This is a genomic window from Chryseobacterium sp. StRB126, assembly GCF_000829375.1.
Classification (GTDB): domain Bacteria; phylum Bacteroidota; class Bacteroidia; order Flavobacteriales; family Weeksellaceae; genus Chryseobacterium.
The window spans coordinates 4609979-4725321 of record NZ_AP014624.1 but is presented as its reverse complement, the minus strand read 5'-3'; the positions used below and the strand labels follow the sequence as shown (position 1 = coordinate 4725321).

The following is a 115343-nucleotide window of genomic DNA, read 5'->3' as shown; positions in this document are numbered from 1 at the left end:
AACATTCAGCAATGCTTTTGATTTTAAAGCTTCAATATACCCTAAAGTAGCGTCAGCAAGAAGGTTTCGTAGATAATCCTGTAGTTGTAGTTTAGAATATTCGGCTTCATTTTTTGCGGTTTCTATTCTTGCTTTTCTTTTGCCACCCAATTCAAGCGTCCAGCTAACGGCTCCTTCAACTGTGTACCCCATATCTTTGGAAACCCCGTTGTTAGAAGTTTCCATTTCAATTTGAGGATCCGGAAATATTCCTGCGGTGAGGATAGAGGCTTCAGCCATGCTGACGTTGTACTTCTGTGCAGCAAGACCTAGATTTTTATCCTTCACATAATTCAGGTATTCATTGAAGTAAATAGGCCCCTGTTCTGTCTGGCCTTTAATGAATATACCGGTAACGGTACATAATACTATGATTAAAAAATTAGATTTCATGAGAGGTTGCATTTTGTTTATCGAAACGGTATTCAGCTAAATAATAAATGGCAGGAAGTACAAACAGGGTAAGGAATGTAGAGAACATCAATCCATACACAATGACGGTAGCCAAAGGTCTCTGTACATCAGAACCGATTCCTGTTGCCAGAGAAGCAGGTAATAATCCGATGATCGCTACGGAAGCTGTCATTAATACTGGTCTGAAACGATCCTTTGCTCCCTGAATGACTGATGCTTTAAGCGGAATTCCATTTTTTCTGAGGGTATTGATATGAGAAACCATAATTACTCCATTCTGAATAGCCACTCCAAATAGAGCAATAAAGCCTACTGCAGAAGATACATTAAGTGACATTCCTCTGATATTCAAAGCTAACATTCCTCCAAATAAGGCCAACGGAATGATACTCATTAAGACCAATGCCTGTCTGAAGGTTCCAAACGCTCCATATAGCAGCAGGAACATAACCGCTAGTGCCAACGGTACAATAACTGCTAACCTTGAATAAGCTCTGTTTTTATTTTCAAATTGTCCGCCCCATTTGATCTGAAATTTTTCATGATCATAACGAATATTTTTTTCAATACTTTTCTGTGCTTCGTTGATGAATGAAGTAAGATCACGCCCTCTAAGGTTTAGTTTCACGGTAAGGTGTCTCTTATTCATTTCTCTTGTGATGGTACTTTCTCCGGTACTCAATTTTACCGTGGCAATTTGCGAAAGGGGAATTTTTGCTCCCGAAGAAGAGGCCAGCATCAGGTTTCCTATTTTTTCGGGAGTATTGCGGCTGTTTTCAACATAGCGGCAGGAAATATCATATACTTTGTTGCCAATGAAGATTTGGGAGACGGCTTTCCCTCCGAGAGCCGTTTCAATAAGATCAGTAACATCAGAAACATTCAATCCGTACTGGGCAATTTTATTTCGGTCAGCAACAATCTGCAACTGAGGAAGCGGTGGCTCCTGATCAATGGCGAGATCCGCAGAACCGGGAACGGTTTTTAAAAGGGAAAGAACATTGTCTGCAACCTGTCTTGTTCCGGCGAAGTCATCCCCGTAAATTTTCACCACCAACTCACTGTGAGCTCCTGATATTTTATCCATTACTCCATCAATCATAGGTTGAGAGAAACCTACGGTAAAGCCGGGCATTTCCTTATAATCTTCTGCTAATTCTTTGATGAGGTCTGCTTTTGTCTTTCCTGATGCCCATTCTTTGTAAGGTTTGATACCTACAGATACTTCAAAGTGAGAGGCTGTCCATGGATCGGTGCCGTCATCATTACGCCCTGCCTGTACCATAATATAAGTAACTTCGGAATGCTTCATCGTTCTGAGACGAAGAGAATCACTCATTTCCTGAGCCTTTTTCAAAGAAATTCCCGGTGGAAGCTGTACCTGCAGCCAGATAGAACCTTCATCAAGTTCAGGTAAGAAGTCTTTGCCCACGCTATAAGAAAGAATTCCGGCTCCAAGTAAAACGATTCCTGCAGGGATGAAGATTTTTTTTGGAGCATCCATGATTTTATCAATTCCTTTGCCATAAGCGTTACTTACTTTTTCAAGCCATCGGTTGTGATACAATTTTCTTGGCTTTCTATAAATCATATAAGCCAGCCCGGGGATCAGTAATAAAGCGACAGCCAGAGCTCCTAATAATGCGTATCCTACAGTAAATGCCATGGGAGTAAATAGTTTTTTTTCCACTCTTTCAAATGCGAACAAAGGCAGGTAAGCCGTAATGATGATAATTCCTGAAAAGAATATCGGTTTCGCAATTTCAGTGGCTTTTTGAATGATTGTTTTCTCTTCTAGTTCCTTGTCGGGATGTTCTTCTCTCTGCCTCAATATAGCTTCCAGCATTACGATGGAACCATCTACAATAATTCCGAAATCTATGGCTCCCAGTGAAAGAAGGTTGGCCGGAATATTGGTGAAATGCATTAAAATAAAAGCAATAAGAAGTGAAAAAGGAATGGTAATGGCTGTAAGGAGAGCTCCCCGCCAGCTTCCAAGGAATACAATCAGTATAATGATTACTAAAACAATTCCTTCTGTTAAGGTATGAGAAACGGTGTTAAGAGTGGTTTTTACCAGATCAGTTCTGTCCAGATAGGTGTGGATTTTTACCCCAGCCGGAAGAATATTTTTGTTGAGTTCATCTACTGCTTCGTGAACCCCAATTAATACCTGCGATGGATTTTGACCTTTTAATAGCAAGACAATTCCGCCTACACTTTCATTATAGTTTCTATTTCTGTCAGTAAAACCAAGGATTCCTTTGCGTTCAAGATTTCCATATTTTAAAGTTCCGATATCATTTAAAAAAACAGGAACTCCTTTTTCAGTTTTCACAACGGTTTTTCCAAGATCGTCAAGATTTTTAATCAATCCGATTCCACGAACTACATAGGCGAGATCACCACGGGGAAGCATACTTCCACCTGCGCTGGCATTGTTTTTACTGATGGTTTCAATGATTTCTGCAAGGGAAAGACCATATTGTTCCAGCTTGTTGGGATCAAGCTCTATCTGAAACTGAGTTGTAATTCCTCCAAAATTAGTTACATCTGCAATGCCTGAAACCTGTTTTATTCTGGGGATGATCACGAAATTCTGAAGATCAGTAAGTTCCCTTAAACTGTGATTGTCACTTTCAATAACATAACGGTAGATTTCTCCTACGGGCGAGGTTAGTGGATCTAGTCCCGGCTGGGCACCATAAGGCAGGGAAACTTCAGCCAGTCTTTCCTGAATACGCTGTCTAGCCCAATAATCATCAATGCCATCATCAAATACAATGGTAATCATAGAAAGTCCGAATGTACTTTTGCTTCGCATCACATGCATTCCCGGAATTCCGTTAAGAGCTCTTTCCAGTGGAATCGTGATTTGTTGTTCTACTTCTTCGGCAGCGAGTCCTTGTACCTGAGTTACTACCTGTGAAGTGGTGTCTGCAATATCCGGATAAGCTTCAACGGAAAGTTTAGTCCAGGAATAGTATCCAAAAAAACCTAATAATATAAAGAGGGCCAGTATAAGCCATTTTTTCTGTATGGAAACTGTTAATAACTTTTTCATAATCTAACTTTAATGGGAAACTTCAGTTTCCGCATTCAACATTTATTTTACATCCAGCAGATAAATTCCTCCTGTTGTCATGATTTCATCTCCCGGTTTAAGGCCTGATGTGATCTTCACCGTTTTTTCAGAAGCTTCAGTAGTGGTCACATTACGCTTCATGAATTGATTTTTTCCGGTTTTGATCCAGACGTATTGATTGTCGTCTTTTTGCATCAGGGCAGAATTGGGGATAATAATTGTGTTTTCAGAATCGGTGGAGTAGGTGATGGTGGCAAACATGCCGGGTTTTAAGGTTCTGTCGGGATTCTCACATTGTATTAGAACCTTGATGCTTCGCGTTGCTTCATCTACCCAATCATTAATATGGTATACTTTGCCGGTAATGGCTCTGTCCGGATAAGTATTGACTTTTACAGATACCTGATCCCCGTTTTTAATGAACCGGAGATCCTTTTCTTTAACTTCTCCGGAGATCCATACCTTAGAAAGTTCAGCAACAATCATCACAGGTTCTGCATCTTCACGAAGATACTGTCCGGTAACTATTTTGTTGGAAATTACTTCGCCGGCAATGGGTGCTCGTACGATCAAACCTCCGGAACCTTTTCCTTGGCTTTTGTAAATTTTCAATGCTGTGGATGCATTGGATAAGGAAATCTTTTTATTTTTGAATTCGGTTTCAGATTCTTCCAGTTCCTTTTGTATTCCTACCCCGTGTTTTACAAGATCTTGCTGGCGTTTGTATTTCTTTTCTGCCAAGCCAGCTTCGTTCAATGCATCAGAATATTCTTTCTGTACATCCAGATAGCCTGAGGACAGCACTTCAAAAAGTGGGCTTCCGGCACTTACTTTCTGCCCGATATTCACAAAAGCTTTTGTAATTCTTCCTGAAAACGGGCTGGCTATTTCTGCATAATTATTGGGTATGGCTTCTATGGTTCCTACAGAAGTAATATCATGATTGTATTCCTGATTGCTAACCGTTATGGTTTTAATTTTCTTTAAAACAGGGCTGTTTTCAGAAATGATGACCTGATTGTCTTTCATAGTAATTTCCTGTTCCGGGATTTGTTGTGGGACATTGTCTTTGCAGGAAACTGCAAAGACAATGATAATGCTTAAGATGATTCTTTTCATGACCTTAATAAAATTGGGTACTGTTGCTGATTTTGGGTTTTGTGTTGTTCTTTTTCTTAATGACCAGTTTCTTACTCCGGGCTTCCTTTTGGGTAGACAAAGTAGGGCGTAGAAATATATTGGTGGAAACAATGAAAAAGACGGTAATGAGTGCTTCTTTGGGATAACCTAGAGCACATAATGCTCCTATTGCTGCGGAACACCATAAGGTAGCGGCTGTATTTAATCCTCGAACGGTAAGGCCGTCTTTCATGATAACACCACCACCAAGGAATCCAATGCCACTAACGATATAAGAGGTGATTCTTCCGGCTGCATCACCACCAATTCTGATGGCAATGAGGACGAATGCTGCGGAACCTATGCAAACTAAGGTATTGGTGCGAAGACCTGCATTTTTTTTACGCCACTGTCTTTCGAAACCTATGCCGGCTCCTAAACAGAATGCAGTTAATAAACGAAGTGTAAATTCAAATGTATTCATAACTTTTCCTTTTTTTATAAAGCTGGTAAGCTGTACGGGAAAAGTGAGTACAACTGAAGCTTTTAAGATTGATAAGTACTGTAGGGATCTGCGTCCATGTGCTTTATTTTTTACAGTGCAAAAGTAGGAATAGTGGCTTTTTTCAGCCGTTAGAAAAGCTTTAGAATGCTATTAGAATTTCATTAGAGAAAATAGGATGGGTTATTTTTTAATAAAAAATTATATCTTTGATAGTATCATTTGATACTATCAAAGATGAAACCTCCTTATCAGATTACGAATGAAATATTATTATTGATTGCCTCTATTTCAGAAAAAATAGGAGAAATTAATGCTGCTCTTTTATATAAACCTACTACAGAATTAAGAAAAAAAATCGGATTAAAACGATCCAATCTTCATTGGAAATTGAAGGAAATACCCTTACAGAAGAACAAATTACAGCCTTATTAGAGAATAAAAGAGTTGTAGCTCCTCAAAAAGATATCCTTGAAGTCCAAAATGCTGTTAAAGCTTATGATCAGCTTCATCAGTTTAACTCATATCAAATAAAAGATTTGGAAAAGGCTCATTCTATTTTAATGAATGGTTTAATTGAGAGCGCGGGTAGATTGAGAACTACTAATGTGGGAATTGTGAAAGGGTCTAAAGTTGAACATATAGCACCGGGAGGAGTAATGGTTAAAGGTTTAATGAAAAATCTTTTTGGCGTATCTGAAAAATGATAAAGATTTATTACTCATTAAAAGTTGTGTTTTTCATTATGAATTTGAGTTTATTCATCCGTTCATTGAGGGAAATGGAAGAATGGGCAGATTGTGGCAAACATTAATTCTTATACAACAATATCCGGTTTTTGAGTTTTTACCAGTTGAAAGCTTAATAAAACAACAACAAAGTACATACTATAGTAAACTGTCTGAATCGGATAAGAAAGGAAATTCTGCACCTTTTATAGAATTTATGCTTGGAATTATTCAGAATGCTTTAGAAGAAGTTTTACAATTGCAAAATAAAACCCTTTATACTGAAGATAGGATCTTAATTATTTAAAGATAAAGCAGGTAAAAACAAATTTAGTAGAAAAGATTACTTGAAGCATTTCAAAAGCATTTCAGCTCCAACAGCAAGCCGTGATTTGAAATGGGGAGTGGAACACGGAATTTTAATCAAATTTGGAGAAAAGAGATTGACAGAATATCAATTTTCTGCCTCCCCATTGAAATAATTTTTTTGTTGATATAAACTTATTAATGGTTACAGATTTAGAATTAAAACGCTGATCTGTAACCATTTTTTAAGATAAAATTTCAATACATTTGGCAAAAGTCCAGGTTTGTGCTATACTATTATTAATTTTGTAGAATAAAGCTTGATGTATCTCCCGGTTTCATACCAAAAGTTGTCTTTATAAATTATATATTTTAGAAATGAAAAATTCAAACTTAGCGATTCCTGCTACACTTTTAGCCATCATCTGTGTACAGGGGGGAGCATCTATTGCCAAGCAGCTTTTTCCGGCAATTGGAGCCATTGGAACCGTTACTTTGAGGATTGTACTTTCTGCCATTCTGCTTACTATCATCAATCGTCCAAAATTTTCGGAGTTCACTCCACAAAAATGGAAGTATTGCGCCATGTACGGGACAGGACTGGCGGCCATGAACCTTATTTTTTATATGGCAATTCAAAGAATTCCGTTAGGATTGGCGGTAACCGTAGAATTTGCGGGACCTTTATTTCTTGCATTGGCATTGTCTCGTAAGCTGCTTGATGTAGTTTGGGCGTTATTGGCTTGTGCAGGAATATTACTTATTGTTCCCTGGAAGAGTGACCATGTAGATTTGCTTGGCCTTGGATTAGCTTTCCTGGCGGGAATATTCTGGGCCCTTTATATTGTTATGGGCGGAAAAGTGTCTAAAATAATGGATGGAAGAGACGCTGTAACCACAGGAATGTTATTTGCCAGTCTGGTGATTCTTCCCTTTACAATATGGGATGGTGCGGTTTTTAATATGACCCCGACTATTTTTGTAAAAGGTTTGGGAGTAGCCATTTTATCCAGTGCTTTACCATTTTCATTGGAAATGATGGCTCTGAAAAAGCTTCCTGCCAAGACTTTCAGTATTCTGATGAGTCTGGAACCCGCATTTGCAGCATTTTCGGGATTAGTATTCCTTGCTGAAGAACTGTCTTTTTTACAGTGGATTTCCATTAGTTGCGTCATTGCTGCAAGTATAGGAACTACCATTTTCAATAAAGCAGCTGCTTCCCATAATTAAAGAATTTATCATTTTATTTTCCCACAGATTACACAGATTAATACGGATGTTTATGGATATGAAAATCAAAGATTTTCAAAAACTTTAGTGTGCTTTTATGTATGAAGTTTGTCACTTGAAAATAACTTAAGTGTTTAAAAACTGTTGTAGTTTAAAAATAAGTAACACTAAGTAGTTTCAGTTTCAAATATTACAGTAAAAACAGTCTCATTATTTTCAGAGGCCACTTTTATAGCTGCATGATGAAGATGAATAATTTTCTCCGTTAAGAACAGTCCTATTCCATAGCCTTTTTCCTGTTTAGATACTTCACTTCTGTAAAAGGGTTCAAAAATATGGAGTAAATCTTCCTGCGAAATGGTAATTCCTGTATTGATGAAACTGATGTCAAGCTTTTCGTTGTTTGTTTTAACATCAATCAGGCAGGTTTGAGCCGGAGAATATTTACAGGCATTATCGATGAGGTTATTAAAAGCAACCTGTAATAGATATTCATTTCCCTGTACAACGAGCTGATGCTCTTCTATTGAACGATCTATATTCAATGAAACTTTATATTCCTGATTTTCCTTGATTATTTTTGAATAAGATTCCAGAAGGATTTCATCCAGCCGTATTTCTGAAAAACTGATTTCATTAGGATCATAGCTCGCTTTGGCGAGATCCATTAGGCTATTGGATAATTTCACCATATTTCGGGCATCATCCAGTGCGTATTGAATGGTCTGCTGATATTCTTCTTTGGTCTGTTCCTTTTCAGTAGAGAATTCCAGTTCCGTGATAATAGCCGATAAAGGAGTTCGCAGTTCATGGGAGATATTGGATACAAAATGTTTTTGAGCATCAAACGAATTTTCCAGGCGTTCAAGCATTCCGTTGAAGTTTTGGGCCAATTCATTCAGTTCATCTTTCTCACCAGTAGTTTTTAAACGCAACTGTAATTTTCCGGCAGTAATATTTTTAATCTGATGAACCATTCCACTTAGCGGATTCAATGCTTTCTTTGAAAGGAATATTCCGGCCAAATAAATAAGGATTAAAATACTAATAAAAGCAATAATACTGATGGTAAGAAGATGGTTGATTGATTTGTAACCATATTGATCATATCCGGCAGCGGTTACCAAATATTTTTTTCCATTATGAATGTAGACCATTCCTATAGCTTGCAGATCATTAATAAAAAAACTGATCTCTTTCTTCTTTAAAATATTGGAAAGCATTTTAGGATCTTCCTTAACAAAATCTACTTTTGAATCATCATGATAGATGAGATTGAATTCCGGATTATAAATGGCAACCTGAACCTCGTTAATCGTTTTTGTGTTGTTTTTGTAGACACGGTGCATTTCCTTTTCGCTCAGGGTACTCTGAAAAAAAAGATTGGCTTTGGCTACGGCTTCGTTTCTGAGTTGGGCGTAAAATGAAATTTCCCTGGCCTCACTTGAAGAATAATATACCGCAATACCATAAAATATCATCAGCATAGCCGTGACAATGGTAAAGAGTAAGGTAAGCCGGGTTCTTATTTTCATACCTTATAGGTTATTGCTGATGTTCTTCGTATCCTTTTTTTAAAATAAAGCCCATTCCGGCTTTGGTGTGGATCAGTTTGGTTTCAAAATCCCTGTCGATTTTTTTACGGATGTAGTTGATATACACATCAATAAAATTAGTTCCGGTATCAAAGTGCGTTTCCCATACATTTTCTGCAATTTCTGAACGTGACAGTACCCTTTCAGGATTTTCCAGCATATATTTCATCAGATTGAATTCCTTTGGGGTAAGTTTAATGGGGATTCCGTTTCTGCTTACCGATTTAAGTTTCAGATCCATTTCGATATTTTCATATCTTATTATTTGTTCTGTAGGAGAGTGGAGAGAAGATCTTTTCATTAAAACTTTCACTCTTGCAATCAGCTCACGCATTTCAAACGGTTTGGTCAGATAATCATCTGCCCCGGAATCAAAACCTTCCAATTTATCATCAGTAGTTCCCAATGCTGTTAGCATAATAACGGGTGTATGGGGTTTGGAATTTTTTATTTCTCTGCAAAAATCGAGACCGTTTTTCAACGGAACAATAATATCTGTGATAATGAGATCGAAATCCTGAGTTGTGGCCAGTTCTGTAGCTTTTTCGCCATCATAGGCAAAACTTACGTCCATATCCTGTTCCAGAAGACCTCTGCCAATAAGCCGTGAAAGTCTTTTATCATCTTCAACAAGTAAAATATGAGGCATAAGAATAGATAAAGTGTTTGGGTTACTGTGAAAGTTACTCGATATTCTTCGCAAATGTAATGATTTCTATTTTGTAATTTTGGATCGAAATAACAATCAGAATACCGGAAATTAAAATGATTTTCAAAAATAAACTTAAAAAAGGAATGGTTGACGGAATGCGGATATTGATACTGTTGATAATGGTACAATGCAATTCCTACCGGAGTTCCGTAGCACTTCAAAACGGAGATTTACTTTTTGTAACGGCAAAGGAAACAGGATTGTCCGGAGCGATTAATAATGTAACTCAAAAGCAGGAGACTGCTACTTTTGACCATATTGGGATTCTGGAAAAAGAAGGTCATAAAATGTTTGTTCTGCATGCAGCTCCAAAAGGGGGTTCACAAAAACAGAGCTTGAAGGATTTTATTAAAGATCAGAAAAAAGACCAGCAAAATGTTGTGGTTTATCGTTTGAAACCTGAATACCAGAAATCAATTCCTGAAGCCATTGAAAAAGCAAATTCCATGTTGGGCAAACCATACAATTTCAATTATATTTTGGAGGAAGGTTCTTATTATTGTTCAGATTTTGTAGAAAGAGCTTTCCGGGATGATCATATTTTTACATTAGAACCTATGACTTTCGTTGATCCCAAAACAGGAAAAGTAAATACCTTTTGGGAAGATTTTTATGGAAAGAAAAATCTGAAAGTACCAGAAGGAGAGCCTGGTTGTAATCCCAATGGATTGGCTGGTTCCGAAAAATTAGAAGCGATAGGAGAACTTTAGAATAATTGGAAAGGAAGCTGGAAGAAGGAGGTTGGAAGTTACTATTAGACCTATAACTTGTGAAGTTTGGACTTAAAATAGTAGAGTATCATGATTGATAAAAAACATTTTTTTTGATTTTTATAACTTGATAACTTCCAATCTCCAGCTTCCGGCTTCCCGCCCATATACCTTTCCCGAATTTGAATTAAAATAAATAGTGAAGCTGTAGTGGCTTCTTTTTTTATGTTAAATTTTAAAAAATATTAGTCCACTAATTTGGTAGACTAATATTTTTTTATATTTTTGTGACAGATTTAAATGCAGAGCGCAATATGATCTGAGTATTAACCAAAAATGTTTAGCGATGATTACACCTAACCCAAGCCTGCAGGTTTTTCAAAATACACTGAACCTGTCTAAAAAAGAATTATTATTGGAAATAGAGTTGAATGGCAAAATGAAATTTGAGCATTTAATGCATACCATCCATAATCAATTGGGTATTTGTCACAGAGTGTTATCTGCAAACGTTGAATATGTAAACGGAAACAGTTTTGGTTCGGTACAATTATATATTAATGCCAATTCAGATGACTATCATCAGCTTGAGGTTTATCTGAATAAAAATAAACTTTTGAATACAACGGTGGAGTATTTCTGCCGAAAGTATTCTTAGGGGAGATTCATATAGTTTTAATTACTCAAAGTGTCCGGTTCTTTTACTGGGCACTTTTTTATTTTAAAAAGATGTTTTTTCTCTTGCAAATCTCACAGATTCCGCAGATTTTTAAAATATAGAGTAAATATTGACCCCAATCCTGAAAACTTTCTCAATTGGAGGAATGAGGATTCCCCTCCACTGGAAGGGTGGTAAAAATTCTCTGAATTTTTGATGGGGTGGTCATAAAAAGAACCTTTATTATTTTTGTAAACGCAAAGTTTTATGGGCAAGATTTTATATGGTAAGGATGTAAAGAGAGAATCATTTAAAATTGATTTGATGAAGCTTATGTAAAAATGATGGACAATAAAAAAGCGCTCAGATCTCTCTGAACGCTCTATGGTAATAAAAATAAGTTTAGATTCTTTCGATGTCAGCACCAATGGCTTTCAGTCTTCCATCAATATTTTCGTATCCTCTGTCGATTTGTTCGATGTTGTGGATAATCGATTTCCCTTCAGCAGAAAGAGCTGCAATAAGAAGGGCATTTCCGGCTCTGATATCCGGGGAAACCATTGTAGTTCCTCTTAACGGAGATTCCTGATTTAATCCGATTACTGTTGCTCTGTGTGGGTCACATAAAATAATCTGAGCTCCCATATCAATTAATTTATCTACGAAGAATAATCTGGATTCAAACATTTTTTGGTGAACCAGGATACTTCCTTTAGCCTGAGTAGCCACTACTAAGATAATAGATAATAAATCCGGAGTAAATCCAGGCCATGGAGCATCAGAAATGGTAAGGATAGACCCGTCAATAAATTTTTGAATTTTATAATGTTCCTGAGCAGGGATGTAAATATCATCACCACTTTGCTCAAGCTGAATTCCCAGTTTTCTGAAGGTATTAGGAATCACTCCCAATTGGTTCCAGTTTACATTTTTGATGGTAATTTCAGATTTTGTCATGGCAGCAAGCCCAATCCATGATCCGATTTCTACCATATCGGGAAGCATTGTATGTTCCGTACCGTTCAGATGTTCTACCCCTTCAATCGTAAGAAGGTTAGATCCGATACCAGAAATATTAGCTCCCATTCTGTTCAGCATTTTACATAGTTGCTGAAGGTAAGGTTCACAAGCAGCGTTGTAAATTCTGGTTTTCCCTTTTGCAAGAGCTGCAGCCATCACGATATTAGCTGTTCCGGTTACAGAAGCTTCTTCCAATAGAATGAATTTTCCTCTAAGCTCTTTCGCTTTTAAAGAATAGAAGTATTCCTCCTCGTCATAGTGGAATTCAGCACCAAGTTCCACCAATCCCTGGAAGTGGGTGTCCAATCTTCTTCTTCCGATCTTGTCACCACCCGGAGTGGGCATATAAGCTTCACCATAACGAGCCAGCATAGGTCCCATCAACATAATTGATCCACGAAGTTTGGCACCATCCTTTTTAAATTCATTGGATTTTACATAATCGAAGTTTACTTTGTCTGCCTTGAAAGTGTAGTCTCCATGGCCATTCTTAGTAACATTCACTCCGAAATCCCCAAGAATTTCAATCAGCCTGTTTACGTCATGAATGTCCGGGATATTTTTAATTCTTACTTCCTCGTCCGTTAAAAGAACCGCACACAAAATTTGTAGAGCTTCATTTTTGGCTCCTTGTGGAGTTATTTCCCCCTGCAGTCTTTTTCCTCCTCTTATTTGAAATGTTCCACTCATTATTTTCTGTTTTTATGATTGTTGTTATGCCTTCTTTTGTTGGGTTGGTTCTTATTATTATTGTTGTTGTTATTACCGCTATTCCGGTTGTTATTATTATTGTTGTTATTTCGGCTGTTATTACTTGTATAATAAATCTTACTCTTTTCAAGAGATTCAATTCCTGTAAGATCCAACCTGTTTTCAGACAATTCTTTCAAATGTCTGAAAATAACATCATCCGTCACGTGTTCTTTATTGTAAACATTATAGGACTTCTTCATATTGTTGGCAATAACTTCGATAAGGGCTTCTTTTTCGTCACCTGCTTCCAGTTCAATTGCTTTCTCTATTAATTGAAGAATACTTTTTCCGTAAAATTTAAAGTCTCCTTGAAGTTTTGGATATTCCATTCTTTTAGGTTTTTCTGCCAATTGTTCCATGGTTGGAAACGGATAAGGAGAGTCTACATCCAAATCATAGTTTGCCAGAATAAAAAGATGATCCCAAAGTTTATGTTTATAATTTTCTTCGTCGCGAAGTTGTGGGTTTCTCTGACCCATAAAATCGATGATTGCCATAGCCATTTCATTCCTTTCCTCTTTGATAGGAAGTTCTTTGCAGCGCTCAACCAACTGTTGTATAATTCTGCCGTATTCGGGCATATGAAGCTGAGTTTTTTGGGTATTGTATTCCATAGTATGCAAATATATGGATTAAAAGAAAAATTGTTTCGAGAAACTTTAAAATTTATGATTTTTTAATGAAAATTTCTGATGTGATTCTGATATAAATATTATTTATATTCAAAATATTTCTCCTTATTTTGAATTTGTTTTTAATAAAAATGTAAATTAGTTGGTAGTTTAATAATTAGTTATTCCAATGAAAAAAACACATTTTATTCTTTCCCTACTGGCTTTAGCACTTGTTAGCTCATGCCAAAATCATGATGAATTGAGTACGGAATCTGTGAAGAAGGAAGAAGTACACGATAAAATAGTAAATGTAACCCAACATGACGGAAGACCTTTCAGTACAGGAAGTGAATCCGGATCCGTGAAAGGGAAATTTGTTGCAGGCCCAGGTGGTAGTGTTTTGATGCAGGGGTTTTACTGGGATGTTCCTGATGGGGGCAACTGGTGGAATACTGTTAAAGATAAATTAACAGCGTGGTCCAATGCAGGGATTGGTGCTGTATGGCTCCCACCGGCTTCAAAAGCTCAAAATGGAGCATATTCCATGGGATATGACCCTACTGATTATTACGATTTTGGAAATTTTAATCAGAATGGAAGTACAGAAACCAGATTTGGATCAAGAGCAGAGCTGGAAGCATTGATTACAAAAGCCCATGCAGAAAATATGCAGGTCTATGCTGATATTGTTATCAACCATAATAGTGGTGGCCAATCTGAAGCGAATCCATTTACCGGAACAAACACCTGGACCAATTTTTCAGGGGTCGCTTCCGGAAAATTTCAAAGAAACTACAATGACTTTTATAAAAATGCCTACGGAAACAATGATGAGGGTGCCTTTGGTGGATTCCCGGATCTATGTCATGCTAACCCTCATGTACAGGACTGGTTGTGGGAAAGAGACGATTCAGTGGCGAAATATTATAAAAATGTAATGAAATTTGATGGCTGGAGATTCGATTATGTAAAAGGATTTGGACCTTGGGTCGTGAATACCTGGAATTCTAAGGTAGGAGGCTTTTCTGTAGGTGAATTATGGGATTCGAATGTCAATACGCTGGAATGGTGGGCTAATAATGCCAACAGTTCCGTATTTGATTTTGCCGCATATTATAAAATGGATGAAGCTTTTGACAACGGAAACCTGAATGTGTTGAATGATGATATGATGTGGAAAAGAAATCCATACAAAGCAGTCACCTTCGTTGCCAATCATGATACGGATGTTATCTACAACAAAATGCCTGCCTATGCTTATATTTTAACACATGAAGGTTATCCCACTATTTTTTACAGAGACTATGAAGAATGGTTAAACAAAGAAAGGCTCAACAATCTGATCTGGATTCACAATAATAAAGCTACAGGAACCACTTCCATTTTATATACGGATAATGATGAATACATTGCAAGGCGTAACGGGTACAACGGAAATCCGGGGCTGGTAGTGTATATCAATACCTCCTCAAACTGGCAGGAAAGATGGATTGATACCAATTGGACGAGTCAGCAGATCAAAGATTTTACAGGACATTCGAGCTGGTATCCGACGACACAGGGGGATAAGCGGGTGAAAATTCAGTGTCCACCGAATAGTTATTCTGTGTGGTCGCTTAACTTATGAGTAATGTGACAGTTTTGAGCTCCAAAAAATAATGAATAATATAATTTCTCGCAGATTTTGCTGATAGCGCAGATTTTTTATCTATAAGCATAAACATCTGTGCAGATCTGTGAGATCTGTGGGAATTTAAATTACACCTGAATAAACTTTTTTTTCTGATGCTGATCCGGAAGAAAACATTTTTGGTTGGCCAGTTTCATTCTGTTTCTTGAAATAAGATCATAAGCTTTATCACTCAGAAAAGCAGGCATAATTTTACCAATAGCAGAAAGTTTATAAATTCCGCCCAAGATATTGGCAATTTGCAATACTGCTCTTGATTTTATGAAATAATACTGTTTCGGTTTCCAAAGGTATAAAGTATTGAAAACTTTGGTTTCTAAACCTCTTTCCGATAAAAACTGCTGTCCGAATTCAGATTGTAATGAAGCAAACATGAATTGATCTTTTGTATCTCTTTCCAGGATCCATTGAACCCAGAAATTGCAGACCCCACAATCTCCGTCAAAAAATACGATATGTTTGTTTTCCCAGTTTTCCACGTTTTCTATTTATTAAACATGATCCTTCTTTCTGTATCTTCTTTGGCTTGCTTGAAATATTGAACAAGATCTGCACGCTGCTCATCAGTCAGTTTTGCATTCTGATGTCCTACATAATATGATTCAAGCGGCATTTCTTTTTTCTCTATCATCTCCATACATTCTTCCAGTTTACGAAGTTGTCTTTGAGGCTCATATACTGCAAAGGTAGAAAAATTAAGATGCTTTCTGCCTTCATTAATATGATTTTTCACATACCACGAAACGGGTGAAATATTGGTATACCATGGATATTTAGTTTCATTGGAATGACAATCATAGCAAGATGTTCTGATGATCTTTGTTACTTTTTCAGGGGTATTTTTTATTTTCAAAAAATCCATGCCGGGCGTAGGGCGCGGGTTGGTTTTATCAATAGGAAAAAATTGAATGATAATAAAGGCTACAAGGATAATAACTATTACTTTTTTCATATCGAATTCATGTTTGTGAATGATAAAGATAGTTAATTTTTATGATGTGGCTGGAAGCTGGGAGAGGGAAGACGGAGGTGCTTGAAGTTGGAGTAAGAATATTCTTTTTTATAGTGTATAAAAGGCCTTCTATGAACTGATATAGACTTGAAGATGAAGTGGAAATTTCTTTTTTTTATTCATTAAAATAATTGTCCTAGAGGTATTTCTCGTCTATCATAACTTCCAGTCTCCCTCTACCTTCCCTTGAGTTATTCTAAATAGAGTGGAGGGTGCCAAATGGATTTAAAAAATGACTAACTTAATACCACAATAGTGTCTTGAGTTTTGATGCTGTCGGAAATGTTTTGTTATAGTTTTTAACTATCATTGAAATAATTATTAATAGATTGTATTTATTAAATGAACGTTGTAAGTTTGTCATGTTCTTACCACATAGGAATTTCTTAAACTGTAGTAATCAATATAAAAAATAAATAAACGACAATGGAAAAAGATTTGAATGACATCAGTAAATGCCCTTTTCACAACGGAACAATGAACAAGAGCGTAGCAGGTGAAGGTACTCAAAACAAAGATTGGTGGCCGGATCAGTTAAGAGTAGATCTTCTGCGCCAGCATTCATCACTGTCTGACCCAATGGATAAAGACTTCGACTACGCAGAAGCATTTAAAAGCCTTGATCTTGAGGCGGTAAAAAAAGACCTTCATGCTTTAATGACAGATTCACAGGACTGGTGGCCGGCAGATTTTGGTCATTATGGTCCTTTATTCATCCGTATGGCTTGGCACAGTGCCGGAACCTATCGTGTAGGCGATGGTAGAGGTGGAGCAGGAGCAGGACAGCAACGTTTTGCACCCCTGAACAGCTGGCCGGATAATGTAAGCCTTGATAAGGCTAGAAGATTGCTATGGCCTATCAAACAGAAATATGGTAGAAATATATCATGGGCAGACCTTTTAGTCCTTACAGGAAATATAGCCCTTGAATCTATGGGATTCAAAACTTTTGGGTTTGCAGGAGGGCGTGCAGATGTATGGGAACCGGATGCAGATGTATACTGGGGATCAGAAAAAACATGGTTAGGTGGCGATCTGCGTTATGCTCATGGTTCTGAAGGAGTAGTAGAAGGTCATTCTGCAGTTCTTCCTACCGATGAAAAAGCAGATGGAGATATCCACTCAAGAAACCTTGAAAACCCATTGGCTGCGGTACAGATGGGATTAATCTATGTAAACCCTGAAGGACCGGACGGAAATCCAGACCCGATTGCAGCTGCTAAAGATATCAGAGATACTTTCGGACGTATGGCGATGAATGATGAGGAAACGGTTGCTTTGATTGCCGGTGGACATACTTTTGGAAAAACCCATGGTGCAGGACCTGCAGATCATGTGGGTAAAGAACCGGAAGCAGCAGGAATTGAATTACAAGGTTTAGGATGGGCAAGCAGCTATAAATCAGGAAGCGGAAGAGATGCCATTTCCAGCGGACTGGAAGTAACCTGGACAGAAACGCCAACACAATGGAGTAATTATTTCTTTAAAAACCTATTTGAAAATGAATGGGAACTTACAAAAAGCCCTGCCGGAGCTCACCAATGGGTAGCGAAGGATGGAGCGGAGATCATTCCTGATGCATTTGATGCCAATAAAAAGCACAGACCTACTATGTTGACAACGGACCTTTCTTTAAGGCTGGATCCTGTTTACGAAAAAATTTCAAGACACTTCTATGAAAATCCTGATGCGTTTGCAGATGCATTTGCAAACGCATGGTTTAAACTAACCCACAGAGATATGGGACCTCGTGCCCGTTATCTGGGACCGGATGTACCACAGGAAGAATTAATCTGGCAGGATCCTATTCCGGAAGTAAACCACGAATTGGTTAATGATTCTGATGTTGATGCTCTTAAAGCTAAAGTTTTGAACTCGGGATTGAGTATTTCTGAACTGGCTTCCACGGCGTGGGCTTCTGCTTCTACTTTCAGAGGAAGTGATAAGAGAGGAGGAGCGAATGGGGCAAGAATAAGACTAGAGCCTCAAAGAAACTGGGCAGTCAATAATCCGGCTCAATTACAAAAAGTGCTGGGAGTATTGGAAGGCATTCAAAATGAATTCAATGCTCAAAATGGAGGTAAGAAAATATCTTTAGCAGATTTAATTGTTTTAGCAGGAAGTGTAGCTGTAGAAGCTGCCGCGAAAAATGCAGGGCACGATGTGAAAGTTCCTTTTGCACCGGGAAGAATGGATGCTTCTCAAGCGCAAACGGATATAGAATCTATGGGATACCTGGAACCTGCTGCTGATGGATTCCGTAATTACCTGAAAACGAAATTCACAGTTTCTACAGAATCATTATTAATTGATAAAGCGCAATTACTAACACTTACTGCTCCGGAATTAACGGTGTTGGTAGGAGGAATGCGGGCTTTGGATACAAACTTTGATGGTTCTAAACATGGTGTATTTACCAACCGTCCTGGAGTTCTTACCAATGATATCTTTGTCAATCTTCTAGATATGGGAACCCAATGGAAAGCAATGTCAGACGATAAAGAAACGTACATGGGAACAGACCGTAAAACTGGTCAGCCAAAATGGACAGCTACCCGTGCTGATCTTGTCTTCGGATCAAACTCTGAGCTGAGAGCGATTGCTGAAGTTTATGGAAGTGCTGACGCACAGGGTAAATTTATCAATGATTTTGTTAAGGCTTGGACGAAGGTGATGAATCTGGATAGATTTGACTTGGTTTAATCTTTTTTAATTATATAATAAACCGGTTGTCTTGGAAAAGGCCGCCGGTTTTTTGTTTTTAAATAAATTCAAAAATAAAAATAAATACTCGTATTATAGGTTATAGCGAGCTCAAACATTTTAATGATATCTTCTATGTCATCAGGAATTTTCTTTAATTCAATGAAAGAATTAGAAATATAATTTAAATCAGTAATATGTTCGTCTTCGAATTGATCTATATTACTATTGGATATTTTATTGATTAAAGCAAAAACTCCTTCATTTCATAATTTTTCAAATGCTTCATTGGTTAAATTGAGTTCTATAACTTGTTCCGGAGTTGCCAAATCATAATCTAATGCAGTTTCGGCTTCTTTGTCTTTGGGGACAATTATTAATTTTGGCATGTTCAATCTGTAATATAAAATGATTTTGAAATGTTAATATAGGCTTTATTTTATTGAGCTCCTTTTAATTTAATAGTTTCATCTACTAATAGTGGGACTACACTTATTTCTAGAATTATATCTAATATATTCAATTTTATAATAGTTTGTAAATAAACTACATGTTTAGATAAAATCTGGATAGAAGGAATAAATATAGAAAGAGGCTGTCTCAAAAGTGAGGCAGTCTTTTTTTGCAAGCATAAAAAAAGGAAAGCTTTTGCTTTCCTAATATTTGCAAATTGATTAATTTGCTGTGTGTTAAGTAATTCAAAGGTAGTCTTTAAAGATTACAATCCCAAGCAAAATTTTCTATTTCCTCCGAATTTATCGGAGTTAATAGAAGCTAATCATCCTGTACGAATTGTTTCAGAAGTTATAGACGGTCTGGATATCAGTAATTTAATCCGTAATTATAAACCAGGGGGCACATCGGTGTATCACCCGAAAATGCTTTTGAAAGTATTGGTGTATGGCTATTTGTGTAATATTTATTCTAGCAGAAAGCTGGAACAGGCTCTCAAAGAAAATGTTCATTTTATGTGGCTCAGTGCCATGAATCGTCCTGATCATAATACTTTGAACCGTTTTAGAAGTGAAAGATTAAAAGGAGAACTCAAAGAGATCTTCGCACAAATTGTAGTGTATTTAGAGAAAGAAGGGCTGGTAAGCCTTCAGACTATTTTTACCGATGGTACCAAAATAGAAGCCAATGCCAATCGTTATACATTTGTATGGGGAAAGGCGATCAAAAAGAATAAAGAACGTATAGAGTCCCAGCTTGAAGATTTGTGGAATTACACTCAGGAAATAGCTGGGGAAGAAATGAAAGATACTTCTGAGGTAACCTTTAAGTCTATGGATAAAGAAAAAATAAAATCTGCTATAGAAACGATAGACTCTACTTTGAGAAAGAAGAAAATCTGTCCTAAAGTCCGTCAGAAGATTAATTATGCAAAAAAAAACTGGCCGGATAACCTTGAAAAATATGAGAAACAGCAGGAAATTCTCCGGGGCAGGAACAGCTATTCAAAAACAGATTCTGATGCTTCTTTCATGCGTATGAAAGAGGATCATATGGGTAACGGACAGCTTAAAGCCGCTTACAATCTTCAGCTCAGTACCGAGAATCAGTTTATCCTTAACTATACGCTGCATCCTAATCCTGGGGACACTAAAACACTGCTCCCTCATATTGATAATTTTGAACATCTTTATCGTAAAACTCCCAAGGAGATAGTGACTGATGCAGGATATGGATCAGAAGAGAATTATATTTTTCTTCAAAAGAGAAAAGTCAAAGCCTATATCAAGTATAATTACTTTGATAAAGACCAGAAAACTAAAACCATAACTTCTTCACCTTCTAATCCAAAACTTTCAAAGCTCCGGCATAAGGCTCATAAGCTTCTTAATACCAAACGTGGAGTAAAGCTTAGAAAACAAAGATGCCACGATGTAGAACCTGTTTTTGCTCAGATCAAACATAACAAAGGATTTAAAAGATTTATGCTTAGAGGACAAAATAAAGTCGAAATAGAAATCGGCCTGGTTGCTATTGCTCACAATCTAAGAAAATTAGCGCTTGCAGGGTAAAATCTGCTCTTTTTTAAAAAAAATACATCCACAACTCATCAAAAAACTAAATCCTAAATAATTAAAATACAAAACTAAGTCCCTCACAAAAAATTGCAATAAAAAAGAGACTGTCTTTTGAGACAGCCTCTTTTGTTTTATCTAATACAAGCGAAAGGGCTTGAATCAGCATTTTTTGTTAGCGCAAAGGCGGGAGACTTTGCGCAGCTGGGATTTTAAATTTCAATACTTTTACTTGCTTTTTATCATATAATGCACACCAGAACTTATTCTAGTCTCCTAATTCTTATAATAAATTTAATCACGTCATTCTAATTTAACTTTTTTAAATTTTGAAAGAAACAAATTATCATTAGGAAAATAACCAATAATATTGGTTATTAACCATTCATTATTTTCTTTTGTAACTATAAATTCACCCACTATGCCGTACTTATAATTTGCAATATAAACTTTTGTTAAGTTTAATGTGTAATAATTTTCCACGTTGTCAATTTTAAACAGTCGAAATTTATTTTGATCTGAAATTATATCGTTAAAAAATGAAACTTTTAAATGTAATGAATCATTTATAATAAAGGAACCTGGTTCTTTTTTAGAACTAAAATCAAATAAGATATTATTTTTATCATAATAATAAATACTATCCTTAATGTAAATTGGATTTTTAATAGAATAATTATTGGAAAAATATTTGAACTTTCCCGTAATAAAGGTCTGGTTTTCCTCATTATTGGAATTAATTACGAGACTTGTTTTGTCAACGTTAAATTTTTTAGAAAAAGAATTATCTATTATATCGTGTTTTCCTTTACAATTTAAGAAAAATAACCAAAAATTACATAAAATTATTATTTTCACTTTCATAGTTTTTATTTTTTAGGTTTCTCAAGAATCTGTTCCAATTCTTTTAGATTAGTATTTGCTTTTGTTCCCTCATATTTTTTATCTGTTAAAACCTCTTTGTCCTCTGGAGATGCTTCTCTGTTTTCACCATAATAACTTTTATGTCCTGAAGCATTAGACTGTTCTTCATTCTTTTTAATTGCTTCTGTACCATGTGCTACTTCTTCATGATTTATAGTTGCTGCAACATCGAAAGCAGGTGTACTTTTATCTCCATAACTAATGCCTATAAGCTGTATTTTTTTTGTTCCATTTTCTGAAATTTTATCATATTCTTTTGCGCTTACCCCAATCTTATAAGTTTTAGAAATTTCAGAGAAATTTTTCTTACTATCTATTAATGGAGCAATACCTGTGGCATATTTAGTAGAAAAATTAGTATAGAGAACGTTGATTTTATTTTGTGAACTTAATGCCTTTGAAAATTCTTTTCCGCCAGAAGTCTGTCTTTCTGCCTGATAAGCTTTTTGAAATCTTTCATCTTTAAATAAAACATTTTGGAAAAATACTTTTTCAAGACCTTCTAATTCTCTATGTGCAACTACGGCATTTTCCGAGAAATTGTAATGTGATTGATAAGAATATTTTTCAGAAAGAGGATCTATATTAAAGAACCTTCCTACATCAGGCATGTAATTCCGCCACTTAAATGAGTAAAAACCTGTCTCTTGTAATTCTTGTCCTTGGTACTTATACTGATAGGTAGAATTCCCCAATAAAGTATTATACCCCTCATGCTTTAATCCAAATGGATAATAATTATTTTCCTCAATAATTTCTGCTCCTAATCCATTTTTAGAATAGCTCAATCGGGTATTTCCAAGGTGATCTGTATAATTGTAAACATATTTTCCGGTTTCAACATTAAAATAACCTTCTGCTGTTGGGAAGAATTTTAATATTGAATTGGTATACTGAAAGCCATCCAGATAATCGGTTGTTTCTGTTCCGAAAACCTTTCTTACCTTCACTCCATCTGCTCTGTAAAGATAATCGGTTACTTTGGAGTTTTGGGTAATCTTTCCAGGTAAATTTAGATAATTATACTGAATGGAGGAAATTCCTTTATCCAACTGGGTGGTCATATTTCCATTTGCATCGTAGGTAATAGTACTTCCGGTACTTCCTGACGCTAATGGATAGCCACTTAGGGCATTTCCTGTTCCGATTTCTTTAAGATAAGACAACTTATTGCTTTGTTCTCCATTCTCATAATGGTATTCCAAATGATCCATTACTTCTGGTGCTGTATATCCTGGAAGCTGCTTTCCTCTTCTTAAAAGCGTTTTAATATTTCCGTTAAAATCATAGGTAAGCTGTTCATGGTATTCTCCTCTATCCAGATTCATGGCATCCCAGAAGCGACCTTCTTTAAGTCGGTTAAGAGCATCGTATTCATAAGAATAATTTCTCAGTACGGCATCGTTTTGAGTAATCCATGACATCTGGGAAATGTTTCCATTATACCTTGCAGAACCTGAATACTGATTGTTGGGGTTACTATAACGCAGCTCAAAGGCAAACAGTTTATTCTGCAAATTTGAAGGATCATTAAGTTTAGTCATCCAACCTCTTATATTGTAAGCATATTTGACACGCTGCAATGGGCTGCCTGTAGTATTTCCTACGTTTTTAGTCTGCAATTGCCCCAGATCATTATAAAGGTTTTCAGCAAGAAGTTCCTGAGCTCCACCATTTACCTGATTCCAATGTCTTACCAATCTTTCCTGATGATCGTATTCAAAGGTTTCTTTAATGTTGATCTTCGGGTCATTGGCTGTTCTTTTATGCTCAATAAGGGTGTATTCCGGTACTCCTGAAAATTTCAGAGAACTTTCAGTCTTGGTATATCCGCCCAAATGATTTAAAGAATGGATAGCGATTGCTCGCCCTCTCTTATCATAATAAGTGTATACTTTTGTCCAGCTATCATTTTCGATATTTTTAGTATAGCTGGCCGTAGGAAGGCTTTTAGTACTTACATCCGAATTCTGCGCCTGTGGTAATACGTCCTGATTTAAAACCGTAGTCACTGAGGGTGCTTCCTGAGGATAAGTATCATAATAATTAACATTCAGAATGGTTGGTATTTCTCCAATAAAGTAATTATCTGTATAGTATGCAGTGATACCATTTCGGGTAAATCCTGTTGTATTTCTATCTTCAGTAATTACCAGATCCTTGATTTCATTCTGACGACCTGCTCTTTCACCGCCTGTTAAAAATCCTGTATAGGCCACTCTTCCCAACTTATCATACTTGGTAATGATCCATTTATTGGCAGACTTCAGATTCGCATCCTGAGTGAGAATCAGTCTGTCTGATTTATCATATACCATCTTTTCCCAACCTTTACCAGGAAGTTTCTTTTCTACAAGCCTGCTTTTACTATCATATCTGTATTGATAACAAAGATCTTCTTTCATTGTAGCAGAAACGACTGACGCAGTAGAAGCTAAAGGTGGAATAACAAATGCCAATTGATCGTATTCATTATAGACGTAATAAGTATCTGCATTTTCTGAGGAACTGATGACTTTTCTTACCAACAGAGTCTGCCCTTTACCATTTTTAAATTCTATGGTTTTATTATTGTCTTCATCTGTTATCGTGTTTTTATACAACTGTGCTTCTCCATAGGTACCAGATATGCTTAGTTCAGAGGAAGTTGCTCCGTCTGCCCATGTAGTGACAGTAGTATATTTTTTTACTTCACCTTGTACATTGGTTTCATACCCAAAAATAACAGGTTTGTTCTGCCAGTCACTACCAGGATTTTTCTGACTTAAAACTCTATCAAGCGGAGAGTTTTCCAGGGTTTTATGAGTAAAGGGATAGGAATCATTAATGCCATTAGCCTGATAATAGCTATTAGCACTGATTTCTACTCCGGTTTGGATATTGCCGTTCAATGAGGCCATAGGAACCGGGAGCCAGCTATCAACCTGTCTTCCAAATCCGTCATAAGGAATATGGGTTACCAGATCTTTTCCTGTAGAGGTAGATTTTATACTGATTGCCTGTTTAGGCCTTCCCAATCCATCAAAAAACTGAACATTTTGTATTTGTTGAAGAGATCCGTCTGAAACTGCAGTGGGTACTAAATACTGTCTGGTATAAATATAATTTTCGGTACCAGGAATATTATTGGATGAATAATCTACTATGATAGGAGTGTAGGTATCACCATTACCAGAGGTTCCTCCGCCGATGTACGCACGAAAAGTTCCATTAGCAGAATTGAAGTTGAATCCCGGAAGCATGCGTATACTCACGGGATCTGCCACTTCAGTATTAGGAGCGGGAGGAGCAGTTAAGACTATTTGCCCAAAATGATGAAGGCTCCATAACAGTCCAATGCTTATATATGTTTTTTTATACATTATTTTATGTTGGTAGATTAGTTTTGTGAATAGAAATGAGCTGATGCAGATGTTGGACTGACAACATCTGTGGATATATATAATTGAACTGCTAACATTTCTGTAGTTAATATTACTTTTTCCATAATTTGAGTGATCATTGTTTATAGTTATATTTCATTTCCTTCAACACCTTACCGTTAGCATCGACTACTTTTTCTAGTCTATTAGCTGAATCGTAGAGATAGCTTTCTCTGATTCCGGATGGTGGTGTGATACTTCTTACTCCAATTAAAGGATCGTAGGTATAAGTAGAGACCTGATATGCAGCTAAATTATTTCTGAATGCATTCAAAGCAGATAATAATATGGTTTCATCAGCATTAGGAGTCGATAAAGCATCAGCATTGGAAGCATTGACAATCGAATCTATCAACGACTGCTGAATATCTGTTAATTTCGCGCCTTCTATTTTGGCAATAGGCTGGGTTTGGTTATAACCCCAGATGATTACTGTTGAAAGGCCATCTTTGGTAGTGTACTGCTGAAGATTTCCTTTGTCATCATATTGGTTATATGATATTTCTAATGTTGCAAAGTTTACATCAGGAACATTTGGAGTAGAGGGAATTGTCTTATCTTCTGAATAAGATAACCTATCACTTGGTGATATAGCTGAATTATAGCGAATGAGTTCCCTCTTTTTTAGAACTCCATTTTTATAAGCTGTTGTGACTACAGGAATTCCAGTTGCATTTTTAGACAACATATTATATATAAAAGCAAACCCGGGATATTGAGCATAAGGAAAGTATCCAAGTCTTACATCTGTTGCATATTGATAGTCGTTTTCAATATTTTCGTTTGTAGGATAGCTTGTCTTTGTTTTGGTTAAATTTAAATGCTCTTTACCTTCATAAAAATAATCCGTTTTTATAGATATTATATTTCCATTAAGATAGTCACGTGTTGTGGCTGAGTTTAATAAATATGGATATAGATATTCTTTTTGATAATGTACCCAAGGTAATAATTGTTGAACTCTACTAAAAAAACTGTTTTTTAATAATGGATGAGCTTCTAATGTTGTATAGGTATTTTCTTCTTCCTGTATTACATTTCCGTCTTTGAAGATTTGTGTCTTCAATAATTTTCCACGTTGATTATCATTGGAATTGTGTCTAATAAAAAAGTTTTTTGTCAATTTATATGGTTTAACATCATCTAATCCAGATACATTACTATATTCCACCAGTGCATCCGGATTCGTTGAATAATCACTAAAATAATATTTTTTCTGAAATACATTATTTGCTAATTCAGCAACTTCACTATAATTTATTGGTGATGAACTTAGGGAGTTCTCTGAGATATTCTGTGCTGTTTCAGTTAAAACCTGGGTTCTTCCAGCCCCCGCATTCTTATAATCAATATAATCCATATATCTCAGGATTTGAGTCGCAACACCACTTGATTCGGTTGATCCAGAGCCATAATTTCGAATATATTTAAAATCTCTTGCAACCGTATTTACACCATCAAAGTTTATAATTTTACTAATTCTAGCTCCTCCAACTGCTCCAGATTCGCTTTTTATGTATGGTAAAAAGTCTGAAGAAAAATCTCTTTCAAGTTTTTTTGAATAAGTATGAGGTTCATAGATAAAAGTTGAATTTCCTCCAGTTGGATAATTAACAATCTTTAACAAGCCGGTATTTACCAAACTTGAATTAGAATTTCGTGATGTACCTGTTACTTGATAATCCCCTGTATCTGCATTAAATGAATATTTTGGAATCAAATAATTACTATTTTCATCTTGTCCATTCCAGAATCCCCAAAAATCAATTCCTAACGTCGTTGATTTAGGTAAGCTTTCTTTGTTGTAATAATCAAATGTATATTTTGTATTATTGGGAAAGGTAATGGCGGTAAGAAAAAAAGTATCTTTATTTCTGTAATAAGAAAAATCTATTTTTTTGATAAGAACATCCTGATTCTTAATTTCTACACTATTTAATTTAAGAGACTGATAATTATTATCATTCGATGGAAAACGTGTATAATTAAAACCCACAAGTTGCTTTCCATCTAATATTATTTTTGATGGAAATGCCTTCTTGGTAAGTGTATATTGAAAGTATGGAGCCTGATAAGAGAAGCCACTTCCATCACCCCAAACATGATACCCTCCCATACTGGTATCATAATTATAGCTAAAACGTTGATTTCGCTGATTGACATATTTATTAAAGTCAAAGAATTCTTCTACAAAATCAAATGATGACTGTTGAGGAGGTTGGGTTATAGTACAAAAGTTTCCCAGGCCAGGCATTTCCCAATCAGAATCAAATTTCTTATATTTCAGATATTCTATTTCCAATAGATGGTTATTGGGATATTCAACCTTCCTCAAATACCAGCTAGTAATTGAAAATATTCCTTGGCCATTTGGAAGAAATTGTGCTGGATCCTTAGAGTTTCCCATTTGATAGGAGACCTCTAGGTTGTTATGATTACCTCCAAAATAATATTTGATACCTTTTCCATCAGTTATGACGATTTCAGAATCTTGCGGAGCGCACTCATAGTTTTGTTGATTGGCTAAATTAGAAACATCTATCTTTAAATTCATATCTTCTGAAACAGCAATTGGAATTCCATCATTTCCAATATAGAAATATCCTGAAATTCCCATGAAGTTGAAGCTGAACTTATCTGGTCTAAGCTCATATTGGTACCCATTTATTGACACATGATCTTTCCAATAAGAAGTGCTATAAGCACCATTATAGACGTCCAAATTTGATTTAGGACCTAATCGGGTTCCTACAAGAAATCCTTTTGAAGAAAATGTATTTTCTGAGACATCTGAGTCATCAGCAATTCCATTGATGGTTCTCGAAATAACTCCGCCAAAATTTAAAAACCAGTCCTGTCCAACATAATTTGATTTCTTGTTGGGTATGAATCCAGCAGAATTATAATTTAATGACAGTTTAAAATCTCCGATGGAGTTAAATTTTTGCTCAAATAATGGAATACTTAAATCAATTCCTCCAACATTTAAATTAACAGGAACATTCCCATATCTTTCCATTTCATAACTCTGTGGGGACTTAATGTTTAAGCTTTGAGCATTATATAAAGAGAAAAGTAATATAGTGACTGATATTATATTTTTTTTCATTGTACTTATTTTTTAATCAGTTTGGCATTCGCCGTCTTGTTATTATCAGTTTTTATGGTCATTAAATAAGCTCCCTGAATTAAATTCTGGGTATTCATCTTAGTCACCTTGTTTTTCGTTTTAAGGTTCTGAAGCTGCCTTCCGCTCATATCATACAGTATAATATCAGCCTCTTTGAAATCAAAACCAATTTCTACATAAGCATAATCTGATACCGGATTCGGATAGATTTTAATATCATATTTTTCAATCAAATCATTCACCTGTTTGTCACCCAGCTTGACAATCTTCCAGTTCTCTTTTCCTAATTCTTTGGCACTGGTTCCAGCAAGGATAATTGAGCCATCCCTGTTTAGCTTTAGGTCTGAAAGTCTTTCTTCTTTTTGCCTGGATTCTCCTGTTATATGTTTTCTCCATTGCTCATTTCCATTGCCATCCAGATACAACATCCAGAAGGTCTCATCGTCTTTTTCTATTCTTCCTTCGGCCTGAGTGTAACCACCTAATAGAATTCCTTTTGAGGATTTGTCATCTGCGGAATGAATAACGCTCATTCCCATCAGAATATCACGGTTTTTGAAATTGTAGGACTTCTGCCACCGTTCATCGCCTCTTTCGTTAAGAGCAATAATCCAAAGGTCTGTTCCTTCTTCAATACCAACCGTTTTGTTTCCGGATCTCTCGGATCTGGATTCTCCACCAATGATATAGCCATTTGAGGTTAATGCCAGCGTTCTGATATGATCGTCTCCTTTACCTCCAAAGTTCTTTTCCCATTCTACTTTTCCTGTTTTGTCTAATTTGATTATCCAATAGTCGCCTTCACCGAAATTGCTGCTGGCTTTTGGCATTTGGCTAATGGCTGTTGAACTAACAGATCTTTCACTAGAAGACTTCTCTTCTCGGGTTCTAACCTCGGAGCTCCTTGAATAAACTCCCAATAAGGCTCCACCATCTTTTGTTGGAATCATTTTCTCCACTTCATCTAAGCCCTTTCCTCCTAATATCAGTTGAGAGAGTTCCTTTCCGTCTTTATCCAGTCTGGTGATCCAAACATCTTTGGATCCATAACCATTGGAAGAATTTTGTACATTTCCGGCAACAAAAAAGCCCAAGTCTGTACTTTGAATCACTGCTCTGGCTTCCTCATCGGAGGAAGTTCCCAGCGTTTTTTGCCATAATTCATCTCCGAATTCGTTGATTCTGATCAGCCAGATATCAGATCCACCTTTAGAGTCATCTTTTTTATCCAATCCCTTTCCTGAATAAGATGTTCCGGCTACAAGAAAACCTCCGTCCTGGGTGGTTATTGTTGCAGATAAATAATCGTGATTGTTTCCCGAAAAATATTTTTCCCAGGCTTCATTTCCTTGCTGATTGAGTTTTATCAGATGAAAATCGTAGCCATTGTTTTGTTTTTGGCTGTTAGAGGTCTGTGATTGATTGTTAATTTGAATTGAGCTTCCTGTAATAAGATATTGCTGATCGATGGTCGTGGTAATTTGACTTAAAAAATCCTGAGTAGAGGATTTGATGTTTTTTTGCCAAACAACTTCCTGTGCAGATACCCCTAAAACGGTGCAGAAAGCCCATGCACTGAGATAAAGTTTTTTCATTCCCTTTTGTTGATTAATAGTTATTTTAGAATCACGCGAAAATAGGGCTTTTTAACATTTATTAACGCTCATCTTAAGGTGAATTAATATGAGTTTTATCACAATTAAGGAGAATTAAAATTCAATTATTGTAATACAAAAAAGATGACGAATATCAAATTATATTGTGTTAAAATTTTCCAGTTAGTCAGTAAGAGTAGTGGAAGAATTGTAGATTTATATAGAAGATTTATTAATGATCTTGTTGTAGTCTGTACGAAGATGATCTATATATTATAATGATGACTATAATATTACTTTGCTTTTAGTTTCAGCAAGAAGTTAATACAAGTAAAAAAAATTGAGTCATGCATGTTGGCAATTTTATGTAATTTTGCACGTATTATAAACAATAACAAACTAATAACTTTGGAAACATCAGAAATCAAAAAGGATTACTCCTGTAAATCCTTGTATGCTATTATTGCACTTCTGTTTTGCAGTGCAAATAGTTCCGCTCAATTAACGATTCCATCAGGAAATACTTTTACAACAACTGAAAACAGACCTTTGAGTGCAATGTATGGGCATGACCGTGTACTTTCTGTTTATCAAAAAAATGAAATGAACATCCCTACAGGCTCAAAAATAACAGGGCTGCGGTATTTTGTTCAGACTGCATATACACCCGTAAATGTTCCTGTATTTATCGGGATAAAAAATAGTGGTAGTTCAACTTTAACTGCAGAAATTTATAATCCATTACCATTAAGTTTAACCTTTGTCTATAACGGAACTATTGTTGGTACCAGTGTAGCAGCAGGTAAATGGATTACACTGCCTTTTTCTGCTCCTTTTACATATACTGGAGATCATTTACATGTATTGGTTGGAACCAGTTTAGGTGATGCCCCTGGCAAAGGTACTACAGACAAAATTCTTAGATGGCATAATGCTACAGCTCAAACACAGGTTTGGAAGAGTAATACTGACCCTATTTTTAATGGTAACGGAATCATTATGAATACAAAACCTAATATTCAGATTTTATATGATACACCGGGAGCTACAGGGACCTTATCATTAGATTATTCTGCTACTACTATGCTGGAAAACAGAAACCAGGTAATTACTGTAAATCGTAATGGCGGATCTACAGGGGCTGTTTCTGTAGACTATGCAACCAGTGACGGGACTGCAATTGCCGGCACTGATTACAATGCCGCATCCGGGACTTTGTCTTGGGCAGATGGTGATATGCAGCCTAAATCTTTTACAGTAACTACTTTACCGGATCTCGCAGCAGATGATAATGAAACATTTTCTATCACACTATCGAATCCTACAGGTACAACTATTAATGGTAACAGTACAAGTACAGTAACGATAAAAAATGTTTTGCCACCTATGGCAGGAACTTACACTGTTGGGGCAGGGGGGAATTATCCTTCATTAACAAATGACGGTGGAATTTTTCAAGCACTTAACCAGAGCGTTGACGGGGTATCAGGACCTGTCACCATTAATATTATATCCGATTTAACTGGGGAGACAGGTAAAAATGGCTTAAACGAAATTATTGGTGATCATGCTGTATTGATTCAGCCATTTGGAGGAGCAAGATCAATCACAGGAAATAGTTCTGGTTATGGTTCTTTACTTAAATTCCTAGGGACTGATAATATTACTATTAACGGTTCAGCAACAGGTGCTACAGTAGGCGGTAAGCTGATTGGTGGTGATTCATCCCTGCGTGAGCTATCAATTTTAGGAAATACTAGTGATAATGAGGCAGTGATTGGATTTTTATCAGGTACTAACGGTGCTAAAAATAATACTGTAAAAAATGTAAATATTACTGGCGGTATCAGTAATACAGGAATTGGTTTTAATGGAAAAGATAATGATGGAAACAAAGTTGAAAACTGTTCTGTTAAAAAAGTTAGTACCGGCATCATTTCAAGAGGTGAAAACGTGGATAATCAAAATATTGGAACGACTATAAAGCAGAACGATTTATCTGCAACAGGAACTGATAAGATATTACGGGCTGGAATAGTTTTATATAATGACATGAACCCTATTGTAAGTTATAATAAAGTATATGTTGAAAGTCCTCTTTCTACAGATGTAGCAGGATTAGGAATTGGTCGGGCAAGTGCAGAATTTGATGCCATAGGTAGTGGTGGAATTAGTGGGGCCATGGTTAATAATAATATTATAGACGGGGTTGTCAGTACAAATACTGATGGGTATTCCGCAGTAGGAATTGCTATTTCAGGAACTTATACAGGTCTTCCCAATACCCTGCAGAATAATATGATCAACAATGTTAGGGGGCAGGCAAAAAATCCTTCTATAGTTGCAGGTATATTTGTTGTGGGTGCTGTAGCTTCCGTGACAAAATTATATAACAATACTATTTCCCTATCAGGTAACAGAGGATCACAGTCGTTGCAGTATCCCAGTTACTGTATAGCACTATCTGGCCTTGACCCTTCATTAGAAATGAAAAATAATATTATGTCTACAACCCAGATTGCTACAGGTGGAGGGTTAGTTAAAACTTATGCTTTTGGAACGGCAAGTACAACTTTTGATAATTTGATTTCAGATTATAATGCTTTTTACAGTGGAGGTGTTCAATCTGGCGGTTTTAGAACAGGAAGTCTTAAATTAAATGCAGGAACAGATCATGCAACATTAGCAGCATGGCGAACTCTTACAACCAAAGATGCAAATTCTGTGGGAGTAGCACCTGTATTTGTATCTGCTACAGATTTACATTTAGATATCAATAATAATCCATTAATAGCGGCTGCCGGAACTCCAATTCCTACAGTAACAACAGATATTGATGGTGAGATAAGGAAAACTGTAAATCCAACTATTGGTGCTGATGAAATTATTGTAGACAATTTAGGAACGGACGATGTTAGAGCATCTGCAAAACTCCGTATTTATCCTAATCCGGTAAAATCAATATTAAATATAGAAAATGATGCTCCAATAGGTAAAGTAGAAGTATTTAATCTGGTAGGGCAGAAAGTTTTAAATCAGACAGTCAATACAAATTCAGCTCAAATTGATTTAGTGAATTTAGTTCCTGGAAATTATTTGGTAAGAGTTTCAAACAGAGATACGGTAAAAACATTTAAGATCATTAAAAAGTAATTTTAATTTTAGATAAAGAAAAACCCCTGGAATATCATATTTCAGGGGTTTTTTGTTAATGACTTTAAAAGTTAGTGGAAGATATTTTGTTATTTATTTAAATGTAACCGCTTTATAACAAAAAACGCTAACCCACAAAAGTTAGCGTTTTGTTTTATTTACCAGCACGAGCGTGGGCTTTTATTTTACCTTTTTATAACAATTCTCCCCATCATGGTAGCCAAAGCAAAGTACAATATTCTTATCTTTTTTCTCAAAAAAAGTAGTATAGGTCATATCAGTATCATTCACATCTTCTGGAAAGGCAATTAAATCTTTATCAAAATTTAAATAAAAATCATTAAACTCTATTGTGTTACCTTCTAATTTGTATTTCGAATTGTAATTCAACAATTTCTTCCCTTTTATATTGTAAATTACTCTGTTATAAACCCCATCCTTGTTAATCGTTAAAGTGTCGTATGTATTCTTGTATGATATGGGTGAATATTTTCCATATATATCTTCATTACTAATATTTTGGCACGAAAATAAAAAAGGTAATAAAATTAAACTTATACTTTTTTTCATATTTATTAAATTTAAGTTGTTCGATTTAAAATCTAGGTCTTGTTAGTATAGATGGTGGTGTTATAGCTTGTTTAAAAACGTTCTTTAAGGTTGGGTTAATTACTTTTTGTTGAACTTCGGAATTGTTTTCAGTCCATATATAAGTATGATATGTATTTCCAAAGCTATTTACCTTTCCATCGGTTCTTTCAAAATTATTTACTGGTAATCTATAAAACAATGACTCTTGTGACTTAGAATCAGTCATTAAAAAAAAATGTTTCATCTCCTAATTTAAACCAAGACACATTTGATCTTCCCCACATTTGCTCATAAAAATCAAAATTTGCTGTGATGGGGTTAGCTTGAAGATAATCCATTTTGACAACTCCTTTTGAATTTTTTGAATTTAGTGCTTTCTGTCTTGCTAAAGAAGAATATGGAGACGATGGCTTATCTAGAGGAGCAAAAGGTCCATCATTAGAATCATTAAATAGACTCACTTCCTCCAAAATATTCAGTTGTTATAGTTCCCCATCCTACATCTTTTCCTCTATGAGTATAACCTCTAATAATAGATTCTCCGTCTTTAATAATATTTGAAGCTCCAGTTTGTCAACTAACTACTTTAGTATCTCCATGGGAGTATTTTTATAAAATTAAGAATATACTCTGTTTCTGTTAATCATATAAAAAACAAAAAACCATCCTTAAAAAAGGATGGTTTGTAGACCCACAGGGATTCGAACCCCGACTGACGGTACCAAAAACCGGAGTGCTACCGTTACACTATAGGTCTGTTTTGATGTTGCAAAATTAGAAAAATTATTTGAACTACAAAAACGAAAATTAAAAAATTATTAACATAAATGCGTGTTAATGGGCTTATCTGTTGATATCCAAAGAATTATTTTTCATAAAAAAAATCAAAATAAAGACGTTTTTTAATACTAAATAATAAAATCTTATCTTTGCAAAAAATTGGGCTCCAAAAGTTGGAGTAACCCATTAATAACTTATCCTTAGCGCAGCAAAAAGGATTATTAAACATTTTTTATGTCAAATATTGTCGCAATCGTTGGGCGTCCCAACGTAGGAAAATCCACGCTTTTTAACCGTTTATTAGAGAGAAGAGAAGCTATTGTAGATTCTACAGCCGGTGTTACCAGAGACCGTCATTACGGAAAATCTGACTGGAATGGTGTAGACTTTACCGTAATTGATACCGGAGGATATGATGTAGGTACAGATGATATCTTTGAAGAAGAAATCCGTAAGCAGGTACAATTAGCCGTAGATGAAGCTACTTCCATTATCTTTATGATGAACGTAGAAGAAGGTCTTACAGATACCGATTACGAAATTTACAGACTTCTTAGAAGATCCAACAAGCCCATCTATATTGTCATTAATAAAGTAGATTCATCCAAAGAAGAACTTCCTGCAACAGAATTCTACCAGTTAGGAATCGATAAATATTACACACTTTCTTCCGCTACAGGTTCTGGAACCGGAGATTTATTGGATGATATTGTTAAAGATTTCCCAACTACAGAATACAAAGATCCTTTCGAAGGATTACCTAAGATCACTATCGCAGGTCGTCCGAATGTAGGAAAATCTACAATGACCAATGCTTTATTAGATGTTGAAAGAAATATTGTAACAGATATAGCGGGAACTACAAGAGACAGTATCCAAACTTTATACAATAAATTCGGACACGAGTTTGTATTGGTAGATACAGCTGGAATGAGAAGAAAGTCTAAAGTAAATGAAGACTTAGAATTTTATTCTGTAATGAGATCTATCCGTTCTATCGAATATTCTGATGTTGTCATCATCATGGTAGATGCTACTCAGGGATGGGAATCTCAGGATATGAACATTTTCGGATTAGCACAGAAAAACAGAAAAGGAATTGTAATCCTTGTGAATAAATGGGATTTGGTTGAAGACAAGCAAACCAATACAATGCGTGATTTCGAGAAAGCAATCAAGGATAAAATTGGTCAGTTCCAGGATATTCCGATTCTGTTTGTATCAGCTTTAACGAAACAAAGAATCCTGAAGGCTGTAGAAGTAGCGATGGAGGTATATGAAGACCGTAAAAAGAAGATCAAAACTTCAAAACTGAATGAAGTAATGCTTCCTATTTTCGAAAATACACCACCACCGGCGTTGAAAGGAAAATATATTAAAATTAAATATTGCGTTCAGCTTCCTACACCATCTCCGCAGTTTGTATTCTTCTGTAACCTGCCACAGTATGTGAAAGAACCATATAAGAGATTTACTGAAAACCAGTTGAGAAAAGAATTCGGGTTTACCGGAGTTCCGATTGAAGTGTATTTCAGACAAAAATAAAATGACTTTTTAATAAAAATCTGGTGAGGGCAACTTTACCAGATTTTTTATAGATATACTTATTCTATTCGCTGCCAAACTTCAATTTCGTTTTTTAGTTGTAATTTTGCAGTAATTAATGTTTACTAACTGTAATTAAAACCTAAAATCTTCATGCTTACTATTTTATCGCAAAACTTTTCCCTTGTTAATGAATGGATTAATGAACTTCGAAACGTTCAGGTTCAGCATGACCGAATGAGATTCCGAAGAAATATGGAAAGAATCGGAGAAATTGCGGCCTTTGAAATCAGTAAAGGACTGGAAGTAAGAGATGTTGAAATTCAAACTCCTTTAGATACCATTAAAAGCAGGGAAATTGCAGTACAGCCGGTAATTACAACCATTTTAAGAGCAGGAGTTCCTTTATTTGAAGGAATTCTTAATTATCTAGACAGAGCAGATTGTGGTTTCGTAGCAGCGTACAGAAAACACGACGCCAACGACTATTTCTCAATCAAGCAAGATTATCTTACCTGTCCAAGCATTGAAGGAAGACCTCTTATTGTAGCAGATCCCATGTTGGCAACCGGAGCTTCCCTGATTGAAGCCATTAAAGATTTATTGACTAACGGAAACCCAACCCAACTTCACATTGTAGCAGCCATTGCTTCAAGACAAGGGGTTGAAACTGTTCAGAATGCATATCCTGATGCTCATATCTGGGTAGGAGCCATTGATGAAGACCTAACATCAAAAGGATATATCACACCGGGATTAGGTGACGCCGGAGATTTAAGCTACGGAGAAAAACTTCAAAGATAATTTAAGAAAGATTCCAGAAATCTTTTATTAAACTCAACAATAAATTGGGCCGTACTTTATCCATGGGATGCTTTGTCTCAGGAAGTACGGCCAATTTTGCATTAGGCAGGCTTCTGTAAACATGAGCACTCTCCTCAAGTGTTACCATATTATCCTTATCACCCACCATAATCTGAACAGGAGTATGTATAGAAGCAAGACGATCTTTCAGTGGTGGATTTTTACCCAAATCAATCATTAAATCAGCTATTGCAGGCAGTAATTGCTTCCATTTTGAACCATGTTGCCTCTCTAAAAGTTGAGCATATTTTGGGATTTTTTCAAGAATAATATCCGGATTAAGCATTTTACTTTCTTTTAAAGCCTGCTCCTCAGTCCAGTCGAATTTTGTTCCCAGAGTCATAATAGAATTGACATTTTCTGGATGTTTCATAGCATAACAAAGGGCAACATACCCACCCATGCTGTGTCCTAGAATATATACATCTGTTAAATTATTCTCTGTGCAATATTTAGTTAATTCCTGAGTGTATTTTTCTATACTGATTCCATCTGTAGGAAGTTCATTACTTCCATGTCCTGAAAATAAAGGAGTATGAATGGTAAAGTAGGTGGAAAGGCCATCAAGGTAAGTGTTAAATATTTCAGAGTGACCTAAAGCTCCGTGTAATAAGACCAAATTCGGCATGATTATTTGTTTTTCGGAAAATTAAGCAAAAGAATTGGAACATAAAAACGAAGAATTATGCTGAAACTTTTGAGCTGAAGGAATGATTTGTAAATAAACTTCGAGTCCTAACTTTGGAAGGAAAGAGTAAGTTTTGTTTTGCAAGTGAATAGTGAATGAGTGTATTTTGATAACCTAAACCTTGAACCTTTTTATACATCCATTGCCATCACCAGTACACTCACCTTGTTATCTCCGGCATTTAAAATCTCCCAGGCAATAGAAGAAACGGTAGTTCCTGTTGTAAAAACATCATCAATCAGCAGAATATGTTTTTCTGTAATAGGTTTTGTAACCGAAAATGTATTAACAGTTTCCTGTCTGTGTTTTTTGTCCTTCAGCGCTTGGGCTTTAGAATAATAATTTCTCTTGATTAATTGATGGTCGAACGGAATTTTATAGTATTTTGAAAGAGCTTCCGTATATAAATGAAGTTGATTATAACCTCTTTCTCTCTGTTTTTTGGGATGAAGAGGCACGCTTACCAGAAGCTCAGGTTTCTGATCTCTGAAATCCAATCTTTCGATAGTCCATTCTGCTAGAATTTTTCCTATGATTTCTCTGCTTTTATATTTAAGTTCATGAATGATTTTCCTGCTTAAACTATCTTTTTCAAACTGAATAAGAGCATAGGCATTCTCAACAGGAAACGAAAGTTTGCATTGCTCTTTAACCGGATTATTTTTGGAATAATCATAATGGGTAAAATGGATCTGTCCGAAGCATAGACCGCAAACCAGAAGATCAGCCTCAATAATTCTATTACAGTGAAGACATCGGTTGGGAAAGAGTAAGTCTAATATCATAAGTGTGTTTTTACTAAGATATAAAATAGTTCTTTAATCTTTACTCTCAATCCTTCAAACTCAAAAATCTTTTTTTATCTTCTCAATGGCGTTTTTCATGCTAAGATTAAAATGCTCTTTTTCCAAGCGCACGGGCGGAGCCTGTCTTACCTCACAATCCGGGATGCTGCAGGATTCGCATGTTACTCCTACATTGATAGTTTCTAATGATGGAGACTTTATAAAACTGATTTTTTTAATTGTTTGCGAGTTCAGTAAAATTCCCAGACAATAACTTCTGTTGCTGCCATCGGAAAAAGGATTTTTCTGAGAAGTGGAAATAACCAGATAGCTTATTCCCTGGTCTTTATAATGTGAAATTTGAGCATCAGTCAGCGTTTCGTTTTCCTTTAAATGATGAAGGTTTTTCACTGCAATCCATCTTCTGCAGTAATGTTCATTCATAGCATTGGCATGAGGAGCCTGCTGATGATTAAGATGCAGTTCTTTTAAAATTTGAATTTTTTCTGATCCTTTCTTTTTAACCAAACATAGGTAGAATAAATCCTTAATTCCCATTTCTGCAGAAAGGATATTGGTCAGGCGATAATAGAACGTTTCCGGCGAATCAGTGAAACTATTGATAAGACTGGCGAAATTCTCAGGCTTCCATGTATTTTGCTGGAAAAATTCTGATGTTTTTTCAATGGAAGGTTCCTTTGAGATTAATAAAGCTCCCGCAAAATAAGATGCATAAAAATTATTCAGGATTTCTTCAAAACTTCCGAAGTCAAGCCAGGAGTATGTGGTAGGCCGAACTTTCAAATCCAGAACGTTGAAGCCTATTTCTTTAGCGAGAATAAATGTTTTCTGATCCTTTTCAAGCTTTTTATTCAGAAGCAATAATTTTTTTTCCGGAATAAACAGAGACCGTAGGTTGTTTAGTGTTCCGTAGATTTCAAAATCTTCAGATTGAATTGTATAATTGAAGTTTTCTGTAAGAATACGCTCAAGAATATCAGACTTTAAATTTTTATCAATTTGAAGGTGATTTTCTTCGGTAAACTGGCTTACCTTATCTTCAATTTCCGGGAAATAATTGTCGTATAACTCCTGGAATGATCTCAAAACCGCAAAGTAGAACCTTTCCTTTCCAAGATTATAGTTCTGAGAAATTTCTATCAGTGCATTGATGAAAGCTGTTACCTTTTTAGGCGCATCGCTTATAATACTGATAAGGTTATTTTTGTTGATTCCGAATAATTCCAATGGAACTTCTTTGAAGAAATCGGATTGTAGAATTTCATTAAAAGGAGCAAGGCTTTTGTCCAGTTTTGTAGAAACCAGGTCATCAAAAGTGCAGTTCAGAGCTTCAGAAAGCTGAATGATTTTATCATGTTTCGGGTATTTCTTTCCATTTTCAATCTCATTAAGGTAAGATTTTGATAATCCGGTTTTTACAGCAAGATCCTGTAGAGACCAATTTTTCTTTTGTCTCTGCTGTTTCAGTTTTAGCCCGAAAACTGTTTTGATATAGTCGCTTTCTGAATTCATTACTCAAATATAAATAATTAGATGCGATTATTCGCATAATAATTTTTTGAAAAAATTAGCGAACGTTCGCTGTTTGTGAAAATTTTTGTTTATGTTTGTAACATCAAGTCACAAAATCAATATGTTATGGAAACCAAGACTCAATTAAAAATTACGGCCAAGAAGCAGTTTGAAGAAATTTTCACTCCCGATTTGATAGATTTTTTAATAGCGCTTCATCAGAATTTCAATCATAAAAGGGTAAAACTTTTAGAAGAACGAAAAAAAACTCAGAAAGAATTCGATCAGGGTAATCTTCCAAAATTTCTGAAGGAGACAGTGGAGATCAGGAATGGGAATTGGGTATGTGCACCATTACCGCAAGATTTATTAGATAGGAGAGTAGAGATTACAGGTCCGGTTGACCGTAAAATGATTATCAATGCTCTGAATTCCGGAGCTTTTACCTTCATGGCGGATTTTGAAGACAGCAGTTCGCCCACATGGGAAAATGGGATGGAAGGACAAATTAATCTTTCCGATGCAATTAACAGAACCATAGATTTCGTCAACGAAGCAGGAAAGGCTTATAAACTTAATCAAAAGACCGCAGTTTTATTGGTAAGGCCAAGAGGATTACATCTTCCTGAAAAGCATATTAAGATTAATAATGAAGAAGCATCAGGCTCATTGATTGATTTTGGAATTTACTTCTTCAGAAATGTGAAAAAGCTGTTGGAAAAGGGAAGTGGCCCATACTTTTATCTTCCAAAATTAGAACATTATAAAGAAGCAGGATGGTGGAATGAAGTATTTGTTTTTGCTCAGGAATATCTGGGAATTCCACAGGGAACAATTAAAGCAACTGTTTTAATAGAAACCATTACAGCCTCATTTCAGATTGATGAAATTTTATATGAATTAAAAGAACACAGCTCAGGACTGAATTGCGGAAGATGGGATTATATCTTCTCATACATCAAAAAATTCAGAAACCTTCCGGAATTTATTGTTCCGGACAGAGATCAGGTAACCATGACTTCACCTTTTATGAGTGCCTATTCAAAAAGAGTGATTGAAGTCTGTCATAAGAGAAACGTTCATGCTATGGGCGGGATGGCAGCACAGATTCCTGTAAAAAATGACGACGAAGCTAATAATATTGCTTTTGAAAAAGTAAGAAGCGATAAAGAAAGAGAAGTGAAAAACGGTCATGACGGAACATGGGTGGCGCACCCCGCGTTAGTTTCAGTGGCTAAGGATATTTTTGATGAGCATATGCCTTCCAAAAACCAGATCGATAAAAAATTTGAATACAACATACAGGAAAGTAATCTGCTGGAAATCCCGAAAGGAGAAATTACAGAGAAAGGAGTAAGAAAAAATATTAATGTAGGAATTCTTTATCTCGAAAGCTGGCTGATGGGAATTGGAGCTGCTGCTATTTACAATCTGATGGAAGACGCTGCCACTGCTGAAATTTCAAGAACGCAGATCTGGCAATGGCTTAAAAATGAAGCGGTATTAAGTGATGACAGAACATTAACCCGCAATATGGTTCTTCAATGGGAATCCGAAGAAATGGACAATATTGAAAAATATGTTGGAGAATCCCGTTTTAAAAACGGAAAGTTCAACCTTGCCAAAGAGCTTTTCAATGAATTGATATTCTCAGAAAACTTTGAAGAATTTCTAACCCTTAAAGCATATCCTTTCATATAGTTCGACAACGAGAGAATAGAAATAACTGAATATTCACAAAATCCGCATCTCGAACCCAATAATTCAACAAACAAAATCCAAATATTATGAAAACAAGACAAGAACAAATCCAGGCTCTAGAGCAAGATTGGCTGACAAATCCACGCTGGAATGGCGTAAAAAGACCTTATACGGCAGAAGAAGTATTAAAACTTCGTGGCTCTTACAAAATAGATTATACCATTGCGACAGAAATGTCTAAGAAATTCTGGGAAAAATTAAATACCCAAGATTTTGTGGCAGGGCTTGGAGCTCTAACAGGTAATCAGGCTGTGCAGGAAGTTGATGCCGGCTTAGAGGCGATCTATCTTTCAGGATGGCAGGTAGCTGCAGATGCTAATTTATCTGGAGAAATGTATCCGGATCAGTCTTTGTATCCGGCGAATTCAGTGCCTTCTGTAGTAAAGAAAATTAACAATGCTTTATTAAGAGCAGATCAGGTTCAGTCGGTAAGCGGAGCTGGAGATAAAGAATATCTTGTTCCGATTATTGCTGATGCTGAAGCAGGTTTTGGAGGAAATCTGAATGCATTTGAACTCATGAAACAAATGATTGAGGCAGGTGCTGCTGGCGTACACTTTGAAGATCAGCTTTCTTCTGCAAAGAAATGTGGACATTTAGGAGGGAAAGTATTGGTTCCTACTCAGGAAGCCATTAATAAGTTAGTTGCGGCACGTTTGGCAGCAGATGTATTGGGTGTTCCAAGTCTTATCATCGCCAGAACAGACGCTGATGCAGCAGACTTGCTGACTTCAGATATTGATGACAGAGACAAAAAATTTGTAACAGGAGAAAGAACTTCTGAAGGATTTTATGTAGTAAAAAATGGAGTAGAACAGGGAATAGACCGAGGATTATCTTATGCACCTTATGCAGACCTGATCTGGATGGAAACTTCCAACCCGGATTTGGAACAGGCGAAAAGGTTTGCAGACGGAATTCATGCACAGTTTCCAGGAAAAATGCTTGCTTATAACTGCTCCCCTTCATTCAACTGGGCGGCTAAACTGAGCGTAGAGGAAATGTCTACCTTCCGCGAAGAGTTAGCGAAAATGGGCTATAAATTCCAGTTTATTACCTTGGCAGGATTCCATGCTTTGAATACGGCAATGTTTGAATTGGCTTTAGCGTATAAAGAAAGAGGGATGGCCGGATATTCAGAACTTCAGGAGCGTGAATTTGCTTTACAATCAAAAGGATTCAGAGCGGTAAAACATCAGTCTTTTGTAGGGACAGGATATTTTGATGAGGTTCAGAATGTTGTTACCAACGGATCTTCTGCTACCGTAGCGATGAAGGATTCTACAGAAACAGCACAGTTCCATTAAAATTCAGTTTTTTGCATTATACATATTTTCGAAGCTCTCCTCAGTTTTTGGGGAGGGCTTTATGTTGAAAGGGCTTTTTTATAATGAATATTTTATATGGTTTCAAGATGTTTTTGATAGGTTATGTATTTTAAGGAAGTCTAAAAAATCAGAATGATCTTAAATGAAAAATTATATTATATTTGGACACTGAAAAAAAGTAAATTTTTCAAAAAAAGTATATATTATAATGAAACTAATTAAATTATTTTTTATTGCAGCAGGATTAACTTTAACTGCAAATACTGTAAATGCTCAACAAAAGATTGGGAATATAAATACTGATGACATTTTTAGTAGTTTATCTGAGGTGAAAACAGCTGGGGAAGCTATTGATAATCTAACTAAAGCTAAACAGACTGAAATTGATAAAATTATCAGTGAGTATCAAACTAAGTTGAAAACAGCGCAGGAAAAAGAGAAGACATTAACGAATGCTAATAAAGATACTGTAACTAAAGAACTAGTTGTTGCGCAAACAGAATTAGATAGTCTGGCTAAGAAAATAGAGGAGGGAAGAGCACAGGCAGCTAAGGAAATCTCTGCTAAACAAAATGATTTGTTTGCTCCGATACAACAAAAGGTAAAAGATGCTATTTCTATAGTTTCTAAAGAAAAAGGTCTGAACTATGTATTTGATATTGCAGCACGTGGGTCCAATCTTATCTATACCGATGGAGGGGAAGATATTACTGCACAGGTAAAAGCAAAATTAGGAGCTTCAGCAACCGCTTCTAAACCAGCAGCAGTAAAAGCTAAGAAATAATTTCAATCTATTGAAAATTGCAAAACGGAATCAGATTAGTCTGGTTCCGTTTTTTTATACAATAAATATCAGTTTTTGTATGAAGATTCATGAGAAATCTTTTATTTTAAATCTTAAATTTGAGTAAATATTTCAAGGAGATGAGTTTGGTATATGAAAAACAGATTAAAGTAACGGAAGAACATATCGATCAGAATAATCACGTTAATAATGTTCAGTATGTACATTGGGTGGAAGAAATAGCAGCAGAACATTGGGATCTCTTAAAACATAAAACAGAATATGAAAATGATGCCTGGATGCTTCTGGATCATCATATTCGCTACAAAAAGCAGGTGTATCTGGATGATGTAATCACCGTGAAAACTTATCCGCAAGCTCCGGAAGGAGCTAAGCAGCCGAGAAAAGTAGAGTTCTATTGTCATGATGAACTGGTTGTGGATTCAAGCACCCTTTGGATTCTGTTTGATACGGAAACGAAGAAAATAAAAAGGCTGGAGGGCAATTGGCTGGAGGGATTAGCCGGGGAAATTGATGAGAACTATATTTGAAAATCATTGTAATAGAGACCGTCTTTTCTTTGTTAAGCGGTTTTGTCATATCTTTGCAGTATGATACGTATTACAAAAATTTTTACATTCGAAACAGCCCACGTACTGTACAACTACGATGGGAAATGTAAAAATATGCATGGACATTCCTATAAACTGTTTGTAACAGTGAAAGGAAAACCGATTAATGATATTGATAACCCTAAAAATGGGATGGTAGTTGATTTCGGAGATATCAAAAGTATCGTAAAATCTGAGATCGTAGATGTTTGGGATCATGCAGTGCTTTTAAATGCACTTACTCCTCATAAAGAGTTGGGTGATGATCTTGAACAGAAAGGGCATAAGGTAATCTACTGCAGCTTCCAGCCAACCTGTGAAAATATGCTGTATGCCATTGCTGCCAAAATAAAATCAAGACTTCCGGAAGGAATTTCTCTGGCTTATCTTAAACTTCATGAGACTGAAAACTCTTATGGAGAATGGTTTGCAGAAGACAATCAATAATTATTATCCCATAAAGCTCACAAGGTGTTAAAAACAACAATTAATTTAGAACCTGGAAAAAAAGTATACTTTGCTTCAGATCAGCATTTCGGTGCACCTACTCCTAAAGAAAGTAAGGTACGTGAAGAAAGATTTATACGATGGATGGATCAGATTAAAGAAGATGCACAGGTTTTATTTTTAATGGGTGACCTTTTTGACTTCTGGCATGAATGGAAACATGTAGTGCCCAAAGGATATGTCCGTGTTTTAGGGAAAATTGCAGAACTCAAAGATCGAGGAATCCATATTTATTTTTTTGTGGGAAACCATGACCTTTGGATGAAAGATTATCTTGAAGAAGAAATTGGTTGTACCGTTTTTTACCAGAAACAGTATTTTGAAATGGGCGGAAAACAGTTCTTGTTGGCCCATGGAGATGGTTTGGGACCTGGTGATAAAGGATACAAAAGAATGAAAAAAGTCTTTACCAATCCGATAGCACAATGGTTTTTCAAGTGGCTTCACCCTGATATAGCGATGAAAGTTGCTTTGTATCTTTCCCAGAAGAATAAAATGATCTCAGGAGAAGAAGACAAAGCATTCTTAGGAGAAGATAAAGAGTTTCTCATTATTTATTCCAAAGAAAAGCTGAAGACGGAGAAAATTGATTATTTCGTATACGGGCACCGTCATCTTCCTATGGTATTGGATTTAGAACGAAATTCAAAATACATCAATCTTGGAGACTGGATTTCCTATTTTACCTATGGCGTTTTTGAAAAAGACTTTGAACTGAAGGCTTTCGAGTAATAAAAACAAAAAAATTACCCCTAAAAAGAGGTAATTTGAGAATGAGTGGGGGACTCATTCTGTTTTTAATCCATATTCCGATTAAGTAATTGCAAGAAGTTTACCAAAGTCAAATTTTGATATTAAAAAAACATTAAATAAAAATATTTTGTCCAAATAATTGCTTTAAGCAGAAGTAATAAGACGATTGAAAAAATTATGGAACCGAAAAATATATTCAACATACAAACCGAACAGGATTTCCTGGATGTATCATTGAAAACATTTCGTTATCAGTATGAAAATGTTGAGATATATAGAAAATTTGTAGATTATCTGAACATCAATCCGGATGAGGTTAACAATTTATCGGAAATTCCTTTTCTTCCGATTGAAATGTTTAAAAACCATCAGATTCTGGATAAAAATGTGACTACGGACCTCTTTTTTCAAAGTTCCGGAACCACACAGATGAATCTTTCAAAGCACTTCATTGCCAATACAGATTTATATGAAGAAAGTATTTATAAAAGTTTTGAACAATTCATCGGAAAGCCTGAAGATTTTATTTTCCTTGGGTTATTACCAAGTTATCTGGAAAAACAGAATTCATCATTGATCTACATGGTAGATTATCTGATGAAAAAATCAGCAAAACCTGAAAACGGGTATTTCCTTTATAATCATTCTGATCTTTTCAATCTTTTGAACCGGCTACAGGATAAAAAAGTAATTCTTTTCGGAGTTTCCTTTGCTTTATTAGACTTCTTAGATTATTGTCATTCTGAACATAGCAAAGAATCTCTAAGTATTCTTGAAAACCTAATCGTCATTGAAACCGGTGGAATGAAAGGCCGAAAAGAAGAAATGACAAAAGACGAACTGTTGAAAATTTTGCAGGAAGGCTTCAAAACAGATAAGATTTACTCAGAATATTCAATGACAGAGTTGTTATCTCAAGCTTATTCCCTTGGAAACAATGAATATCAGTGTCCTAATTGGATGAGAATTAAGATCAGAAATGCTGAAGATCCTTTCTCTTATGAAAAAGAAGGCAGAACAGGAGCTATTAATATCATCGATTTAGCCAATACTCATTCTTGCTCTTTCATTGCAACTCAGGATTTGGGAAAAATAATAGGCGATAAATTTCAGGTGTTGGGAAGAATAGACCACTCTGATATCAGAGGCTGCAGTTTGTTAGTGAGCTAACCAAAGATAGTTTCGGGATTCATAATATTGAATTTTGTTTGTTGAAAAGTGTCTCATATCTCATGTCTGAATGGCTTCAATCTAAACTAAGATTATGCTTAAAATAGAAGAACTTGTTCACGCATACATTCATACCCATTGCGATTTTGAAAAAGAACTCGTACTGACTAACTATTTTCAGGCTGATTGGGAAGCGGATATGCTTATTATTGATGCGGAAGGAATGAGCCATGAAATTGAGATCAAGCTTTCAAAAAGTGACTTTAAAAACGACTTCAAAAAATCATATTTTAATAAAGATACAGGAGAAAAATTTCTGAAACATGATAAAATTTCCTGTGGAGACTATGTATGTAATGCTTTCAGTTTTCTATTGCCAATGGGAATGGTAGATTCTAATCTCATTCCGGAGCATTGCGGAATCATTGAGTTTTATCATAATGCAGATACCTGGGACACAGAATTCTATCTTATCCGTTCCCCAAAAAGGCTTCACGAAGATTCTTATTGGAAACTGAATGATAAAGATCTTTTCATCAGAAAAATGGCTTTAAATCTGCTTCAACGTAAAATGGAAATCAAAGGAAAGCATGAAGAGCTTATTTTCAAAAATCCTTTTGATCTTAAAAATAAAAAGTAAAAGTATCATGTCTTCTTTTAGCACATAGCTAAATCACTTACTTCATCAGCGACAAAGGCGCACTTCTTTGCCTCCTAAAAATAATACTCCCTCATCATAAAACTTTGCGTTTAAAAAACTACCTTATAAAACAAAAAATCCTGTCATCAGACAGGATTTTATAGTTATATGTAATTCTAAAATTAATTAGTCAGCTACTTCTGCAGTATCTCTCTGAAGTAAGAATTTGTAGATTAATCCACCTACAATTCCTCCAAGAATTGGAGCTACCCAGAACAGCCAAAGCTGTGACATAGCCAATCCGCCTGTGAAAACGGCCTGCGAAAGGGATCTTGCAGGGTTTACAGAGGTATTTGTAATTGGGATTGAGATCAGGTGAATCAAAGTAAGGGCAAGACCAATAGCGATCCCTGCAAACTTACCATTAGTCCATTTATCCGTAGCGCCCATAATAACGATAAGGAAGAAAGCTGTTAATAAAAACTCTGCAAGGAATGCTGCTCCCATACTGAAGGCTTTTCCGTTGTACACTGCTTCTCCATAGAAATTGGTAGCAAATGCTCCCGGTGCTGAGAAATCTACAGCTCCGGCTCCGTTAAGGATTGTGTATAGACATCCTGCAGCAACAATTGCTCCAAGACACTGTGCCACAATGTAAGGGATAAGGTCTTTTGCAGAAAATCTTCCCCCTGCTAAAAGCCCGAAAGAAACTGCAGGGTTGAAGTGACCACCGGAAATATGTCCCACGGCATAAGCCATCGTAAGAACAGTAAGACCGAAAGCTAGAGCAACCCCTAAAAGTCCGATGCCGATATCAGGAACACCCGCTGCAAAAACAGCGCTCCCGCAACCCCCGAAAACAAGCCAAAATGTGCCGAAAAATTCAGCAAAAAGTTTTTTTATCATATTGTTTATTTTTAAAATGTAACTCAAATGTAGAATTTATATCTTAAAGTAAAAAGTTAAAACTGAAAAAAAACAACAAAATTAGAGGAACAAAAATTGTAAATTAAACAAATTGGTTTGATGTTTGTTTGGGATTTGTTGGGATACTATGATGGTTATTGTTGAATGAGCTAACATAATTGTTTTATCCTTCCGTAGTAATTTAAAGTGGTGGTTAATGAGAAAGTTTCTTTGTGTGGTCTTTGTACCTTTTATGTATAGTTTACATTATTCGCAGGCGGCAAAAAAAAACCTTCCCTGCTATGATCTTACAACTGTTTTAAAGGTTGAGGCTACTCCGCTTTACAAACCCCATCTGGATGCTTCTAAAAGTTTTGGAGTACACTTACTGAAGGATTTTAAAATGGTACAAAAGTATATTGATAAAGGAAAGTTTCATAAAATTAAGAAATCCGGAAAAGGATATCAGATTCAGAAACTTGATTACAGCAAAGCCTATATGGTCTCTAAAGCGAAAACCACATTGGAAAATATCGGCTCCAAATTCAGTAAGGCAACAAAAGGAGCTACATTTACTGTTTCATCCATAACCCGAACACTGGAAGATCAATGCAGGTTAAGAAGAGTGAATTCTAATGCAGCTTTGGGAATAAGCTCTCACAACTACGGAAATTCCTTCGATATTTCTTACGTACGATTCAATAATGTTCTTAAAAATAATCCGAAAATGGAAGCGGCTTTGGAGAAGGTTTTAAAGCGTTATGTAGATGCTGGTAGAATTTATTACATAAAAGAAAGACAACAGAGCTGTTATCATATTACAGTGCGGAATTATTAATTAAATTCCTACTTGCACAGCATGTTTAGTTTATATAATTTTATACAACTAAAAACCATGCTTATGACAACGTTAAACATCGTAGACTATTTACTTCCTGTAGAAGAATGCAGAATTGCTGCAGACGAATGGAGCCTTTGTCGTTCTAATTATTCAAGAATCAAAGAATTAATTCCTACTACGTATGTCTTTACTGTTTCTGATGGCCCGCTTGAATGGATGAAAAGCTATAAGGAATATCCTGAATTCTGTGCTACAATGGGAATATGGAAAAATCAACTGATCCTTATTTTTTATCCTATGAATGAAAAGGGAGACCGAATAGATCAAAGAGAATATCCTTATTGCTTTCTTTCCGAATTGGCAAGTGACGTAAAACTTCAGGAGGTACAAGAATATACTATTGTTAAAAATACCATTCTTTCCAAAGGACTTGAAAAAATAGAGAAAAATACAGATATGGCTTTTCCTATATCCAATAAGCCCATTCTTGAGCAGGATAAAGCGATAGAAGCTATTGAAAGCTGGAGAGAATCAGGGATGGATTGGTTTTACAAAGAATGTAATGAATCCAAAGGGATAGGAATTTTTAAAAGATTCTATGTTCCTACGGCAGATTTATGCCTTTTAGATGAAGGTTTGAAGGAAATTAAATGTTCTTTCGGACTTAAATATAACGATGTGTACGGAAAAATGTTGGTAACCCTTATTTTTATCTCCTTCCGTGAAAATCTTCAGAATGCAGAACGTGCTCAGATGATGTCCAATACCTATGACTGGGCAAAACCATGTCCACCTATCTGCCGCATACCAGGGATGGATGGTGAATTTTAAAATAATAAATAAAAGGAATGGCAGATCTTTATAAGACGATTTTATTCCTAAACTACGGGTTGCTTCTTACCGTTATAGTGTTAGGAGCTGTTAAATACCGCATATTAAATCCTAAAGAAAAGCCGTATTTTTATTGTATTGCTTTTCTGTTTTTTATTGAACTGCTGAATCTGGCTTTGCCTTATATTTTCAAACTTGATGATACTTCATTTATTTATCCGTTCTATATTGCCGGAGAGTTTTTTTTACTGACAGGTCTGTTCATCAGAAAATTGGATTGGCCTAAGTATCTTTTAGGGTTAGGAGCTTCAATTGCAGTGGGTTTTATGATCTCAAAATACGGTTTTAATGAGCCTGCTAATGCTGATATAGCAAAAGTTATTTCCAATATCATCATCATTTGTTTATCCGGAGTAACGCTGATTGATGAAATCAAAAAAACATCTGCTCAGAACCGTTTTCTTTGGGTAGATGCCAGTATTTTTTTCTATTATTCTGTTTCAGTATTCATTTTCATTATTCAGCATCAGATTGTTAACCTTTCAGAAAACAATTATTATATTCTTTTCACAGCCAATAATATTTTTTCCAGTATTCTGTACTGTTCACTTTTATATACCTTCATCCGATTAAAGAAGTAACCTTAAATATCAACCTTTTGATTCTTATAATTGTTACAATAGCAATTATAGTTTCTTTTATAATACTCGCTTACAGAGCTTTTATAAGCAGGATTATAAAGGAAAAAAATAGGCAGCATGAAGCAGAAGTTCTTCATCAGAAAAAGCTGGCATTGGAAAACATCAAAGCTCAGGAAGAAGAACGGAGAAGAATTGCTGTGATGATTCATGATGATATAGGAAACAGACTTAATATTCTTTCCTTGTGGCTCAATAACCTGGATACAAAAGGTGATGAGCTGATTAAAAAAAATATCCACAGCCAGATGTCTTCACTTGTTGATGCTGCCAGAAGTATTTCTCATTCATTATATCCTGTGAATTTAGAATCGGTGGGACTGGTTTTGTATGCTGAGGAACTTATTGCTAACCTTTCCCATAAGATTAATATTTCCCTGCAGGTGATGTCCGGATATGAAAAGAAAGATATCTTCGTGGAAGTACAGCTGTATCGTATAATTCAGGAATTTACTACCAACGTAATCAAGCATTCTAATGCCACAGATTTGTGGATTTATATAAAAGATTATCAGAAAAATATGGCAGTTGTTATTTCAGATAACGGTCAGGGATTTGAGTATGAAGAAGTAGCAAAAGGTATGGGAATCAAAAACATTGAATCCAGGATCAAATCGATGAATGCTGTTCATAAATGGAAAAAATCTTTTTTAAATAAAGGAAGTCGTTTAATCATTAAAATTCCGAAACATCATGAGTTCCCAAATCAAAATAGCACTAATTGATGATGAACAGCTGATCCTTGAAGGGGTAAAAATGCTGCTGTCCAATGAAAAAAATATATCCGTATGCGTTACTGCAGATAACGGACCCGATTTTATAGAGTATCTTGGAAAACTTTCAGAACAAGAATTTCCTGATATAGCACTGGTAGACGTTCAGATGAAGCCAATGAATGGTTTTGAACTGGTAGAAATTCTCAAAGAAAAATATCCCGATCTTAAGATCATTATTTTGTCTTCCCATTATAAAACATCCATTTTAGGATATATGGTCAAGTTGGGTGTTTCAGCTTTCCTTCCTAAAAATTCAGACAGGAAAACATTTATTGATGCCATTACAATGGTTGATAAAAATGGAGTTTTCTTTACAGCAGAAGACCACCAAATGCTGTTTACTTATATGAACAGTTCTGCCAAGAAAAACTCGCTCTTTGAAACTGAAGATGAATTATCTGAAAGAGAAAAAGATGTGGTTAAACTAATCTGTCAGGAGTTTACCAACAATGAAATAGGAGAAAAACTATTCATTAGTCCCAGAACCGTTGAAAGCCACAGACAGCGTATTCTTGAAAAGATAGGCGCTAAAAACACAGTGGGAATAGTCATCTATGCCATTGTAAACAATATTTATTCTCTTGATAAAATATAGTGTGATTCCGTAGAAATACGGAATTTTTTATTTGGTACTTTTCACTCTAGCCAGGCTGCATATTCTTCCGTTATTTTGAAATGTCTCTTTTAGGGATTTTAATAAAAACATAAATGCACAGAGAATATCTGTAATAAAAAATTAGCAAAAGAATGAATGTTAGTAGAGTGATTTCCGTCGGGATTTTCTTTGACGGTACGGGAAACAATGGAGTAAATGCACTTTCATCAGATAAGCCACTGAATAATAATGAAAGCTATCACGGTGCATTCACCAATATCTATAAATTGTACAAATCATTTATCGGGAATGAAAAAATATATATTGAAGGAATAGGAACCGTCTCAGGTGAGGAAGATAGTAATTTTGCCATGACAACATGTGCGAATCCGCCTTATGGAAAAGGATATTCCTCAGATGATAAGCTTCAGAAAGCAGAAGATTTTGTACAGAAGATTGTTCATGATGAAGATGCTGAATATCATTTTTATTTATATGGTTTCGGAAGAGGAGGAATGCTGGCGAGGACCTTTAGTCACTGGCTTTACTCAAACTATTCCTTTGTTAAGATTCAGGTGAAATTTTTAGGTGCTTTTGATACTGTAGAATCAAAACCATTTAATACCTATGATCTGAGTGTGCCTTATCAGGTGGAAAATGTCCTTCATCTCTGTGCGTTTAACGAATGCCGATTCTTTTTTCCATTAACTGGTTTTTTTGAGCATTCAAAAATGATGCAGGATTACGGGTTCCGAAATAATACTTCCGTTTGGAAAGAAATTTTTGTTCCCGGAGCTCATGCGGATATCGGTGGCGGCTATCTGGAAGGGCCGCAGTCCGTCTATATTTCTACAGATTTTGCCAATACGGATGGTCTTATCAATTATATTCAAAATATAAGAAACAGAGCAACAGATGCTGAAGGAAATAAAGGATGGGATGCCTTACTCTCGGAATTTGGAGTGGAAAGAAAAGATGCTTTTTCTAAAGCCTATGTCTGCAGAGATAAAGTATATAACGAACTATCAAAACTATATGGGAAACTAATGCTGCAGGAAACCAATGCAATCTCAACGGTTTTTATATCGGGAAAAGATTTTGAAACAGATTATAGCAGACACCCTTTATTAGAAGGTTTATATGAAGAAATACAGGTCTATATAAAAGATCTTTCCATAGATCAAAAGCCAATATACAATTACAGTAAGCTTGCAGATTATATCCACATTTCAGCAAATTTCGGACTTTATCATGAGGGTTTGTCGAAACGATCCGAGTATGAAATGAATGTTGAACTTCTCAACAACGGATTAAACGTTTCAAGCAGCACCATTGTAGATCAGAAAAGCCATGCAAGGCTTTCTGCTGAGCTTCACCTTCCTGATGATAGTTTTGTAGCTGAAATTCTATACGGAACAAGCGTTCCCAATAATGATATCTGGACTCGTTCAATTATCAAAACTCCGGCAATAAGACTGGATGAAATCAATAATTAATGCTAGTCCTTATTTAGTTTTAAATTTTAGGTTAGGGAACATTAATTCAAATGTTCCCTTTTATTCGGAATGTATTTTAGACCAATAATTATACTTATTGAATCTGATATGGTATACCGTAGTCTTTAGATTCAGATTCCCGTACTTTGATATTCCTAATAGATATTGTACCTTCAGAATCATTATTGGTATGGCTTCTTAACGTTTTTAAATGAATTTTGCTAGAAAATCAGTCTATAAACAGCTTCCTGTTTTGGGACGTTTTTTTTATTTCTGGGCTATTCATTTCTTTTTCCGTATTTTTGCACCCGAAAATTCATTATTCATTACTAATTATTAATTACAATGCTTTCGGTTCAAAGTTTAGGATTACATCATTCAGGAAATTATTTATTTCAAAACGTAAATTTCACCATTAAAAAGGATGATAAAGTAGGGCTCGTAGGAAAAAATGGAGCAGGAAAATCTACTTTATTGAAAATGCTGTCCAAAGAAATTAATTTCTACGAAGGAGAGGTCGTAACAGAAGGAAGCATTACCATTGGTTTCCTGAAGCAGGATCTTGATTTCGTAAAGGGAAGAACCGTTTGGGCTGAAACCATGCAGGCTTTTGAGCAAATTAATGCATGGAAGAATGAGCTTGAAGAGGTTAATCACCAAATGACTGTAAGAACCGATTACGAGAGTGATTCATACACGGATTTGATTAATAAAATGACCGAACTGAATGACCTTTTAATGAACCATGATGCCTACAATTTGGAAGGCGATATGGAAAAAGTGTTGTTTGGTTTAGGATTTAAAGCCGATGACTTTCAAAAAATCACTGATGAATTTTCAGGAGGATGGAGAATGAGAATCGAATTGGCAAAACTTCTTCTTCAAAAGAATGATATCATGCTTCTCGATGAGCCAACCAACCACCTGGATATGGAATCCATCATCTGGCTTGAAAATTTCTTAAAAGATTATCCGGGAGCAATTGTTCTGGTAAGTCACGATAAGCAGTTCATGACCGCGGTTTGTAACCGTACTTTTGATATCAATAATAAGAAAGTTGACGATTATAAAGCCAATTATACCAAATATCTTGTAATGCGTGAAGACCGCCGTGAAAAACTGATTCAGGCTAAAAAGAATCAGGATGCGGAGATCAAGCAGATGGAAGATAACATTAATAAGTTCCGTGCAAGCGCTACAAAAGCATCTTTCGCCCAGTCACTTATTAAGAAATTAGACAAAATCGAGCGTATTGAAGTAGATAACGAAGACGTTTCAAAATTCAATATCCGTTTCGTACAGTCTATGGTTCCTGGAAAAGTGATTTTCGAAGCAGCCAAACTTGGAAAAGCTTACGGCCAGAAACAAATTTTTGATGATGTAGATTTTATTGTTCAAAGAGGAGACAGAATTGCACTTTTAGGGCAAAACGGACAAGGAAAAACAACACTAGCTAAAATTCTAGCAGGAGATATTAAAGATTATTCAGGAGCCTGGAATCTTGGCCACAATGTAAACATCGGATATTTTGCACAGAATCAGGAAGAGGTTTTAACACCGAATAAAACAGTTCTTGAAGAAGCAGAAGATGCTGCTACAGAAGAAACCAGACCTAGAGTAAGAGACTTATTAGGATCTTTCCTGTTCCAGGGAGATGCTGTTTCTAAGAAGACAAAAGTACTTTCCGGAGGGGAAAGAAACCGTTTAGCACTTTGTAAACTGTTGCTTCGTCCTTTCAACACGTTGATTATGGATGAACCTACCAACCACTTGGATATTCAGTCTAAGGAGATTATTAAGTTGGCATTACAGAACTTTGAAGGTACATTGATCGTGATTTCTCACGACAGGGAGTTCCTTCAGGGACTTTGTGATAAAATCTATGAGTTCCGTGATGGGAAAATGAAAGAATTCCTGGGAGATATCAACGAATATCTTGAATACAGACAAAAGGAAAGCATCAGAGAGATTTCTGCAGAAAAGGCGAAGCTTCATAGTGATGTGAAGGAAGAACCTAAAAAGGTAGAAGAAAAACCTGTTGTTAGTACCAGTCAGGTATCGAATGTTATCACTAAAGAACAGAAAAATATTCAGAATAAAATCAAGAAGGTAGAAGAAAAAATTTCTGAGCTTGAAACTAAAGTAGAAGAAATGGAAGCTTCTTTCGCTAAAGAGAATCCTTCCGATGAAACTTTGGAAAAATATAATAAAACTAAAGAAGAGCTGGAGAACGCTCTGCAGGAATGGGAATACTTAGGAACCCAGCTTGATTAATATAAAATACTAAAATTTGGGACTCGGGATACGGGTCCCAATTTTTTATCTAAGGTTTGGATGGGTTTAAGATTAGTACTGTAATCAATAATTTCCCATTTATATCTTGACGCAGAGACCGCAAAGACATTTTCAAATGTGAAATTTTTCGTTCGCAGAGGCGTTAACACTCAGCAAACGTTCTTAACTTGAATTTTAATTAAATAATATTAACACACTAATCAAAATTAACACGAAGTATTAAATTATTTTCATAATTTTGAACTATGATTAAAGAAAGCAGAAACTTAAAAGTATTTATATCCAGGCTATTGTTTGGGATATACTTCATCGCGCTGCTTTCTCAGAGTTTTCACCATCATGATTCAGTAGACTATTTTAAGGCATTTAACCTTAAGAAAGTTGAAAACTCAATGACGAAAGCTACACCTAAAGAGAAAGCTGGCGATTGTCTGGCTTGCCACTTTTTGGTAACCGGACATACTTTAGCTCCTGAAGAATTCAGCTTTAGCTTTGAGCATTACACGCACGAAGTAAAGCAAATTATCGCTATTCAGGAAAAAATCTGGTCTCAGACCAAATTTACCTTTCAGCTTCGTGGGCCGCCCGCAATTTCCTAATCAATACATTCTTATTGGGTTTATAACTCTATGTTTTAGAGTTTAATGGTCAAGGTTTGAAGTTTAATATTCAAAGCGGCTGAAGAGCAGCAGCAAGTTTGTAATGGGTAATCATATAAATTTAAAATACTCGATTGCTTACTTATTTCAATGTTTTAACTTCAAGTTTATTATCATTAATGCATTTCTATTGTACATCATACATTGTACAAGGAAGCCCAACCCATTCAACAAATTTTAACGAAAATGTACCCCTCATTAAACGGGTACATCATCAATCTATTTTACAATGAAATTGATATATTGCCTGTTGCTGATCTTTTGTGGATCGGTATTTACGAGTGCACAGAAAACTTACACTGTACAAGGAACCGTTCAGGATTTTCATGATAAAACCATGCTGGAAAATGCAGTGGTGAAAATCGGAAATCTTACAATGAAAACAGATAAGAAAGGGATATTCTCCTTTAGCAACATCCCTGCAGGGAAGTATACACTCATTGCAAAACATCCTGATTGCAATGATTATACTGAAAATATAGGAGTTGATCGGGATCTTCATATTACCATTACTTTAGAACATCATTCGGGTGATATAGAAACCATTACATTACACGGCAGTCATAAAAACAAAGGTTCCGTAGTAATGAAAACACTGGACAAAGCTGAACTTGAAAGAAACTCTACGGAGAATCTTGGGAATATTCTTTCAAAAATTTCGGGGGTGACTGCTTTGAAAACCGGGAATAATATCTCAAAACCTGTTATCCATGGTTTGTATGGAAGTCGCATCAGTATTTTAAATAATGGAGTGCGATTGGCAGAACAGGAATGGGGAGTAGAGCATGCTCCCAATGTTGATATCAACAATTTTCAGCATATTGATGTGATTAAAGGAGCGTCTGCTCTGAAATATGGAAGTGATGCGGTAGGTGGAGTAGTAGTGATGGAACCTGAAGTTTTTCCTAAAAAGGATACTATTAAAGGTTCAATAGGACTTACCGGAATTTCTAACGGAAGGGGGCTTGGATTGGATGTAGATGTTGCTAAGACCTGGAAAAACGGCTGGGCTGTTAAATCAGGTGGAAGCATCAAAAAACTTGGGGATCAAAGGGCTCCTGATTATAATCTGAAAAATACGGGAATGGATTTTTCATCTTTCAATTTTACTGTTCAGAATAATACCTTTGAAAGAGGAATCTCATTCGATTATTATCTTACCAATCAGAATATTGGGATTTTAAGAGATTCACATGTCTCTACAACCGGAGATTATGAAAGAGCAATGAATGCCAATCCTCCTGTTTATTCAGGGAAGTTTAGTTATGATATTGATAACCCGAGACAGGTTATTGAACATCATATTGCCAAAGTTTCCGCGTTCAGAAGATTTGAAAATATAGGAAAATTGTCTGCAACATACAGTTATCAGTATAATCACAGACAGGAATATGATATCAGAAGAGGAGAATTGAAAGATACTCCGGCTCTTGACCTAGAATTAATGACCCATCAGTTTAATATTAACGACTTGATAGAAAGAGGAAAGTGGTCTTTGGAGACAGGAATTGATGCTAGTTTTCAGAATAATTATTCAGATCCGGCAACAAAAGCAAGACGTCTGATCCCAAATTATGATAAATATTCAGCAGGAGCTTATTCTGTTTTGAAGTATAAAATTTCTCCAGATTTCAATTTCGAAGCAGGAGCCAGATATGATTTTACCCGTTATGACGTGACTAAATGGTATGATAAAAGTGATTGGGAAAAATCGTACGCGGATGCTTATCCACAGTTTTATGTGAAAACCGATCAGAACAGGATTTTGACTCGTCCACAGCTTAATTATAACAATGTTTCCTTCAATGCAGGGCTAGAATATCGTCCCAATGCTAACTTTGATCTGAAATTTAATTATGCGAAAGTGGGAAGAGCACCGAATGTGGCAGAATTATTTTCAGATGGTCTGCATCATTCTGCAGGAGTAATTGAAACCGGAGATATGAGTTTGAAAAATGAACAGGGACATCAGTTTAATCTGAATATTGATTCAAAATTCAATGTTCTGAAAGGATTGAATGTTTCTGTAAACCCTTATTTCTTCATAACTAAAAATTTCATTAATGAAGTTCCAGTAGGAATTAAGGCTACGATCAGAGGTGTTTTTCCGGAATGGGAATACCAACAGATTGATGCAAAAATGTATGGAGTTGACTTAGATGTTAACTGGAAACTGACGGATGACCTGACCTACGTGGGAAAAGGAAGCTATGTTTATGGACAGGATGACACGAACAACGAACCGTTGATTCTAATGATGCCTCCGAATTTTTCCAATGCATTGCAGTTTAAAAAACAAAAATGGAATAACTTCTATTTCACTGTTGAAAACCAAACATTTTTAAAGCAAACCAGATTCCCGATCAGAAATGTACCATTGGAACTTTATGAAAATGGTGAGCTGGTTGACAAGATACTGGATATCAGTACTCCACCTAACGGATATTCACTTTGGAATATCCAGACCGGAATCAATATTAGCAAAAACTTTTCTGCAGGACTTATTGTAAACAATCTGTTCAATACTTCATACAGGGAGTACCTGAACCGTTTGAGATTCTTTGCGAATGAGACCGGAAGAAACTTTATTTTAAGCTTTAGATACAAATTCTAAAGTTTTTAAAAACTATTCAATCAAAATTTTACAATTTTAAAATTCTTAAAAATGAACAAACTATTCAATACTAAAAATATTATCAAATTATTAGCGGCTTTATTTATTACTGTTACTACTGTTATTTCCTGCCAGAGAAATGGTTCTGCAGAAGAAGATGACCTTCCTCAGGAAGAACTTACCAATATTGTTCTGTTGGTAACTGAAGAGGGAACTACCAATACTATTTCGTATGACTATAGTATTGGAGCCGGAGGAGTACCAACTATTCCTCTTAAAGATGGGAAGAGTTACACTGTTGAAGCAAAATTCAGAAATGGTAATGAAGATGCTACTAAAGAAATTATTGAAGCCAAAAATGAGCACTTTTTGATTTTTGATTTTCCAAAGTCTAATATTACAGTGGAAAGACAAGATGGAGGTGATTTAAGAGGTGATGGAAAAAGAGTAGGGCTAAGAACAAAATGGACGGTTGTAAAAGCTGTAAACGGTGATGCACCATTCTTAAAATTAACTCTTATTCACTCTCCACAAAGTGTAAATGACGCTAAATCAGGAACTGCCTGGGGAAGCGTAACAGGAGGGGAAACCGATGCAGAAGCGAAATATAACCTAAGTAATTAGGAATAATTAATCTTGTTTAAACCACCGAAACTCTCGGTGGTTTTTTATTTAACAATATTTGGCTGTATTAGTTGATTTTAAATGGGTGATTCTCATAAAAAATTCATATTTTTGCAACCTAAAATTTTAATCAATAATGAAGGTTACCGCACAAAACCATGATGATGTAAGTGCATTGCTTACAGTGACATTGGAAAAATCTGACTACAAAGAAAAAGTAGAGAAGCAATTGATTAATTATGCTAAAAATGCGCAAGTTCCTGGATTCAGAAAAGGGAAAGTGCCTTTGAGTATGGTTAAAAAACAATATGAAGCAGGAATTGCATTTGAAGAAATCAATAGACAGGTTTCTGATGCTTTGAACAACTATGTTAACGAAAACAAGTTAAGATTAGTTGGTCAGCCTATTCCTCAGCCAGTAAACGAATTCGATTACAATGCTGATCAATTGGAAGTTGCTTTTGAAGTAGGATATGAGCCTGCATTTACTATAGATTTAGCTAAATATGAAGCACCTCACTACAAAGTAGAAGCTTCTGAAAAAGAAATCAGCAAGAGTATTGAAAACATGCAGAAGCGTTTCGCTGAGCAGGTTCCTCAAGATAAAATCACTAAAGATTCTTACATCGCTTTAGAGGTTTCTCAAGTTGTGGAAGAAGACGCTGAAGGAGAGCATCACCACCACCCAAAAAACATCACTATTACAGGTGAAAACAAAGAAGCTTTCAAATTGGTAAAAGCTTTAAAAATGGACGGATCTGTAAAAGTAACTAAAGAAACTCTTGCAGGTGATGAAGAATTAGCTAAAGAATTAGGATTCAGCAAAGAAGAAGTAGAGCACCTACACCACAATGAAATTGAAGTAAAAGTAAAAGACTTCTACTCATTAAACTTAGCTGAACTTAACCAGGAGTTATTCGACAAAGTATACGGAGAAGGAAACATTAAGTCTGAAGACGAACTTAAAGATAAAGTTAAAGCTGAATTAGACGAATATTTCCAACAAAATGCTGATGTTCATTTCGTGAATAAAGTATTGGAGCAGGTTACTGAAAAAGAAGAAGTAGCACTTCCTGAAACTTTCTTAACAAAATGGTTAATGTTCTCTAACCAGAACATCCAGTCTGAAGAGCAGGCTAAAGAAATCCTTGAAGCTGAGAAAAACCAATTGAGATACCAGATCATCGAAGGTAAATTGATGACTGATAACGAAATTAACCTTGACTATGCTGATGTATTGGCACAGGCTGAGCAGTTAGTGAAAAACCAATTGGCGATCTACGGAATCCACCACCTAGGTGATGAGGAGATCCAGAAATATGCTGTTGAAATGTTAAAAGATCAGGAGCAAGTAAGACAAATTTCTTCCGAAGTTGCGATGGCTAAATTAAAAGATGTTATTCTTGAAAAAGCTAGCAAAAAAGAAACTAAAATTTCTCACGACGAATTTTTAGAAGAGCTTAAAAAATAATTATATTCAGATATAAATATTTCAAAACCGTCAATTTTTGGCGGTTTTTTTGATTTTTGCCCCTTTTTGCTCTTTGTCTGAGTATTTTCAGCATGGTATCCGTCATTTATTATTTATCCATCATCACTTGTTACCAATTGCTTATTACTTATTAGTCATAATGTATCCATGTCCGCCAATATTCCTATATTTACCCTTTAAACTTATTATATATATGAAAAAGATCATCATTCCATTTTTCTGTGCCGTACTTTTCTCTGTTCCGGCAGCAGCTCAGAAGAAAGATGCCGCTTCTGCAACAACGGAGGCTGTAAAATCAAAGTTAACGGCTAAAGAAGTATTGGATAATTACTTTAAAGCATTAGGAGGAAAAGAAAAACTAGAGGGCGTAAAAACTCTTTATATGGAAAATACCATGTCTGCTCAGGGAATGGAAATTACCATGACTACCAGAAAAATGGGAAACAAATTTAAGTCTGTACAGTCGCTGATGGGACAGCAGATGGTTCAGTTTTTTGATGGTGAAAAAGGATACTTTGACCAGATGGGAAACAAAACTGCCATTCCTGCAGACAAAGTTGCTGAGCTTAAAAAAGCAAGACCTGTAGATGCATTAGCATTTGACGGAGCTACTTTTCAAAATGTTACCGTAGAGAAACTGGATGGTAAAGACTATAATGTACTGGCTTCAGATAAAGGGAAGTTTTATTTTGATGTAGCAACAGGACTTTTATATAAAACGCTTGCAGGAGAAGGAAATGTAACGGTAAAAAGCTATATGACTGTAGACGGGTTACAATTCCCGGCTGATGTAGAAGCAGAAGGATCAGGTCAGAAAGTGAATATTAAAACTACTAAAATTACAGTGAATTCGGGAGTATCGGATGCTGATTTTAAATAATAATTAAAGTAAGGAAGCTTGATGCTGGAAGCTGGAAGTTATTGAAGACAATCATTCAATTTTAGTAGTATTGATTAGACTGACCATCGGATGATAAAGGTTCAGTAGTACCTCCATCTTCCATCTCCAAGCTTCCATCCTGATTACATAAAAAAGCCGGAAATTAATCATTCCAGCTTTTTTATGTAAAGAAGGTTGCTTATGAACCATATTCTTTCTTCCATTCATCGGCAGCACCGCTCAGAACATTGTAAAATTCTTCGCCATACTTTCTGATTAATGGGGTCTTCAGGAATTTATAAACAGGAACCTGAAGCTCTTTTCCAAGCGTACAGGCATCGCTGCATACATTCCATTCATGATAATTTAAAGCTGTAAATGAAGAGTATTCTGTAACACGGATAGGGTATAGGTGGCATGAAATAGGTTTCTGCCAGTCTATTGCACCATCTTCATATGCTTTTTCAATACCACATTTTGTAATTCCTTTATCATCAAAAGTTACATAAGCACATTCACGGTTTTCTACCATGGGAGTAACATACATTCCGTCGTGTGGATCCGTAGTCCATGTTCCTTGCTCTTCAAGGGCTTTGATGCCTTCCTGAGTAAGATAAGGTTTGATTTTGTCAAAAATACCGTCCAGTATTTCAAGCTCGTTTTTGTCCAGCGGAGCTCCAACATCACCTTCCACACAACATGCCCCCTTACATTTGGTAAGGTTGCACACAAATTCTTCGGAAAAGATTTCCTCAGAAATCAATTTATCGTCTATCTGAATCATAATTTTTTAAAATAAATCAAAATATGTACCTGCTTTAAAGGTAAGTAAACTTAAAATAATAAGCCATAAGCCAGCCTCCTTCATCCAATATTTGGGTAAGAATCTCATCATTCTGCTCAGAATAATACTTGACGGAAATGCCAGAAGCAATAAGTATTCATAGTTTTTATTCATGTAAAGAATGATGGTAACAAGCTGAGCCAGGGAAAACACCAGCAGAAAAGTATATTTGTATCTGCTTATCGGGCTTTTCTTATTATAATTTTGAAAATGGTCATATACGGCATAAATAAGCATTAATGCCACAGGGATTAAAGGAAATAATTCCGTATAATCTGTCACCGGTTTCATCTTTCCAAACGGGAAGTAATCAATATTCCATGAAGTGAATTGCACAAAATACATCACAGAGAAATAACTGAACACAATCAGAATCATTCCTAAAAGGAATCTGAAAAGATTTAAGCCCACTTTGGCTGAAGTAGCAATCACATGAATGATTACAAAAACAGCCATGGGCCAGGTCGTAGGAAGGAAAATGAAATTCAATGCTACGATGGCACCTACCAATACATAGGATTTTTTCCTGATATCTTCATCGGCACTCGTTAAGAGTAAGATTAGGAAGGAGTTGGTTAATAGTGAAACCGCAATTCCTATATCTAAATTACCAGGATATAGTCCAAAAATAAAGAACGTATATAAAAATAATGGGAGATGGGTCTGATAATTAAGGGCAATACTATGAAAACAAAAATATCCCAAAGCAATTCCCAAAAATGTAATTCCGGCAATAATTGCTTCATAAGTATTGAAATTCAGTATGTTAAATATTACGACTACTAAAAGAAGACAACCAATATAAACAGGAATTGAAAAAATATTGCTTTCTTTTGAAAGTAATTTAAACATTTTTTATAAATTTGTACAAAGTTAATTTAAAAAAGGAAAATAATGACGTCTTTCTTTCTATTCTTAAGCAAAGTTTTCAAATCGAGTTTCGCATTCTTTGATACTTTCGGAAATGTTTTAAACTGGATTCTATTTATAGTTTGCTGTGTATTATTCACTTATTGGTGCTACGTGCTAGTTGTAACACTAGGTGGTGACAAAGATAAAGACTATTATTCTCCAACGGAAGGTAAGCACCCTTACTACGATCCGAACATCTACAAAAAAGAAGGTTAATTAATTGGTTATATAGTAAAAAACCGATCAAATAATTTATTTGATCGGTTTTTTTATTACTAACGATTAAAATTTTCTTTTACTTAGTCGTGGATAGGAAGTACCAAAACCGGGATATTCGAACTCTTTGTAAGTCCTTTGGTAAGACTTCCTACAAATACATCATAAATTCCGCTTCTTCCGTGTGATCCCATTACAATATAAGCAGCATTTTTTTCCTTGGCATATTCAAGGATAATATCTTTTGCTAGTCCTTGTTTTAGAAGATGTTCACAATCGATATCATGGGCAATGATCCTTTGCTCAATTTTATTAAGCTGAACCAATTCTTCCCTGATTTCATTGGCTTCCACTTCCGGGAAATATTGAAATCCCATATCACCAATCGCAAATCCGATATCTGATGGTGCAACATGGATTAGGTAAATTTTACCATTAAGTTGTTTTGCAAATTTTATGGCACCTTCCACCAGCTGGTCTGTTTTGTCCCCAAAATCTACGGGTAATACAATATTGATCATAACCTTTCATTTTGTTACCTAAAGATATAAAAAAATTACCAAACTTTTATGTTAAATACTTATAATATTCGGATGTCAATCATTTTTTCTTCCCCAAGGTAAGCTTCCAGAATATCGTTTTCCTCTACTTTTCCAACTCCTTTTGGTGTACCTGTGTAAATAAGGTCTCCTACTCTTAAAGTGAAGTATTGAGAGGCAAAAGCAATAATATCATCAAAATCAAATAACATATCTTTCGTGTTGCCATCCTGAACTTTCTCTTTGTTCTTTAGAAGAGAGAAAGAAAGATTCCTAAGGTCAAAGTTCTCTTTTTTGAAGAAACTTCCTACTACTGCAGATCCATCAAATCCTTTAGCAAGTTCCCACGGCAGGCCTTTTGACTTTAATTCACTCTGAAGGTCTCTGGCCGTAAAATCTATTCCTAAACTCAATTCTTCGTAATGCTTGTGAGCGGTTTCCTTCTGAATGTATTTTCCGCCTTTAGATACTTTTATCACCACTTCCAGCTCATAGTGGATGTCATTGGAGAATTCAGGAATATAAAAATCATTCCCTTTTAAAACCGCAGTATCCGGCTTCATGAAAATAACAGGGTTCTCCGGAATTTCGTTTCCTAATTCTTTAGCGTGTTCGCTGTAATTTCTTCCTATGCAGATGATTTTCATAATTCTTTTTTATTTTTTACTTCGTCATTGCGAGAAACGAAGCCGTCTTTTTATTGATGTAAATATTTTGTTGTATTTATTCGTGGGTAAATTCATTGCCACAATAATAGCACACAAACTTATGGCTCGTCAGAAATGAAATACCAAAAAAACTGGTAGCCCTGTCATCTCTGTAGATATGATTGGAACTGCATTTTGGACAAATAAAATCAAATTCCGGATTTTCAATAGTATGTTCTACTTCTAGCGAATACTGTTCATTGTCTTTATAATCCTGAAGAATCTGAGTTGCTTTTTCCTGATCTTCTTCAAAAACCTGAAGCTGAATGCCGCCTACAGCTTGAGAAAGCAACCAATCCGACTGAATAAGCTGTTCATTCGCAATGAAACTATTAATTCCGTTTTCAGCCAGAATCTGTTTGTCCCTGTTAGCTTCAAGGGCTGTTTCATAAAATTTAAAGCGAACCAGATCAGACATATTTAAAATTTGCTTGACAATTGGATTTTAGTAAATACTTTTTTTGTATACAACGGAAAATCAGCATTCTGAAGCCATCCGAAATACCCAAGGTCCTTCTGGAAAACAGCTTTTACACCTTGTCCTTTATACTTTCCGAAGTTGAATACTTCTTCCTGCTTATCATTATATCCGATAAATCCGGCAAGATCAGCATTCTTATTATGGAAGGTGAATTCGCTTAATTGGGCAATTTCATTCGGAATATCATCATATTTTCCTACCTGAGCGTCCAGAACTTCGAAGGTTGCCATTACATCAGCTTCTGCAGAGTGTGCGTTTTCTAATGTTTTTCCGCAGTAAAACTGATAAGCTGCTCCTAAATTTCTAGGTTCTTTTTTATGGAAAATAGTCTGTGCATCTACCAATTTGAATTTGCTAAGATCAAAATCCATTCCTACTCTTAATAACTCTTCAGCTAAAAGAGGAACGTCAAATCTGTTGGAGTTAAAACCTCCCAGATCCGTACCGGTAATCATTTCCATCACCTTAGAAGCAATTTCTCTGAAGGTAGGAGCATCTTTTACATCCTCATCGTAGATTCCGTGAATTTCACTGCTTTCTTTTGGAATGGCCATTTCAGGATTTATTTTCCAGGTTTTGCTTTCTCTGGAGGCATCCGGATTTACTTTTAAGATACAGATTTCAACAATTCTGTCTTTTCCGATGTTGGTTCCTGTAGTTTCCAGGTCAAAAATACAAAGTGGTTTATGGAGTTTTAAGTTCATGTTAATCAATAATAATTTGAAAATATGTTCATTAAAAATCAAAAGTTTTAACCTTTGATTTCTATTTTAATTGTCTTTGAAAAATAAGCGATACCAATATATAATAGATAACCAGCATCGGAATTCCTACAGTCTTAAAAATTGCAAGAATAGCGATTCCGCCTACCAATAATACTACTTTTGGATAATTGTCTTTTAATGCTTTGGATTTAAACTTCATTGCCATCATTTTGATTGGGCTGATGAGAAGCCATGACGTAAGGAATGAAAGGATGATCAACAGTAATGCATTTTCAAACAGGAAACTGAAAGTTCCGGTTTCCTTAAAAGCATAGTATAGTCCAAATAAAAGAACCGTATTGGTTGGCGTGTTTAATCCTTTAAAATAATACCTCTGCTCCTCATCAAGATTGAAGATGGCAAGTCTTAAGCATGAGAAAACAGTTACTACCAAACCAATATACTTAATTTCAAAAGGAAAATGTAGTCCAAGAAGCTCAGCTCCGAATGGTTCTAATGCTTTGTACATCGTAAGCCCGGGGATCACTCCAAAACTCACCATATCCGCAAGAGAATCCAGCTGAAGCCCCAGATTAGAGTTTGATTTTAAAGCTCTGGCTACAAATCCGTCAAAAAAATCGAAAATAGAGGAGAGGATAAGGCATATTGCCGTTGTTTGATAGTCTCCTAAAATAAGATGTATTACCCCCACACAGCCTGCAAATAGATTAGCCAGGGTTAAGGCATTAGCCAGATTATTCTTTATAAAATCCATAAGTACAAAATTACATTTTTTAAAAATTCTAACTCAAAATAATATGTACTAAAAAACGCAATAAAATGATTTTGATGTAAATTTGCCCCATGAAATTTTTAAAAGGATTTAGAAAACAGGAAGTTCTGGCACTGCTTTACAGGATTTTTTTAGCCTATGCTTTTTATCAGATTGCAAGACTTTTATTCTGGTATTTTAATAAGGACCTGATTAAGGTAGACTCTGTTTCAGAGTATCTTAAACTGGCTTACCATGGTACAGCCTTCGATACAACAGCTATTTTGTATGTGAATGCACTATTTATATTGTTAAGTCTTTTACCGTTGGTGATTAATACAAAGAAAGGGTTTCAGATGGTTCTTTTCTGGATTTATTTTCTGACGAACGGATTGGCTTATGGTATGAATTTCGGGGATTTTATTTATTATAAATTCTCCCAGTCAAGGCTTACTTCAGCAGTATTTCAGGTAGCAGAACACGAATCCAATGTTTCTCAAACGCTGATGATTTCCGTTGGACAGCATCCTTTTGTGCTGATCTGGTTTATTGTTTTAATGGGATTGTGGGTTTTCCTTTATAAAAAAGTAAAGGTGGATGAGGCAAAACCAACTCAATTGCTTCCTTATTTTTTATCTTCTATTGTTACTTTATGCATTACAGCAGTTTTGGTAGTAGGAGGAATCAGAGGAGATTTCAAGCATAGCACAAGACCTATCAATATGGTTGATGCTACCCGTTTTGTAACCAATCCATTGCAGGGAAATTTGGTTCTTAACAGTACGTTTTCATTCTTCAGAACCTTAAATACCAATAATTTCAAGGAAGTTCATTTTGTAGATGAAAAATATATTGAAGAACATGTACAGCCTTATAAAGTATATGATAGAAAGGTGGAAAATCGCCCCAATATTGTAATTTTCATCGTAGAATCTTTTGGGAGAGAGTATTCTGGCGCTTTTAATAAGGATAAAAATATTAAAGATTACGTTTCCTATACTCCGTTTATGGATAGTCTGGCGACTCAGAGTCTCATTTTTCCCAATACTTTTGCCAATGGGAGACAATCTATCCATGGGATGAGCAGTGTTTTGGCAGGAATTCCTAGTCTTACAGATGCTTTTACAGGTTCTCCATACTCCAATCAGAAGATTCAGTCCATTGTTTCTGTTTGTAATGATTTGGGATATGATACCTCTTTCTATCACGGAGCTCCAAATGGCTCTATGGGATTCCTTGGATTTGGAAATATTTTAGGATTCAAACATTATTTCGGGAAAACAGAATACAACCATGATGAGGATTTTGATGGGATGTGGGCGGTCTGGGATGAACCATTCCTTCAGTATTTTGCTAAAAATGTAGGAAAGAAGCAACCTTTTATGACTACTGTGTTTACAGCGTCTTCTCACCATCCGTTTAAAATTCCTGAAAAATATCAAGGGAAATTTAAAAAAGGGAAAATAGAAATGCATGAGCCAATACAATACACGGATTATGCCATTAAAAAATATTTTGAAACGGCTAAAAAAGAACCTTGGTTTCACAATACTATTTTTGTTTTCACAGGAGATCATACCAATCAGATCTATTATCCGGAATATGAAAAGGCAATGAACCGGTTTGCCGTTCCATTAGTTTTATATTCTCCAAATCCAGTATATCAGCTGAAAGGAGAAAATACTGAAATGGCGCAGCAAATAGATATCTATCCAACACTTGCAGATTTAATCGGATATAATAAACCCATTAGAAGCTGGGGAAGAAGTTTGGTAAGTGATAAAAAGTATCCGGGAATTATGGTGAATTCAGATGGAAATAATGAACAGTTTATGATCGGAAATTATATCTATCGTTTTGATGGCAAGGAAATTGTGGGAGTATATGATAAAACAGATCTTGCTCTTGAAAAGAATCTGATTAGCAAACTAAAAACTCCTGAAGTAGAACAAGGGAAACAAACTGCAAAGGCTTGGTATCAGGATTATATGGATAGAGTGATTAATAGGAAGCTTAAATAAGTAAATCCATTTATAGGCTCTTTTATGCTTTGTATAATAAAAATTTTTGTTCGTTAAGAATTAATTTATATTTTTATCAATACATAGAAAAGTATGTTGTATTAAAATTAAAACTATAGAAATATGAAAAAAATAATGTTAACATTCGTGCTTTCTTTATTTGGTGTGATGACATTTGCGCAGATAGAAGGAAAGTGGAAAACAATAGATGATGAGACTAAGCAGGCTAAATCTATTGTGGAAATCTTCAAAAAGACTGATGGAAAGTATTATGGGAAGATTTCTCAGTTATTGACAAAACCGGCAGATCCTAATTGTACAACCTGTAAAGACGACAGAAAAGGCAAACCGCTTGTAGGGCTGGAAATCATCAGAGGACTTAAGAAAGATGGTGATGAATTTACAGGAGGTACTATTACAGACCCTAAAACAGGGAAAACTTATAAATGTACCATTACAAAAGGCGGTGATAAGCTTAATGTAAGAGGTTATCTGGGATTATCATTATTAGGAAGAACCCAGATTTGGGAGAAAGCTAATTAATATAAGTTTAAATAGAATTTTAAAATGACATTTCAGAAATGAAATGTCATTTTTTTTTGAAAAATTATGTAACGAAAATAAAATCTCTCCACTTATAGAATATGAGCACCGAACAGGAGAAAACATTTATAGACTTTTTTAAGCCCAATCAAAAGCTTGTCCATAAAATATGCAGGATATATACAGATAATGCTGAAGATCATGATGACCTTTTTCAGGAAATTACCATTCAGTTATGGAAGTCTTTTCCTGGTTTTAAAGGAGATGCTAAGTTTTCGACCTGGATGTATCGGGTAGCTCTTAATACAGCAATTACTTTATTCAGAAAACCAAAGAAAAAGGATGCACAAACAGTGGATATCGATGTTTCATCCCTTAAAATGGAATATGAGGTTTATGAAGATGATGAACATAAGCTCCAGAAAATGTATAAGGCAATCTACACATTATCTGATGTAGAAAAAGCCTTAATCATGATGTATCTGGAAGATAAGTCCTATAAAGAAATTGGAGATATTCTTGGGATTAATGAAGGAAATGCAAGAGTAAAGATGAACAGGGCTAAGAATAATTTAAAAACCAAAATAAACACAAAATAATATGGACGAATTAGAATTGTTGAAAAAAGACTGGAATAAGGAGTCTGATTGTTTTAAAGAATATTCCGAAAATGAGATTTATAATATGATAAAACATAAATCTGTTTCCATAACCAAAACTTTATTGATTATCGGATTAGTCGAAATGGTTTTATGGGCTTTATATGGATGGCTGAATAAAGAATTTCCTTATATAAGAATAGCTGTGTTTTTTGTTTTTACGGGATTAATTATCTTTTTATTTCGTAAAATGAAGGCTGGGCAGGACAGTATCACATTAATGAAAAGTATTCTAAATATGCGAACCCTTATTTTAGGATATGCAGGTATATCATTAATATTGGCTGTTACAGACAGTATTATTCATTTCGATCATAATACAAGAGATTTCATGGCAGGGTGGCATGACGGTTGGAATAACAATCATCATATAAAGGCTTTGCCTGCTAACCCTGATACGATAGTGCCTGTACTGGGAAATTATATTGCTTTTGGTATTTTTGTACTGATTGCTTTTTACCTTCTGTATTTCATTTATAAAAGAACCTACGGAAGAATTTTACAGGATCTCAGAAAGAACTATAAAGAATTGAGTATTCAGGAAGTAAAATAATGTAAGGAACAGGTTGGGGAGATAAGGGTAGAGATTATTAAATATTGTTTTTGAAAATCTTATCAGATTTTGATAACGAAATAAATATAAGACTATCAATAGAAATATATTTTCAGGAGTTCTTTTGTCCTTAATAACTTCTCTCTTCCTACTTCCAACTCCCTTTACCGTAAAACTCCCTTTTTGAATTATCATTAATATTAAGACATCTCATTCAAATGAAACGCCTTTTTATTATGTGTATAATAAAAAAACACTATTTTTGTAGTCTAAATTTTTCAAGAAAATATGGCAGAATATACTTTTCGTGAGGTAATTGCGCAGGCAATGAGCGAGGAAATGCGTAAAGACGAATCCATTTACCTGATGGGGGAGGAAGTTGCAGAATATAATGGTGCATATAAAGCTTCAAAAGGAATGCTGGATGAATTTGGTCCAAAAAGAGTGATCGATACACCGATTGCAGAACTTGGGTTTACTGGGATCTCTGTAGGGGCTGCAATGAATGGGAACAGACCTATCGTAGAATTTATGACATTCAATTTCTCTTTAGTAGGAATTGACCAAATTATCAACAATGCGGCGAAAATCCGTCAGATGAGTGGGGGACAGTGGAACTGCCCAATCGTTTTCCGTGGACCTACGGCTTCTGCAGGACAATTAGGAGCTACGCACTCTCAGGCTTTCGAAGGTTGGTTCGCGAACTGTCCGGGGCTTAAAGTAGTAGTACCTTCCAACCCTTATGATGCAAAAGGATTATTAAAAACAGCTATTCAGGATAATGACCCTGTAATCTTCATGGAATCTGAACAGATGTATGGTGATAAAATGGAAATTCCTGAAGAAGAATATTATTTACCTATCGGAAAAGCAGATATCAAGAGAGAAGGTAAAGATGTTACTTTAGTTTCTTTCGGGAAGATCATGAAGTTGGCAATGCAGGCAGCTGAAGATATGGAGAAAGAAGGAATTTCTGTTGAAGTTATTGACCTTAGAACAGTTCGTCCTTTAGATTTTGATACTATTTTAGCATCTGTAAAGAAAACAAATAGATTAGTGATCTTAGAAGAAGCTTGGCCATTTGGATCAATATCTTCTGAAATTACTTATATGGTACAGCAAAAAGCATTCGATTATTTAGATGCTCCAATCAAGAGAATTACTACTCCTGATGCACCTGCACCGTACTCTGCAGCATTATTTGCAGAATGGTTCCCTAAACTTGAAAAAGTAAAAGAGGAAATCAAAAAAGCGATGTACGTAAAATAGTTATAGAGAAAAACTTCCGAAAGGAAGTTTTTTCATTTATTATATTCATGAAGAAAAGTTCTTGACGTCATAAAATTAGTATAAATTTGCGCCTTTAAAATAAATTAAGCTGATATGGCAGAAGTTACAGAAGATGGTTACCACTTCGACATAAAGAAACTATCCTTTATTGGAGTTTTAGTGTCTCTAGGAATTGTTTTTGGAGATATTGGTACCTCTCCGCTTTACGTAATGAAAGCAATTGTGAATGCAAGGTCCCAAGGGAGTAATATGCCTTTCAATGAATATATAGAAGGTGCTCTTTCCTGTATTATCTGGACCCTTACTCTTCAAACCACAATAAAATATGTAATCATTGCTTTAAGGGCAGATAATAAAGGTGAAGGAGGTATTCTTGCTTTGTTTTCCTTGGTGAGAAATCTTAAGAAAGGATGGTTATATCTCATTGCAATTATTGGTGCTGCTGCGCTTATTGCAGATGGAGTAATTACCCCATCGCTTACCGTAATGTCAGCCATTGAAGGTCTTGAAATCTATAATCCGCATACCCCTGTTGTTCCTATTACCATTGGAATTCTGATAGCTATTTTTGTGGTACAGCAATTCGGAACCAGCTTTATCGGGAAGTTTTTTGGCCCCGTGATGGTTGTTTGGTTCTTAGTATTAGGAGGTTTGGGAGTAATGCATTTAAGCGAAAATTTTGAGATTTTAAGATCATTCAACCCTTACTATGCTTATAAACTTATTGCCAACTCTCCAAGTGCAATCGTTATTTTAGGAGCTGTTTTCCTTTGTACAACCGGTGCAGAAGCACTTTATTCTGATTTAGGCCATTGTGGGGCTAAAAACATCAGAATAAGTTGGGCATTTGTGAAGATTATGCTTATTCTGAATTATCTTGGACAGGGAGCATGGCTTTTGACCAATTATAACAAACCTGGTTTTTCCGTAGTAAACCCGTTCTTTGGAATTATGGAAGAATGGATGATCATCCCGGGAGTAATTTTAGCAACAGCTGCTGCTATTATTGCCAGTCAGGCATTGATTACAGGGTCTTTCACGATATTCTCAGAAGCAATGTCGCTTAACCTTTGGCCTAATCAAAAAATTGATTATCCTTCCGGAGTGAAAGGGCAGATGTATATCCCAAGAATCAACTGGGGGCTTCTTATTCTTTGTATTATTGTTGTACTTCACTTCAGAGAATCAGGAAAGATGGAAGCCGCTTATGGACTTTCTATTACCGTCACAATGCTGATGACTACTGTTTTGCTGGTATTCTGGTTACTGAAACACAGAGTAAGCAAAATTCTTATATTGTTTTTTGCATTGGTTTATATGGCGATTGAATTAGGTTTCTTTAGTGCCAATATTATCAAATTCATGGAAGGAGGATGGATTACAGTTGTATTAGCTGGTTCTATCGGAATTTCTATGTATGCATGGTATAACGGAAGACTTATTAAAACAAGATTTATTCAGTTTGTAAAAATTGAGAAATATGTATCTATTCTTAAAGATATGAAGCTGGATGAAACGATTCCGAAATATGCTACCAATCTTGCTTATTTGAGTAGAGCCAAAAGAAATGATGAAGTGGAATCAAAAATTATTTATTCTATCATCAAAAAACAGCCGAAAAGAGCAGATCATTACTTTATCCTTAGTATTGTTAATCAAGAAGATCCGTATACATTCAAATATACGGTAGATGAAATTCTGCCTGGAACCGTTTATAAGATCAATTTCCTTTTAGGGTTTAAAGTTGACAGGAGAATTAATGATTATTTCAATATGGTACTGAAAGATCTTATGGCAGATGAAACCATTCCTTCAAAAAGTAGTCATCCTTCTTTAAGAGCTCATAACATACCACCGGATTTGAAGTATGTGATCATAGATAACACCTATATCAACGATATACTTCTTACTGTTAAACAGAAGATTACCCTTAATATTTACAACTTTGTGAAGTATATCGGAAGTGATGACTTTAAGGCATGGGGAGTGTCTTCTCACAACGTGGAAGTGGAGTCTGCACCAATTACAGAGCTCACTGTTTATGACAATAAAATTGAACAGTCCGGATACTTCCGTCATAACTCTTAATACCTGGAGTATTTAAACCATAATATCTATTTAAATAAAAATCAATAAATTTGTAGATAATTTTTTTAATGGATACAATACAAAAAGAAAAAAATATAGCTTTAATCAAGGATGTTTTAAGAAACTACTTATTGGAAAAAGGGTTTAGAAACACTCCTGAAAGATATACGATATTAGAAGAAATTTATAATATGGATCATCACTTTAATGTTGATGATCTGTATCTTCTGATGATGCAGAAGAAATATCATGTTTCTAAAGCAACTATTTATAACACTATTGAAATTTTCCTTGATGCAGGCTTAATCCGTAAGCATCAGTTCGGGGAAAAAACTCTGACTTCTTCATCTTATGAAAAGTCTTATTTTGACAAGCAGCACGACCACCTGGTGATCTACAAAAAAGACTCAGATAAAGAAATTGAAGAAATTATTGAATTCTGTGACCCAAGAATCCAAGGAATCAAAGAAGCCATTGAAGACGCATTTGGCGTAAAAATTGATTCTCATTCGCTATATTTTTATGGCACTAAGAATGACTAATTAATGAGAATAATCCTTTTTCTGTTTATCTTTATTTCTACGCTTAGTTTTGCGCAGGATAAAACTCCTGTGAAGAGAGATCCTTATTTACAGACTTCTTCACCTGCAAAACCACAGCCCCTGAAACCCGAAGATAAAATAAAACTTATCAACGCAGATAAAATTATTAAAGATCCCGCAAAATATGATGGTAACCAATATTTTGTAGGAAATGTTCAGATAGAGCAAAAGGGATCCATACTTACCGCAGATGAAGTTGTTCTTTATAGTGAAGAGAACTTTGCCAAAGCCATTGGAAATACAAAGCTTCAGAATGCTGATGGCTCTGTTATTACAGCAGGCGAAATGGAATACGATGGAAATACCCAAAAAGGGGTTGCCCGGAAAAATGTTGTCCTTACGGATCCAAAGCAAACCATTAAAACAGAAGTTCTGTATTATGATAAACTGTCGAGCCAGGCTTATTTTAATACAGGAGGTACTATTTCCGACAGCCAGGGAAATGTAATGTATACCAAATCTGCAACCTATTTTCTCGATACGAAAATGATTGATTTTGTTGGAAATGTTAAAATAGACAACGCTCAATACATTATTGAAGGAGTTAATATCAAGCAGAATCAGAATACCAAAGTAGCAGAATTTTTCGGGCCTACTACCATTACCAATAGAGCCAATCCTAAAAACAGGGTTTACACAGAAAGAGGAACCTATAGGATGGAAACCAAAGAAGCTTTCCTGAACAAAAATTCCAAGATCTTTTATAATGATAAAATTCTTACCGGCGACGATATGTATTTTAATCAGATCACAGGTTTTGGAAAAGCAATAGGTAATGTAAAGCTTGATGATCCGAAGGAAAGAAGATATGTGAAAGGAGGATATGGTGAAATCTTTGAGAAAAAAGATTCTTCGATGATAACCAAAAATCCTTATGCGGTTAAAATCATGGAAAAAGACACTGCATATTTTGCAGCAGAAACGATCATAACTTATCAAAGACCGGATTCTCTGGACATCAGAATTAAAAAAAGCTTTTTAAGAGCTTATAAAAAGGCAAGAATATACAAATCCAACGCACAAGGTAGAGCAGACTCTATCGCTTTTAATGAAACGGATGGTGTGATGCATATGTATACAAAGCCTATTTTATGGAGTGGTGAAAAACAGGTAACGGGTGATAAAGTTGAAGCTTATTTTAATACCGAGAATGAAAATATAGACTCATTGAAAGTAATTGGAAATGCCCTTGCCATTAGTAAAGTTGACTCCTTAACCCTGAAAGATGAATTCAATCAGGTAAAAGGTAAGTATATGACAGTTTACTATCAAGGTAATGATATTAAAGAGGCTAGAGTAGTTGGAAATGCACAGTCTATTGCGTATGTAGATGATGTAAACAAAGAAACTCAAAAACCGGAAAGAATTGGAATCACACTCTCTGCTTGTGGTATTATTGGTGCTTTGTTTGAGGAAAGAACTTTGCAGATTATTTCCTGTAGTATTGGAGCAACCGCGGATACCTATCCAATGAGTAAAATAGAGCCTTCGAAAAGAAAATTTCCTGATTTCAACTGGAATACCAAAGACAGGATCAGGAAATGGCAGGATGTATTAGTTGACAGTCCGAATTATGAAGAAATTAAATACTCTTCAGATAATGAACTCTATGATCAGGCTCAAGATGCTATAGAGAAAGAACGGGCCAAAGAAGAGGCTAAAAAACCGAAAAGAGTAAGAAAATAACTATAAAATGAACCGCTTTATTTGTAAAGCGGTTTTTTATTTCTAATGGTTAATCTGTTATCTTTTTTGAATAATAAAAGGAGTCTAACTACAATTTTACACCATTGTCATTCTGACGAAGGAAGAATCTTATATTTGGCTTAGATTCTTCATTTCACTTCTGAGCTGCGTTCGCAGGCCTTCAGCCTGTATTCAGAATGACAGAGTCAAAATAGTAAAATATTAGGGTCAGTGTAAAATTGTATATAATTACCTAATAAAAAAAAATATAAATAGTGATTTAAGTTTTGTTCAGGTAGGTTTTGGTTAAACAGAGTCTTGTTTTTTGCTGATTATTAATATTTAATTAAAAAACTCATAATTTCGTATTTTACTCCATTGAATAGTGAAAAATTAAAATGCTAAAGCGATTTTATTGATGATATTGGTAACGGTGAAAAATGAATTACATGAGTATCTTGGCATTTTTAATAAATTTATTTGATTTAACATATAGTTATGATTATCAGTGTTTTATATTATTTCTTTAATTATCATTAATTAGCTTTTAATCTGGATGAAAGCCAGATTGAAATATTGTTTTATGATATAAAATGTTAAATAATCATTATTTAAATCAATAAATGGTGAAATTTTCACAAGTCAAATCACTAAAAAGAGTCAAGAATTGTTCAAATTTTGCCCTTAGATTTTAGAATTATAAAATATTTTTTTTTCTGTCATAAACTTAGAATTTTCTGTTGAGTACAGCTGTTTTTATTGGTTGTATTTATTCTAATATATTGGAATTATTTTTTTTTTATAAAGATCATAATTAAGTAATTATAATATTTTATACATTTAATAGGTCAAGCCAATCTAAAAATGACAATATGAAATTAGAATTTATTATCTTGATCTTTATTATTTGTAATATAAAGATCGGTGCCCAAGTTGGTATTTCCAAGACTGCGGGCTTTCAGCCAGACGTTCGAGCTCAATTGCACGTAAAGCAAGATGATTATGCCACAAGATTACCGAGAGCTAACACAACCTCGGCATTGCCTTCCTCATTAACCGGGACAACAGGAGACGGAACTCAGGGTTCCATTATCTTTAACCGCGAAACAGGGAGTATTGTTCAGAATGATGGAACAAGTTGGAAAATTTCAGATCCTATTGTTACGACCATGAAGAATAATAAAATGGCTCGTTTTGTAAGAAATGGTACTGTTACTACAGCTTGTGATCCCTGTGTGATATTTCCACTTCCCAACTGTATTATAGGGGCAAATCAGCAATGTGCTGCAGTAGATGTTCCCTTTACTGCAGGAACACCGGCTCTAAATGAAATCTCAGCAGATGTAGATTTAGTAGGTACTCCTAGTAACATGATTACTTTTAAAACAAGAGGTCTGTATAAAATCTCATTTAAAAGTGGAGCCATTAATGTTGGAACCCCTACTTGTTTAGGAGTATCCACTAACCTATATTCAAGATTAAATCTGGAAATTAGTTCTGATGGCGGAAGCACCTGGAGGCCCGTGAATAATACGGTAAGTAATACTACAGGAGGGTTGCTTTCACTAGGTTCTATCCCTGTCGGATCGATAGATGTAGGTCAATCGTTAGCATTTACTTATGTAGGAGTCTTTAATGCTAATGACAGAGTAAGACTTAAGTTTTTTGGAAACCAAACCATGTTAATTGGAGGGTGTGTAGGTAATAATATGTTTTTTGCCATGAACACTACAGGAAATTCTATATCTGATATTATTGTTGAAAAAATAAATATGCAATAAGATGAAAAAGATTACATTAATTATAGCATTTTTTTGCCAATACTTTCTTCTACAGGCACAGGTTGGTATTGGTGGTGATATCTATAGTACAAAAAATATTGTAAAGGTTATAGATGGAACCAAGGGAGCCATACTTCCTTATTCCAACAGTTTTACTTCGTTTCCACAATATAACGCTGGAGTAACAGATGTATTTAATGATTATCCCAATCTTATAGGAGGGCTTATCTACAATAAATCTGATGATCAGTATTACAAGTATGATGGTTATGCGTGGAATCCTGCGCGACAGATTCAAGGGATATATCAGCCTAAAGGATCAAGACTTGGAATCTCTTCAGGGATTTCAATTCCGTGTATTGCTTTTGGTTTAGGGATTTGTCTTTCAGCAGGTTCTGCTGTTTATTTAGCTCCAGACAACAAAAGTGAGGTTCTTGTGGATAATCTTGCGTTAAAAAATGCAAGTAATGTAACGATAAAACAGGCCGGTATATATGACGTGGGTGCTGCTTTAGGTTTTACCGGTGGATCTCTTGGGGCTCAGATAGGTGTTACAGAATTTAAACTTACTCTGCAGGTTAGATATATACCCACAGGAAATTGGGAAACCATCGTTACCAAGTCTAATTATTCACTCATATTTGTTATAGATACAAATGGAAATAAGACATGCAGTTTTGCCCAAACTCTTTCGTTACCAGTAGGGGCTGAGTTGAGGGTTATCCCTACCATCAGAACTATTGGTGGATCAGGAGGATCGCTGTCTGCTTATGGAACAGATGCTAACTCAATCAACTCTTATCTCGCAGCACGTTTAATTAAAGCTTATTAAGATGAAAAAATATTTATTCGGACTGTCTTTATTGGCCATCAATATTTACAGTGCACAAGTGAATTTTACCAATATTCCTAATCCGGACTCTAATGCTAGTGGAAATGACAAGGTAATGATGTATATAACCAATACCAGTGAGGCAACAGGGGTGAAAGGATTCGGACTTCCGACTGTAAATGCAGACACAGATCTTCCTTACACGGGAGCTAGTGCTCCTGCAACCAGAATAGAAGAATTGAGAGGAATGCTCTTGTTTGTTAAAAGCACCGGCCAGGTAATGGTTTTTGACGGGTTGGTGTGGAGTAAGGCTTTTGAAATAGAATCTGATAATATTTCAAGATTTAGATTGAATTCAGTTTCAACTACCGGAGGTACTGCTTTATTACCAATAAACAATACTATAGATAAGGCTAATTACCTTGCAGATCCGCTAAAACTGAAAACAAATGTTCCTACAACAGGAGCAAATATCAACAGACTTTACATCCGGCAAACAGGGTTGTATAGAGTTAATCTGAGTCTTACATTTACAGGCCCTGCTGGAGCATTTAGTAATAGATTAGGAGCCAGTTTATATTTGAATGATGCGAAAAGATTTCAATTGCTGGAAGATACTGTTAATTTTGACGGAACAAATCGTAAAATTAGTTTAGATATCTCTGTATATGCTGTACAGGGACAGTATATCACTCTGGAATCCATTTCTGAAATAAGTGGAGCTACTGATTATACCATTACAAATGATAGCTATGTAACAGTAGAAAAAGTATTATAATATCAAACAAATCTTAATATTTCAATTAAAATCACTCTTAACCTAATTAAGGGTGATTTTTTTATTCCTTATCAATAATTTCGGCATTTGCTGAATCTTTTATAGCTTTGCTGAAATTTTTTGAGACAATGGAAATGCACAAAGATTTTTATATATATCAGGCACAAACCACAAAATTTGCTGCAGGTTTTGAAGTTGAAAAGGCAGAAGGAAACTATATTTATGGTACAGATGGGGAAAAATATCTTGATTTTGTAGCAGGAGTTTCTGCCAATACATTAGGACATTCACATCCAAAAATAATTAATGCCATTAAGGACCAGGCAGATAAATATCTTCATGTAATGGTGTATGGAGAATATGCACAGGAAAAACCGATTGCATTATGTAAGTTACTTGCAGAGGCTACTCCGGAACCTTTAGAAGTAACTTATCTTGTAAATAGTGGTGCAGAAGCTATCGACGGAAGTTTAAAACTGGCTAAAAGATATACAGGAAGAGAAGAAATTGTATCCTTTAAAAATTCTTACCATGGAAACACGCATGGAGCATTAAGTGTTTCAGGAAATGAAAATCATAAAAGAGAATTCCGTCCATTATTGCCGATGGTTACTTTTATTGAATTCAATAATGAAAAAGAGTTTGAAAAGATCACAGAAAAAACAGCTTGTGTTATTTTGGAAACCATTCAAGGAGCAGCAGGATTTCTGGTTCCGAATGAGGATTATCTGATTAAACTGAAAAGAAGATGTGAAGAAGTAGGGGCACTTTTAATTCTGGATGAAATTCAACCAGGGTTTGGAAGAACAGGAAAGCTATTCTCATTTGAACATTTTGGAATTGTTCCGGATATCCTTGTTATGGGGAAAGGAATGGGAGGAGGAGTTCCTGTAGGAGCATTCATGAGTTCCAGAAAAATTATGGAAACACTGTCTCATTCTCCAAAGTTGGGACATGTTACTACTTTTGGAGGAAACCCACTGATTGCAGCAGCCAGCTATGCTACTTTGAAAGAAGTGCTGGAAAGCGGTCTAATGGAAGAAGTGGAAGAAAAAGAAAAACTGTTCAGAGAACTTTTGGTGCATCCAAAGATTAAAAACATCAATGGTAAAGGCTTAATGCTTGCTGTTAACCTGGGAGAACCTGAATATACTTTGAAAGTAGCTAAGAAATGTATGGAAAGTGGGCTTATTGTTTTCTGGCAGTTATACAGAAATGAATATTTGAGAATTTCTCCACCCCTTACATTATCTCTTGACGAAATCAGAAAAGGCTGTCAGATTATACTGGATATTCTTAATGAAGACTAAAGACAAAGTCTCTCCAAGCGGAGAGATTTTTTTTATGCTTCACATGGCAGTTTTAAGGCTTTATACTTAACATAATACATATTTTTTATCTCTGATAAATATCATGCAGATTCTTTAAAAAAGTAACTGCAATTTTGTGTAATAAAAAAATTAATTTATATATTGCGGGACGATAAAAACAAAGATTATATGGCGAAACATAAAGTCCATTACGAATTTCCAATGCATTGTTTATCAGAGATTTTATATGAATATCTGGCTACTGCGGAGGGGTTGTCTGAATGGTTTGCGGATGAGGTTACAGAGAAAGGCGATGATTTCTTTTTTAGCTGGGGTGGAGGCCCTGCAGAAAAGGCCACTTTGATCAGATATAAGCCTGAAGGTTTCGTGCGTTTCAGATGGGAAGAAGATGAAGGAACTAAAAATTTCTTTGAAATGACCATCACAATAGATGATATTACAGAAGACTTAGCACTGAATATTACAGATTTCTGTGAAGAAGGGGATGAAGAGGAAAATGCAATGTATTGGGAAAATCTTATTGAGAACCTCAGAATAAAATTAGGTGCTGCATAATGCAGAACTATATCAAATGATAAAACTGATGAACGATTTATCGTTCATTATTTTTTTGTAAATAAATCACATCGAAAATTGGAAAATCAATATTTTACTTCAGACGAATTGAATGTAAAGAACAGAGCCTTTCTTTGGGGCGATGCAGTAAAGGTTTCTTTCTTTGTAAGAGACGGCAAATTGATCATGGATGAAGAATGCTATTTCTTCCTGATGGCTTCCATGAGAAAGATGAGAATGAATATTCCCTTAACCTATACACTGGAATTTTTCCAGTTATTGTTCCAAAAGGAGATCATAGATGGGAAAGGAATAAAGAACGGAATTATCAATTTCCAGGTATTTAGAAATCAGGATGCCTTAACATTGGCAAAATCTTCAGTTTCCTATTTTTATGAAGTTGAAGAGATGGATGATGTGCTGGTGGTTCATCAGAGACCTTTGGAACTGGATCTGATTAAGGAGATTAATGTAAATAATAATCTCTTAAGCAATATCAGAGTACATTGTCCTGAAAATATTTATGGCGGAATTTACGCTCAGGAAAATGACCTTGATGATGTTATCCTTTTAAACCCTAATAAAAGAATTGCCCGCACTACTTCAGGTAATCTTTTATTCATGGAAGGAAATATTATTAAAGTTCCGAAACAGACAGAAGGGGCCTACATCTCGCCTTTAATGGAAAACTTCATTACTTTTTTACATAAAAATAACCTGGCTGATATCCAGGAACACGAGATTATTGCATTTGAATCTCAGAAAGCAGAAGAAATTCTAATGATTTCTGATGAGAAAGGCATATTTTCTGTAGGTAAAATAAGAAATAAAGCCTTTGAAACTTCCCGATTTACAGAATTGGTAGAAAACTGGCAAAAGAGTTTTAACTCATAAAATTGACAAACCCGGTAAACAACAACATTACAAAGTCCTTTACCGGGTTTTATTCTGAGTAAATCAGAAATTGTTTTTTTTATTTAATTTCCGTTGATGATGTCAACGAATTTTTGTGCGATTTCCTTTTGTCCGTTTTCACTGGTAATATAAGCTCTGTCTGCAGAATTATTGATGAATCCTAATTCAACTAATACAGCAGGTGCTTTGGTTTCTCTTAACATGTGAAGATTATTACGTTCTTCAATTTTACGGACTTTGAATTTTTTATAGATTTTTCCCGCCAGTTGCTTTGAATCTTCAGAATTCTGAACATATATTTCAGTTCCATGCATAGAAGTCTCTTTCTGAAGAGAAGTATTAACATGGAGTGAAATAACCATTGCTGGGTTCAATTTGTTGATTTGAGTGGTTCTTTCCGAAAGACTGGGATAAGTATCTTCATTTCTTATTAAAATCACTTCATATTGATTCTGCATTCCACTAAGTTTCTGAATTTGCCTTGCAATACTTAAGGTGATGTCTTTTTCAGTAAAGTGAGCATATACTGAACCACAATCATTTCCACCATGACCGGCATCTATGACAATGTATTTCTTGTTAAGAGGAGTAAATGATAAAAAAGCAGTCGAAAAGATTGATAAAGCAAGTAATGTTATACCTTTCATTTCAGTGATTTTGGTTTTTCAAAGAACGGAAAAACTTTCTTTAAAATTGGTTAACAGAATCCTAAAATTTGTTAATTATTTTACTTATTTGAAAATGATATAGCTAATTAAGTGAAATATCCTCAGGTGAATTGGCCCAAAGTAGGAATTCTCCACCAAGATTCTGCATAATAGATTTCCATAAGGTCTGGTCATTTGGAAGAGTATAATCAAGATTGTAAACATCTACTACCGTCCACATTTTTCTCTGAACCTCACTATCCAACTGGTTAGGAGCCCATCCGGAATATCCGGAGAATATTTTTACATTGTGAATATCCAGTTCGTTGGCCAAAACGGCATTAATGATACGCTCAATATCTTCGGTAAGATAATATTCATCGGTGATATCACTATAGATTTCAGTAACTTTTTCACCTCCTTTTACAATGAAAAAGACCTTGTCATTTTCCACAGGACCACCATCATATACCTCAATCTTAAAATCAAAGAATTCCTTGAATTTACTGCTCATCTGGCTATTCTTTTTATTCAGTATCAAACCAAAAGCTCCGCTTTCGTTATGTTCAATAACCAATACTACCGATCTGGAAAAAATATCGCCGGAAATGTCAGGTGTCGAGATTAATATTTTACCTTTGTATGAGTGATTCATACTCAAATTTAATAAAAAATATTTATGGAAAACCTGCATGACAAAAGAAAAGTGTACGATAAATCCCAACTTATTGAAAGTGAGATAAAACAAAATCCAATTGAGCAGTTTAGAGACTGGTTTTTGGATGCCAGTGAGAGTTCTGAGGTCTCAGAAGCTAATGCTATGGCTGTTTCTACAGTAGAAGAGGATGGTTGTCCGAGAACAAGAATGGTATTGCTAAAGGCATACACTCATGAAGGGTTTATTTTCTATACGAATTACAACAGCAGAAAAGGAAAAGCAATAGAGAATAATCATAAAGCCTGCTTGCACTTTTTCTGGCCAAATTTAGAGAGACAAATCATTATTAAAGCTAATCTTGAAAAAGTAGCGGAAAATTTAAGCGATGGTTATTTTCATTCAAGACCGAAGGGAAGTCAACTAGGTGCCGTAGTTTCTCCACAAAGTCAGGAAATTCCAAACCGTGAGTTTCTGGAAGAAAAATTAAAAGACCTTGAAAAGGAATACGAAAATACAGAAGTTCCAAGACCTGCTCATTGGGGCGGATATCTTGCAAAACCTTACGAAATTGAATTTTGGCAGGGAAGACCTAACCGTCTTCACGATAGAATCATATATCAGTTGGAAGACCTGGACTGGAAGATCTCACGACTGGCTCCATAAGCAGAAAGATGAAAGCGGAAAGTTTGGGAATGGGAGTTAGCACTGGATTTCATTATTTCTATTTTCAGCTGATTTATTGAAGGAAATATTTTTAAACATCAATAGAACAGGCTGCCTCGCTTTTGAGACAGCCTCTCTTATTTATTATACGCACTTTAAAGGCTTTAGCCTAAACTTAATATCTTCATACCTCTTAATGGTTTCTTTTAAGGGCAATTTCTCCTCGTTCTAATCACTTAGTTTGTCATCCCGTAAGGATCAAACCCTTTAAGGTTTATGTAGATAATTAGGAGGCATGTAGATTATTTATGAATGATATAAGGTCTTACTAAACGAAAGGTTTCCATCATCCCTGATTATCTTTTGTTTTAAAAATAAAGCTAGCGGAGGAGGTTTATTTATGAACGAATGAAGGTCTGTTTCTATTGAATTACAGTTGAATTTAGGAATTCAAATCCATAATTAATAATCTATCCAATATCGGTAATTATAAGGCATAAAAAAAGCTGTTTCGAAGAAACAGCCTTGAATTTTTATAATCTGAATGATTATTTTTTCTTAGCACCAGAAACTGCATTTGATAAATCAGCTCCAGCCTTGAACTTAGCAACTTTTTTAGCGGCAATTTTGATTGGTTTTTTAGTTGCAGGGTTGATCCCTTGTCTAGCTGCTCTCTCAGCTACTGAGAAAGTACCGAAACCTACTAAAGAAACTTTTCCGTCTTTTTTCTTTAAAGTAGAAGTTACGTTACCAATGAAAGATTCTAAAGCTGCTTTTGCTGCCACTTTAGTGATACCTGCATCTTTTGCGATTGCGTCGATTAATTCAGACTTGTTCATAATTTTTAATATTAAAGTTAGTTCGTAATTATAGCAAATATAATACTATTTTCTAATTGTGCAATTTTTTTATTAAAACTTATACAATTTTTTTACTTTTCAGTGAAAATGGTTAAAATATGATAATTCGTGTTTTCACGAAAAATCTACGTTACGGGTTACTAAAATCATGCCAAATGCTTATGTTTATTGACTTTAGCAAAAAGTTAATATTATTTCCTGTATTTATTAAATCCTAAATTGTGTATAAAGTATTGATGTTTTTAAGAATATAATTGTTAATAATATAATTAATCGTCTCTTTTGTTGTGTTTTACAAAATTAAACCCCATTGTTTATGGGCATTTTTTAATGGTAGTGAAGGTCTGTTTTATTAATTTTTATTAATAAATTTGCAGCATGTTAATAGAAGTTTTCAAGTCCAAGATCCATAGGGTAAGAGTAACAGCCTCAGACCTTAATTATATAGGAAGTATAACAATAGATGAAGACCTTATTGAAGCTGCCGGATTGGTAGTAGGAGAAAGGGTTTATATCGTCAATGTAAATAATGGAGAACGTTTTGATACGTATGTTATCAAAGGGAAAAGAAAATCCGGAGAAGTATGCCTTAATGGGCCAGCTGCAAGAAAGGTACAAAGGGATGATATCATCATCATTATTGCCTATGCACAGATGACGCCTGAAGAAGCAAAAGACTTCCAGCCGAAGATCGTTTTCCCGGATGAAAAAACAAACCTTCTTACGTAATTCATGGAGAAAACATCAAAAAGTCCTTTAAAATCAATCATTACAATAGTAATATCGCTTGCTTTTGCAGGCTTTTTTTTATGGCTTGCCTTACGTGGGCTTGATTTTAAAGTGATTCAACAGTCATTGGCTAAGGCCAACTATCTTTGGGTATTATTTGCGTCTGTATTTGGCCTTTTGGCTTATTGGTTCAGGGCGATTCGCTGGAATCTGATGCTGGAACCGATGGGACATAGAATTTCAAACTCCAATTCACTTTGGTCTATTTCATTTGGATATCTTATGAATCTTACTATTCCTAGAAGTGGTGAAGTGGCGCGAGCTACAGCTTTGTATGGAGTAGAAAAAGTACCTGTAGACAAATCCTTCGGAACAATTATCCTGGAAAGAGTAGTAGACCTAATATGCATGCTTGCTTTCCTTGGACTGACATTATTGTTTAAATATGAAGCAATTGTATCATTCTATGAAAATTCAGGAGTGAATATCAATCCTAACAAAATTTTGCTTGTTCTTGCTATATTAATAGGAGGTACAGTTTTATTTTTTGCCTTTAAAAAGAGATTGGCGGATGTTCCGTTTTTAGGAAAAATTGTCAATTTTATAGATGGTATTTTTCAGGGGTTAAGCACCATTTTCAAATTAAAACAAAAAGGAAAGTTCATATTATATACACTGGGAATCTGGATTTCCTATTATTTTGCAGCATATCTGGTGTGTTTTGCACTTCCTGAAACTTCAGCATTTACTTTTGCGGATGGTTTCTTCATTATTGTTGTAGGAACAATGGGAATGATTATTCCGGCAAGTGGTGGAATTGGAGCTTATAATTTGGCGATGAAGTATGGTTTTATGGCTCTTTTTATCTCAGTAGGAAAAAGTGCTGATCTAGGTGGTGAAATGGGACTTACTTATTCTTTTATTTCTCTACCGCTCCAGATTGTCATTATGCTGGTAATGGGACTTGTTTCTATTCCTATGCTGGCAAAGGCAAGAAATGAAGTCGCTTCAAAGAAGGAATTTTAAAAATTAATCCAACAATTATACGGTATAAAGGTTCAATTTTTTAATTGGACCTTTTTTACTGTCTTTTATTTAATTGGGAAATTAGACTTAATTGCTTTATATCCATTATTTTTAACAAATAAATTTGGTCAATTCGTAAATCAAATCTATCTTAATGCAAAAAATAATTCATAACATAAAATACTATGGCAATTAATCTACAGAAAGGGCAAAAGATTGAGATCGGATTGACTAAAATGACAATTGGACTTGGTTGGGATCCTAATGAAGGGACAGGCTACGACTTTGATCTTGATGCTTCAGCAATCATGATTGATTCTGACAGAAAATTAGTAAGCGAGGAATATTTTGTTTTTTATAATAATCTGATTTCGCCGGATGGAGCTCTTACCCATACCGGAGATGATCCAAGTGGAAAGAACAGTGACGGGGATGATGATGAAGCCATCATTATTGATCTTGATAAGGTAGATTCAAGAGTTGAAGAAATTCTTTTTGTAGTTACTATTGAAGATTTTGAAAGAAGAAAACAAAACTTCGGACAGGTGAGAAACTCTTATATCAGAGTAGTTGACAACAGCAATAATCAGGAGATTGCAAAATATGAGCTTGATGAAGATTTTTCGATTGAAACAGGAGTTGAATTCGGAAGACTGTATAAAAGAAGTGGAAGCTGGAAGTTTGAAGCTTCAGGAATAGGATACAGAGCAGATCTTGGTTTCTTCCTTGAGAAATATTATAAAGGACAAATCATCAAATAAGAGTAAATACACTAATACACAAAACGATAGCTATGGCAATTAATTTACAGAAAGGTCAAACGATTGATTTAAGAAAAAACGACCGTGGAGAGAGTGTTTATGACCTTTCAAAAGTAACGATCGGTTTAGGATGGGACGTAAGAAAGCAAGGAGGTTTCTTTGGTAAGATATTTAGTAAGGAAGCCGAATATGATCTTGATGCAGTAGCATTTCTTTTGGATGGTAACGGAAAAGTGGCCAATCTTGGAAGAACGGTTCAGACAAATGACGGAAGACAGATGGGATTGTATCAGGGAGATGTGGTTTTCTTCAATTCTATGCAGCATCCAAGCGGAAATGTATGGTTGACGGGAGATAACAGAACTGGTGCCGGAGATGGTGATGATGAGCAAATTATTGTAAAGCTGGATCAGCTGGATCAAAGCTACCAGAAAATTGTATTCCTTGTTACTATTTATCAGGGAAGAACCAATAATCAGCACTTTGGAATGATTGAGAATGCATTTATCCGTGCTGTAGATGCTACGGGTAAAGAAATTACCAAATACAGTCTTTCCGGAGATTCAAGTATGAATGGAATGTGTGCGATGGTTTTTGCAGAAGCCTACCGTCATAATGGAGACTGGAAGTTCCGTGCTGTGGGAGAGCCCCACCATACAGATAATTTTATTGATATTCTGAGACAGCAGTATTCATACTCAAACTAGACTTTAGATTTCTATTCAACATAAAAGCCGGCTGGGAAGTCTTCGACTTCCTCCGCCGGCTTCAGAATTAATAACCACCTTATGACCAGAAGATTATTAGCCTATTTTTTACTGGATACTTCCGGCTCCATGAACGGGGAGCCGATCCAGGCTTTGAACAACGGCTTCAACGGGCTTATCAGTATGCTTCGTGCAGATCCGCAAGCGATGGAGAGCCTTCACCTAAGTGTTATTACCTTTGATAGAGAAGTTAAAAACATCATTCCGCTAACTGCTCTTGCCAATTTTTATCCCATGGAGATTACCTGTCCGGATAGTGGCCCAACCCACACTGGGGCAGCGCTGGAAATGGTAGCTGAACTTGTTCAGAAAGACCTTGTAAAAGGTTCTGCTGATGAAAAAGGAGATTGGCAGCCGTTGCTTTTTATATTTACGGATGGAAAGCCTTCTGATATTCAGAAATACAGGCAGATGATTCCGGTACTTAGAGATCTGGAGTTTGGTGCCATTGTAGGTTGTGCTGCGGGTCCTAGAGCTGATGAGCAGTATCTGAAGGAACTGACAGATCATGTCGTAAAGCTGGATGCTACAGATGCCATCACGCTTTCATCCTTTTTCAGATGGGTGAGTTCTTCCATTACACAAGGTGGGCATTCACAAAATACAACAGATCACGTAACATTGCCTCCGCCACCATCGGAGCTTACTATTATTATTTAAAAATTGTCTTTACAGGTATGAGAAGGCTGCCGATTTATTTTTTAATTGACGTCTCCGAATCTATGGTAGGAGACCCGATTGAGCAGGTACAGGAAGGTATTTCCAATATCGTCCGGGAATTGAAAAAAGATCCGTATTCATTGGAAACGGTTTACATTTCTGTAGTGGGTTTTGCAGGAGAGGCTGAAGTGATTACGCCACTTCAGGATATTATCAGTTTTTATCCACCCAAAATTCCAATTGGAAGTGGTACCTCATTATCGCAAGGCTTGATTAGAATCATGGATTGCATAGATCAGGATATTGTAAAAACAACGTACGATAGAAAAGGAGACTGGAAGCCTATTGTTTTTCTGTTTACAGATGGTGTTCCCACTGATGATGCCACCAAAGCGATCGAAAGATGGAATAATAAGTATAACGGAAAGGCCAATACCATTGCTGTTTCTATAGGAGAGAATACCAATTATAAACTATTGGGTTCATTGGCGGATAACGTTTTACTGTTCAATAATACAGATGAAAATTCGTATAAGGAATTCTTCAAATGGGTAACCGATTCTATCAAAACAACCAGCCAGAGTGTTACCGAAGCAAAAAAAGAAGGAATAAACCTTTCCAAAATTGATTCTGTTATCCTTGAGAAAGTAGATCCACAGATGGAACAGCGTTTTCCGGACAATAATTTTGTAGTTCTGAATGGTAAATGTTCGGAGACGGATAAACTCTATCTGATGAAATTTAAAAAGACCTTCGGAGAATCAAGCATTCCGGGTATGTCAACCAGATATTATAAACTGGAAGGTGCTTATAAAATTGATGAGAAATCCTATTACAGGCTGTCTTCAGCTCAAAGGAGTCATCTGAAAATTTCAATAGAAGAACTTCAGGGGGGAACTTCCTGTCCGCATTGTGCAAATCCTATTGCGCTGGCAACCTGTGCATGTGGTGGCATTCATTGCCTGCAAGGGGAAGGGTATAATAAATGTCCTTGGTGCGGAACCTCAGATTATTACGGATATTCGGGAGGCGGATTTGATATCAACAGAACTTTAGGTTAAATCATATGACCCATGAAAATACCTCCATTTTATTTTGGAATCGGAAAAAAGCCTGTGGAAAAAAGAACTATTCATAAAGAAAAAGAAGAGTTTAAAGAATTTCATTGGGTATTAAAACATGCCCATTCAGGAAAATTCTATGAATTCATCTTTGAGATGACTGATTTTCCGAATATCAATATTAAAAATATTAAGAATCTGGAAGAAACCGGGCTTATGTTTGAAAATAACAGGATTTCCGGAACTCCTACCGCTCATAATATGTATCATCTGGATATAGAATTTTTTCATGTTGAGGATAAAGATAATACAGATGTTAAAAGGGTTCAGCTATTGGTTAATATTGATCCTAAAGATTTATGGAAGAATATTCCAAGTGATAGAAATGCTGATTTTTACAAAGAAGATGAGGCTTCATTTCAGGGAACTTTTTCAGACAAAAAAATTATTGTGGCTTCCAAGAGGGGCCGTTCTCATGCCCATGAAGGAAAATTCAGAGAAGATGATTTTGCAGTAAAGAAACTCCCTTCAGACTGGAATATCATTTCTATCTCTGATGGTGCCGGTTCTGCTATAATGGCAAGAGAGGGGTCAAGGCTGGCCACTGTTTCTGTTAATCAGTTTTTCAGCTCTCCGGAAGTTCTAGGTGAAATTGAAAATAATATCAATATAACTCACAGCTTAGAAGATGCAAAAAAAGAACAGGAAGCCAAAGAGAATATAATAAGACTTTTGTATGAGGGTGTTTTAAATGTTCATCATACTTTGGAAAAGACCGCTTCAGAACATGATTTTTCCATTAATGATCTGCACACCACTCTTGTTTTTGCTTTGGTTAAAAAATTCAGTTTTGGATATGTGATCTTGAGTTTTGGAGTAGGAGATTGCCCTATCAACCTCATCAATAATGATTTTTCTAAGGTAAAACTTCTTAATACAATGGATGTAGGAGCGTTCAGTGGCGGCACTCGTTTTGTTACCATGAAAGAAATCTTCAACGATCATATTGTTTCCCGTTTCAGGATCACCTGTGTTGAGGACTTTTCATATCTGGTACTCATGACAGACGGTATTTATGATCCAAAATTTCTTACAGAGAATAAATTAGAAGATCTGGAAAGCTGGAAAACATTTTTTAAAGATCTTAACGGAGACAACGATGATCTTGCCAAAGTAGACTTTATCAATAATACCGAAATTGATCAACAGCTTCTCCACTGGACGGATTTCTGGAGCAGAGGAAACCATGACGATCGTACACTGGCCATAATTTATTAATTCAATATGAAAAACACTATTAGGGTTGTTTCTGTTCTGGATGCAGCCAAATCCTATGAATATGTTGATGAAAAACCAATTCAGGGAGGAGTAAAAGATGTTTACTTCTCGCCGGACAGGGATTACGTAGTTGCCTTTTATAGAAATCCCCTGGATGATGGGCAGAAGGAAAGGATTATGAGAATTGTTTCTACCTATCTGCAAAATATTCAGAATGGGAATTCGGCAGAATATTTCCTGAATGAAATATTCAGATGGCCTTATGATATTGTGGAGAAAGATAGGCTGACAGGAATTGTTGTTCCTATTTACAATCAAAAATTTTTCTTTGCTAAAGGATATATAGGTTCGGATAATATTCAGGGTGAAGATAAAGTAGGGAAATGGTTCACGGCTCCGATGTTCAGAAATCCACAATATCCGCTGAGGTTAGATCAGTCTGAACTGGGAGACTGGTTAAGTTATTTCCAGATTGCCATTAATATCAGCCGGGGCGTAAAGAAACTTCATCAGATGGGGTTAGCCCACTCAGATTTATCTTATAATAATATTCTGGTAGATCCGGTAACCAAATCGGCCTGTATTATTGATATTGACGGACTAGTTGTCCCAAAATTATTCCCACCTGAAGTAATAGGGACAGCCGATTTTATTGCTCCTGAAGTTTTAAAAACCCAACATTTGGGACTTCAGGATCCTGAAAGGTATCTGCCCAATCAAAAAACCGATTTGCATGCTCTTGCTGTGCTGATCTATATGTATCTGTTGAGAAGACATCCTCTCCGCGGCGGAAAGATCTGGGATCTGGATTCTGAAAAGGATGAGATGATATCTATGGGTGAAAAAGCTCTGTTTATAGAACATCCTAATGATCCATCCAATAATGTAAGAGCGGATCATCTTAGAAAATGGGATGCTTTCTGGGGTGATCCACAGAAGATTCCTTATATTGTAACAGGTCCGTATATTACCGATTTATTCAGAAAAACATTTATAGACGGATTACACGATCCCATCAGACGTCCTACAGCTAATGAATGGGAAACTGCTTTACTAAAGACTGTAGACCTTATACAGCCTTGTCAGAATACCAATTGTAGTGAAAAATGGTATGTCTTTGATAATACCAGTAATCCGAAATGTCCTTTCTGTGGAACTCCACATCAGGGAACGCTTCCGGTTCTGGATCTGTATTTCCGGTTTAATGATGAAGTCTGGAAGCCTGAGAACCACCGTTTGATGGTTTATCACAATCAATATTTATTCAAATGGCACGTGTCCAGAAAGGTGATTAGAAATGAAAATCTTACGATGCAGGATAAAATGCCTGTAGGATATTTTACATTCCATCAGGGAAAATGGGTATTGGTGAATCAAAGTTTAGCAGGGATGAAAGATGTTACAGAACAGAAAGAAATTCCGCCGGGATCTATGGTAGAGCTGGTTGATGGAAAGAAAATACTGTTATCAGCAGAAGAAGGCGGAAGATTAATCTATGTGACAATGGCCAACCAATAGTCATTGCTGTAATTCTGATTTTGGATGTTAGGAAACGTAAAGGCACGAAGATTTTTGTATACTTTATGTTTTTAAGGCGTAAAGATTTTATTTATGATAAAATGAAGTTATTCATAGGTACTCTCAGTTGCGTTTTTGTCATTTCGAACAAAGTGATGGCAATCTCAATAAACAGGATCAGATCTCTCGCAGAATACACAGATTACGCAGATCTTATGCACAATCATCTGTGAAAATCTGCGTAATCTGTGGGGGGAAATCTACTCTATCAGCTTAATCAGCGGGAGAAACACTTTTTTTAATCTTAATTTGTGGTTATTCGTACTATTCGTATTTAAACCGGGGAAAACTCCATGGAGTAGGCATACTCATCTTCATCTATAATTTTAAAACCTAAACTGGAATAAAGATGCTGTGCCTGATTGGTTTTTAAAACACTTAAAGAAGCAGTTTTTCCTGTTTCAGAAGCCTCTTTCAAAATATCTGTAAGGATCATTCTTCCTAATCCTTTACCTTGCTGGCTGGGATCAATCTGAAGCTGCATGATATTAATATTTGTATCTGCTCTGTCTAATTTCAAGAGTCCTATGGGAAGGTTGTCCAGAAAAATAACATGCGCCTTGTCAAACTGATCAAGAACCCGGTTAAGAGTCGTTTCCCGGTCTGTAGGAAGGTTGGATGCTGCATAATGCGGAACCATTGTTTTTGTCCTCAGATCAAGAAGATAATCAATGTCGTTTTCTGTAGCTTTTTGGTAGGTAAGTGGAGTTTTCATATTTTTTGAATTAGGATTTCAGGCTATATTTTCGCTGTTGAGAGAAAGAATTAATACCTGTTAAATCTAAAGTTTAATCAAATGTAATATTTCTTTGGTGAAGATATACCTCATCAATACTTTCTTTTTCAAAATGATCCGGATAGATTGTGATTTTAATAAATTCTTCATCGTGGTAAAGACCTCCCAAAAATAATTCGTTCCCTATCATTTTTACTTGGATAGTAAGGGCATTGATAATGATTTCCTCATTTTTTAAAGTTTTAATATTAAAAATAAAAAGCCTCTGATAATGAGTGTCTTTATACTTGATGATGAGATAGTTTTCATAGAAATATAAAAGGCCATCACGAAATAAGGGTTGCCCCAGAGTATTGATGGGTGGTTTCCAGGTCATAACTTTCTTTTCCTTTAGCCTGATCCGAACCTCTTCTTTTCCTGCTTTATTACACTGCCACCATGCAATAACGCCATCATTATTGATAGCTATCTGATGTGGAGATACTGAATTTTCCATACCTGAATGATCTGTCCAGATAATCTTTTGCTCACTGACTTCTGTTTTAATATTGTCAGTAAACAATTCTTCATCAATCAGGGTAAGGATTTCAGCCTGCGTCATTACTTTTTAGTTTCTTGGGGCGAAGATATTGATTTAATTGGAGTGAGGGAAGAGGAGAAGTACCGGAAGTTTTTACAAAGTTCATATTTTTGTTTTCCGGCACTCATTCTCTTTTTAAACCAGTTCAAAAAAGTTTCTTTTACCAATCTTTATTTTGATTTCTTTTACGAGCTCTATTTCCTGATCTGGATTTAGAATTTTAATAGAATTAATTTGAACACCACCACTTTCAATAAGCCTTTTAACCGCAGATTTGCTGAGGTCATTTTTTAGTTGATGACAAAGTTCAAGAAGAGTTGTTTTATGTTGATCATGCTTCAAAGAATCGATGAAAACAGGTTCAAAACTTTTCTCATCAAAATTCTTATTCTGAAACTGGTTATTGAAGAAAAGTTCTGCATTTTCAGCAGCTTCATCATCATGGTACTGACTGATCATATTTTTGGCAACCAGTTTTTTAATGTTCATCGGGTTTTCCCCATTTTCAATTTTTGCTTTTAAGCCGGACTTTTCTTCTATTGAAAAATCTGTGGTAAGATCAATAAATTCTTCAATTAAAGCATCCGGAATAGACATTGTTTTTCCAAACATTTCATTCGGTTCATCCGTCAGTCCGATGATGTTGTTTAATGATTTACTCATTTTTTCCTTTCCGTCAAGACCTTTCAAAAGTGGCATACACATCACGGTTTGGGCAGGCATCTGATGAACTTCCTGTAGCTGTCTTCCCATCGTACAGTTGAAAAGCTGATCGGTGCCACCCATTTCGATATCACATTCAATTTTTACAGAATCAAAACCTTGTAGAATAGGGTATACAAGCTCATGCATGGCAATTGGTGTATTCTCTGTAAATCGTTTGTTAAAATCATTTCTGTGCATCAGCTGAGCAACGGTAACTTTTGATAACAGTTGAATAACTTCCGAAAAATTCAATGCATCTAGCCATTCGGAATTGAAAACAATTTTCGTTTTTTCAACATCAATAATCTTTGAAAGCTGATTGATGTAGGTTTGTGCATTATGCTGAACATCTTCAGCGCTTAAAGGTTTCCTTGCCTTATTTTTTCCGGTAGGATCACCGATTCTTGCAGTAAAGCTTCCCACCACAATAATAATCTGATGGCCCTGATCCTGAAATTGTTTCAGCTTTTTTAGCACAACAGCATGCCCCAGATGTAAATCGGGAGCAGTAGGGTCAAAACCTAGTTTAATAGAAAGTTTTCTGTTTTCTTCTTTAGCTTGTTTTAATTTCTCTTCCAGTCCGTTTTCCGGAAGGATTATAGAGACATTTTCTTGTAATGTATCAATCATGTTGTAATAGTTTTAAATGAAAAAAGCCCGAACAATGCTGTCCGGGCTCTATATATTAAGTAGATTATTTATTTTAGAATACAGATATAGAAAGTTTTCCCGAACAATAATTCGGAGTATAATATTCACTGAAGAATGGAAGACGCAATATGCTGTTTAAGTGTTTCATTGATATTGTAAAGATAGCAGGGTCTTTCCTGAAGTTCCAATATTTAAACCATTAAGATGTAGTGTAAATGATTATAACAAGATTTGTTTTTTTAGAAAAAACTTAACCATTTACGTATCTTAATGGTCTAAAATAATGGTTCAAAACAATTTTACTTGCCATTTTCTAAGCTAATTCTGTGCCACAATCTGTTAAATTGACTTTATATGTTTTTTATCATGTTACAAGCGTTTTTCCATCTTATAATTGATGAGATCGGTCCCTTTTACATTCACTATTTGTTCTTGGATGGCCTTGAAATTCATCCTTTCAAAAAAAGGTTTTGCTGACATCAGCAGTTAAGATCTTTTGGTTTTGATCTAAGGCTTCTTTTTCAATGAGCTCGTAAAGCTTGGATGCAATTCCCTGATGTTGATAATCTTTGTGAACAAACAACAGATCAATATAATTTCCTTGGGCAAGGGTACAGAAACCAACAATTTTATTTTCAGACTCGGCAATTAAAATATACTGTTCTTTCATCACCTTCAGCCATCTTTCTTTATTTTCAGCACCGGATTTCCAGGCTTCAAGTTGATTTGTATTGTAATCTTCTTTGCAAGTCGTTGTAATGGTATCCTGAAAAAGGAGAAGCATTTCTGGAAGATCCTGCATGTTTCCTTTTCTGATAATGATTGGATTATAAAATGTATTGTTGTTCATAAATCTTTTGCGGCTCTTTATTGAGTAAAGGGTAGAAGAGGTTCATCAACAGGAGAGTATAAGACTGAATAGCCTCTTTTTTATTCAGTTTAGAGATTAGCCTGTTGTGGCTGAGCCAATTATCTGCAATGATGAAAATCTGTTCAGTAAGGCTGTTGATAATAAAATCAGGAATATTCTTTTTAAAAATATTATTCTTTTGAAGGTCTGAGAAAATCAATTGGAATTCTTCTCTTCGGCTGACATTAATTCCTTCATACTTCGTTTCAATCTCAGGAATTTTTTTTAAAACATCTACAAGATTAACAAAGATAAACCGGTAATGATAGAAGATTTCGCAGGTAGAAAAAGTAAAGGTATAAAGATCTTCCAGTGTTTTGTTTTCTTTTGCCTTCATTGTATTCAGCAATTCATCCATTTTTAGGGTGAGCTCTGCAAAAAGGATCTTAATAATATCTTCAGAGTGCTTGAAATGGTAATGGAGATTTCCGGGACTGATAGAAAGTTCAGCTGCAATATGCCTTGTGGTAATATTGTTATAGCCCTTTTCATTAAAGAGCTCCAGTGCTTTAGCCAGAATTTTTTCCTTTGTGCTCATTCTTCAAAGATAAGAATAATTAAGAGCGGGAATAAATCATATTTTTAAAATTAGAACAATTGTTCTAATTTGAATATATTTGCAATATCAAATCTTATGACAATGGAAGGGAAACAAAAGTTTGATTACGAGGCTACAGGAAAGAGTGAAGAGAAAAATGAACCCGATATTCAGGATATCATGGCAAAAGTACTGCAGATCATCATTGGGTTTATTATGGCAGTGCTGCATATGTAATGAAAAACAAGATTTCTTATTGGTTTTTGGCAGGGTTAGCCGCTTGGTTAGTTATTATCCTGCTGAGAAAGAATGGTATTTTTATTCCTGTCATCAATAATCATTTTACAGATTTTATTACCATTCCGATGTATTGTTATCTGATAGAATACATCATGAATTCCCTGTTAGGATTTCGATGGAAACCTGATTTTAAATTTGTTCTTACTTCCGTTCTATATCTGTCTTTCCTGTTTGAAGTTCTTTGTCCTCAATTATCTCCGTTATTTACAGGAGATATTTTTGATGTATTGGCCTATTTTGTTGGAGGAATATTCTATTATTTTTTTAAGATCAGATCATTTTCTGCTGTAAAAAATAATAGGTCTTAAAAGTTTAAAAAAACGACTTTTGTCATCAACTACTTCGAATCTTCGATTTCTGAGAGCAGCGAAGAATTTCTAAAAATAATAATACTCGTCACTATATTACTGAGCTGCGTCAGTAGACTTTTAAGACAGGCTCTTATAAAAAAGCCGACAGACTATTATCGAAAGAAGCTGCCGGCCGGGTTATTGTTTTTATCCTGTTTTTTGTTTTTATAAGGTCATTATGGGTGGGAAATTAATTGTTATTTGCACCGGCTCTGTTAGATTCTTCAAACTTCACCTGCTTGGTAGCACCTTTCACATTATTATTTCCAAATTTGTAAGTAAGGGAAAGGTGAACATTTCTTGTAATTCCCTTATACTGATAATCTATATTATAGTCCGGATAATATTCCATTCCTTTTTCTCGGTTGGTATTCAGAATATCATTTAAATAAAGGTTAACAAGAAGTTTTTTATCCATCAGAGCTAATTTCAGCCCTGTATATAATGAAGCATTAGTATAGTAATAGGTATTTCCGTCTCTGTTGGGAAGACTTCCCCACAATCCTAATAAGACAGTCACTGTTTTTTCTTTATTGAGAAAGAAACTGTTGTCGATATTCACATTGGCGCTGTATCCCGGCGGAACAGGCAGAATGGAAGGATCATAAGATTTTGCTTTGGTATAGTAACCGTTCACAAAGATGTTAGATTCCAGCCATTTAAGTTTATTGTAATTATAACTAATGTTAACTCCGGTTTGGTTTTCATTATAAAAATTCTTGGCGATGGTGTATCTGTAATTTTCATCAATCATTTGAATCCTGTCCCAGCTGTCTTTGTTATAACTGTGATAAAGAGTAATGTTGAGATTGTTATTCAAAACATATCCGAACTCAAAATTATCCGAAAATGATGGTAACAGATAAGGATTTCCGGTAGTGTACTCAAAATTGGAAGTAAAATATTTAAACGGATTCAGGTTTCCGAAATAGGGACGGGAAATTCTACGGGAATAACTTAATGAAAATGAATTGTTCTCATTAGGCTTGTAGCTTAAATACGCTGTTGGGAAAAATTTACCATACTTAATCCTTGCAGAGGAATTATCGTTCATGGAAATACCTTCCAACGTTGTGTATTCATAACGAAGCCCGGCTTTTGCATCCCATTTTTCATTGATCTTAAAATTGGTAGAAAAGTAAGCAGCATAGTTTTCTTCGTTATAAAAGAATGTATTGGTTTTTCCGCTGTTAAGCTCGTACAAGCCATTTTTAATATCAAAAAAATTAAATTCAGAATCATTTTTGATCTTCGTATACTTTAAACCGGATTCCGTTTTTATTTTACCGAATGTTTTTTCCAGATCAGCCTGTCCTGAATAAATCCTATATTTACTGATAGGATTGGCCATTGTATTAATTAATTCCGGAGTAATGGTATTGGAGAAATTTCTCGCATTGGAATTGTTAAGCATTACGTTGGCTGTTACGTTAAACTTACCTCCGGCACTGTCTATTTTGGCTTCATAAAATGCCGTGGCATTATGAACGGTACGGCTGTTTCTATTACTGAAATTAGAAGAAATATTGATTAAGTCTTTTCCATTGAACCTTACGGATTCACTTTCACCTGTTTCCCATGGATTACTGTGTGAATAATTATAGTTGATTCCGAAAAGGTTCTTATCATTGATCTTATATTCGGCTTTTAGATTTCCACTTTTGTATTTATAATTATTAAGATTCTCGCCATCTTTGTTCCAATAATTATTATTTGAAATGCCGGACATGTTATTGTAAACATTATACTGCCAGTAATTATCTCCTGCTGATAAATTGGTACTTAGCGATAGCTTTTCTCCCTGATAATTAAAGGTAGCTCCTCCTCGGGAAGAAACAGTAGGTTTTCCCCAAAAATAGTTTCCAGAAGTCTGAATAGAGCCGTTCCAGCCCAGATTGGTATTTTTCTTAAGAATGATATTGATTAACCCACTTTTTCCTTCCGCATCATATTTGGCTGGAGGTGTGGTAATCACTTCTATTTTAAGAATATCATCGGAACGGAGTGTTTTCAGATAATTGATAAGTTCCTGCCCATTCAGATTCAATAGTCTATCATTAATCATAACAGCTACATTGCTTTTACCGGCAATACTTATCGCTTCATCGCTGGTTTTTACCATCGGTGTTTTGGCCAGAGCTTCTATAGCATCAATTCCCTGAGAGGCTACAGAATTCTCTACATTGAAGACCAAACGGTCTACTTTTCTCTCGAATAATTTTTTCTTTGCGGTAATAGTTACCCCTTCTACTTTTTGTATAACAGGCACATCCTTAATCTGAATATCCTTTCTTGCATTTCCTTTTACCGTAATATTCTCACTATTGGTTTTTACCCCGTCTTTTATAATTTCAAGCAAATAATCTCCATTCTCTTTTAAAGGAATTTTGAACAATCCCTTTTCGTCTGTAATGGCAGAAAATTTAGCATTGTTTTTTGTGATGAGTACTTCAGTTTCCACTGCAGGTTTATTTTCTTTGTCTGTAATAATTCCTTCCACACTTTGTGAAAAAAAGAATGAAGAAGCAGTAAGACTTAAAAGAAGAATAATTTTCCGGTTCATATTTAGCTTTTAATACTAGACAGTTATTGAGCGGAGAATATTACATAGGTTGGTTAAAAATCTTTTTTAATAAAAAATATCTGACCATTCTTTTGGCTATTTTTGTATCCAAGATAAAAAGATCAACTTCAATGCACGACAAGCTTTTACAATACATCCGTTCTGAATATAATTTCTCACCAAAAGAAATTGAAATGATTAAACAGTATTTTGAGCCTGTATTTTTTTCAAAGAATACCATAATAGAAGAATCTGGTAAGGTTCCCAATTACCTTTATTATATTGTTTCGGGATATCTCAGATTATTTTATATGGATCAGAATGGAAATGAAGTGACTACACATATCAACTGCCCACCTGGATTTTTTACTTCTTATTCTCATTTTATCAACAGAACAATTTCGGACCACAATGTGGAATGTATTACAGAGTGTGAGCTTTTAAGAATTACCAAAGGAAATCTCGATCATCTGGTGAATGAAAGTCAGATGATGAAGGATTTTAGTATTTCAGTATTTCAAAACTCTATTGCTTATAATGAAAACCGTTCCAGAGAATTGGCTGTTTTAAATGCCGAGGAGCGGTATCTTAAGCTTTTAAAGGATTATCCGGAAATTGTTCAGCATGTTCCTATTCAATATATTGCTTCCTTTTTGGGAATGAAACCGGAAAGTCTTAGCAGGATCAGGAGAAAAATAATTAACTAACAAAAGTCAAGCGGATCTGGAATTAAGAGGCTGAACTTTGCTGTATTAAAATAAATACAATGACAAAGAATAATCTAAGCCTCGTTTCAGGAGCTAATGGACATCTGGGAAATAATTTAGTCAGATTTTTACTCAAACAGGGAATTCCGGTACGGGCAACGGTACGGAATATCCATAATGCAAAACCTTTTGAAGGACTGAACTGTGAGCTGATGCAAGCCGATATCACAGATAAAGCCTCTTTTGTAAGCGCTCTTCAGGGAGTGGAAACCTTTTATGCTGTGGGAGCTTCCTTTAAATTATGGGCCAAAGACCCTAAAAAGGAAATCTACGATGTTAATATCAAAGGAACTCGCAATACCATTGAAGCAGCGGCTGAAGCCGGAGTGAAAAGAATAGTCTACATAAGTTCTATTGCAGCTCTCAATTATACTCAATTACCTACAAAGGAAAGTAACGGGTACAATCCTGATCGTAGAGATATGTACTATAATTCCAAAAATGATGGGGAAAGGCTGGCTTTTGAACTGGCTGCAAAGCTTGGAGTAGAACTTGTTTCTGTGATGCCTTCAGCAATGATTGGAAGTGAAGCTTTTTTACCTTTGAATGTTTCCTATGGCGTATTAAAGCTTATTCTGAACAAACAAATTCCTGTAGATACCAAAATTACCCTGAATTGGGTAGATGTGAAAGATGTTGCGGAAGGATGTTATTTAGCAGCTCAAAAAGGGCGTTCGGGTGAACGTTATATTTTAGCGAATGAAAAATGTATGACGATCACGGATACAACAATTTTGGCGAATAAATTATATCCGGATTTAAAGCTGAAAGTCCCAAATGCTGTTCCCAAAGGAATTCTTTATACCATTGCTGCCTTGATGGAATTTACAGCAAAAATGAGCAGAAAAGCTCCGGTACTGACAAGAAAAGATATCTCCATGTTTTCCGGATTGCAACAGGATTTTGATATTTCCAAAGCAAGAAACGAATTGGGCTTTGCTCCTAAAAGTCCTGAACAGGCTGTAAAAGAGGCCCTTGATTATTTACTGAACAATCCTGAACTTTTGAAAGAAGTTTAACATTACAACTGGATAATAGAACCTTTATAAAATTTAGTCAGGTCATACAAATCGTTGAAATATTTTTGGAGGTCTGTATTGCTTTTATCATCAAGACTTTGAATTTCAGAATGATTTTCAGCCAATTCATATAATGGCTTATTATCCGGTTTCAGATAATCCGAAAGGATATTTTCTTTTCCTTGGTCTCTGCTGATCATTTCAGTAAGGAATATGCCATAGACCAGGAATTGGTTAAAATTCTGAGCATTGACAATATAATTAAGATTTTTCTGAGAAAGTTTTTCATATTCAGAAAGAATCTGTAGGAAGGTCTCAGTATGTATGGGCGATTGAATTTCGTAGAAAAGATCAATGCCATTAATGAACAGTTGAGTTTTTATTTCTTCATGATCGGAAGGATAGGCTTTGTTGAACCATAAAAATATATTTAAAAGCTCTTCTCTGGTAAGCTCTTCCACTGAATCTTTTACTTTATTCTTGATGATTTCAAGATTGATTTTTCCGTCAGGCTGAAGAAACTTTTGAAAATTCTCTTCTTCACGACAAAGCTTATTGTACAAATTGATTTTGGCAATATTTGGGTTGGTTTTGATGAAATAAAGTTCTCCTGTCATAACGAATTACCAAATATTTTATAAAAATGGTAATTAAAGATACAAAATCTGCTGAAACATAAGTTAAAAAATAATATGTGATGAATGGAAGTGAGTAGGTTGTAAACGAAGAATATAAAGAATTTTCTAAGTTTGAAAGCTCGAAGTAGGTTTTGAAGAGGTGGTCTCAAAAGAGGTATTCTGAATACAGACTGAAAGTCTGCGAATGCAGTTCCTAAATGTAGTGAAGAATCTCACATATTTTATAACTCCCATCCTTCCTTACTCAAAAACCTTAAATGGTTTGATGCAGGGCAATCCTGTTTCCCTCTGAGTCTTCAAATTCAGCTACTGCGAAACCATATTTTTCATCCGTTCTTTTCGGATAAAGAATTTTTCCTCCGTGCTGAAGAACTTTTTCCAGAGTGGTATCAATATTTTCTGTTTTAAAATAAATAATAACCCCATTTTTCGTAGGTTTATAAACATCCCCTTTGGCTAAAGCTCCGGTAATACCACTGCTCTTTTCTTCAAAAGGGAAAAGAGCCATCTCATAATGATCGATGGTTTCTTTCACAAAACTGAAATTAAAGACAGCCGAATAGAAGCTCTCTGCCCGTTCCAGATCATTCACAGGAATTTCAAAATAAACGACAGGATTGGACGAATTCATGGGTTGGCTTTTATTTTTTAAATGACGGAAGTTCTTTTATTTCTTTTTTGAAAATGATAGTTGTAGCTATTGATCTGAGGAGAGATCTGGCAATAGAAAGCGGATGTTCAGGGAATTCAGGATCGTACTTCTCCAGTTCAGACTTATTCATTAATGTTCCCTGCTTAAAGTCCGGATCATAGGGATCTTCAAACCAGTTTTTCATATTTTCTTCATCAATTTCTACCTCTCCGGTTTTATGTAACCTGTCAAGAATAACCGCATCTCTCATCCCTGTGATTCCAATTTCATCAGCCTGAATTTTTACTACATAACTACAGTTTTCAAAAGGAATGGAAATGGAGGCAATATAGGCCATTCCGGTTTCCTCCTGAGGAATTTTAATAATGGTTTTTACACAAGGGATATTGTGAATATGTATAATATCAGTTTCAATAGTTCCGCCATTAGATGCTGCTGCGATATTTTGATAGAACTTTTTCAAATAATCAAGGTCTTTTGCTGTAGGAAGATCCGGTTCTTTATCAAAAAAATGGAGCACAATCAAAGCTGATTGTTGTGGATTTACCCATCTTATCGCCTCATTGTCTTCTGAAACTTTAGTCCATCCCTGATCGGGAATGGTTACAGAATGAAGGTTGACCTTAATTTTTTTCTTCTTCTTGAAAAGATTAAACATGGCTTGTCTTTTATAGCTTAAATATCGCGCTATTTTATCAATAATAAAAAAAATCGGAAAAGAATTTTGATGAAATCATTAGGGTTTTATCAAACAGATAGAGACGTTCTATGATTAAAAATAGATAGACTTCTCTATTTTTTATGTAGTTTTGTTAAAATTTTTCAGGATGAAAAAAGAAAAAGTAAGGGACAGAATCATCAGAGTCGCTTCGGAATTATTTTATAAACAAGGATATAACTCTACTGGAATCAATCAGATCATTGCTGAAGCTGAAATTGCCATTGGTTCGTTGTACAATCATTTTGCCTCTAAAAATGACCTTCTTCAGGCTTATTTAATCAAGGAAGAGCAGGATTGGCTCGAAGGTCTTGAAAAAAGTATTGCCTTTATTTCAGATCCTAAAGAAAAAATATCAGCAATTGTGGATTACCGTAAAAAACTGCAGCAATCTTCAAAGTTTTCAGGATGCCATTTCATTAAAATTGTCTCTGAAGTAGGAGATGGAAACACTGCAGTATCAGCTTTTGCAAAAAATCATAAAGAAAAACAGAGGGGACTCATTTATGGTATTGTGAAGGAATATAGTGAATTTCATCCATTATCAGATCCAGAATTAACCTCTGAAAATATTTTTTTATTGATAGAAGGAGCGGTTGTAACTTCCACCATTACCAGAAAGAATGATTCTTTTGATCAAATCAAAAAAATGATACAGGGTTTATTATCCTAATTTTTTTATGAATTAAAAAATAGATATATCTATATAAAAATGAAACGTAACTATTTGAAATTATTGATTATTCTTTTTGGACAGCTGTTGACAATTATGGATATTTTCATTATCAATGTATCCATACCTTCTATACAACGCGATATTCATGCTTCCCATGGAGAAATGCAGCTGATGATAGCCGCTTATCTTATCGGATTTGCTTCTTTTCTTATTACAGGAGGTCGTTTGGGAGATGTATACGGAAGAAAAAAGATTTTCATTGGCGGATTGATCTTTTTTATGATAAGTTCCATCGCCTGCGGAATTTCACAAGGAAGTGTTATGCTGATGATTTCAAGATTGGTTCAGGGAATAAGTGCTGCATTAATGGCACCACAGGTTCTCTCTATGATCCAGATTTTATTTCCTGTTCACAGAGAGCGTACAAAAGCAATGGGTTGGTATGGAATCACTATTGGAGTCGGAACCGTTATGGGGCAGTTTCTGGGTGGATATTTTTCATCACTTACTGTTTGGGAAGAGCCTTGGCGGCTTATTTTCTTCATTAATATTCCTATATGTCTGATTGCCATTTTTTTCAGTGTAAGAATTTTGAAAGAATCCAGAATCAGTAAAAAAAAATCCTTTGATAATTGGGGCGTTTTTCTATTGTCAGCAGGACTTTTCAGTATGACCTATATGCTTACCGTTTCTGAAAAAGAGATCTTTTCTGTTCAGAATATGCTGCTCATGGTTATTTCTGTGGTTATTTTAATCTACTTTATTAAAAATCAGAAAGATAATTTGAAAAATAAAAAAACTTACCTGATTGATTTTGAGCTTTTCCGTTACAAAAATTTCAATCTGGGTATTGTAGCTGTCTCTTTCTTCTTTATTATGTTGGATTCCTATTTCTATATTCTCTCTTTATTTTTTCAGGATGGATTAATGATTAGTCCGTTAAAAGCCGGGGAAATAATTGTTTTTCAAGGACTAGGATTTATTCTGGCTTCAGCTTTCTCGGTAAAACTGATCCTGAGATATGGGAAAAAAGCTCTGATGACAGGACTTGGTTTTATCATCTTGATTTTGATTCTTCAGGTTATTTTTTTCAGCGGAACTACTGAGTTTTTCTGGTTGTTTCTGTTATTATTTTTGCATGGAGTAGGAGTAGGCTCTGTGATTCCTTCACTGGCGAATATTGCTCTTTCAGGAATGTCTGAAAAAATGATTGGAAATGCTTCCGGAGTTTACAATACTTTTCAGCAGGTAGCAGCCATCATCGGAATTGTGGCAGTGGGAAGTGTTTTTTATTATTTTCTGGGTGCAAAGCCGTTAATACAGCATTATCATAAAGCTTTTACAATGGCTATACTGGTTAATATTCTCTGCCTGATTATTGTTTTTGCGGCTGTTTTTAAAGTACCTGACGATGTCCTTCCTCAAACTAAAAAATAAATTACAAAACTGCTTATTTTTACCGCAGTATTCATTGGTTGTGGAATATTCCAATCTTCCAAGCAGACTATTTTTCAACAGAAATTAATAGCATCATAGGTCTTCTGAGTTCATCTTTCATTTCAGGAATTTCTTTCAGCATTTCAGGAGTTGGCTCTGGCTCAATAATTTCTTTTATTTTGAAGCCATGTTTTAATAAAGCGTTGAGGTAGGAAGTTAAGGTTCTGTGATATTTAATTACATTTTCACCTAAGAATGTTGTATTTCTTTTTCCTTCCATAAAATACTTATCAACAGGCCAGTATGTTTTCTCTCCATCTTTATCATACACCCAGTCCTGACTTCCTTCAGCAGTAAATACAGGATGTTCCACAGAGAATACAAAATGTCCGCCTGAAGTTAACCATTGATAGATATTTTGAGCAATCTTATCGAATGATTCCACATAATGTAGTGTTAATGAGCTTAAAATAATATCAAACTGTTCTTGAGGATAATTGAGATCTTCCAATGCTTTTCTTTCATACAGGATACCTTCCAGGCTATTGATTTCTTTAGCTTTTGTCAGCATTTTCTCTGAAAGATCAATACCAATTACAGATTTTGCTCCCTGTTCTATGGCATATCGGCAATGCCATCCGAATCCACAGCCAAGGTCCAGCACATTTTTCTCTTTAAAATCAGGGAGCATATTTTTTAAGGTATGCCATTCTCCTGCTCCTTCAAGTCCCAATTGAGAACGGAGCATTTTCTCATACTGGTTAAAAAAAGATGGATTGTCGTATTTATTTTCTTTCATGATAGAGAAGATTTACAGTTCTATTTTAAAACTAAGATTAATGAATGATAAATTTACGATTATTAATGTAAAAAACTTTAAAACATAGATCTAGATTTTTAGCAACAAAAAAATCCTTTACAGAAATAAAGGATTGTATGTTATAGATGTAAAAATGATTTTATTTTCTGCCTTCACGAACGGCTCGAATTAAATCTTCGTTTCGCTTATTGGCTCTATCGTTATTTAGTGACATCACTGCCCAAATAGCTGCAGGAAGCCAGCCAATTAATGTGATTTGTAAGAAAAAGCAAATGATTCCGGTAAGAACTTTTCCTCTAACGATAAAAGATAGAAAGGGAAGTACAATAGCTAAAAACATGATGTAAATTTTTAAAGGTTATTATATCGTTTTATGATCAAATATATTGAATTTAATCAGATGAAAAAAACGGTCAAATTATTCTCCCATATTTTTACTCCACAATTTTTCAGCATAGTCTCTGAATGCTTTCGGCCCTTTTTTAAAAGCTTTATCAAAGGTATAAGATCCTCCTTCAAATACTGGCTTACCGTGACTTTCCATTCCTGTTCGTATTTTTGTTTCTCCACGCATGGCAAATTTTTGTTTTCCTTCATACATGATGATCTTTAAATCTGAAGGACTTACATCGCCTTTACAGGCCATTTCATACATTGCCCAGATTTCAGCGACACCATTTTTATCAAGATCAGTTACACTTAAAGAGTTTTTCTTAAATGCAGCATCAATATCTACCATACAGTCTTTGATAAAATCATTCACCTTCCATATCTGTTGGTTATTTTCAAGGGAGTAGCATTGGGCAAAAACTTCAGCATCACTGCCATCATTTTCATGGGTGAAATTTTCATTGATGTAAACTCCGGTTTCAGAAGTAACCACTACATATTCTCCTGTTTTATCTTTCCACCGGAATCCGTCTTTAAAATTTCCTTTATACTTCAATGCTGTGGGAACCTGAGCAGAGTCGATTCTTGCAGTAACTAAAGAATCTGTTTTTTCTACCTGACTAATTTCCGGAACTTTTGTTTCTGCTATTGAATCTTTCTTTTCGTTTTTACAGCTTAAAAAAAATAGAAATGGAAGGGTATAAAGGAAGTGTATCTTTTTCACGATTATTATATTTCTTGTTGGTCTGATAACAGGGCTCGAACCTGTGTCCTCCCGGGTGAAGAGCCGGGTGCTCTGCCACTGAGCTATATCAGAAATCAGGATAGGTGCAGGGCTCGAACCTGCGTCAACCCGGTTAAAGAGCCAGGTGTTCTACCACTGAACTAACCTATCCTATATTTTTGTTTTCAGAGTTTTCCTGAAAAATATTTGTTTTGTCTTAAGACTTTAGCAAGAAAAGGATTGGAAACGGTTACTCCGTGTACGAGTTCCGGAGTAGGTTTAAACTCACTTACTCCATGAGTGCGGGGAGCAATCCAACCTGATTTTTCAGGATCAATGCCGGCATCTCTACAGGCATTAACGATCATTTCCTTGTTACAGAAGGTTTTTTCCTGAAAAACCTCCCATGGCAAAGGTACTAAATTCCATACTTCTGTGTTGGGATCAATCTTTCCGCCGGTTGATAAATGCCATGCAATAACGTCTGCTGCCATTAATCGCATTACCTTTCCGAAACAAATATCATCAAGAATCGAATCAAGACCCAAAGCATAGATCAGGTTCATCCAGTTATCTCTGGCTTTATTCCAAGCTCCGGCTGTATTGTTCCAGGTAGTAGAATCATTGCCTTTTTTTACAGCCATTGTTTTCCTGTAGATATCGTTTTCATTCCAAAGTTCTTCCAGAAAATCAGAAAGTTCCTGAAGGATCGCCGTCCATTTACCTAAGAGTTTCCCCTTTTGTTCATCATTTAGGTGATCTAAAACTTTAGCCTCAGTATAAATATAGGAAATAGTTTCCCAATGAGTGGTGGATGGGTCTTTCAGACATCTGTTGAACAGCATTTCACAAATTTCATCAAACGGTCTTTCCTGACTTTGATTGGTAAAGGTACTTCTAAGGTTACTTCTTGCGTTGAAATAAGCAATAAAACAGGCTGTATTCAGATCTTTGCTGAAATTTTCAAAAATGATGGTATGGGAAAGCCCATGTTTAGCTATTTTCTGAAGCTCAATCTTCTTAGATTCCTGAATGAATTTTTGAAGTCTGATTTCAATTCGTTTTAAAAGTCTCCATTTCTTGTTGTAATTTCGTTTGGAAATGTCCAATCCAGCCAGTTTTCTAAGATCTTTATTCAGACGGTCACTTTTGAAATTATTCTCTCCGACTTCTTTATGGATTAATGGGGAAACTTCTTTCAAAAATGTTTCAATTCCTTCCACACTATGATATCCGGAATTTTCTTTTTCATTAATTTTAAAGATCTCAATGGCTTTTTTAATCTGCTTTTCTGCACCCACTGCTTTTCCAAAAGTTTCAAGCATTGAAGTATAGCCATAGATACTATTCTTCAAAGAACGGTTGGCAGCTTTACTCAAAGTTGCCAGTTCATGAATGGCTAACTGTTCTCTCATCAACTCAACGATCATTTCCGCAACATCTTCAGGACGGCGGCGCTGATCTAAGGTTTGGTAAAGCTGTTCTATGGTATTCATTTTTTATCGTTTTGAAAATTACAGTTTTGTTCTGTTTATGGAATCAATTCCTTCATTGTTTTCTCTGTATTCATCAAGTCTCCCTGAGGAATCTGATGATTGAGATAAGTGAATAGTAAATTGGTTACCCAACTGTTTTCAATATCGTGAATATAATAAGAAGATATCAATCCAAAATCGTCGGAAATATAGGCTGGCAGCTCAGATGAGCCTGTCGTTTTGAAGATTGAGATGAAAATTTCTTTTCGGATATGAGTAATAGTATCTTCAGTTTCTTCATCTATTATTTTCTCTTCAACTGTCTGATAAGCTTTCATCCATTCATCTGAAAACTCCGGAATATCTCTGTTATCCAGAATTTTATCAATCTTTTCAGGATTAATATCGTTAAGAGCAGCTTTTAATGGTGTATTAAAAGCTGCTTCTAATTTTCTTAATTTTTCTATCATAGTTTTAATGAGATTGAGGGTCAAAATAGGCTTTAAAAGTAAGCGGGTTCTCAATTTTCCCCTCAGCATCTTCAAGATACTCTAAATATTCTGACTGATGTTTTTCCATATAAACCATCACAATAGCCAGATTCACAAAAAGATTTTTATCCTCAGAACCTAAGTTTAAAGCCATTTTCAAATATTCCAGAGCTTTCTCATTTTCTCCCATATCGGAATAAATTGCCCCGATATTGATTAACGCGGAGGTGTTCTCAGGTTCAATAAGTAAAATCTCATCTAATTCTTTAACTAAAAGATCATTTAAAGTATCCCAATGATCCTCGTTTTCCCATCTTTTTGCTTGAAGTTTTTTAACGTTTTCAAGTCTTTGTGATATGCTATTCATTGGCTTTTGAAGGTTTTCCTTCATATAATGCTTCGTATTAATTTTTTACTACCCAAAAGCTCTTTTCAATAAGCTTTCTACCTTCGGCTCGCTTCCTCTGAAGGCTTTATACAGTTCCATAGGATCTTTTGTTCCTCCTGAAGAAAGAAGTACTTTATATTTTGCAGCAATTTCCGGATTGAAAATTCCGTTTTCTTTAAAATACTGGAACGCATCAGCATCCAATACTTCTGCCCATTTGTAAGAATAATATCCTGCAGAATATCCGCCCTGAAAAATATGAGAGAAACTTGGACTCATCGCTGTTTCAGGATTGGTAGGATAAAGTGCAGTAGCTTTGGTGTATTGATCTTCAAATTCTTTTACACTTTCGTTTTCCAACTCTGCAACTTTTGTATGGTAGTTCATGTCTAATAATCCAAAACCTAATTGTCTTAATGTTTGGTAACCTTCCATGAAGTTTTTAGACTGTTCGATTTTTTCGATTTTTTCGTCAGGAAGAACCTCTCCGGTTTTATAATGTTTTGCAAATGTTTTCAGGAATTCAGGCTCATAACAGAAGTTTTCCAAGAATTGAGACGGAAGTTCTACAAAATCCCATTTCACAGAAGTTCCTGAAAGAGTAGGGTATTGAGTATCTGCCATCATTCCGTGAAGGGCATGTCCGAATTCGTGGAATAGTGTCGTTACTTCCTGAAATGTTAGTAAGCTAGGTGTATCTTTTGTTGGTTTGCTGAAGTTACAAACAATAGAAATATGCGGACGTGAATTCTCACCATTCTGCTTGTACTGGTTTTTATAGCTGGTCATCCATGCTCCGGCTCTTTTCCCTTTTCTTGGGAAATAGTCAACGTATAGAAGTGATTTGTAATTTCCATTCTCTTTTACTTCATAAACCTTTACATCTTCATGGTATTTCGGGATGTCATTTTTTTCCTCAAATGTTAACCCGAATAATTTACCAGAAAGCCCGAAAACAGCATCCTGTACTTGGTTTAAAGGGAAATAAGGTTTTAGTTCTTCGTCATTAAGATCAAATTTCTGTTTACGAAGCTTTTCAGCATAAAAAGCGTGGTCATAGCTTTGCATATTTTCAATTCCATCAGCTTTTGCCAGAGATTTCAATTCATCAACCTCTTTATTTGCGTAAGGTTTAGCTTTCGTTAAAAGTTCGTTTAAAAAGTCAACAACCTTTGCCGGTGATTTTGCCATTCTTTCTTCCAACACGTAATCTGCATAATCTTTATATCCTAAAAGTTCTGCTTTCTGTTGTTTTAACTGAAGAAGTTCTTTGATGAGGTTTTGGTTATCATATTCTCCACCGTCAAAAGATTTTTTACCGTTAGCCAATGCCAGTTCCTTTCTCAGTTCGCGGTTTTCAGCATACGTCATGAATGGAATATAGCTTGGATATTGTAAAGTTACTACCCAGCCTTCAAGATTTCTTTCTTTAGCTTCCTCTGCAAATTGCTCAATAATTGCTTCCGGAATTCCGGCTAATTGCTCTTTCTCTGTAATATGTTTGAAATAGGCATTGGTAGAGGCCAGTACATTTTGTCCGAACTGTAGAGACTTTATGGAAAGATCCATGCTGATCTTCTTTAATTTTTCTTTGTCTTCCTCATTGAGTAAGGCACCGCTTCTTACGAAACCTTTATACGTTTCATTCAAAAGCATTTGCTGCTCTTCATTGAGGTTGTATTTTTCCTTTTCATCATAAACCTTTTTGATTTTGTTGAAAAGAGCTTCATTTTGAGATATTTTGGAAGAATATTCCGTTAAAATCGGGGAAACCTCCTGAGCAATTTGTTGAATCTCATCACTGGTTTCTGCAGAATTTAAATTGAAAAAGATATTCGATACCACATCCAACTGCTCACCGGAATAAGCTAATGCCTCAATAACATTTTCAAAAGTAGGTGCTTCAGGATTATCAATAATAGCATTGATCTCTTCTTCAGATTTTTGAATTAATTCCTTGAAAGCAGGAAGGTAATCTTCATTTTTAATGTCACCGAACGGTGCTGAGTGATATGGTGTGTTAAATTTTTCTGTTAAAATATTCATTTTTCGATTTTTAGTTAAACGTAAATGTAAGGATTCATCGGGGAATCCTAGCTGAAATGCTCAAAAATAATGCCTGAAAGTCAAGTTATGACAAAAATGCCTTATCTTTAAATAATCTTGTCCTATGCAAAGAGGGGATGGTGTCAGAATATTTAATTTTGAAAACAGATGAGAGACTCATTTTGAAATAAATAACCTTAAATAGATAGACTATGAAAACACTCTTAAAATTTATCGGCATTATCATTTTGCTGGTTATCGTATATGCTGTTATTGCCATGTTGGCCTTCAGTAAAGATTATCACTACGAAAAATCCGTTGTCATTAATGCACCTAAAGAAAAGGTATGGCAGTATGTAGGTTCTCTGAAAGGATATAATATGTGGGATCCTTTTTCAAAAGAAATAAAGAACATTAAGATTACGTATTCCGGAGAAGGAAATAAAATGGGAGATTCTTATCACTGGAAAGGAGATGACAGTGAAGGGGAACAATCTATTATGGAAACAATACCTAATGAGAAACTGGGGACTCAACTTCATTTTATAAAACCTTTTGAAGGAAATGCTAAGAGTGCTCTTGTATTAACTCCTGATGGAAATGGAACCAAAGTGACCTGGATGATTGATAATGAATTGAATACCATGATGAAGATTATGAAGCCTATGATGGACAGCAATATGGATAAAATGTTCGGGCAGGGACTGAATGACCTGAAGAAATTATCAGAAAAATAAAATGAAAAGCCTTGTAGAAAATTTTACAAGGCTTTTTTATAACTGATGACCGTAATAATTGATTTGAAATTTTGTTGATGGTGAGTTTTTTGCAAGAGAGTAAAAGTGTAAATATTATTTAAAAATATTATCTTTATATAAAGAAACGATTGTATGGAGAAGACTGTATTTGAAAAAAGTAATATCAGAGACTTTGTAAAAAATACCCTTACAGAAAAAATTGAGAAACTTAAAAACTTTATCGAATTTACTCTGGAGGCCAGCCGTGAAATCAAAAAGACACCAAAGTATGACAGCATGCGGGAAGAAATGCAGGAGGAAATCTACCAGATGCAGCGACAGCTTGGTGCTTTAAATGATCTTAAACGAAATCTGGGAAAGGTTCTGAATACCTCTACAGATAGGGTTCAGTTGGGTTCTTTAGTGATTACCAATAAAGCCCGTTTTTATATTTCAGTATCATTAGGCGAATTTTTCTTTGAAGGAGATCGTTTCTATGCTATTTCTTCTGAAAGCCCCATGGCTAAAAAAATGATGGGAATGAAAGCCGGTGAGGAGTTTACATTGAACAAAATTCATCAGAAAATAGTGGAGGTGCTATAGGCTTTTATCATCAATAATAAATTCTGTTCAGCTATTGAAAAAAGATGAACAGATTAAGTATCATGGCAACCTCAAACCTGAAACTTTAAGCTTTAATATAGTTAAACCAACTTCTTTACATTCAAATCCCACATTTCAAAATCTCGTATCCCGAATTTCAGATCAAAATCTTATCTCTTTCTCCCGGAAAATCGACTTACATGTTGTATTTTTGTCTCTATGAATAAAGCAGAAATTTTAAAAGAAATCATAGAACAAAGAAGAAGTATTTTCCCGAAGGACTATACTGATGCAGAAATTTCTCAGGACATTATTGATGAAATTTTACATTCCGCGACTTTGGCTCCCAATCATAAGCGTACAAAACCTTGGCGTTTCAAGATATTCAAAGGTGAAGAAAAAGCAAAATTAGCTTCAGAAATGCAGGCTATTTATAAAGCGACTCAGCCTGAACAATTATTCCTGGAGAAAAAATATAATGACATAGGGTTTAAAATCAATAAAGCCAATGTGGTAGTGTCTATTGTTGTGAATTTCAGTGGAATGGTTCCGGAATGGGAAGAAATTGCGGCTACTTCAATGGCTGTACAAAATATGTATCTAAGCTGCACAGCAAACAATATGGGTTGCTACTGGAGTTCTCCTAAAATTGTAGATCATTTGAAAGAGTCTTTGACGATAGAGGAGAATCAGAAATGTCTTGGGCTTTTCTATATGGGGAACCTGAATTAATAGCCCTGATTG

At 35.3% G+C, this 115343-nt stretch carries 108 protein-coding genes, 3 tRNA genes and 2 pseudogenes (1 of these 113 cut by a window edge); 63 read left to right on the top strand and 50 right to left on the bottom strand.

Features of this window, described 5'->3' with window-relative positions:
• The 4 genes and pseudogenes from CHSO_RS21375 to CHSO_RS21360 all read right to left on the bottom strand — a co-directional run.
• Positions 1 to 432, bottom strand: partial view of a TolC family protein gene (locus CHSO_RS21375; RefSeq protein WP_052480682.1) — the beginning only. It extends 828 nt beyond the left edge of the window; 432 of the gene's 1260 nt are visible here — the first part of the coding sequence; its start codon is at positions 430 to 432; its stop codon lies off the left edge, out of view.
• The gene (locus CHSO_RS21370; RefSeq protein WP_045500671.1) at positions 422 to 3517 is read right to left on the bottom strand and encodes an efflux RND transporter permease subunit; all 3096 of its coding nucleotides are present in this window, start codon (positions 3515 to 3517) and stop codon (positions 422 to 424) included. Before CHSO_RS21370 ends, CHSO_RS21375 begins: the two co-directional genes overlap by 11 nt.
• Before the next feature lie 42 nt (positions 3518 to 3559).
• The gene (locus CHSO_RS21365) at positions 3560 to 4657 is read right to left on the bottom strand and encodes an efflux RND transporter periplasmic adaptor subunit (protein ID WP_045500669.1); all 1098 of its coding nucleotides are present in this window, start codon (positions 4655 to 4657) and stop codon (positions 3560 to 3562) included.
• A gap of 103 nt (positions 4658 to 4760) precedes the next feature.
• Positions 4761 to 5141: pseudogene (locus CHSO_RS21360) on the bottom strand (MgtC/SapB family protein); the annotation flags it as partial.
• A gap of 255 nt (positions 5142 to 5396) precedes the next feature.
• Here CHSO_RS21360 and CHSO_RS26695 point away from each other — a divergent pair.
• A pseudogene (locus CHSO_RS26695) lies at positions 5397 to 6369 on the top strand (Fic family protein).
• Positions 6370 to 6571: 202 nt separating this feature from the next.
• Positions 6572 to 7423 carry an EamA family transporter gene (locus CHSO_RS21350; protein WP_045500664.1) on the top strand — a complete coding sequence of 284 codons (852 nt, stop codon included), beginning with the start codon at positions 6572 to 6574 and terminating at the stop codon, positions 7421 to 7423.
• A gap of 167 nt (positions 7424 to 7590) precedes the next feature.
• Here the strand turns inward: CHSO_RS21350 and CHSO_RS21345 are convergent, their stop codons facing one another.
• The gene (locus CHSO_RS21345; RefSeq protein ID WP_045500662.1) at positions 7591 to 8958 is read right to left on the bottom strand and encodes an ATP-binding protein; all 1368 of its coding nucleotides are present in this window, start codon (positions 8956 to 8958) and stop codon (positions 7591 to 7593) included.
• Between the two features lie 10 nt (positions 8959 to 8968).
• A complete protein-coding gene (locus CHSO_RS21340; RefSeq protein WP_045500659.1) occupies positions 8969 to 9667 on the bottom strand; it encodes a response regulator transcription factor in 699 nt (232 codons plus the stop codon).
• A 116-nt stretch (positions 9668 to 9783) separates the two neighbouring features.
• Between CHSO_RS21340 and CHSO_RS21335 the strand changes: the two genes are divergently transcribed.
• Together CHSO_RS21335 and CHSO_RS21330 are read left to right on the top strand one after the other, a co-directional pair.
• A complete protein-coding gene (locus CHSO_RS21335; RefSeq protein ID WP_144429003.1) occupies positions 9784 to 10440 on the top strand; it encodes a YiiX/YebB-like N1pC/P60 family cysteine hydrolase in 657 nt (218 codons plus the stop codon).
• Positions 10441 to 10786: 346 nt separating this feature from the next.
• Positions 10787 to 11098, top strand: coding sequence for an NIL domain-containing protein (locus CHSO_RS21330; protein ID WP_045500656.1), 312 nt, complete (start codon positions 10787 to 10789; stop codon positions 11096 to 11098).
• Between the two features lie 402 nt (positions 11099 to 11500).
• Here the strand turns inward: CHSO_RS21330 and murA are convergent, their stop codons facing one another.
• Together murA and CHSO_RS21320 are read right to left on the bottom strand one after the other, a co-directional pair.
• Positions 11501 to 12808, bottom strand: a complete 1308-nt coding sequence (gene murA, locus CHSO_RS21325) for a UDP-N-acetylglucosamine 1-carboxyvinyltransferase (protein ID WP_045500653.1) — start codon at positions 12806 to 12808, stop codon at positions 11501 to 11503.
• Positions 12808 to 13485 (bottom strand): DUF4290 domain-containing protein, encoded by a 678-nt coding sequence (locus CHSO_RS21320; protein ID WP_045500651.1) that lies wholly within the window; start codon positions 13483 to 13485, stop codon positions 12808 to 12810. The genes murA and CHSO_RS21320 overlap by 1 nt, the downstream gene beginning before the upstream one ends.
• 187 nt (positions 13486 to 13672) lie before the next feature.
• Between CHSO_RS21320 and CHSO_RS21315 the strand changes: the two genes are divergently transcribed.
• Entirely contained in the window at positions 13673 to 15112 is a 1440-nt protein-coding gene (locus tag CHSO_RS21315) for an alpha-amylase (RefSeq protein WP_045500648.1), read from the top strand.
• A 131-nt stretch (positions 15113 to 15243) separates the two neighbouring features.
• Here the strand turns inward: CHSO_RS21315 and CHSO_RS21310 are convergent, their stop codons facing one another.
• Both CHSO_RS21310 and CHSO_RS21305 read right to left on the bottom strand, forming a co-directional pair.
• Entirely contained in the window at positions 15244 to 15654 is a 411-nt protein-coding gene (locus CHSO_RS21310; RefSeq protein WP_052480681.1) for a thiol-disulfide oxidoreductase DCC family protein, read from the bottom strand.
• Positions 15655 to 15659: 5 nt separating this feature from the next.
• Complete coding sequence (locus CHSO_RS21305) at positions 15660 to 16127, bottom strand: heme-binding domain-containing protein (RefSeq protein WP_045500642.1); 468 nt, start codon at positions 16125 to 16127, stop codon at positions 15660 to 15662.
• Between the two features lie 486 nt (positions 16128 to 16613).
• Here CHSO_RS21305 and katG point away from each other — a divergent pair, with 486 nt between their 5' ends.
• Positions 16614 to 18890 carry a catalase/peroxidase HPI gene (katG, locus tag CHSO_RS21300; protein WP_045500639.1) on the top strand — a complete coding sequence of 759 codons (2277 nt, stop codon included), beginning with the start codon at positions 16614 to 16616 and terminating at the stop codon, positions 18888 to 18890.
• Between the two features lie 266 nt (positions 18891 to 19156).
• Here the strand turns inward: katG and CHSO_RS26470 are convergent, their stop codons facing one another.
• A complete protein-coding gene (locus CHSO_RS26470; RefSeq protein WP_262483761.1) occupies positions 19157 to 19279 on the bottom strand; it encodes a hypothetical protein in 123 nt (40 codons plus the stop codon).
• Positions 19280 to 19576: 297 nt separating this feature from the next.
• Between CHSO_RS26470 and CHSO_RS21285 the strand changes: the two genes are divergently transcribed.
• Positions 19577 to 20914 carry an IS1182 family transposase gene (locus CHSO_RS21285; protein ID WP_045494754.1) on the top strand — a complete coding sequence of 446 codons (1338 nt, stop codon included), beginning with the start codon at positions 19577 to 19579 and terminating at the stop codon, positions 20912 to 20914.
• A 306-nt stretch (positions 20915 to 21220) separates the two neighbouring features.
• Here the strand turns inward: CHSO_RS21285 and CHSO_RS21280 are convergent, their stop codons facing one another.
• From CHSO_RS21280 to CHSO_RS21265, 4 genes are all read right to left on the bottom strand, one after another.
• Complete coding sequence (locus CHSO_RS21280) at positions 21221 to 21781, bottom strand: hypothetical protein (RefSeq protein ID WP_045500634.1); 561 nt, start codon at positions 21779 to 21781, stop codon at positions 21221 to 21223.
• 5 nt (positions 21782 to 21786) lie between these two features.
• On the bottom strand, positions 21787 to 25203 hold the full coding sequence (locus tag CHSO_RS26365) for a DUF6443 domain-containing protein (RefSeq protein ID WP_052480680.1): 3417 nt from the start codon (positions 25201 to 25203) through the stop codon (positions 21787 to 21789).
• 136 nt (positions 25204 to 25339) lie between these two features.
• Positions 25340 to 28372, bottom strand: a complete 3033-nt coding sequence (locus CHSO_RS21270) for an RHS repeat protein (RefSeq protein WP_045500632.1) — start codon at positions 28370 to 28372, stop codon at positions 25340 to 25342.
• Between the two features lie 5 nt (positions 28373 to 28377).
• Positions 28378 to 29988, bottom strand: coding sequence for a T9SS type A sorting domain-containing protein (locus CHSO_RS21265; RefSeq protein WP_045500630.1), 1611 nt, complete (start codon positions 29986 to 29988; stop codon positions 28378 to 28380).
• 408 nt (positions 29989 to 30396) lie between these two features.
• Here CHSO_RS21265 and CHSO_RS21260 point away from each other — a divergent pair, with 408 nt between their 5' ends.
• A complete protein-coding gene (locus CHSO_RS21260; RefSeq protein WP_045500628.1) occupies positions 30397 to 33141 on the top strand; it encodes a Calx-beta domain-containing protein in 2745 nt (914 codons plus the stop codon).
• 180 nt (positions 33142 to 33321) lie between these two features.
• Here the strand turns inward: CHSO_RS21260 and CHSO_RS21255 are convergent, their stop codons facing one another.
• From CHSO_RS21255 to CHSO_RS21240, 3 genes are all read right to left on the bottom strand, one after another.
• On the bottom strand, positions 33322 to 33711 hold the full coding sequence (locus CHSO_RS21255) for a hypothetical protein (protein WP_045500626.1): 390 nt from the start codon (positions 33709 to 33711) through the stop codon (positions 33322 to 33324).
• A gap of 239 nt (positions 33712 to 33950) precedes the next feature.
• A complete protein-coding gene (locus CHSO_RS21245) occupies positions 33951 to 34202 on the bottom strand; it encodes a hypothetical protein (protein ID WP_144429002.1) in 252 nt (83 codons plus the stop codon).
• Positions 34203 to 34418: 216 nt separating this feature from the next.
• Positions 34419 to 34489: transfer RNA gene (locus CHSO_RS21240), tRNA-Gln, on the bottom strand.
• A 257-nt stretch (positions 34490 to 34746) separates the two neighbouring features.
• On the opposite strand from CHSO_RS21240, the gene der reads away from it, so the two are divergent.
• On the top strand, positions 34747 to 36057 hold the full coding sequence (der, locus tag CHSO_RS21235; protein ID WP_045500618.1) for a ribosome biogenesis GTPase Der: 1311 nt from the start codon (positions 34747 to 34749) through the stop codon (positions 36055 to 36057).
• A gap of 153 nt (positions 36058 to 36210) precedes the next feature.
• Complete coding sequence (gene upp, locus CHSO_RS21230; protein WP_045500615.1) at positions 36211 to 36861, top strand: uracil phosphoribosyltransferase; 651 nt, start codon at positions 36211 to 36213, stop codon at positions 36859 to 36861.
• 1 nt (position 36862) lies between these two features.
• Here upp and CHSO_RS21225 read toward each other — a convergent pair whose 3' ends face one another.
• The 3 genes from CHSO_RS21225 to CHSO_RS21215 form a co-directional block, all read right to left on the bottom strand.
• The gene (locus CHSO_RS21225) at positions 36863 to 37549 is read right to left on the bottom strand and encodes an alpha/beta fold hydrolase (RefSeq protein ID WP_045500613.1); all 687 of its coding nucleotides are present in this window, start codon (positions 37547 to 37549) and stop codon (positions 36863 to 36865) included.
• 191 nt (positions 37550 to 37740) lie between these two features.
• A complete protein-coding gene (locus tag CHSO_RS21220; protein ID WP_045500611.1) occupies positions 37741 to 38394 on the bottom strand; it encodes a ComF family protein in 654 nt (217 codons plus the stop codon).
• A gap of 60 nt (positions 38395 to 38454) precedes the next feature.
• Complete coding sequence (locus tag CHSO_RS21215; protein ID WP_045500608.1) at positions 38455 to 39927, bottom strand: helix-turn-helix domain-containing protein; 1473 nt, start codon at positions 39925 to 39927, stop codon at positions 38455 to 38457.
• Positions 39928 to 40053: 126 nt separating this feature from the next.
• Between CHSO_RS21215 and aceB the strand changes: the two genes are divergently transcribed.
• From aceB to CHSO_RS21175, 8 genes are all read left to right on the top strand, one after another.
• Entirely contained in the window at positions 40054 to 41628 is a 1575-nt protein-coding gene (gene aceB, locus CHSO_RS21210) for a malate synthase A (protein WP_045500606.1), read from the top strand.
• 86 nt (positions 41629 to 41714) lie between these two features.
• Positions 41715 to 42995, top strand: a complete 1281-nt coding sequence (gene aceA, locus CHSO_RS21205; protein ID WP_045500603.1) for an isocitrate lyase — start codon at positions 41715 to 41717, stop codon at positions 42993 to 42995.
• 229 nt (positions 42996 to 43224) lie between these two features.
• Positions 43225 to 43800 carry an OmpH family outer membrane protein gene (locus CHSO_RS21200; protein WP_045500601.1) on the top strand — a complete coding sequence of 192 codons (576 nt, stop codon included), beginning with the start codon at positions 43225 to 43227 and terminating at the stop codon, positions 43798 to 43800.
• A 119-nt stretch (positions 43801 to 43919) separates the two neighbouring features.
• Entirely contained in the window at positions 43920 to 44351 is a 432-nt protein-coding gene (locus CHSO_RS21195) for an acyl-CoA thioesterase (protein ID WP_232509106.1), read from the top strand.
• Between the two features lie 60 nt (positions 44352 to 44411).
• Positions 44412 to 44858 (top strand): 6-pyruvoyl trahydropterin synthase family protein, encoded by a 447-nt coding sequence (locus CHSO_RS21190; RefSeq protein WP_045500594.1) that lies wholly within the window; start codon positions 44412 to 44414, stop codon positions 44856 to 44858.
• A 24-nt stretch (positions 44859 to 44882) separates the two neighbouring features.
• The gene (locus CHSO_RS21185; protein WP_045500591.1) at positions 44883 to 45650 is read left to right on the top strand and encodes a UDP-2,3-diacylglucosamine diphosphatase; all 768 of its coding nucleotides are present in this window, start codon (positions 44883 to 44885) and stop codon (positions 45648 to 45650) included.
• A gap of 198 nt (positions 45651 to 45848) precedes the next feature.
• Positions 45849 to 46841 (top strand): acyltransferase, encoded by a 993-nt coding sequence (locus tag CHSO_RS21180; RefSeq protein WP_045500589.1) that lies wholly within the window; start codon positions 45849 to 45851, stop codon positions 46839 to 46841.
• A gap of 94 nt (positions 46842 to 46935) precedes the next feature.
• Complete coding sequence (locus CHSO_RS21175) at positions 46936 to 47481, top strand: hypothetical protein (protein WP_045500586.1); 546 nt, start codon at positions 46936 to 46938, stop codon at positions 47479 to 47481.
• Between the two features lie 186 nt (positions 47482 to 47667).
• On the opposite strand, the gene aqpZ is transcribed toward CHSO_RS21175, so the two are convergent.
• Positions 47668 to 48384, bottom strand: coding sequence for an aquaporin Z (aqpZ, locus tag CHSO_RS21170; protein ID WP_045503109.1), 717 nt, complete (start codon positions 48382 to 48384; stop codon positions 47668 to 47670).
• A 220-nt stretch (positions 48385 to 48604) separates the two neighbouring features.
• Here aqpZ and CHSO_RS21165 point away from each other — a divergent pair, with 220 nt between their 5' ends.
• From CHSO_RS21165 to CHSO_RS21110, 12 genes are all read left to right on the top strand, one after another.
• Positions 48605 to 49225, top strand: a complete 621-nt coding sequence (locus CHSO_RS21165) for a DUF5715 family protein (RefSeq protein WP_045500584.1) — start codon at positions 48605 to 48607, stop codon at positions 49223 to 49225.
• Between the two features lie 63 nt (positions 49226 to 49288).
• On the top strand, positions 49289 to 50059 hold the full coding sequence (locus tag CHSO_RS21160) for a hypothetical protein (RefSeq protein WP_232509105.1): 771 nt from the start codon (positions 49289 to 49291) through the stop codon (positions 50057 to 50059).
• Between the two features lie 17 nt (positions 50060 to 50076).
• Positions 50077 to 50700: a hypothetical protein gene (locus CHSO_RS21155; protein ID WP_045500580.1), complete on the top strand. Its 624-nt coding sequence runs from the start codon at positions 50077 to 50079 to the stop codon at positions 50698 to 50700.
• A 17-nt stretch (positions 50701 to 50717) separates the two neighbouring features.
• On the top strand, positions 50718 to 51482 hold the full coding sequence (locus CHSO_RS21150) for a sensor histidine kinase (RefSeq protein ID WP_232509104.1): 765 nt from the start codon (positions 50718 to 50720) through the stop codon (positions 51480 to 51482).
• Entirely contained in the window at positions 51451 to 52128 is a 678-nt protein-coding gene (locus tag CHSO_RS21145; RefSeq protein ID WP_045500574.1) for a response regulator transcription factor, read from the top strand. The genes CHSO_RS21150 and CHSO_RS21145 overlap by 32 nt, the downstream gene beginning before the upstream one ends.
• Before the next feature lie 152 nt (positions 52129 to 52280).
• Positions 52281 to 53624 (top strand): T6SS phospholipase effector Tle1-like catalytic domain-containing protein, encoded by a 1344-nt coding sequence (locus CHSO_RS21140; RefSeq protein ID WP_045500573.1) that lies wholly within the window; start codon positions 52281 to 52283, stop codon positions 53622 to 53624.
• A gap of 345 nt (positions 53625 to 53969) precedes the next feature.
• Positions 53970 to 55898 carry an ABC-F family ATP-binding cassette domain-containing protein gene (locus CHSO_RS21135; protein WP_045500571.1) on the top strand — a complete coding sequence of 643 codons (1929 nt, stop codon included), beginning with the start codon at positions 53970 to 53972 and terminating at the stop codon, positions 55896 to 55898.
• 266 nt (positions 55899 to 56164) lie between these two features.
• Complete coding sequence (locus CHSO_RS21130) at positions 56165 to 56518, top strand: hypothetical protein (protein ID WP_045500569.1); 354 nt, start codon at positions 56165 to 56167, stop codon at positions 56516 to 56518.
• A 289-nt stretch (positions 56519 to 56807) separates the two neighbouring features.
• Positions 56808 to 59192: a TonB-dependent receptor gene (locus CHSO_RS21125; RefSeq protein WP_045500565.1), complete on the top strand. Its 2385-nt coding sequence runs from the start codon at positions 56808 to 56810 to the stop codon at positions 59190 to 59192.
• Between the two features lie 51 nt (positions 59193 to 59243).
• Entirely contained in the window at positions 59244 to 59816 is a 573-nt protein-coding gene (locus CHSO_RS21120) for a hypothetical protein (RefSeq protein WP_045500563.1), read from the top strand.
• Between the two features lie 136 nt (positions 59817 to 59952).
• Entirely contained in the window at positions 59953 to 61287 is a 1335-nt protein-coding gene (locus CHSO_RS21115; RefSeq protein ID WP_045500561.1) for a trigger factor, read from the top strand.
• Positions 61288 to 61501: 214 nt separating this feature from the next.
• Positions 61502 to 62188: a hypothetical protein gene (locus tag CHSO_RS21110; protein ID WP_045500559.1), complete on the top strand. Its 687-nt coding sequence runs from the start codon at positions 61502 to 61504 to the stop codon at positions 62186 to 62188.
• 199 nt (positions 62189 to 62387) lie between these two features.
• Here the strand turns inward: CHSO_RS21110 and CHSO_RS21105 are convergent, their stop codons facing one another.
• Complete coding sequence (locus CHSO_RS21105) at positions 62388 to 62972, bottom strand: DUF3109 family protein (RefSeq protein ID WP_045500556.1); 585 nt, start codon at positions 62970 to 62972, stop codon at positions 62388 to 62390.
• 6 nt (positions 62973 to 62978) lie between these two features.
• Entirely contained in the window at positions 62979 to 63884 is a 906-nt protein-coding gene (locus CHSO_RS21100; RefSeq protein WP_045500553.1) for a DUF6427 family protein, read from the bottom strand.
• Positions 63885 to 63926: 42 nt separating this feature from the next.
• Between CHSO_RS21100 and CHSO_RS21095 the strand changes: the two genes are divergently transcribed.
• On the top strand, positions 63927 to 64160 hold the full coding sequence (locus tag CHSO_RS21095) for a DUF6341 family protein (protein ID WP_045500551.1): 234 nt from the start codon (positions 63927 to 63929) through the stop codon (positions 64158 to 64160).
• Positions 64161 to 64243: 83 nt separating this feature from the next.
• Here CHSO_RS21095 and CHSO_RS21090 read toward each other — a convergent pair whose 3' ends face one another.
• The 5 genes from CHSO_RS21090 to CHSO_RS21070 all read right to left on the bottom strand — a co-directional run bounded on the left by CHSO_RS21090 (position 64244) and on the right by CHSO_RS21070 (position 67366).
• Positions 64244 to 64681, bottom strand: a complete 438-nt coding sequence (locus CHSO_RS21090; RefSeq protein WP_045500548.1) for a universal stress protein — start codon at positions 64679 to 64681, stop codon at positions 64244 to 64246.
• Between the two features lie 59 nt (positions 64682 to 64740).
• Positions 64741 to 65346: a fumarylacetoacetate hydrolase family protein gene (locus CHSO_RS21085; protein ID WP_045500545.1), complete on the bottom strand. Its 606-nt coding sequence runs from the start codon at positions 65344 to 65346 to the stop codon at positions 64741 to 64743.
• A gap of 76 nt (positions 65347 to 65422) precedes the next feature.
• The gene (locus CHSO_RS21080) at positions 65423 to 65824 is read right to left on the bottom strand and encodes a putative signal transducing protein (RefSeq protein ID WP_045500542.1); all 402 of its coding nucleotides are present in this window, start codon (positions 65822 to 65824) and stop codon (positions 65423 to 65425) included.
• Between the two features lie 2 nt (positions 65825 to 65826).
• A complete protein-coding gene (locus CHSO_RS21075) occupies positions 65827 to 66591 on the bottom strand; it encodes a 3'-5' exonuclease (protein ID WP_045500539.1) in 765 nt (254 codons plus the stop codon).
• 61 nt (positions 66592 to 66652) lie between these two features.
• Entirely contained in the window at positions 66653 to 67366 is a 714-nt protein-coding gene (locus tag CHSO_RS21070) for a CDP-alcohol phosphatidyltransferase family protein (protein ID WP_045500536.1), read from the bottom strand.
• Between the two features lie 89 nt (positions 67367 to 67455).
• Between CHSO_RS21070 and CHSO_RS21065 the strand changes: the two genes are divergently transcribed.
• From CHSO_RS21065 to CHSO_RS21000, 14 genes are all read left to right on the top strand, one after another.
• Positions 67456 to 69384: an LTA synthase family protein gene (locus CHSO_RS21065; protein WP_045500533.1), complete on the top strand. Its 1929-nt coding sequence runs from the start codon at positions 67456 to 67458 to the stop codon at positions 69382 to 69384.
• A gap of 123 nt (positions 69385 to 69507) precedes the next feature.
• On the top strand, positions 69508 to 69927 hold the full coding sequence (locus tag CHSO_RS21060) for a DUF2147 domain-containing protein (protein ID WP_045500530.1): 420 nt from the start codon (positions 69508 to 69510) through the stop codon (positions 69925 to 69927).
• A 101-nt stretch (positions 69928 to 70028) separates the two neighbouring features.
• Positions 70029 to 70526, top strand: coding sequence for an RNA polymerase sigma factor (locus CHSO_RS21055; RefSeq protein WP_045500527.1), 498 nt, complete (start codon positions 70029 to 70031; stop codon positions 70524 to 70526).
• 1 nt (position 70527) lies between these two features.
• Complete coding sequence (locus CHSO_RS21050; protein WP_045500524.1) at positions 70528 to 71139, top strand: hypothetical protein; 612 nt, start codon at positions 70528 to 70530, stop codon at positions 71137 to 71139.
• A 288-nt stretch (positions 71140 to 71427) separates the two neighbouring features.
• The gene (locus tag CHSO_RS21045) at positions 71428 to 72408 is read left to right on the top strand and encodes a pyruvate dehydrogenase complex E1 component subunit beta (RefSeq protein ID WP_045500521.1); all 981 of its coding nucleotides are present in this window, start codon (positions 71428 to 71430) and stop codon (positions 72406 to 72408) included.
• A gap of 114 nt (positions 72409 to 72522) precedes the next feature.
• A complete protein-coding gene (locus tag CHSO_RS21040; RefSeq protein WP_045500519.1) occupies positions 72523 to 74517 on the top strand; it encodes a KUP/HAK/KT family potassium transporter in 1995 nt (664 codons plus the stop codon).
• 68 nt (positions 74518 to 74585) lie between these two features.
• Positions 74586 to 75059, top strand: coding sequence for a Fur family transcriptional regulator (locus tag CHSO_RS21035; protein ID WP_034709941.1), 474 nt, complete (start codon positions 74586 to 74588; stop codon positions 75057 to 75059).
• 3 nt (positions 75060 to 75062) lie between these two features.
• On the top strand, positions 75063 to 76805 hold the full coding sequence (locus tag CHSO_RS21030) for an OstA-like protein (protein WP_045500509.1): 1743 nt from the start codon (positions 75063 to 75065) through the stop codon (positions 76803 to 76805).
• Positions 76806 to 77677: 872 nt separating this feature from the next.
• Complete coding sequence (locus CHSO_RS21025; RefSeq protein ID WP_045500507.1) at positions 77678 to 78586, top strand: hypothetical protein; 909 nt, start codon at positions 77678 to 77680, stop codon at positions 78584 to 78586.
• 1 nt (position 78587) lies between these two features.
• On the top strand, positions 78588 to 79418 hold the full coding sequence (locus tag CHSO_RS21020) for a hypothetical protein (RefSeq protein ID WP_045500505.1): 831 nt from the start codon (positions 78588 to 78590) through the stop codon (positions 79416 to 79418).
• A gap of 1 nt (position 79419) precedes the next feature.
• Positions 79420 to 80196, top strand: a complete 777-nt coding sequence (locus CHSO_RS21015) for a hypothetical protein (RefSeq protein WP_045500503.1) — start codon at positions 79420 to 79422, stop codon at positions 80194 to 80196.
• Between the two features lie 134 nt (positions 80197 to 80330).
• Positions 80331 to 81506, top strand: a complete 1176-nt coding sequence (locus tag CHSO_RS21010; protein WP_045503106.1) for an aspartate aminotransferase family protein — start codon at positions 80331 to 80333, stop codon at positions 81504 to 81506.
• Positions 81507 to 81695: 189 nt separating this feature from the next.
• Entirely contained in the window at positions 81696 to 82082 is a 387-nt protein-coding gene (locus CHSO_RS21005; protein WP_034696870.1) for an START-like domain-containing protein, read from the top strand.
• Positions 82083 to 82160: 78 nt separating this feature from the next.
• Positions 82161 to 82976, top strand: a complete 816-nt coding sequence (locus tag CHSO_RS21000; protein ID WP_045500500.1) for an aminotransferase class IV — start codon at positions 82161 to 82163, stop codon at positions 82974 to 82976.
• 83 nt (positions 82977 to 83059) lie between these two features.
• Here the strand turns inward: CHSO_RS21000 and CHSO_RS20995 are convergent, their stop codons facing one another.
• Together CHSO_RS20995 and CHSO_RS20990 are read right to left on the bottom strand one after the other, a co-directional pair.
• Positions 83060 to 83644 carry an N-acetylmuramoyl-L-alanine amidase gene (locus CHSO_RS20995; protein WP_045500497.1) on the bottom strand — a complete coding sequence of 195 codons (585 nt, stop codon included), beginning with the start codon at positions 83642 to 83644 and terminating at the stop codon, positions 83060 to 83062.
• Between the two features lie 103 nt (positions 83645 to 83747).
• A complete protein-coding gene (locus tag CHSO_RS20990) occupies positions 83748 to 84299 on the bottom strand; it encodes a YqgE/AlgH family protein (RefSeq protein ID WP_045500495.1) in 552 nt (183 codons plus the stop codon).
• A 24-nt stretch (positions 84300 to 84323) separates the two neighbouring features.
• Between CHSO_RS20990 and pdxH the strand changes: the two genes are divergently transcribed.
• The gene (gene pdxH / locus CHSO_RS20985) at positions 84324 to 84965 is read left to right on the top strand and encodes a pyridoxamine 5'-phosphate oxidase (RefSeq protein WP_045500492.1); all 642 of its coding nucleotides are present in this window, start codon (positions 84324 to 84326) and stop codon (positions 84963 to 84965) included.
• A 548-nt stretch (positions 84966 to 85513) separates the two neighbouring features.
• Here the strand turns inward: pdxH and CHSO_RS20980 are convergent.
• On the bottom strand, positions 85514 to 85804 hold the full coding sequence (locus CHSO_RS20980; RefSeq protein ID WP_027379880.1) for an HU family DNA-binding protein: 291 nt from the start codon (positions 85802 to 85804) through the stop codon (positions 85514 to 85516).
• 399 nt (positions 85805 to 86203) lie between these two features.
• On the opposite strand from CHSO_RS20980, the gene panD reads away from it, so the two are divergent.
• The 8 genes from panD (at position 86204) to CHSO_RS20940 (ending at position 93625) form a co-directional block, all read left to right on the top strand.
• Positions 86204 to 86554, top strand: coding sequence for an aspartate 1-decarboxylase (panD, locus tag CHSO_RS20975; protein ID WP_029294648.1), 351 nt, complete (start codon positions 86204 to 86206; stop codon positions 86552 to 86554).
• Between the two features lie 3 nt (positions 86555 to 86557).
• Complete coding sequence (locus CHSO_RS20970; protein ID WP_045500489.1) at positions 86558 to 87580, top strand: lysylphosphatidylglycerol synthase transmembrane domain-containing protein; 1023 nt, start codon at positions 86558 to 86560, stop codon at positions 87578 to 87580.
• A gap of 185 nt (positions 87581 to 87765) precedes the next feature.
• Positions 87766 to 88341, top strand: a complete 576-nt coding sequence (locus CHSO_RS20965) for a TerD family protein (RefSeq protein WP_045500488.1) — start codon at positions 87766 to 87768, stop codon at positions 88339 to 88341.
• Between the two features lie 32 nt (positions 88342 to 88373).
• Positions 88374 to 89048: a TerD family protein gene (locus tag CHSO_RS20960; RefSeq protein WP_045500486.1), complete on the top strand. Its 675-nt coding sequence runs from the start codon at positions 88374 to 88376 to the stop codon at positions 89046 to 89048.
• An 81-nt stretch (positions 89049 to 89129) separates the two neighbouring features.
• Positions 89130 to 89768, top strand: coding sequence for a vWA domain-containing protein (locus tag CHSO_RS20955; protein WP_045500479.1), 639 nt, complete (start codon positions 89130 to 89132; stop codon positions 89766 to 89768).
• Between the two features lie 17 nt (positions 89769 to 89785).
• Positions 89786 to 90829 (top strand): TerY-C metal binding domain-containing protein, encoded by a 1044-nt coding sequence (locus tag CHSO_RS20950; RefSeq protein ID WP_045500476.1) that lies wholly within the window; start codon positions 89786 to 89788, stop codon positions 90827 to 90829.
• 12 nt (positions 90830 to 90841) lie between these two features.
• Positions 90842 to 92107 (top strand): PP2C family serine/threonine-protein phosphatase, encoded by a 1266-nt coding sequence (locus tag CHSO_RS20945; protein WP_052480678.1) that lies wholly within the window; start codon positions 90842 to 90844, stop codon positions 92105 to 92107.
• Between the two features lie 6 nt (positions 92108 to 92113).
• The gene (locus CHSO_RS20940) at positions 92114 to 93625 is read left to right on the top strand and encodes a helix-hairpin-helix domain-containing protein (protein ID WP_045500474.1); all 1512 of its coding nucleotides are present in this window, start codon (positions 92114 to 92116) and stop codon (positions 93623 to 93625) included.
• Between the two features lie 334 nt (positions 93626 to 93959).
• Here the strand turns inward: CHSO_RS20940 and CHSO_RS20935 are convergent, their stop codons facing one another.
• The 5 genes from CHSO_RS20935 to CHSO_RS20915 form a co-directional block, all read right to left on the bottom strand.
• A complete protein-coding gene (locus tag CHSO_RS20935) occupies positions 93960 to 94400 on the bottom strand; it encodes a GNAT family N-acetyltransferase (protein ID WP_045500472.1) in 441 nt (146 codons plus the stop codon).
• A gap of 73 nt (positions 94401 to 94473) precedes the next feature.
• A complete protein-coding gene (locus tag CHSO_RS20930) occupies positions 94474 to 95022 on the bottom strand; it encodes a hypothetical protein (protein ID WP_045500471.1) in 549 nt (182 codons plus the stop codon).
• A 114-nt stretch (positions 95023 to 95136) separates the two neighbouring features.
• The gene (tyrS, locus tag CHSO_RS20925) at positions 95137 to 96336 is read right to left on the bottom strand and encodes a tyrosine--tRNA ligase (protein ID WP_045500469.1); all 1200 of its coding nucleotides are present in this window, start codon (positions 96334 to 96336) and stop codon (positions 95137 to 95139) included.
• Positions 96337 to 96814: 478 nt separating this feature from the next.
• Positions 96815 to 97207, bottom strand: coding sequence for a GNAT family N-acetyltransferase (locus CHSO_RS20920; protein WP_198408391.1), 393 nt, complete (start codon positions 97205 to 97207; stop codon positions 96815 to 96817).
• A complete protein-coding gene (locus CHSO_RS20915; protein ID WP_052480677.1) occupies positions 97185 to 97805 on the bottom strand; it encodes a TetR/AcrR family transcriptional regulator in 621 nt (206 codons plus the stop codon). Before CHSO_RS20915 ends, CHSO_RS20920 begins: the two co-directional genes overlap by 23 nt.
• A 102-nt stretch (positions 97806 to 97907) precedes the next feature.
• On the opposite strand from CHSO_RS20915, the gene CHSO_RS26465 reads away from it, so the two are divergent.
• Together CHSO_RS26465 and CHSO_RS25195 are read left to right on the top strand one after the other, a co-directional pair.
• Positions 97908 to 98042, top strand: coding sequence for a hypothetical protein (locus CHSO_RS26465; RefSeq protein ID WP_262483760.1), 135 nt, complete (start codon positions 97908 to 97910; stop codon positions 98040 to 98042).
• Positions 98042 to 98413 (top strand): hypothetical protein, encoded by a 372-nt coding sequence (locus tag CHSO_RS25195; protein ID WP_052480676.1) that lies wholly within the window; start codon positions 98042 to 98044, stop codon positions 98411 to 98413. The genes CHSO_RS26465 and CHSO_RS25195 overlap by 1 nt, the downstream gene beginning before the upstream one ends.
• A gap of 232 nt (positions 98414 to 98645) precedes the next feature.
• Here the strand turns inward: CHSO_RS25195 and CHSO_RS20905 are convergent, their stop codons facing one another.
• Positions 98646 to 101018: a TonB-dependent receptor domain-containing protein gene (locus tag CHSO_RS20905; protein ID WP_045500467.1), complete on the bottom strand. Its 2373-nt coding sequence runs from the start codon at positions 101016 to 101018 to the stop codon at positions 98646 to 98648.
• Positions 101019 to 101149: 131 nt separating this feature from the next.
• Between CHSO_RS20905 and CHSO_RS20900 the strand changes: the two genes are divergently transcribed.
• Both CHSO_RS20900 and CHSO_RS20895 read left to right on the top strand, forming a co-directional pair.
• Positions 101150 to 101725: a Crp/Fnr family transcriptional regulator gene (locus CHSO_RS20900; RefSeq protein WP_045503098.1), complete on the top strand. Its 576-nt coding sequence runs from the start codon at positions 101150 to 101152 to the stop codon at positions 101723 to 101725.
• Positions 101726 to 101784: 59 nt separating this feature from the next.
• The gene (locus tag CHSO_RS20895) at positions 101785 to 102804 is read left to right on the top strand and encodes an NAD-dependent epimerase/dehydratase family protein (protein ID WP_045500464.1); all 1020 of its coding nucleotides are present in this window, start codon (positions 101785 to 101787) and stop codon (positions 102802 to 102804) included.
• Positions 102805 to 102806: 2 nt separating this feature from the next.
• On the opposite strand, the gene CHSO_RS20890 is transcribed toward CHSO_RS20895, so the two are convergent.
• The 3 genes from CHSO_RS20890 to CHSO_RS20880 all read right to left on the bottom strand — a co-directional run bounded on the left by CHSO_RS20890 (position 102807) and on the right by CHSO_RS20880 (position 104752).
• Positions 102807 to 103421, bottom strand: coding sequence for a hypothetical protein (locus CHSO_RS20890; RefSeq protein WP_045500462.1), 615 nt, complete (start codon positions 103419 to 103421; stop codon positions 102807 to 102809).
• A gap of 274 nt (positions 103422 to 103695) precedes the next feature.
• Positions 103696 to 104073 (bottom strand): VOC family protein, encoded by a 378-nt coding sequence (locus tag CHSO_RS20885; protein WP_045500459.1) that lies wholly within the window; start codon positions 104071 to 104073, stop codon positions 103696 to 103698.
• A gap of 10 nt (positions 104074 to 104083) precedes the next feature.
• Positions 104084 to 104752, bottom strand: a complete 669-nt coding sequence (locus CHSO_RS20880; RefSeq protein WP_045500456.1) for a hypothetical protein — start codon at positions 104750 to 104752, stop codon at positions 104084 to 104086.
• Between the two features lie 169 nt (positions 104753 to 104921).
• Between CHSO_RS20880 and CHSO_RS20875 the strand changes: the two genes are divergently transcribed.
• Together CHSO_RS20875 and CHSO_RS20870 are read left to right on the top strand one after the other, a co-directional pair.
• Positions 104922 to 105485 (top strand): TetR/AcrR family transcriptional regulator, encoded by a 564-nt coding sequence (locus CHSO_RS20875; protein ID WP_045500454.1) that lies wholly within the window; start codon positions 104922 to 104924, stop codon positions 105483 to 105485.
• 39 nt (positions 105486 to 105524) lie between these two features.
• Positions 105525 to 106925 carry an MFS transporter gene (locus tag CHSO_RS20870; RefSeq protein ID WP_045500450.1) on the top strand — a complete coding sequence of 467 codons (1401 nt, stop codon included), beginning with the start codon at positions 105525 to 105527 and terminating at the stop codon, positions 106923 to 106925.
• Positions 106926 to 106992: 67 nt separating this feature from the next.
• Here CHSO_RS20870 and CHSO_RS20865 read toward each other — a convergent pair whose 3' ends face one another.
• The 9 genes from CHSO_RS20865 to CHSO_RS20825 form a co-directional block, all read right to left on the bottom strand.
• On the bottom strand, positions 106993 to 107724 hold the full coding sequence (locus CHSO_RS20865) for a class I SAM-dependent methyltransferase (RefSeq protein WP_045500447.1): 732 nt from the start codon (positions 107722 to 107724) through the stop codon (positions 106993 to 106995).
• 160 nt (positions 107725 to 107884) lie between these two features.
• A complete protein-coding gene (locus CHSO_RS20860) occupies positions 107885 to 108085 on the bottom strand; it encodes a YqaE/Pmp3 family membrane protein (RefSeq protein WP_171817675.1) in 201 nt (66 codons plus the stop codon).
• Positions 108086 to 108163: 78 nt separating this feature from the next.
• The gene (locus CHSO_RS20855) at positions 108164 to 108859 is read right to left on the bottom strand and encodes a M949_RS01915 family surface polysaccharide biosynthesis protein (protein WP_045503095.1); all 696 of its coding nucleotides are present in this window, start codon (positions 108857 to 108859) and stop codon (positions 108164 to 108166) included.
• A gap of 20 nt (positions 108860 to 108879) precedes the next feature.
• Positions 108880 to 108952, bottom strand: a tRNA-Lys gene (locus CHSO_RS20850).
• 4 nt (positions 108953 to 108956) lie between these two features.
• Positions 108957 to 109031 (bottom strand) — tRNA-Lys (locus CHSO_RS20845).
• Positions 109032 to 109044: 13 nt separating this feature from the next.
• Positions 109045 to 110355 (bottom strand): hypothetical protein, encoded by a 1311-nt coding sequence (locus CHSO_RS20840; RefSeq protein WP_045500443.1) that lies wholly within the window; start codon positions 110353 to 110355, stop codon positions 109045 to 109047.
• Between the two features lie 35 nt (positions 110356 to 110390).
• Complete coding sequence (locus tag CHSO_RS25190) at positions 110391 to 110804, bottom strand: hypothetical protein (protein ID WP_052480675.1); 414 nt, start codon at positions 110802 to 110804, stop codon at positions 110391 to 110393.
• A 4-nt stretch (positions 110805 to 110808) separates the two neighbouring features.
• Positions 110809 to 111216, bottom strand: a complete 408-nt coding sequence (locus CHSO_RS20830; RefSeq protein WP_045500441.1) for a tetratricopeptide repeat protein — start codon at positions 111214 to 111216, stop codon at positions 110809 to 110811.
• A gap of 24 nt (positions 111217 to 111240) precedes the next feature.
• Positions 111241 to 113259, bottom strand: coding sequence for a M3 family metallopeptidase (locus CHSO_RS20825; protein WP_045500438.1), 2019 nt, complete (start codon positions 113257 to 113259; stop codon positions 111241 to 111243).
• Between the two features lie 212 nt (positions 113260 to 113471).
• Here CHSO_RS20825 and CHSO_RS20820 point away from each other — a divergent pair, with 212 nt between their 5' ends.
• The 3 genes from CHSO_RS20820 (at position 113472) to CHSO_RS20810 (ending at position 115331) form a co-directional block, all read left to right on the top strand.
• Positions 113472 to 113996: an SRPBCC family protein gene (locus tag CHSO_RS20820; protein ID WP_045500435.1), complete on the top strand. Its 525-nt coding sequence runs from the start codon at positions 113472 to 113474 to the stop codon at positions 113994 to 113996.
• 563 nt (positions 113997 to 114559) lie between these two features.
• Positions 114560 to 114616 carry a hypothetical protein gene (locus CHSO_RS26690; RefSeq protein ID WP_144429060.1) on the top strand — a complete coding sequence of 19 codons (57 nt, stop codon included), beginning with the start codon at positions 114560 to 114562 and terminating at the stop codon, positions 114614 to 114616.
• 202 nt (positions 114617 to 114818) lie between these two features.
• A complete protein-coding gene (locus CHSO_RS20810) occupies positions 114819 to 115331 on the top strand; it encodes a nitroreductase (RefSeq protein WP_045500430.1) in 513 nt (170 codons plus the stop codon).
• Positions 115332 to 115343: the final 12 nt, after the last annotated feature.

What these genes read in the sequence shown, in the direction of transcription:
- CHSO_RS20840 (WP_045500443.1), bottom strand. Translation starts at nt 110,355, where the DNA reads ATGAATACCATAGAACAGCTTTACCAAACCTTAGATCAGCGCCGCCGT.
- CHSO_RS21130 (WP_045500569.1), top strand. Translation starts at nt 56,165, where the DNA reads ATGATTAAAGAAAGCAGAAACTTAAAAGTATTTATATCCAGGCTATTG.
- katG (WP_045500639.1), top strand. Translation starts at nt 16,614, where the DNA reads ATGGAAAAAGATTTGAATGACATCAGTAAATGCCCTTTTCACAACGGA.
- CHSO_RS21100 (WP_045500553.1), bottom strand. Translation starts at nt 63,884, where the DNA reads ATGTTTAAATTACTTTCAAAAGAAAGCAATATTTTTTCAATTCCTGTT.
- CHSO_RS21115 (WP_045500561.1), top strand. Translation starts at nt 59,953, where the DNA reads ATGAAGGTTACCGCACAAAACCATGATGATGTAAGTGCATTGCTTACA.
- CHSO_RS21155 (WP_045500580.1), top strand. Translation starts at nt 50,077, where the DNA reads ATGGCAGATCTTTATAAGACGATTTTATTCCTAAACTACGGGTTGCTT.
- CHSO_RS21035 (WP_034709941.1), top strand. Translation starts at nt 74,586, where the DNA reads ATGGATACAATACAAAAAGAAAAAAATATAGCTTTAATCAAGGATGTT.
- CHSO_RS21350 (WP_045500664.1), top strand. Translation starts at nt 6,572, where the DNA reads ATGAAAAATTCAAACTTAGCGATTCCTGCTACACTTTTAGCCATCATC.
- CHSO_RS21370 (WP_045500671.1), bottom strand. Translation starts at nt 3,517, where the DNA reads ATGAAAAAGTTATTAACAGTTTCCATACAGAAAAAATGGCTTATACTG.
- CHSO_RS20900 (WP_045503098.1), top strand. Translation starts at nt 101,150, where the DNA reads ATGCACGACAAGCTTTTACAATACATCCGTTCTGAATATAATTTCTCA.
- CHSO_RS20945 (WP_052480678.1), top strand. Translation starts at nt 90,842, where the DNA reads ATGAAAATACCTCCATTTTATTTTGGAATCGGAAAAAAGCCTGTGGAA.
- CHSO_RS20820 (WP_045500435.1), top strand. Translation starts at nt 113,472, where the DNA reads ATGAAAACACTCTTAAAATTTATCGGCATTATCATTTTGCTGGTTATC.
- CHSO_RS20885 (WP_045500459.1), bottom strand. Translation starts at nt 104,073, where the DNA reads ATGAATTCGTCCAATCCTGTCGTTTATTTTGAAATTCCTGTGAATGAT.
- CHSO_RS21085 (WP_045500545.1), bottom strand. Translation starts at nt 65,346, where the DNA reads ATGAAAATCATCTGCATAGGAAGAAATTACAGCGAACACGCTAAAGAA.
- der (WP_045500618.1), top strand. Translation starts at nt 34,747, where the DNA reads ATGTCAAATATTGTCGCAATCGTTGGGCGTCCCAACGTAGGAAAATCC.
- CHSO_RS21120 (WP_045500563.1), top strand. Translation starts at nt 59,244, where the DNA reads ATGAACAAACTATTCAATACTAAAAATATTATCAAATTATTAGCGGCT.
- CHSO_RS21065 (WP_045500533.1), top strand. Translation starts at nt 67,456, where the DNA reads ATGAAATTTTTAAAAGGATTTAGAAAACAGGAAGTTCTGGCACTGCTT.
- CHSO_RS20995 (WP_045500497.1), bottom strand. Translation starts at nt 83,644, where the DNA reads ATGAAAGGTATAACATTACTTGCTTTATCAATCTTTTCGACTGCTTTT.
- CHSO_RS21145 (WP_045500574.1), top strand. Translation starts at nt 51,451, where the DNA reads ATGAGTTCCCAAATCAAAATAGCACTAATTGATGATGAACAGCTGATC.
- CHSO_RS21280 (WP_045500634.1), bottom strand. Translation starts at nt 21,781, where the DNA reads ATGAAAGTGAAAATAATAATTTTATGTAATTTTTGGTTATTTTTCTTA.
- CHSO_RS21010 (WP_045503106.1), top strand. Translation starts at nt 80,331, where the DNA reads ATGCACAAAGATTTTTATATATATCAGGCACAAACCACAAAATTTGCT.
- CHSO_RS20950 (WP_045500476.1), top strand. Translation starts at nt 89,786, where the DNA reads ATGAGAAGGCTGCCGATTTATTTTTTAATTGACGTCTCCGAATCTATG.
- CHSO_RS20880 (WP_045500456.1), bottom strand. Translation starts at nt 104,752, where the DNA reads ATGTTTAATCTTTTCAAGAAGAAGAAAAAAATTAAGGTCAACCTTCAT.
- CHSO_RS21025 (WP_045500507.1), top strand. Translation starts at nt 77,678, where the DNA reads ATGAAATTAGAATTTATTATCTTGATCTTTATTATTTGTAATATAAAG.
- CHSO_RS21305 (WP_045500642.1), bottom strand. Translation starts at nt 16,127, where the DNA reads ATGAAAAAAGTAATAGTTATTATCCTTGTAGCCTTTATTATCATTCAA.
- panD (WP_029294648.1), top strand. Translation starts at nt 86,204, where the DNA reads ATGTTAATAGAAGTTTTCAAGTCCAAGATCCATAGGGTAAGAGTAACA.
- CHSO_RS21340 (WP_045500659.1), bottom strand. Translation starts at nt 9,667, where the DNA reads ATGCCTCATATTTTACTTGTTGAAGATGATAAAAGACTTTCACGGCTT.
- CHSO_RS26365 (WP_052480680.1), bottom strand. Translation starts at nt 25,203, where the DNA reads ATGTATAAAAAAACATATATAAGCATTGGACTGTTATGGAGCCTTCAT.
- CHSO_RS26470 (WP_262483761.1), bottom strand. Translation starts at nt 19,279, where the DNA reads ATGCCAAAATTAATAATTGTCCCCAAAGACAAAGAAGCCGAAACTGCA.
- CHSO_RS20865 (WP_045500447.1), bottom strand. Translation starts at nt 107,724, where the DNA reads ATGAAAGAAAATAAATACGACAATCCATCTTTTTTTAACCAGTATGAG.
- CHSO_RS21190 (WP_045500594.1), top strand. Translation starts at nt 44,412, where the DNA reads ATGATACGTATTACAAAAATTTTTACATTCGAAACAGCCCACGTACTG.
- CHSO_RS21050 (WP_045500524.1), top strand. Translation starts at nt 70,528, where the DNA reads ATGGACGAATTAGAATTGTTGAAAAAAGACTGGAATAAGGAGTCTGAT.
- CHSO_RS20930 (WP_045500471.1), bottom strand. Translation starts at nt 95,022, where the DNA reads ATGACGCAGGCTGAAATCCTTACCCTGATTGATGAAGAATTGTTTACT.
- CHSO_RS20915 (WP_052480677.1), bottom strand. Translation starts at nt 97,805, where the DNA reads ATGAGCACAAAGGAAAAAATTCTGGCTAAAGCACTGGAGCTCTTTAAT.
- CHSO_RS20830 (WP_045500441.1), bottom strand. Translation starts at nt 111,216, where the DNA reads ATGAAGGAAAACCTTCAAAAGCCAATGAATAGCATATCACAAAGACTT.
- CHSO_RS21200 (WP_045500601.1), top strand. Translation starts at nt 43,225, where the DNA reads ATGAAACTAATTAAATTATTTTTTATTGCAGCAGGATTAACTTTAACT.
- CHSO_RS21225 (WP_045500613.1), bottom strand. Translation starts at nt 37,549, where the DNA reads ATGCCGAATTTGGTCTTATTACACGGAGCTTTAGGTCACTCTGAAATA.
- CHSO_RS21265 (WP_045500630.1), bottom strand. Translation starts at nt 29,988, where the DNA reads ATGAAAAAACTTTATCTCAGTGCATGGGCTTTCTGCACCGTTTTAGGG.
- CHSO_RS21075 (WP_045500539.1), bottom strand. Translation starts at nt 66,591, where the DNA reads ATGAACTTAAAACTCCATAAACCACTTTGTATTTTTGACCTGGAAACT.
- CHSO_RS20895 (WP_045500464.1), top strand. Translation starts at nt 101,785, where the DNA reads ATGACAAAGAATAATCTAAGCCTCGTTTCAGGAGCTAATGGACATCTG.
- aceA (WP_045500603.1), top strand. Translation starts at nt 41,715, where the DNA reads ATGAAAACAAGACAAGAACAAATCCAGGCTCTAGAGCAAGATTGGCTG.
- CHSO_RS20890 (WP_045500462.1), bottom strand. Translation starts at nt 103,421, where the DNA reads ATGACAGGAGAACTTTATTTCATCAAAACCAACCCAAATATTGCCAAA.
- CHSO_RS20965 (WP_045500488.1), top strand. Translation starts at nt 87,766, where the DNA reads ATGGCAATTAATCTACAGAAAGGGCAAAAGATTGAGATCGGATTGACT.
- upp (WP_045500615.1), top strand. Translation starts at nt 36,211, where the DNA reads ATGCTTACTATTTTATCGCAAAACTTTTCCCTTGTTAATGAATGGATT.
- CHSO_RS20810 (WP_045500430.1), top strand. Translation starts at nt 114,819, where the DNA reads ATGAATAAAGCAGAAATTTTAAAAGAAATCATAGAACAAAGAAGAAGT.
- CHSO_RS21345 (WP_045500662.1), bottom strand. Translation starts at nt 8,958, where the DNA reads ATGAAAATAAGAACCCGGCTTACCTTACTCTTTACCATTGTCACGGCT.
- CHSO_RS20970 (WP_045500489.1), top strand. Translation starts at nt 86,558, where the DNA reads ATGGAGAAAACATCAAAAAGTCCTTTAAAATCAATCATTACAATAGTA.
- CHSO_RS21040 (WP_045500519.1), top strand. Translation starts at nt 72,523, where the DNA reads ATGGCAGAAGTTACAGAAGATGGTTACCACTTCGACATAAAGAAACTA.
- tyrS (WP_045500469.1), bottom strand. Translation starts at nt 96,336, where the DNA reads ATGATTGATACATTACAAGAAAATGTCTCTATAATCCTTCCGGAAAAC.
- CHSO_RS20860 (WP_171817675.1), bottom strand. Translation starts at nt 108,085, where the DNA reads ATGTTTTTAGCTATTGTACTTCCCTTTCTATCTTTTATCGTTAGAGGA.
- CHSO_RS21270 (WP_045500632.1), bottom strand. Translation starts at nt 28,372, where the DNA reads ATGAAAAAAAATATAATATCAGTCACTATATTACTTTTCTCTTTATAT.
- CHSO_RS21165 (WP_045500584.1), top strand. Translation starts at nt 48,605, where the DNA reads ATGAGAAAGTTTCTTTGTGTGGTCTTTGTACCTTTTATGTATAGTTTA.
- CHSO_RS21090 (WP_045500548.1), bottom strand. Translation starts at nt 64,681, where the DNA reads ATGATCAATATTGTATTACCCGTAGATTTTGGGGACAAAACAGACCAG.
- CHSO_RS21140 (WP_045500573.1), top strand. Translation starts at nt 52,281, where the DNA reads ATGAATGTTAGTAGAGTGATTTCCGTCGGGATTTTCTTTGACGGTACG.
- CHSO_RS21005 (WP_034696870.1), top strand. Translation starts at nt 81,696, where the DNA reads ATGGCGAAACATAAAGTCCATTACGAATTTCCAATGCATTGTTTATCA.
- CHSO_RS20940 (WP_045500474.1), top strand. Translation starts at nt 92,114, where the DNA reads ATGAAAAACACTATTAGGGTTGTTTCTGTTCTGGATGCAGCCAAATCC.
- CHSO_RS21160 (WP_232509105.1), top strand. Translation starts at nt 49,289, where the DNA reads ATGACAACGTTAAACATCGTAGACTATTTACTTCCTGTAGAAGAATGC.
- CHSO_RS21335 (WP_144429003.1), top strand. Translation starts at nt 9,784, where the DNA reads ATGATTTTCAAAAATAAACTTAAAAAAGGAATGGTTGACGGAATGCGG.
- CHSO_RS21070 (WP_045500536.1), bottom strand. Translation starts at nt 67,366, where the DNA reads ATGGATTTTATAAAGAATAATCTGGCTAATGCCTTAACCCTGGCTAAT.
- CHSO_RS21330 (WP_045500656.1), top strand. Translation starts at nt 10,787, where the DNA reads ATGATTACACCTAACCCAAGCCTGCAGGTTTTTCAAAATACACTGAAC.
- CHSO_RS20960 (WP_045500486.1), top strand. Translation starts at nt 88,374, where the DNA reads ATGGCAATTAATTTACAGAAAGGTCAAACGATTGATTTAAGAAAAAAC.
- CHSO_RS21180 (WP_045500589.1), top strand. Translation starts at nt 45,849, where the DNA reads ATGGAACCGAAAAATATATTCAACATACAAACCGAACAGGATTTCCTG.
- CHSO_RS21045 (WP_045500521.1), top strand. Translation starts at nt 71,428, where the DNA reads ATGGCAGAATATACTTTTCGTGAGGTAATTGCGCAGGCAATGAGCGAG.
- CHSO_RS21215 (WP_045500608.1), bottom strand. Translation starts at nt 39,927, where the DNA reads ATGAATTCAGAAAGCGACTATATCAAAACAGTTTTCGGGCTAAAACTG.
- CHSO_RS20870 (WP_045500450.1), top strand. Translation starts at nt 105,525, where the DNA reads ATGAAACGTAACTATTTGAAATTATTGATTATTCTTTTTGGACAGCTG.
- CHSO_RS21175 (WP_045500586.1), top strand. Translation starts at nt 46,936, where the DNA reads ATGCTTAAAATAGAAGAACTTGTTCACGCATACATTCATACCCATTGC.
- CHSO_RS21105 (WP_045500556.1), bottom strand. Translation starts at nt 62,972, where the DNA reads ATGATTCAGATAGACGATAAATTGATTTCTGAGGAAATCTTTTCCGAA.
- CHSO_RS21125 (WP_045500565.1), top strand. Translation starts at nt 56,808, where the DNA reads ATGAAATTGATATATTGCCTGTTGCTGATCTTTTGTGGATCGGTATTT.
- CHSO_RS21320 (WP_045500651.1), bottom strand. Translation starts at nt 13,485, where the DNA reads ATGGAATACAATACCCAAAAAACTCAGCTTCATATGCCCGAATACGGC.
- pdxH (WP_045500492.1), top strand. Translation starts at nt 84,324, where the DNA reads ATGGAAAACCTGCATGACAAAAGAAAAGTGTACGATAAATCCCAACTT.
- CHSO_RS20875 (WP_045500454.1), top strand. Translation starts at nt 104,922, where the DNA reads ATGAAAAAAGAAAAAGTAAGGGACAGAATCATCAGAGTCGCTTCGGAA.
- CHSO_RS25195 (WP_052480676.1), top strand. Translation starts at nt 98,042, where the DNA reads ATGAAAAACAAGATTTCTTATTGGTTTTTGGCAGGGTTAGCCGCTTGG.
- CHSO_RS21080 (WP_045500542.1), bottom strand. Translation starts at nt 65,824, where the DNA reads ATGTCTGATCTGGTTCGCTTTAAATTTTATGAAACAGCCCTTGAAGCT.
- CHSO_RS20935 (WP_045500472.1), bottom strand. Translation starts at nt 94,400, where the DNA reads ATGAAAACTCCACTTACCTACCAAAAAGCTACAGAAAACGACATTGAT.
- CHSO_RS20980 (WP_027379880.1), bottom strand. Translation starts at nt 85,804, where the DNA reads ATGAACAAGTCTGAATTAATCGACGCAATCGCAAAAGATGCAGGTATC.
- CHSO_RS20955 (WP_045500479.1), top strand. Translation starts at nt 89,130, where the DNA reads ATGACCAGAAGATTATTAGCCTATTTTTTACTGGATACTTCCGGCTCC.
- CHSO_RS21015 (WP_045500503.1), top strand. Translation starts at nt 79,420, where the DNA reads ATGAAAAAATATTTATTCGGACTGTCTTTATTGGCCATCAATATTTAC.
- CHSO_RS26465 (WP_262483760.1), top strand. Translation starts at nt 97,908, where the DNA reads ATGGAAGGGAAACAAAAGTTTGATTACGAGGCTACAGGAAAGAGTGAA.
- murA (WP_045500653.1), bottom strand. Translation starts at nt 12,808, where the DNA reads ATGAGTGGAACATTTCAAATAAGAGGAGGAAAAAGACTGCAGGGGGAA.
- CHSO_RS21055 (WP_045500527.1), top strand. Translation starts at nt 70,029, where the DNA reads ATGAGCACCGAACAGGAGAAAACATTTATAGACTTTTTTAAGCCCAAT.
- aceB (WP_045500606.1), top strand. Translation starts at nt 40,054, where the DNA reads ATGGAAACCAAGACTCAATTAAAAATTACGGCCAAGAAGCAGTTTGAA.
- CHSO_RS20825 (WP_045500438.1), bottom strand. Translation starts at nt 113,259, where the DNA reads ATGAATATTTTAACAGAAAAATTTAACACACCATATCACTCAGCACCG.
- CHSO_RS21060 (WP_045500530.1), top strand. Translation starts at nt 69,508, where the DNA reads ATGAAAAAAATAATGTTAACATTCGTGCTTTCTTTATTTGGTGTGATG.
- CHSO_RS21315 (WP_045500648.1), top strand. Translation starts at nt 13,673, where the DNA reads ATGAAAAAAACACATTTTATTCTTTCCCTACTGGCTTTAGCACTTGTT.
- CHSO_RS21110 (WP_045500559.1), top strand. Translation starts at nt 61,502, where the DNA reads ATGAAAAAGATCATCATTCCATTTTTCTGTGCCGTACTTTTCTCTGTT.
- CHSO_RS20920 (WP_198408391.1), bottom strand. Translation starts at nt 97,207, where the DNA reads ATGAACAACAATACATTTTATAATCCAATCATTATCAGAAAAGGAAAC.
- CHSO_RS21255 (WP_045500626.1), bottom strand. Translation starts at nt 33,711, where the DNA reads ATGAAAAAAAGTATAAGTTTAATTTTATTACCTTTTTTATTTTCGTGC.
- CHSO_RS21030 (WP_045500509.1), top strand. Translation starts at nt 75,063, where the DNA reads ATGAGAATAATCCTTTTTCTGTTTATCTTTATTTCTACGCTTAGTTTT.
- CHSO_RS21095 (WP_045500551.1), top strand. Translation starts at nt 63,927, where the DNA reads ATGACGTCTTTCTTTCTATTCTTAAGCAAAGTTTTCAAATCGAGTTTC.
- CHSO_RS21135 (WP_045500571.1), top strand. Translation starts at nt 53,970, where the DNA reads ATGCTTTCGGTTCAAAGTTTAGGATTACATCATTCAGGAAATTATTTA.
- CHSO_RS21220 (WP_045500611.1), bottom strand. Translation starts at nt 38,394, where the DNA reads ATGATATTAGACTTACTCTTTCCCAACCGATGTCTTCACTGTAATAGA.
- CHSO_RS25190 (WP_052480675.1), bottom strand. Translation starts at nt 110,804, where the DNA reads ATGATAGAAAAATTAAGAAAATTAGAAGCAGCTTTTAATACACCATTA.
- CHSO_RS20905 (WP_045500467.1), bottom strand. Translation starts at nt 101,018, where the DNA reads ATGAACCGGAAAATTATTCTTCTTTTAAGTCTTACTGCTTCTTCATTC.
- CHSO_RS20990 (WP_045500495.1), bottom strand. Translation starts at nt 84,299, where the DNA reads ATGAATCACTCATACAAAGGTAAAATATTAATCTCGACACCTGACATT.
- CHSO_RS21020 (WP_045500505.1), top strand. Translation starts at nt 78,588, where the DNA reads ATGAAAAAGATTACATTAATTATAGCATTTTTTTGCCAATACTTTCTT.
- CHSO_RS21365 (WP_045500669.1), bottom strand. Translation starts at nt 4,657, where the DNA reads ATGAAAAGAATCATCTTAAGCATTATCATTGTCTTTGCAGTTTCCTGC.